The organism is Mucilaginibacter sp. A5337 (assembly GCF_059690695.1).
Genome location: NZ_JCAWEC010000001.1, coordinates 1 through 115,343 on the forward strand (window position 1 = coordinate 1; position 115,343 = coordinate 115,343).

Below are 115,343 nucleotides of genomic sequence, written 5' to 3' on the forward strand. Positions count from 1 at the left end.
ATCTCAGGACATTATCAAACCTGTAAATACATAACAGGATTATCTTAAAACCTGTAAACTTTTTTTAGGACGAGACACTCAATTAATAACTGATTATCTTGCAAAACCTTGCCGGCCCCAGCGGGGCCACGTGTTTATAGCATTAAAAAAGGGCATTTTTTGGCTCCGTAGGTGCCTCCTATTGAACTTTCAGGTTGGTGAATTTTGTGGGGTAACTTAAATCTGCAAGAGACCTTGAGGGAACAGAATGAGATAACTGTTGAGTAACGTTTTAATGTGCAGATTTCAGATGTGCGGATGTACAAACTATTATGCGAGCTATGAGCCGTCATTTTAAAAATGAATAAAACCATTTCATTTCTAAATAGTTAGCTTTATACAAAAAACTTTACCACACATGGAAAATTACAAACCTACTACTGACGACGGTAAGACCGCCGGCATCATCAGTTATCTTACACTCATTGGCTGGCTCATTGCCTACTTTGCTCTATATGCCAACAATAAAACGCCTCTGGCGGCTTACCAGTTAAGGCAAACTTTATTGTTTCACCTTGCCTCAATACTGGTTTCATGGGTTGCCGGTTTTATTATCGGCATGGCATTTATTACATCAGGTGTATTTATTGGCGCATCCATTATCTGGATAATACGTTTAGGCTTTTTTATTATATGGATTATTGGCTTCATAGGCGCTATTAACGGCGAAAAAAAACCAATGCCCTTTATTGGCGAGCCTGCACAAAATATGTTTTCAGGCATTTAAGACTTTTAAATTATAAAACAGACTTACGAAGTTTTGAAAACTTCGTAAGTCTTTACGCTTAGATCATTGCTTTTCCAAAAGCTGCTTAGCCTCTTGCAGTTTTTCCATTTCTTCCTTAGGCAAAACAGGAAACTCAAGGCTCAGGCCTCTTAACGTATCCCGGATGATTGTTGAGATAGCAATGCGCGTAAACCATTTTTTATCAGCAGGAATAATGTACCAGGGGTTATCATCTGTAGAAGTTTCGTTGATCGCCCTTTCATAGGCATTCATATACTCATCCCAATGCGCCCGCTCTGTGATGTCGCTGGCCTGAAATTTCCAGTTCTTCGCCGGGTTGTCTATTCGCTTTAAAAAGCGCTTCTTTTGTTCCTGTTTGGATACGTTCAGGAAAAACTTAATCACAACGGTACCATTGTTATGAATATGCTTCTCAAAATTGCGGATGCTCTCATATCGTTGTTCCCAAAATTTCTTGTCAATATCACTCACATCCTTTACATAAGGATTATTCTCCTTCAAAGCGAGTTCGGGATGTACCTTTACTACCAGCACATTTTCATAATGCGACCGGTTATGGATACCGATATGCCCCCTTTCGGGCAAAGCTTTGTAATGCCGCCATAAAAAATCATGATCATAGTCTTCAGAACTCGGTTGTTTAAAACTGTATACCTGGCAACCCTGAGGGTTTAAACCCGACATCGTATGCGCAATAGCGCTGTCCTTCCCGGCAGCATCCATTGCCTGAAAAATGATCAGCAATGAATAATTATTTGAGGCATATAACTGTGCTTGTAACTTAAAAGTTTCTCCAATTAGTTCGGTTAGCGCGACCCCGGCGTCATCTTTTTCATAACCGTCGCTAAAACCGGGATCATAATCGCTTAGCGAAATTTTGGAATCACTCTTTACCTTAAATTGTTCGGTCAAACTTTTCATATTAATAGATATTGATACAAAGTACAAAAAACAAGATAAAGTTTAACAGCTTAATTGAAACGGGCCCTGTAGCCTGCAACAGCTGATTTTTTATTTCCAAAACTGCTTTTGATTTATTTATTGTGTACTTTGCACATCATAAATATGTATCATACCAGTGTTAACCTAAAATTTACCTGTCTATTTTACGTTGTTTATATTTGTCAAACAGCATTATGATGTAGTGCTATAATTTTTCATCTTTACCCAATGTTCAGACGTATACGCAATCGCTTTTTAAGATACTTCGTCATATTCATATACTTCGTTATCATCTTTTTTTGTTCGATAGAACTTAACTTCCTCTGGCTTTTCGGATACTCACCCGACATGCAGGACATTAAAAGCCCCGTACTTTCAGTAGGATCAGAAGTTTATACTGCCGATGGTAAACTCATAGGGCAATATTATAAGGAAAACCGCTCACCTATCGAATTTAAAGAGATCTCTCCCAACCTTGTAAATGCCCTTGTAGCTACCGAGGATGCGCGTTTTTACAGTCACGGAGGTGTGGATTTTTACTCCTTTTTCACCAGCGTGCTTTCAACCGCCAAAGGTGATAAGCGAGGTGCCAGTACCATAACCCAACAATTGGCCAAAAACCTGTTCGAAACGCGTAAAAAGAAATCGCAGGGGGTAATTAAACACATCCCGTTGTTGCGGACAGTGGTTTATAAGTGTAAAGAATGGCTTACGGCCTTTAAAATTGAGCATGTTTATAGCAAGCAGCAAATACTGACATTGTATTTCAATACCGTGCCGTTCGGTAATAATACTTATGGTATAAAAACGGCATCCTTAAAATATTTTAACAAGCAGCCGGGTACTTTAAACCCAGCCGAATCGGCATTGCTTATAGGCATGCTGAAGGCTACATCAAGCTACAACCCTATTAAAAACCCGCAGCGTGCTACCGAAAGGCGTAATACCGTTTTGGGGCAGATGGAAAAATATAAATACCTCACTGCTGATCAATACAAAAGTAACGTAGCGTTGCCACTCTCGCTTGATCTGAGCTATGTTGAAGATGACTCGCATGGTGATTCATACCTGCGCCGCGCAGTTGAAAAATGGCTGGATAAATGGTGTAAGGATAATGATTATAACCTTTATGAGGATGGTTTAAAGATCTACACCACCATCGACTCCAAGATGCAGCAATATGCCGAAGAGGCCGTTGCCGAAAAAATGAAGATGCTGCAAAAACGCTTCTATAACCTATGGGGAAACAAAAACCCGTGGCGCGATTCAAAAGGCGTTGAGATCAAAGATTTTATTCTTAAAAACGAGCAAAGGCTGCCTATTTATAAGCTACTTGAGAAAAAATATAGTGGTGACACCGTAAAGATCCAGGATTACTTTAAAAGCAAGAAGAGAATGAAGGTATTTACCTGGCATGGTGAACAGGATACCACTTTTTCTACCATAGATTCCATTAAATATTACGCCAAAATCCTTAATACAGGTATGATGACCCTGGAGCCGTCAACCGGTAAAATAAAGGTTTGGATAGGCGGTATCGATCACCGTTTCTTTAACTACGATCACGTAAACCAAAGCCGCAGGCAGGCAGGTTCAACCTTCAAACCGTTCGCTTACCTTACTGCGCTCGACAATGGTTTTACCCCTTGCGATAAATTCACCGACAAACCCGTATCTATCAAATACAAAGACAACGGCGAAGACAAAGTTTGGGAACCTAACAACGCCGATTTCCATTTCTCCTATCGTGAAATGTCCTTGCGCTGGGCTATGGGCAAATCTGTAAATTCTATTACCGCACAGCTTACCGAAAAAGTAGGCTGGGATAAAATAGTAGAATATGCTCACCGTTGCGGTATCGAAAGCCCGCTAAAGTCGGTTCCTTCGGTATCCTTAGGGTCAAACGATGTTTCGGTTTATGAAATGGTTAGGGCGTACAGCACGTTCCTTAACAAAGGCGAAAAAATTGACCCGCTGCTGGTTACAAAGATCACCGATCAGCAGGGTAACGTGATACAGGAGTTTAAACTTAAAACCGAAAAGGTATTAAGCGAAGAAACTGCCTGGCTCATGCTTTACATGTTCCGCGGCGGCATGGAAGAACCAGGTGGAACTTCGCAGGCGCTGTGGGAATATAACGGACTTTGGAAAAAAGACAACCAGATAGGCGGTAAAACCGGCACCTCGTCTGATTATGTCGACGGATGGTACATGGGTATCACCAAAGACCTTGTAACCGGTGTTTGGGTTGGTGCCGATGACCGTTCGGTACACTTCACCTCTTCCGAAACCGGCGAAGGATCACATACGGCCCTGCCTATCTTCGGCAGGTTTATGGAAAAGGTTTATGCTGATCAGTCATTAGGATACACTTATGGTCCGTTCCCAAAACCATGGACCAAGATCACCAAAACCTATAACTGTCCGTCGCCACATATTGAAGAAGATACAACATCAACGGATAGCTTAAGCAACCCTATTGATACAACAGGCGTAACACCTGTACAGGAAAGCAATCCGGAAAACCCGGAAAGTACGCCGCCTAACCAGCGATAAACAGGTATAGGCGCTATTTTCATAAGTGAAGAGAAAATGAATAAGGTTGTTTTTTGAATTAAGAACAACCTTATTTTATTAAATTAGCCATATCTATTTAGCATAAATAATATATGAATAAAGTTTACTCACTTTTCAATAGAGTTAAAAAGCACACCATTATATTTATTTGTTTTGTTGGCTCGCTGCTGATCAGCACCAATGTAAAGGCGCAATATTTTGGCCAAAACAAAGTAAGGTACAAAAACCTCAAGTTTAACGTTTATAAAACCCCGCACTTTGAGATTTACTATTACCTGAAAAATGATAGCATGGTGAAACGCTTTGCCCAGGAAAGTGAGCTTTGGTATACCCTGCATCAACAGGTTTTCAGGGATACCTTTAAACACGCCAACCCCATAATTTTATACGCCAATCACCCCGATTTTCAGCAAACTACAGCTATCGACGGCGAAATTAGCGTGGGCACCGGCGGTGTTACCGAAGGCCTCAAAAACCGCGTGGTAATGCCGGTAATGGAAACCAACCAAACTACCAGGCACGTTATAGGCCACGAGTTGGTACATGCTTTCCAATACCGCTTGTTGATGGGCCATGATTCATCCGAATATGAAAATATAAACAACATTCCGCTTTGGATGATTGAAGGCATGGCCGAATACCTGTCGTTAGGTAAAAAGGACACTTACACAGCTATGTGGATGCGCGATGCCTATCTGAACCATGATATCCCTACCGTTCGTGACCTTACCGAAAGCAGCAAATATTTTCCATATCGTTATGGCGAGGCGTTCTGGTCCTTCATAGGCTCAACTTATGGTGATACGGTGATAGTCCCGTTCTTTAAAAACGCAGCCAAATTTGGTTTGGAATATGGCATCAGAAGAACTTTTGGCTACGACGACCGTACGCTTTCCCGCCTTTGGAAAAACTCTATCGAAGCTACCTATAAACCGTTTTTAAAAGATACCACCCAAACACCAAAAGGTATCAAACTCATCGACAGTAAAAACGGCGGCGATCTGGTTGTTGCTCCATCTATTAGCCCCGATGGTAAATATGTAGCTTTCCTGTCGGCCAAAAGTTTGTTCAGTATTGATCTTTACCTGGCCGACGCCAAAACCGGGCGTATATTACGAAAGCTCACGAGTAAAGTATCAAACACGCATATTGATGAGTTTAACTTTATTGAATCGGCAGGTGCATGGTCACCGGATGGGACTAAATTCGCGTTCAGTGTATTTAGCAAAGGGCGTAACAGGCTTGATGTAGTCGACCTGAAAAGTGGCGATGTGATTGATGATATTTCGATGGAGCAGGTTGCCCAGTTCAGTAACCTGTCATGGTCTCCCAATGGTAGGGACATCGTTTTCCAGGGATTGGTCGAAGGTCAAAGCGATCTGTACTCTTATAACTTCGATACTAAAAAGATTACGCAACTTACCAACGATAAGTTTTCTGACTACCAGCCAAGCTATTCGCCGGATGGTAAAAAGATCATCTTTTCGAGCGACAGGACTACGTACGACCAGAGCCTGGAGCAGGATATTCCTTTCAACCTTGCCGAGCTTGACCTCGAAACAGGAAAAGTAACCGATATCAAAATCTTTAATGGATCCAACAACCTGAACCCACAATATTCGGCTGATGGCTGCCAGATCTATTTCCTATCCAACCGTGATGGTTTTCGCAACCTGTACCGGTATACGATTGAGGGAGGCAAGATAGAGCAAATGACCAACCTGTTCACTGGTATTTCGGGCATTACAGAATATTCACCTGCGTTAAGTATTTCCAACCATGATGATGTAGTTTATTCTTATTACCGCGCACAAAAATATTCTATTTACAACGCTAAAGCATCCGACTTTACACCGATTGTAGTGCAGCCGGGCGATGTTAATTTTGCAGCAGGTACCTTGCCGCCCAATCGTTCTGTCGGTGTAGACCTGATCAACTCCAACCTGAACAACTTTTTGGCTTACCGCAAAATCCCAACCGATTCGGTTAAGGCAATTCCGTTCCGCTCCAAATTCAAACTCGATTATCTGGCTGGTAGCGGCATCGGTGTTGGCGTTAGTAACTTTTATGGCACAAGTCTTTCAAGCGGTATCCAAGGCGTATTCAGTGATATCCTGGGTCGTAACCAGATCTTTGCCGCTGCTTCGGTAAACGGACAAATTTATGATTCGGGTGCTGCTGTAACTTATGTAAATCAAACCGGCAGGTGGAACCTTGGTGTGGGCGTTTCACATATACCCTACCAGTTCGGCTTCAATACATCCACTTACCCGGTAAAAAATGTGGGTGGAAAAAATCAAACGGTTTACTCTGATAACATCGACATTATCCGCAACTTTGAAGATGCAGGCAGGGTGTTTACCTCCTATCCCATATCAAGAACTACCCGCTTTGAAGTGAGCGGAGCAGCCTCGCACAACTATTACCGTGTTGACCGTTACAGCGATTATTATCTGCTTGATACCACCATGGTTAATGGTAAACAACAGGTAAGTATTGGTAATTACATCACATCCGACAGGAAAAAAATCCCTAACGATGAGGAATCAGCAACCCTTAATCAAAATTACGGTTCAACCTATTTTTATAATTTAAAATCATATTCCATTTTAACGCTTTCGACAGCTTTAATTGGCGATAATTCATTTTTTGGTGTAACAGCGCCATTAAATGGGTTCAGGTACAGGCTTGAAGCCGGCTATAACTTTGGTACCTACCGTTTCTTTTCGCCTACTATTGATGTAAGGAAATATGTACGTACCGCGCCGGTTACTTTTGCAGCAAGGTTCTTTGCAACCGGCCGTTTTGGTGATGATAAAGGACTTTATCCGCTATTTGTAGGCTATCCTTTTTACATCAGGGGTTATGAGGGTCAAACGTTTTATAATAACGGCAAGGCCACCACTAATGGCTTCACTATTGATCAATTGTCAGGGAGTCGCCTGGCAGTGTTCAACTTTGAGGTGCGTTTGCCGTTTACCGGGCCCGAAAAATTGGCTGCTATAAAATCAAAGTTCCTGTTTACCGATCTTAACTTATTCTTCGATGCAGGATTGGCCTGGAATGCAGGCGACCATATTTACTTCCAGAAAGATCCGCCGGTAATTGGTCAGCAGGATTTTGTTGATAACACAGGGAAAGTAACTACTCAAAACCTTTACGGCCGTGTGCCTGCTTTAAGCGCGGGTATTTCCCTGCGTATTAACGTATTTGGCGCTTTTATTTTGGAGCCTTACCTGGCCGTTCCGTTTAACCGCAGCGACGTTAAAAAGCCGTTGTTTGGTTTAGGCTTTACACCGGGTTGGTAATAATTGCTTATTGTAAAATAAGAAAAGCGGCTGATGGCCGCTTTTTCTATTTTAACTTTCGTCTCAATATCAAACTACGGTAATAAAATATGAGCAGTATTCATCCATTTCTTAATCAGTGCAACCCGGTCTTTCATAAACTTAGGCCCCCAGAACAAGTTCGACCAGTCATCAAAGTTTTCGTACTGAAAGCCAAAATAAAACACCCAAAAGCCAAAGCCTAAATATGGTATGGCGGCAATTTCCTCATTCGATAATGGCCGAATTTTACGATAACTATCAACAAAAATGTGAAATGCATCACGGGCTTCCCTCTCAGAGATTTTGCCGTAAGTAAACTCTAAAAAGTAATGAATAAAAAAAGAGGTAATATCATAAGCCAATAACCCTTTGCCCGCAAAATCAAAATCAAAAAAGGTTATCTCATTATCAACGGTGAAATGAAAGTTTTTCGGGAGAAAATCAAAATGACAATAACCATAGCCGAAGTTCCCATCAAATTGCTTATACCGCTCAATTACTTCCCTGGCGGTTTGTTTTAGATAGGCATACTCCTCTTCTAACCCAACAAATGCAGGTTCAAGTATTTTAAGCGGATTAACTATAGTGGTATCCACCGAATAAACTTCACGATAATGATGAAGCTCAATTGACGAAGTGATATTATGTATGGCCGCCATCTCCCTGCCTACAGTTTCAAGCTGCCGATCATTCATGGCATAAATAACACTGCCTTGTGCCCAGGAAAACAAAACACCATACCGTGTACCTTCCGCAGCATTGAAAACCTGCAGTATTCCTCCATTCATATCAGAAATTGGCCGGGATACTTTAGCTCCTTTTTCAAACAGAATGGTCAATAATTCTACTTCGCCTTTGATCTCTTCCAGCTTACGGTGGGCATCTCTGTAAATTTTGAAAATGTACTTTTCAGTCACATTTTCTATAACATAAGTATCGCTCACATTACGGATCAATAAGCGGCATGTTGTATCGTCTAAACCATAACTTTCCCGAAGTTTTATATTCAGTGCTTTTGAGGATAAGGTTGAATATTGCGTAGGGAAGATTTCCATAGGTCAACAAAGGTAGTTTATAATCTACAACCCGGCTATCCATTTTAAAACCTATTTATATTTTGTATGTTTAACTTATAACCTACACACTATGAAAAAGTTACTGCTATTCATATCAATTGCATTTTGCCCGCCATTATTGCTGGCCCAAACTAACGACAAAAGCAGTAATACAACAATGCTCCCGGCCAATGATATTGTAAAAAATATATCCACAGCGCCCAATACACATACATTTTATATTTTTATTCAAAAAACAAACCTGTCGCTTACTTACACCAGCCGGGGACCAATCACCATATTTGTACCTGTTGATAGCGGATACAGCGATATGCCTACCGGCAAGTTTGACTCTCTTGCTAAACCGGCGCATATTTGGGAACTTACTGATTTAGTTGCCTACCATGCCATTGCCGGGCAGCTAAAAGCAAGGGACATTCAGAAAAAGATCAATAAGGGAAAAGGCACGGCCACGTTTACCACGCTTTCGGGTGGAAAATTGTTCGCTAAAATAGATAGCAATAGTAACATTGTTTTAATTGATGGCAACGGAGGTAAAAGCGTGATCAACCAGTTTGATATAAAACAAAACAATGGTATAGTGCACCTGGTAAGTAAGGTATTGGTGCCTAAAAAGAAGCTGATATAAACAGACTGTCAAATGACAATCCCGGTATAATATAATTACGTATTTGAGTTATAGCATGTAGAAACTTTCTGCAATAAAAGGAAGCATCTATAATTAAAATAACATCAAAACATAATGGGTTATGAAAACACTCATCTTAACAGCGATAACTTTAAGCATCCTGACAGCATTAGGATGTCAAAACACCAGTGGACAGGATGCTAAACGAAAATTGAGCAAGCCTGCCGATGAATGGAAAAAGACGCTAACATCCAATCAATATCACATTATGGTTGAAAGCGGCACCGAGCCACCATATCAGAACGAGTATTGGAACAACCACGAAAAAGGTGTTTATGTAAGTGCCGCAACCGGCGACACACTATTTACCTCGGATGATAAATTTGACAGCGGTACGGGCTGGCCAAGTTTTGTTAAACCCTTCAACCCGAAAAAAGTAGCAATAATTACTGATAACAGCTACGGCATGAGCCGTGATGAAGTTATCGAAAAAAGTACAGGCTTACACCTTGGCCACGTATTTGATGATGGCCCTGCCGACCGCGGCGGCAAAAGGTATTGCATGAACTCAGGGGCTTTAAAGTTTATTAAAAAGCCATAACCCTGCGGTTCGCATTTAATGACGGGCGCAGCTGCGGCCTTACGCGTAAGCCCTGCTCATATTTTAAGCCGATGGTTAAGTCTATCCAGTCGGCATTAACAGATCTGATCATTTTTTCTTTTTGCGGACGCGTAAATGTGCTCACCACTTTGAAACGTTCCATAGCCTGCTCTTCGGTATTGATCTCCTCAAAATAAACCAAACGGTTAAGCTGCTGCGCATTGTCAAAAAACAAGGTCGGCATTTCGCTGTAAAACTGGATGGTTTTCATCAGGTCTGAACATAAGCCTACATGCAGATTTTTACGGTTCCTGTCGGTAATGATATAAACAAAACGTTTCATTTTATGATAAAAAATTTGGTGAACAGATAATTATTACTAACTTTATGAGCATAAAATTACTAATAAATTTAGCAAATCCAAATTTTATGTCAATAATTTCACAAAATATTAAGTTTCTCCGCAAAAAGAAGGGTTTAACGCAGCAGCAATTTGCGGACGAATTAGGTATAAAACGTTCATTAGTAGGCGCATATGAAGAAGACCGGGCTGATCCCAAATACGACTTACTAAAAACTTTAGCAACCTATTTTGATGTTACTATTGATGACTTCATCAACGAAACCATCAACGAAAAATGGCAGCCAAAGCCAAAAGGCAACCCTGCCAACCTGCGGATCCTGAGTATTTCTGTTGATAAGGAAGAAAATGAAAATATAGAAATGGTGCCCGTAAAAGCCAGTGCCGGCTACCTTAATGGTTATGCAGATCCCGAATATGTGGCGCAGCTTCCCAAATTCTATCTGCCTATGTTTAAACAGGGTACTTACCGCGCTTTCGAAATCAAAGGCGACTCCATGCTGCCCCTTGTATCAGGTACTATTATAATAGGTGAATATGTAGAAAACTGGGGCGATGTAAAAAGTGGCGAAACCTATGTAGTGATCTCTAAAAATGATGGCGTGGTTTATAAACGCATCGGCAATAAATTTAAGGAGAACAAAAAGCTAAAGCTTATTTCTGATAATCCAGTTTACGAACCCTATGAAATATCCGGCGAAGACGTACTGGAGCTATGGAAGGCTAAAGGTTATATTTCAACACAATTACCTTCACCTTCACCTGAGCCTACCATGGAAAGTTTAACTGCTATGATGGCCCAGATGCAGCGCTCCATATCTAACTTACAGCAAGGCAACAATTAAGTTACATCAGCTTTTTTAAACTATTACGATATATCTTTATCATACTGATAAAACGTAAATTAAATTAAAAAGCTATGAAAAAATTATTGTTAATGTGCTGCTTCCTTTTAGGAATTTCAGCAGCCAGCTACGCCCAGGGTGGCATGAGGAGAAGCCCGGAAGAAAGAGCAAAAGAATTGCAAACCCAGCTTAAATTAACAGATGATCAAACTACCAAGATCACCGCGGTTTACAAAGAGCAGGCAACTAAAATGGACAGCGTGCGTACTGCTGCCAATGGCGACAGGGATGCAATGCGCTCTGCCATGCGCCCAATGATGGAAGCAACCAATACCAAGATCAAAGCTATTTTAACAGCAGATCAGGCTGCTGCTTACGACAAGGCAATGAAGGAAAGAATGGACCGTATGCGCCAGGGCGGCGGTGGCCAGTAAACATTATCACATAGAAAAAAGCGACCAATGGTCGCTTTTTTTATTTTTGCACCAAACGAAGCATACTTGAAAGCAGCCGACGATTTTTTAAAACGCAAATTACAGGAGCGGCAGGAAGCTGGCACATACCGTGAACTGAAACCCGAAAACGGCAAGGTTGATTTTTGCTCGAATGATTACCTCGGTTTTGCCCATTCTGCTGTTTTAAAGCAAAGCATTGCCCATGAAGTAAACAACCATCCGCTTAGCTTAAATGGCGCGGCCGGATCAAGGCTGCTATCGGGCAATATACAATATGCTGAAGACCTGGAGCAGCAAATAGCCACTTATCACCTAAGCGAAGCCGGGTTGCTTTTTAATTCGGGTTATGATGCCAACCTGGGATTGCTGTCGTCCCTTGCCCAGCGTGGCGATACTATAATTTTAGATGAACTGGTGCATGCCTCTGTTATCGACGGCGCAAGATTAAGCTATGCCAATCGCTATAGCTTCCGGCACAACGACCTGGAAAGCCTGGAGGCCAAGCTAAAAATAGCTAAAGGTAATTGCTACGTGGTTATCGAAAGTGTTTACTCTATGGATGGCGATATGCCTCCCCTTTTGGAGCTCCTTAATCTCACAGAAAAATATAACGCTGCCCTCATTGTTGATGAAGCGCACGCAGTAGGCTTATATCCTAAGGGATTGGTTTGCGAACTAAGCTTACAACAAAGAATTTTTGCCCGTGTGGTAACATTTGGTAAAGCATTGGGCGGTCACGGGGCAATAGTGCTTGGCAGTAATAATATGCGGAATTACCTGATCAACTTTGCTCGCTCTTTTATTTATACAACCTCGGCTCCTTTCCATCAACTGGCGGCTATAAAAATGGCCTATCGACTATTGGAAAACTCGCACGAGGCTATCATCAGCCTAAAAAAGAATATAGAATTATTTAAACAGGAGATAAATACAGGCGAAAATTTCACCTTGTTAAACAGCGACAGCCCTATCCAGTGCATAATACTCGGGAGCAATGAAATGGCCCGGGAAGCGGCTAAGCAACTGCAAATGAACAACCTGGATGTAAGGGCTATCCTAAGCCCAACAGTTGCGCAGGGTACCGAACGCATCAGGATTTGCCTGCATAGTTTTAATACCGAAAATGAGTTAACTTTGCTGGCTGCAACATTTAATAAATTTAGATTATTACATGCCTGATAAACAACCGATATTTATTTCCGGCATCGATACCGGGATTGGTAAAACACTGGTTTCGGCTATTTTAACCGAAAAATTAAACGCGGATTACTGGAAGCCTATACAGTCAGGCGATCTTGATAAAAGCGATACGCTTAAAGTTAAAAGCCTCATTTCAAATAAGATTACCCATTTTTTCCCGGAGGCTTATGCCCTCACACAGCCTTTTTCTCCCCATAAGTCGGCTGCACTTGATAAAGTAACTATCGACCTGGAAAACATCGTTCTGCCAAAAACAGATAACCAATTGATCATTGAAGGAGCCGGTGGTTTGATGGTGCCCCTGAATGATAACTTCCTGATCATTGATCTGATTAAACAGCTTAACGCACGAGTTATACTGGTAAGTAAACATTATTTGGGCAGTATTAACCATACCCTGCTTTCGTTACATGCGCTAAAAAAATATGGTATCCCTATTATGGGTGTGATTTTCAACGGCGATAAGGATATCTATTCAAAAAGCTATATCCTTGATTATTCGGAAGTAGCTGATCTCGGGCAGATCCCGGAGTTTAAAACTATCAACAAAAAAACTGTTAAAGAGGCCGGCAAGTTTATTACCTTGTAACACCGGCAATTTGATAAACCGATATTTCGCCGGTTTCTTAAACATATACTATGAAGAACATTACCGTAATTGGCTCCGGAACGATGGGTAACGGCATTGCACATACCTTTGCCCAGCATGGCTTTGAAGTATCGCTGGTTGATATCAGCGATGATGCACTGAGTAAAGCGTTGCAAACTATCAGCAATAACCTGGACAGGCAGGTAAAAAAGGGTACTATAAATGAAGAAACAAAAACCCAGACCCTGAGCCGCATCCGGGTTTTTACCGACCTGACTGAAGGCGCTCAGCATGCCGACCTTGTAATAGAAGCCGCCACCGAAAACCAGGAAATAAAACTAAAACTGTTTAAGCAGCTTAGCGACATTTGCAAAGATACCGTAATAGTTGCTTCCAATACCTCATCCATATCTATTACTAAAATTGCCTCAGTTACCAAAAATCCGGGCAATGTAATAGGCATGCATTTTATGAACCCGGTACCGGTAATGAAGCTTGTAGAAGTAATACGGGGTTATGCTACTACCGATGCTGTTACCGAAACCATCATGGAGCTTTCGCGCACTTTAGGCAAAGATCCGGTGGAGGTAAACGACTATCCCGGCTTTGTAGCCAACCGCATTTTAATGCCCATGATAAACGAGGCTATTTACACTTTATATGAAGGCGTTGCCGGCGTTCAGGAAATTGATACGGTAATGAAACTGGGTATGGCCCACCCTATGGGTCCACTGCAACTGGCTGATTTTATAGGTCTTGATGTTTGCCTTGCCATTTTAAAAGTTTTACATGATGGCTTTGGCAACCCTAAATACGCCCCTTGTCCGCTATTGGTAAATATGGTAACTGCAGGCCATTTAGGGGCCAAAACGGGCAGCGGGTTTTATAAATACACCCCAGGCAGCAAGGATTTGGTTGTAGCTGATAAATTTAGCGCCTAAACCCGGTTAAACTTTCGATGTTGGAGGTTGTCAATAGTAATTATACTGAACAACTAAAAACATCTGAAAATGAAAAGCATTGCTAAATTAGGAATAGTACTCGCCTTAACAGGCTCATTATTTGCATCATGCTCAAGCCAGGCTTATGTAACCGAACAACCGGTTGAACCGGTTTATGTGCGCCCGATAGCGCCTTACCCTAATGCCGTTTGGGTACCCGGCGAATGGGTTTGGCGCGGTAACCACTACGTTTACCGTCAAGGCTTTTACGCGCGACCACGATATAATCACGTATACGTACAAGGCCACTGGCAACCAACCAATCGTGGTTATGTTTGGGTGAGGGGATATTGGAGATAATCTCGCCCCCCCCCCAGCCCCCTAAAGGGGGAGTTATAAAAAGAAAAGCCTTTAGCGATTGTCTGCTAAAGGCTTTTGTATTAACAATCATTGTTCCCCCTTTAGGGGGTTAGGGGGCTCTACATCCTTTCAGGCACTTCAATACCCAAAAGCTTCATGCCTTTGCTGATCACTTTAGCTGATGATGCAGATAAGGCTAAACGGAATTGTTTTGAATCCTCGTCTTCAGCCTGCAATATCGATTTTTCGTGGTAGAACTTGTTGTACGTTTTGGCAAGCTCATACACGTAATTGGCAATAACAGCCGGGCTGTAACCTTTCGCCGCTTCTTTCACTGTTTCGGGATATTTGTTGAGCAACACGATCAGATCGCGTTCAACACCTGCCAATTCAGTTACAACCGGTTTAATTTCAGCATTATAATCAGCCCTGCTTAGCACTGATTTGATACGGGCATGGGTATATTGAATAAATGGCCCGGTATGTCCCTGAAAATCTACCGATTCGTTTGGATCAAACAGCAAACGTTTTTTGGGATCAACTTTTAACAGGAAATATTTTAGGGCTCCCATACCTATAGTATGATATAACGCAACCTTATCTTCTTCGCTAAAAGCATCAACTTTGCCCATGGCTTCGGTTTGTTCTTTAGCTGTAGTTTCCATTTCGGCCATCAGGTCATCGGCATCAACTACTGTACCTTCACGTGATTTCATTTTGCCCGATGGTAAATCAACCATACCATATGAAAGGTGAAATAACCCATCCGAACCGATTTTACCCAATTTCTGCAGTATCAGGAACAACACTTTAAAGTGATAATCCTGCTCGTTACCTACCACATAGATGGATTTATCCATATGGTAATCATTATACTTCAACTGTGCTGTACCCATATCCTGGGTAATGTAAACCGAAGTACCATCACCACGAAGTACAAGCTTTTCGTCAAGACCATCTGAAGTAAGGTCTATCCAAACCGAGTTATCTGCTTTTTTAAAGAATACATCTTTTGCAAGGCCTTCTTCAATAATATCTTTACCTAAAAGGTAAGTGTTCGATTCGTAGTAGTATTTATCAAAATCAACACCAAGTTGCTTATAGGTTTCAGCAAAGCCTGCATAAACCCAACCGTTCATGGTTCTCCAAAGGTTCATTACCTCTTCATCGCCGGCTTCCCATTTTTGCAGCATCTGCTGAGTTTCAATCATGATAGGTGTAGCATTTTTGGCTATCTCCTTGATCTTATCTTCCTCGCCGGCTATTTTATCATCCAACTCACCGATTAGCTTTTTGTTTGCCTCGTCGGTTTGTGCGCGTTTTTCCTTAACCTTGGCTATGGTAGCTAATGATTCTTCTATTTTTACCTGCTGGTTTTCTTTAAAGGCGGAGAGATTGTGTTTTTCATAAACCTCATGCAATACGGGCTTAAGCTGTTCCCTCAGTTCCTTATCAAACAATACATAATATTTACCAACCAGGTGATCGCCCTTCATGCCTGATGATTCGGGAGTTTCGCCATTGCCGAACTTTTGCCAGGCCAGCATGGATTTACAGATATGGATTCCGCGGTCATTAACCAAGTTGGTTTTGATCACCTCATACCCATCGGCAGCAAGGATCTCAGCAACCGAATAACCTAACAGATTGTTACGGATATGGCCCAGGTGCAGCGGTTTATTGGTATTGGGAGATGAATACTCCACCATTACCTTTTGCCCATTAGGTTTTGCTACCGCGAAATCATCGGCAGTAATATGATTATATAACTGGCTGATCCAGTATTCATCGCTGATAGAAAGATTAAGGAAACCTTTGATCACGTTAAAGGAAGCAACTTCTTTCAACTCGTTTTTTAAGAACTCCCCTATTTCGGCACCTGTTTGTTCAGGCCCCTTGCGCGAAAATTTGGTAAACGGGAAGGTTACTATGGTTACCTGTCCTTCAAACTCCTTACGGGTTTCCTGTATGCTAACGGCAGCCGGTTCAATGTCAGTTTGGTATAGCTGTTTAACTGCTTTTACGGCTGCTTCAATAATAAAATCCATTCGGCAAAATTAAATAAAATGGGCGGATTGAAAATATTAAAATGGTGATGTTTCTGCTTGGGTTTACGCGGCACCTACGGAGCCGAATTTCGGGATGCTATAAACACGATACTCCTACGGAGTTAAAAATGGCAGTTTTCCAAAACTCCGTAGGAGTATCGTGTTTATAGAGCCGAATGCGAACCTGATTTTGGGCTCCGTAGGCGCCTCGTATATCGTTTATCCCAGCAATCGACGACTTATTCCCTGCACATTCTCGTTAACAAAGCCTCATGCTGAGGATATTGCAACACCAATTCGTCACGCTTAGCCATTTCAAATTCGCTAAAATCAAAACCTGGCGCAACGGCACAACTCACCAATGTAAAGCCCTCTCTCCTCTTTAATTCAGCAGCAAACCAAAAGCCTGCCTGTACAACTACTGAAAAACTGCCGGTATTTTCGTCAGATAATTCATGACTTATCAAATTGCCATCTTTTTGGACCACGTGAATGATCAAAGGCTGCCCCTTATGAAAATACCAGATCTCATCTGATGCAATGCGATGAAAACCGGAGAAGTCAGCATTCTCTAATAAATAGTAAATGGAAGTGCAGGCGTTTTTAACATTTGTCTCTCCAATACGGTTAACCTGCTGTTCGGAACGAAAAGTCTCTTTGTAATAACCACCCTCAGGATGGGGGAACAGGTTTAACAATTGGATATAGTACGCTGCATTTTGAGTTTCCATAAAACAAGTATAAAACAAAAAAGCCCCCTTTTCAGGGGACTTCCGACATAATTAACCAACCAAAGAAAACCTGTCTTATTTGAAGCTTGTTGTTCCGTCGCCCTGGTAAGCATAGCGGAAAGTATAGTAACGTGATGCCGGCCTGGTAGTAAGATCAGCAAACGCGGCAGTTGTAGTGTTTGGATTGCCCTTGTAATAGCTGATCATTTCAACCTTAGCGTATTTGCCGTCAGCAGTTTTGATCACGAATATTTTACCAGGTACGGTAAGGATAGCGTGCTGCGGCTCGGTAGTAGCGGTATAAGTGTACCAGCCCGAAATGGCAGGAGCGCCCGTTGCATCGCTTTTATAACCATCTGCTGGTGCTGTGGTTAACGTTTCAAACGTGCTGCTCACTACCTGGGCCTGGGCTGTCCCGGTGCCTGATGTACCACCATTTACAAATATGCTGGTCGATTTAAATTTAAGGTCCCATTTAGTAGCTGAAGCAGTATCAGCCCCTGTAACCTCTGCTCCTGTTGCAAGGCTGAAATAAACGGTTGCCTTTGATGCACCATCAAGATCAGCAATGGTTTTAGTGGTAAGCTTGCTTGCTGCAGGGGTTGGATCGTCGTTGTTTTTACTGCATGATGATACCAGTAATATAGTCGCCGCGCCGAATGCCAATGATAAAGTTTTGAATTTGTTCATGTGTGTTTTATGTATGATAGTTTAATAATTATTGCTTATTAAAATTGTAGGCCACGCCGGCGTAGATAAGCCTGCCGGGCAGGTTCAGGATCACCTGCGGATCTTTATGATTAAACAGGTTTTGCGCAGTTAACTGCAAACGGAGTGCATTATTCATAAACAGCTTTGAAACTGACGCGTTGACCAGCATATAGCCGTTGGTATATTCATCATCCCGGTTTACAATGCCATTGCCATCGCTGTCTTTATAGCCATATCTTCCGCGATAAATAGCCCTTACCGAGGTGTTGATGCCTGTTTTTTTGTCGTAATAGTTGAGCCTGATGTTGTAGGTATATTTTGACCTGCCGAGCAAACCGCCATAGTCACTCCGTTTTAATACTTTGGTGAGATTGGTTTCAGGGTCTTTGGTGAAAACCTTGCCAGCTTTGATCTGATCAAGCACATCCTGGTCATATGCTTCTAGGTATTGGAAGCCGCCGCCTATTTGAAGGGGTTTAAAAAGCTGATAAGTAACATCGGTTTCTACCCCCTGGGTATATACTTTATTGAGATTGAAGTAAGAGAAAACCGATTGCCCGTTTGTTTTCAGGGCGATGGCAGCGGTCTCGATTAGGTTGCTGATGTTATTGCGAAACAGGTTGGCAGTCCAATAAAGTTTAGTAACTGGTTTATATCTGAAACCAAAGTTGAAAGCTGTCGAACTTTCGGCGTTTAATCTTTTAAGTGTCGAGGGATCAATCAATACTGTTTCAATCTGTCCCTCCTGCTGTAAGCGCGCTATCCCGGCTTTTGCCTCTTCGTAACCAAATACACTATAGCCAACTTCGGCATTGGTAAAGTTGAGGTAAAGCTGCCTGAAATCAGGTGCTTTGTATCCTTTACCTGCCGAACCTAATATGGTAAGCTTATCACTAAGCGCGTAACTTGCCGCCAGTTTAGGACTAAACTGCGATTTATAAACACTGTGCGCATCAAACCTGCCGCCTCCTATGATGTCAAGCTTTTTTACCGGGATCCAATCCGCCTGGAAATAACCGTAACCGCATGTAAATGACTGCTGCTTGGTATAGCGTGTAGCCTCTACAGTTTCATACTGGCCGCCAACACCTGCTGTCAACTTTAAATTATCCCGAGCCGCATAATCGTCCTGTACCTCGGCACGGTTAAAGGTTTGGGTAAAGTAAGTTTGATCGTAAACTGCATTGTCATCCTCATACCTGATATCCGAATTGGTTTTATAAACCGAGCGGTAAAGCTGCAACACTGAAACATCCTTTTTGCTGAAGCGATGGGTAAGTACAGGCGCGATATTGAAATCCTTTTCGGTGCCTTTACCTGAAGCAAAGCGGTTATTATCAACCGAAAAACGGCTGTCCTGATCATTGGTAAAATACCTTACAGATAACTTCAGACTGGTATTATCATCAAAGCGATAAGCTGTTTTGCCGTTAAGTGTATAGCCATGAAAAGGCGAAACCGTTGGAATGCCTGATGCCGGTTGCAGGCTGTAGCCTCCGCTGCTATTGCGGTTGGCAAAACCGCTGATGTAAAATTTATCCGTTTTGTATGATGAGTTCAGGGAGATATCGGCATTTTTATTGGTACCATACCGCCCGGCCGCGCCACCCGAAAAGCCTTTGGCTGGCTCGGCTGTAATGATGTTCACTACGCCGGCCATTGCCTCCGAGCCGTAAAGGGAAGATGTAGGGCCTTTAACTATTTCTATCCTGTCGATATTATTGGTGGAGATCCTTGATAGCTCCAGGATACCAGTACTGCGACCAATCAGCGGCAAGCCATCTATCAGGATGAGGGTATAAGCCGGATCAAAACCCTGGATCTGGATGCCCTGTCCGTGCGGATCATCCAAAATGTTAATGCCGGTTTGTTCAGATAAAACCTCGTTGAGGCGCACCAACCCTCGTTTTTTTATTTCTTCGGATGTGATGCGGGTTATCGGGATAGGTACCTGCTGTAAACTTTTTGCGGTTCGGGTACCTGTTACTACCACCTCTTTTAATTGCTTAGTGCTATCCTTCCCTGTTGTGTCGCGTTGTGCAAAAGCAACAGTTGAAACCAACAAGACAAGTATCAAAGGAAGAATAATTTTCATTTATTTAGACTAATTAAAAATAATGATGCAAATTTGTAGCATAGCTAACCTATTTGGTTAACGCCAAACGGATTGAAAACAACGCTAAACGGATTTTATGCACACTGCCCCTACCACTGCTTCACAAACCAACTATATTCAATTACACTACCCGGAAGGTTTTACTGCCGCATGCCTTGAGGAGAGAGGTCACGAAATAAGATTTACCGACGGCGGTGTTAAAATAAATGAATGCTGGTTTGATGGGATTTGTGTTGTATACAGTATTCTTGATTCTACCCGGTCGTTCTCTATTAGTATTGATTGCCCTAAGCCAGGTAGGGTCATGCTTTTCATGTTGGATGGTAAAACGGAAGTTGCCCTCGGGAAAACATCGATAAGAATAAGTAAGGGCAATAGTTATTCCATTTGCAGGGCCAACCTAAATGTCAATGTATTACTCCATGGTAACACCTCGATGTTGACCATATGTATTGATGAATCATTTATAGAAAAGTTATCTGCCCAGGGTGCTTTGCCTGACGATGTAAAAAAACACCCCGATCATTTGATTAAAAAGGATCTGAATACCAAGGCACAATCCATCAGTAACAACATTTTAGACAATGCCCAAAGCCCTTATTTAAAACGCCTGTTGCTTGAAGCCGGCATAGTGGATTTACTAATCAAATTGCATCAACCAGAGGAAACAATTTTGCAACCTATTTTAAGCGAAAGTGATAAAACCCGCTTACTGGAAGCCAGAAATATAGTGGAGCAAAATTTAAAACAGCCATGCTCATTAACCGAGCTTTCGCGCAAAACCGGGCTTAATGATTTTAAACTAAAAAAGGGGTTTAAAGCATTGTTTGGCAACACTGTTTTTGGTTACCTGGCCGAACTCAGGATGAATCTCGCCCATAAATTACTCCAAGACGGTCGCAGCGTCAGCGAAGTGGCCGAAACCGTGGGCTATAAAAACGCACATCATTTTACAGCAGCTTTTAAAAAACACTATGATATGCTGCCAAGTAAGGTTGGCAAACTCATGTTTATTATGATGGGGTGCTGGACCTGGATGTAATATTGAGTTTATAATTCCATGTGATGCGTCTCTACATAATCGTTTACTAATCACTCCTTAAACAACTTCAAAATCCCTGTCTGGTTATTCTGTTCTGCCAGTTTCTTAGCTGAGATCCCCTGCTTGTTCTCTTTATTAAAATCGGCGTCAAACCTCATCAACAATCGGATCTGATCCAGTTTAAATTTCCGTTTCACTGCGTAAAACAGTGCCGTATTACCATCTTTATCAGCAAAGTTTACATCGGCGCCATTACTTAAAAACCATTCGGCCACTTCAAAGCGTTTCCAGTTGTATGCAGCCATGAACGGGGTATCAATGCCAATACCATTATCAGTTTGTGCCCCGTAACTTTTGAACAATCCGGCAGCTATAACATCGTTGTACCAGGCGATGGCATACATACAATGCTCGGGATCAGCACCTTTGGCCAGCAGATATTTATATAACAGCTCATTTCGCCCCCTCGTATAGGCGTACCAAAGCGGTGTGGCCGGGAAAAACCCGCAGTCCTCTTTGATCCGGTGAACGGAATTAAGATCCATGCCCTTTGCCAGCAATAATTTAAGCATGGCCAGGCTATCTTCGGCTTGTGCCGGGCGTTTGGCGATTTCAATACCGCACAGGTAATGAAGCGCGTTTTTACCGGTGTCCTCTGCCCAGGTAAGCCATTTGTGATCCTTTTCGATCATCGCTTTAACAGCTTCAACATTGAGATCTTTTATGTGCTGAATAAATTTGATCATGGCTTTTTCCTTTTTATTTATCCAGCAAAGTCAACCAGGTTTTTATGGCCTTTCGCAAAGCTCCCTCTTTTGCCGCCACTTCGTCCATATTGTAAAAAAACGCCAATCTCCGACCGTCTGCATAATCGCCGGATAGCAAACCTGATGTATCATTAATCTTTGCTCCAGTAGGAAATACCAGCCTGATACAATCTTTTTGGTATACGTTTGAAACTATGATATATCTCTTATACTCTTTAGGATCAAAGGGTTTCATTTCACCAGTATATAAAAAACTCGGTGCATTCCACTTGATATGCTCCCCAATTTCATCGTCAACAGTCAGGATGATTTTTCTCAACGCTTCTAAAACCTCCTTTAATGGATGATCGAGCTTTTGCATATAGGCATCTACACCGGCCGAATCGGCAAGTGTGACTGGTTTGGCGACTTTGGCTTTCATGACAAACAGGCAATAGATTAGTTTTGAGGCTTTATCTAAGTTAAAAAAAAGAGTAGTTAATACCAAAGGAACCTTAAATAGTACCACAAAACAAGCCTGCATCATCTTAACTTTGGTGTATCAAATCAGAATATTACCATCATGGAACAGAAGCTGCCACTCCCCCCTTTTAATTTTGAAACCGCCACTCAAAAAGTGCAATTAGCCGAAGACGCCTGGAACAGCCAGGATCCGGCAAGAGTTTCATTAGCATATACAATTGACACCGAATGGCGCAACCGCTCGGAATTTGTGAACGGCCGCGAACAGGTTGTTGAATTTTTAACCCGCAAATGGCAAAAGGAACTCAACTATAAACTAAAAAAAGAGCTGTGGGCTTTTACAGATAACCGAATTGCAGTACGGTTTGAATATGAATACCATAATGCGGAAGGCGAATGGTTTCGCGCTTATGGTAACGAGAACTGGGAGTTTGACCAAAACGGGCTCATGCAAAAACGCTATGCCAGCATCAATGATTTGCCCATCAAACAAGAAGACCGGCGGTTGTAAAAATAAAATAACCCCTTATACAAGCCGCCGGCCTTTATAAGGGGTTAACATCAATGTTAAAATAATCAAGTAAAAAGGTTTAGGGTTCCTCTTTGGTTAGATTTATAGGCGTTCAAAGTGATTTATACATTCTCGCGCCTTTAACGGTCATTAACACTCCAACATTTTTATTCTTATCAGGGGTACAAATATTAAATCGGGATTATCTTTCTATCTCAAATTTCGTTTAAGTACTAAAAATCAGAAAGGGTGAAATCGCCCTTTTTTTAGTTCAAAACAGATAATAAAATGAAATATAAGTACATTATTTTTCCTACTTTGCATTATAGCTAACCTCAGTTAACAGATATAACCTTTAATTAATGCAAACTGCTATTTCAGCCGCTCCCATAAAAATTGCCATTATCGATAACCACACTTTGTTCAGGCAGGGTATGATTAGCTTGCTCGAAGATTTTAATGAGGTTGAAATCCTTTTCGATGCTGAAAACGGGGAGGATATGATCAGCAAACTTAAAAAGTCGCCTCTACCTGATATTGTGTTGATGGACATTACCATGCCTGTGATGGATGGCTATAAAGCTACTGCCTGGCTGCGGGAAAACCACCCAACGGTGAAAGTACTTGCGTTAAGCATGTCTGACGAAGATAAACCGATCATAAACATGCTTAAGAATGGAGCTGTTGGCTACATGCTTAAGGAATCAAAAATCAGGGACGTAGTTTATGCAATGCAAACCATCCAAAAGCATGGATATTACCTTAATGAACTGGTAAGCGGTAAATTGTTGTATACCATGCAAAATAAAAACACACCGGCCGATAAATCGAAAGAACTTACGTCAAATGAGCTTACCTTTCTGAAACTAAGCTGCTCAGAACTTACCTACAGGCAAATTGCGGATGAAATGAACCTGAGCCCACATACCATCGATAATTACCGGGAATCGCTATTTCTAAAATTCGGGCTTAAATCAAGAACCGGCATGGTACTCTTCGCTATCAAAAATCAGATTATAACTGTTTAAGGCCTTTACTGATACCGATCTGTTTGATAATATTTTAAAAAATCAGCTTAAATACAAAAGGGATCCACAATGATTCCCAGACTAATCAATACATAATTGCGGTAGAGTTTACTTCCCCTGCCCGGATATAAGCTCATCAACTTATTATAGCGGTCATTGTTGAAAATGAGCAGGTAATTTAATATTACAAAGGGGATAAAAAACACAAGTAAACCGGCAATGAAAGCATTTATGGCTTTATCCCGGGTTAGGTCGAGCGTAAAAAGGATAGGGATATCCGTAAAAAATCGAAGAATAAACAACAGGGTTAACAGGTTAACACCCTGAATTAATGATATAGGGATAATTGTAAATGCTTTCCAATTACCGTCTGTCCCCTTCTTTGCCCTCTCCTGGGTAATGGCATCAACCCAAATCTTATAATAAATGCTTAACATTTGTCTTTGATTTAAATGCAACTATTTTAACTAACCCTTAATACCACACATAAGTTTGCATTAGTGTTAAGTAGCTGATATTTACTATATTCCGTTAGTAATGGCAATTCGTTACGACATTTCGTTATCCCTGGGTCATGCACAGCGTTAAAATACTCATTATCAATAAGATGAAAACAAGGCATAAGTATTGAATTAACCATAAGGCTCGTTAATAAATAATAAATCACAACAATATCACTAACCTTAAAACACATCACTATGCCAAATCATTTATCAACGTTCGGAGTTATCCATACTGCAATAAGTCTTGTAGGGGTTGCTATCGGTTTTATTGCCTTGTTTCAGGATGGTAAGATCATTCCTAACACCAAAAACGGAAAACTTTATGGCATCTTCGCTGTACTGGCCTGTTTGTCATCATTCCTCGTTATGAAAACCGGTCAACTGAGCAGCGCTCATAACCTTTCAATTTTAATCCTGATATTATTACCAATCGTCTATTATGCTCCGTCATTGCGCATTTTTGGCGGCAAGGCCGATTATGTACAAACCGTAGGCATGACGGCAACGTTATTCTTTTCATTGATACCGGCTGTGGTTGAAACGCTTACAAGGCTCCCTGTTGAACAACCACTGGCCGATGGGCCCGATTCGCCTGTAGTAAAAATGGGGCTTTTAATTTTACTGGTATTATTTATCATCATTATGATATACCAGGCAATTAAACTGAAGAGCCAACGCAAGGGATTTAGCCCTGCCATGTAATTGTTATCTGCCGATACATTAATATATTAACTGTCTGGGGCCTGCCTGTTTTTTACGGGCAGGCATTTTTGTTTCACTACAATACTTCTACACGGAGCTACACCAATATCAAAAGTTCATGTAATGCTCATAGCTACTTGAAATAATGTTACATTTATTGAAAGCTACCCTGTATTAAAATCTCCGTCCACAATGAAAGATATTAAGAGACGATCATTCATTAAACAAACATTATTGGCAGGCGCAGGCACCGTCCTCGCCCCTCAATTATTAAGTGCTCAACAAATTGATGATCAAAAAATCAAAAGCTCTGATACTACCAAGCCGACCTCCGGAAAAAAAGTAATTGTTGCAGGGGCCGGCATTACAGGCCTTTGCTGCGCATACGAATTAATGAAAGCCGGTCATAATGTAACCGTATTGGAGGCTGATGGCCGGTATGGCGGGCACGTGTTTACGGGCAGAGATGGTTTATCGGACGGTTTATATGCCGACTACGGAGCCGATCACATCACCAAACCCGGCTACGAAAAGTTTTTTGAATATGTAAACGACTTTAAGCTTACAGCCCTGCCCTATCCTCATGCCGAAGGATCGGCCGCCACACCCGACCGCAATGGCCTACGCATGATTGGCGGTAAGTTTTATACAGACGCCGAAATGCAAGATCCGGCTGTATTAACCAAAATGGGCTTTAATGAACGTGAGGTTAAATTCCTTGCCGAAAATCCTTTTTATGGCCTGAGCTCCTTCTACCTTAAAAAATACAGCGGTAAGTTCACCGACCCATATCAGCCTTTTGGAGTTGGTTATGATGATTTTGATAAAATTCCGGTTAGCGAGCTTTATAAAAAAGAGGGAGCATCTGCGGCGGCACTCGCTTATCTGGGTGGGCAAAGGACTTCTGCATTGTATCATCTTTGGAGGGCTTATGTTATGGAATCGCGGGGCATTCCACTATCCGAAGGTGATACCTATCATTTAAAAGGCGGCAACGAACAATTGCCTATCGCCTTTGCCAAACGCCTGGAAAAAAGGGTAAAATTAAACCATCGCATAACCGCTATCAACCATTCAGCTACTCATGTTACGGTTAAATATAAGCCCTATGGGAAAACTGAACAGGAAATGACTGCCGACTTCCTGGTAAACTGCATAACGCTGCCCATATTTAAAACTATCCCATTATCCCCGCCCCTTTCACCCGAAAAGCAGTACGTGGTTAATCGTACCACTTATTCATCGCACCCGTTTTATGTATTTGAGGCGAGCAGCCGTTTTTGGCTTGATGATGGTTTTAAAAGCATTAATATGGAATTTGAACATCCCTTTATATCATCTATATGGGAAGAAACGAATGAAGTTGGCAGTGACAAAGTGATCCTGAAAGCATATGGCCCCGGCGGTATTACGCCGCAACAGGTGCTTGATGCCTTCAGGCAGGTTTACCCGGGCAAACACGATACCATTGAGCAAGCGCTAACTAAAGACTGGACACGCGATGCATTTGCCCCCGCCTGTGAAATGGAACCATTCCCAATAGGACAAATGCACCGCTTTTGGCCCCAGATCATGAAACCCGAAGGCCGGATCTATTTTGCCGGCACTTATGCCGATAATTTAAGCAGGGGGATGGAATCATGTATCCGTTCGGCTCAGCGTGTGGCCGGCGAAATTGATAAAGTATAAACAAAAAAGCACCCCGGTTGGGGCGCCTAAAAACAAAACTAAATCAAATAACTTTATCTGGGAGCACCATCGCAAAAACGCTTTTCGCAGCCGCGCCGGTAGCGTCTTTATAGGTTAAGGTCAATTTATGGTCATCAACAACAAATGCCGAGTTTACGTAAAATTGAGCATCAGAAGGCTCAGTGCTGATGACATTACTACCTTCACTTACCGTTTTTTTGGCTATATCTATATTTAACCCATTCCCTTTGGTGCTAAATTTTCCAGTATACTGAACTGTAGTTGAATTACCGTTTTTATAAGCTACGTCAACAAGCAAAAATGTACTATCTGATGCAAATAGTAAATAACGCACTTGTTCTCCCTCTTTTATTGGGGTGTACCACTGGCCCAAAAGGGATGTGTTCTTCAAAACAACAGGTTGCTGAGCTTTATCTTTTTTACAGGCAACCAGGAAAAATAAAACCGCTATGAACAGACTTGCAGCTAATTTTCTAAATATCAATACAGGTTTTATCATAAAGTGAAGGTTTAACTATTATTACGATACTTACCGTCGTTTCGCTACATCTATAATAAAAAAAGACCGCCCGGAATAGAGCAGTCTTTCAATATTTAAAGTTACCGGTATTTTAGTCGGCCTTGCTTACCCTGCCTGAGCCGGCGTAATGAGTTTCTCCAATTGTCGCCGTACCGGAATATACAACACTTCCAGAGCCTGAAATACGGGCCGAAACAGTTTTACTGGCAATTACATTAACATTTCCTGAGCCGGCAATCGAAGCTTCAACAGTTTCTGTCTTTAACGATTTTCCGTTGATCTCTCCCGAGCCCGAGATACGGCAATCGGCCATGCCTGTGCTTCCTTTAACATCAATGGATCCTGATCCGCTAATCTTCAGATCCAATGTACCTGATTTAACAGCAGTTTTAATATTTCCTGAACCGCTTAAAGCAATTTTGGCATGCTCGCCGGTTATAGTTCCGTCAACGGTTGCGTTTCCGGAGCCGCTGTTAGCAAGATATTCAAGGCTTTTGGCGGTAATGTAAATATTAGCGCGCTGAATATTACGGTGGTTTTTCCAATGGTCTTTAAACTCAACTTTTAATATGCCGCCTTCTACTTCGGTTTTTATATCGTCAACTATATTGGCGTCAACATCAAGCTTTAGGCTTTCGGTCCCGTCAATTTTTATAAATACGTTAAACGGCCCCCCGCAGGCTATACCGTTGAAGCCGGATACATTTCGGGTTACGCTTTGTGCAGAAGCATTAAAGGCCATCGAAACGGTGAGTAACGAAGCCATCATTGAGAATATTAGTTTTTTCATGATTGCGTGTTTAAGTATATGACGCTGTTTTTAAAAAAACGTTGCAGTGCTTTCTTATTTTTATTGCTGATCAACCTATCTCAAAATAGTAACCGGCCCCGATAACGGTGGCTTACCCGTTTTGAGATCAATGATATAAAAATAGGTACCTGCTGGTAGCTGCCGTCCGTTAAAGTTACCATCCCAGGGCACGCCGTAGCCTATTGAGTGGTATAACCGTTCGCCATACCTGTTAAACACATCTACAGTTGAGCTTTCATAAGCTACCAATCCCTTTACCTCCCAATAATCGTTAAACCCATCGCCGTTGGGTGTAAAAGTATTAGGCACGGTAATATCAGGCGATACCTTAATGATAGTTTGGCTTTGATTAACACAACCGCGCACATCCGTAACATAAAGTGTGTAGGCAATATCGGCATCACCGGTAACTACGGGCTCTTTTATTTTGTTATTGCTTAAACCAACATCGGGCAGCCACAAATACTGAACATTATCATCGCTTACGGTTGGCGTTAATGTAATGGTATGATTTTTCAATACATATCTTATCCCTCCGGCATCAACGGTTGGCGGCGGTATAAATTTAATGATCATATCGTCGCTGGCTGTATAACACTGTCCGGGTGCATTTGCGGTAAGTGTGAGTTTTACCGAACGATTTTTGATATCATCTTCAGAAGGAGTATAAACCGCACCCTGGGCATTCTCGGCATACAGCAACGTTCCTGTACCGGAGCTTGTCCACTTGCCGCCACCCGGTATCAGGATATTTCCATCCAACTTTATGGGAGCCCGCTTTGCGCAAACTTCCAGATCGGTACCGGCATTGGTACCCGGTGTTTTGCCAAAGGTTATAGTCATTTCGGATGTGGCGATGTTGCAATCATCTTTACTGGTAGATTTGAGCAGAAGGGTTACGGATCCTGCCGCCCGGTCTTCGGCTGATGGTTCATACTTTGCATTTAATTCAATATCTGAAGGTAAAAACCGACCTGGATTTGCGCCTTTCTTTGACCACACACCGGTTTTGGTACCGCCTCCAATTTCGCCAGCCAGCTGAATATACTGATCGGTGATGCAAGCCAGTATATTACCGCCAGCATCTGAAGTCGGCAATTTGTTTACGAAAACGTCCCTGGAAACTACCGGGCTGCTGCAACCGTTAACAGTAACAAACAACGAATACGGGCCTGCCATATTTTCGGTAGCAGTAATTTCGGGATTTTGCAAGGCCGATTTAAAACCATTAGGGCCGGTCCAGGTATAAGTTGCGTTTGGAATGGTTTGTACATTTAACTTAATAGTATTATTTACACATACCGGCGAGTTCGTCCTCACATCGGGCACTGGTACCTGGGGGTTTACTTTCACCACATAGGCAAACGGTACGCCATCGCATTCAAAAGCCGATGGCGTGATCACATAAAGCACATCTATAGGATACGTTGTTTTATTGATCAGCACTTCATCTATTTTATTACCTGTTTTGTTAGTCACTGCAGCATTACTGATACCGGCAACAGTTGCCCGGCTCCAGGTAAATTTTGCCGACGAAACATTGGAAGTGATAGTATAATCAACCGGCTCGCCGCTACAGGCTGTGCCCGACGGCTTACTGGTAACATTAGCCGAAGGATTAACAGTTGCTACCCATTTAAATGGCACCCCGGCACAATTGCTTGTTTGATAATTATAAACATAAGTAACATCAACAGGTGCATTGGTGGTATTAAATAATACTTCACGTATAGTACCTGCCATTTGCCCGGATACAGCCTGGTTGCTAATCCCCGGAACCGCATCCCTCGACCAACTGGAAATTACACCAGGAATACTAAAGGTTATGGTATAGTTGCCGGCAGTCATGTTGCACAAGGTGCCGGTTGGAGCACTGGTAACCTGTGGCGATGGATAAACAGTAACCACATAACTAAATGGAGTACCTGAGCATCCATTAGATACAGGCGTTATTAAATAAGTAACATCAATAGGATCAGCCTTGGTATTCACCAATGTTTCGGTTATTTGTGCCGATGTTTGGTTAGATACCTCAGCATTGCTGATTCCTGCTACAGTTGCCCTCGACCATAAAAAAGTAGTGCCTGGTTGATCGGCAGTGATGGCATAACTTTGCGGCACACCACTGCAAACATTATCTGCAGAGCCACTGGTGATAACCGGTAAGGGGCTAACCGTTACATCAACTTTAGTACGCTCACTAACACACCCGTCAACAACAGCTTGCACATAATAACTTGTATTAGCAATTAAGGCCGGCGTTGCGTAAGTGTTTTTGATAGATAGCAAAGTGCCCCCAACAGGCGCATCATACCATTGATAAGTCCCTTTTGAACCGGTAGCGGTTAATGTTGTATGACTGCCTTCGCAGGCCGGCACATTGTTTACCACCGGAGCAGGTGGTGGTTCGCTAACGGTAACTGTAACCGCGGTCATATCACTGGTAACATCGTTAATTGTTGTATTTACATAGTAGGTTGTTGTTTGTGTAAGCGCGGGGGTAATAAAATTAGGCCCAGTTGATAACAGCGTACCATTTTCGGCTGCGCTATACCAACGGTACGTCCCTCCCGGACCTGTAGCTGATACTGTAGCTATACTCCCCATACATGTAGTTGTACCGGGGGCTGTTGGCGCCCGTAGTGTTGAGCTGATATTAATAACAACCCTGTCAATCGCCGCCCCGCAAATACCCGATGGGTCATTGGAGGTTAGGGTAAGTATCACCTGCTTTTCGCCCGCGGCGGGGATATAAGTAGTAGTCAAATCTGTGGCATCAACAAATCTACCCAATCCACCCGACCATCTGCCGCCGTTAACACCGTCTATACTGCCTGCCATTTTCGCGGTCTCCCCTGGTTGTATCGCCTGATCGGGTCCTGCATCTGCTTTTGCGCCCGGGTCTATCGTTACCTTTGCGCTGGCCGTACTCCCTACTGTTCCGTCCGGGTTGTAAATTGTATTGGTAACCTCGTATGTACCCGGTATTGTTTTGCTCAAATTAATTTCGCCGGTTGCCGTGCTGATAAAAGCCAAGCCCGATGGCGAAGCTGAAAATGTACCTGCGCTTGAATTTGGTGGAAACATCGGCTTCGGATTAGTCCCGTACTGGCAAAACGGCCCTCCATAGGTAAACTTTGCATCAAATATGGAAACAATTTCTATCCCGGCGCTGTAGGTTGAAGTACAGGGTCCATTCCCGGTAATAGTAATGATATATTTACCCGGTTTGCTTGCCTTTACATCAATTTCGCCGGTATGAATATCTACAAATACCAAACCTGCCGGCGACGAACTGAAAGTACCACCTGAAGGATTGTTTATTATTGGCTTGGGATTAGGGCTAAGCGGACTAAATGTGCCCGATGTATAAAGAAACTGTGTTTCATCGGCTGAATTAATTGACACTGTTACCGGTACACGGCTGCTTACACAATCGCCAACCCTGCTTTGTATATAATAAGTTGTTTTCTCCGAGATGATAGGCGTATTAAATGTGCTGCCGGTAAATAAAGGGCTTGTTGAGGTTGGCGAAGCAAACCACAATATGTCCCCCTCACCTGCAGCTGTTAACTTTGCCGATGTACCGGAACAAACGGAGGTATTAGAGGCAGCCGGGGGCGACGGCTGCGGATTTACCTTTACAGTAACTGCCGTGCGCGCACTTATACAACTATTTGATGCACTTTCAACATAATAAGTTGCATTTGCAGTTAAATTAGGTGTGACGTATGTTGCCCCTGATGACAGGATTGTGCCTCCTGCAGCGCTATCATACCAGGTAAAACCTGCGCCATTTCCTGTCGCTGTAAGCACAGCCGACCCGTTATAACAAACAGTTGTTGCCGGCACCACAGGAGCGGTTACCGGTGGGATAACAGTTACCGGCACTGCCGTCCGGGCACTTGTACAGCCGTCAACCATGATTTGTACATAATAAGTAGTGCTTACCGTTAAAGCAGGGATTGTGAAACCAGCTTCTGACGATAAAAGCGAGCCTCCTGTTGGTGCATCGTACCATTGATAAGTACCATTAATTGCCGACTTCGCCGTCAATGAAGTCACAGTTCCCGAGCAAATCACAGCTCCAGTTGCAACCGGCGCCGCTATAAATGGACTAACAATCACTTTTACAGGTGCCCGGTCACTTACGCAGCCCGCAGCCGAACTATTTTCAAGATAATAAGTAGTGGTTTTGGTTAATGCTGGCGTTGTAAACTTTAAACCCGATTTCAATAAACGTCCACCAGTTGGTGCATCATACCAGGCATATGTACCGGTAGGATTTGTTGCAGCAGTTAATGTTGTCACCGAACCATAGCATATGGTGCTTGTTTGAGGCGCAGGTGCCGCAGGTATTGGGTTAACCGTTACAGTTACCGGTACGCGCGGGCTTATACAATCATTAAGCACTGTTTGTACATAATAGATTTTGGTAGCGGTTAATACCGGCGTTGTATAATCCGGGCTGGAAATAAGCGGGGTGCCGCCGGTTGGCACGTCAAACCATTGAAAAAAACCGGCAGATGCATCTGCATGTAAGCCGGCTACAGAACCCGAACAAATGTTAGCATTTGAAGCCACAGGGGTAGCCGGTGGTGGGTTAACCCAGGCAGTAACGGGTGTAGGCACGCTGGTACAATCGTTAATTACAGCAACAACATAGTAAATTGTCGTCTTAGATAACGGCGGGGTGGTAAACGATGGCCCCATCCCTAAAACTGTGCCGCCCGCAGCCGATGCATACCAGGTATAACTTTGCCCTCCGCTTGCTGATAAAGTAACACTTCCGCCAGAGCATGTTGCCGCGCTTGTAACATTCGGTTTGCCGGTTATGTATACCGAAACTGATGTTCGCGGACTTGTACAGCCGGCAACCGTGGTTTGCACGTAATATGTAGTTGATGATAATATAGGAGGCGTAGTAAAAATGGCTGAGCTTGCCAAAAAGTTGCCTCCAGTCGGAGCATCGAACCATTGGTAATCGCCGCCCGGCCCGGTTGCGGTAAGTGTAGCCGGGCTATTTTGACAAACCCCTACACTTTTAGCCGTTGGCGCAGCAGGAGTATTTGCATCAGCAATAGATATACTTTTTGTAACACCTTTGCAGCCGGTTGTTTTATCGGTAACAGTTACCGTGTAGGTTCCTGATTTGTTTACGCTGATGATGGCACCTGTTTCACCCGTGCTCCAAACATAGGTATATGGCGCAGTACCATTAACAGCACCCGCTGTCAATACCACCGAACTGCCCGAACAGATAGTGGTTGATGATGCCGTGAGATTGGCATTCAAAGTGCAGTTTTGCGCTTTTACCTCGAACGACAATAACAGGAATAATAATACTAATAAACGGTTGTTCATGAACCTTTCACAAAGCCTTAAAAATCAAAACCAAAAATTGACAGGTTGTTAAGGCTTCTATTTGCGAAACGATTTTTATTCAGGGTAAAAAATAGTTTAGCCACCGCCATAACAAATCAGGTAGGGTGTTATACGGCTTGCTTGTTCAAATTGTTCAGATAAAATGCATTTATTATTAACTTTACAGAAATTTTATTTCAACTTAAAATAAATACATTAAAAAACACACCAATGTTAACTTATTAGAAATTAATTTACCAATAAGAAAACAACATCGATCTTATACCTTCTATTATTAAAAAGGGCGCCGAAAATCAAACATCAACTGCTTGATTCCCGGAGCCCCGTCTCACGCTATTGGAGTAAATAACTATTCTAAAAACTTAGCTTTAAGCTCTTTGATATCCTTATTGGTTAACCCCACCTGCGTTTTAAGGTAGTTATCGACAGAGCCATATTGTTTTTTGATTGCAGAAAAGGTGGCGTCCAGATACTCTTTTTTAACGGCAACCACATCTTTGGCAACAGCTTCGTTAACCTTCATAAATTGCACCATTTGTTTAGCCATTTTTTCGTTTTCGGCAGCGCGGTAATAGTTTGATGCCTCATAATCCTTCATAATAGTTTCATAAGGAACGCCTAAACTATATAACAACAATGCAGCACCAATACCTGTACGGTCTTTACCTGCGGTGCAATGAAATACAAGGCTTTTATCTTCGGGCATAGCCAGCAGTTTACCGAAAAATGGTTTGTACCTGTCGGCCAGATAAGTGGTATTGCTGTAATAGTCTACCATGATCGAATCGCCATGGGTTTTACCTTTAAAACTTTGCATCATGTTGCCTACATTATCGCTTCCGGCAGGGCATAAAATATAATCGGTATTAGGGTTCATGCGGTCGGGCGCTTGTTTTGATTCCTGCGTGCCACGTAAGTCCACATCATAGGCAATCTTACGTTCGGCCAATGTAGTCAGGTCCTGATCTGTAAGTTTGCTCATATCGGCACTGCGGTATATTTTGCCCCATTTTACATGATGCCCGTCTTTGGTGGTATAACCACCCAGATCCCTGAAGTTTACCGCGCCCTGCAGTTCCACCTTACGTTTGGCGCTATCAGTAACCTGCGCGCTAACACTGCTACAAAGCAAAGTAATGGCCAATGCTGATAACATTATTTTTTTCATATCCTTTTAAATTATAAAACAGGGACACTTGTAAGTGCCCCTGTTAAAGTTTTAGTTTAGTTATTTTCTATTACTTGGTTAACCAGGTATCCTTAGTAAGGTCGTCGGTACCACCAAACTGCGATGCAAGTGCAGCCTTATTGTTTGCTGCGTTATATGCACCTTCAGAAACAGGATACTGCCAGCGACGCGGGATCAGATTGTTCGGTGTACCAATACCGCTACCACCCTGGGTAAAGGTAGGTATGCCGGTTCTACGGAAGTTATAGAATGCTTCCCATCCTGAGTTATTGAACATAGAAATATATTTCTGTGTCAGGATTTGAGTTAAACCTGCTGCGTTATCGCCTGCATAAGCTACTTTGCTCATGAATGTAGGAATATCTACAGTAGCAGTACCCCAGGTGTCGCCTTGTTTTAAACCTTTAGGGTTGATTGAAACCTCTGATGATGAGATTGGGAAAGTAACGGTTAACGACTGACCATTGGTTAAACCAAACAATGCCAGTGAAGCATTGATACCATTGTTATACCAGGTTGCAGTGCTACCTGTAGCCCATCCCCTGTTTATACCTTCGGCAATGTTAAAGCACATTTCAGAATAACCGATAAATACAAACGGCTCGGCATTTGCGCCGGTTGCAGAAACATAGTAGCGGGTGTAATTGCTGAAAGAGTAGACGCCGTTATTTGAGTTAGTTAGCAAGGCCGGTTGTGCCTGGTTCATATCCGAACCAACATAGGCCGAAAAATCACCTATAGCTTTACCACCACTGATCTGTAAAGGAGCAGGTGTAGACGTTGCAAACAAACGTGGATCTGACGTTGCAGTTTCAATACTGATATAAGTACTGCCCGGGTTTGCGAAGTTATTGTATGGGTTTAAACCTAATGAAAAGGTTGAGTAACGGTTAACAGCATTGAAACGATAGATCAGGTTATCACCGTTTCCAGTCATGATTGGATATTTGGTTGGATTACCCAATATAGCTGCAAACTGTTGAGGAATTTGCAGATCAGTATTATCGGCAGCACGTTTGCTCAGGCTGATCAGGACACGTAAACGATAAGCATTGATCACCTTTTGCCATTGTTGGTAAGTAAGGTTAAAAATATCACCCTGATTTGCATCGATAGCGGTATTGGCAAGGCTTGGGTTAGCAGTCACCAACGCACCAATTAATGTATTAGCGGTTTCCAGTTGAGCAAGTGCAGCTTTATAAACATCATGCTGTGTATCATACTTAGGGGTAAGATTTGACGGGTCACCAGCTTGTGAAAATGGAATATCACCAACCCTTTGGCTTAACCAAATGCCTGAGTAAGCCTTGAAAAACTCGCCTAAAGCATAATATTTATTAGTTTGATTACCCAACTGAGCTGTAGCCTGTTGCTCAAGTTTAAGCGCATACTTTAATATATCATAACTATCAGAAGTATTACCAAAGTTATATGTATTGGTACCACGGTAGTATGAATAGTTGGCAGCTATATACTGATTGGCAACCGCTGTATAACCAAAAGGTTGCTCATCGCTGCGGATCAGGGTGGCAGTAAGATGGTTTAGCAATAATGACAAAGGCACTATTGAGCTTGAACCAGCCACGTTGGGGTTATTAATCAAATCCCCTTTCTGACAGCCGGTTATCGATACCATGCCCATTGTTAACAACAGGGCTAATGGGATTAATGATTTTATTTTCATAAATTTTCTTTAAATCAATGTGATAATTAGAATGTTAAATGGATATTGAAACCGTAACGACGGGCTGTTGGGCTTTCAAGGTCGCTTCCGCCATTTCCACCAACTAAACTACGATCTGACGCATTATAGCCTGATGCAAACTGATCAAGGTCAATATCTTTGCGTGCTGCAAAATAAAGCAGGTTCCTGCCCACAACCGAGAAGGTTACTTTCTTAATGAACGAACCTCTTAACATACTTGCAGGTAATGAATAACCCAGGCTTGCCTCACGCAATTTTGCATATGAGCGGCTGATCATATAGTACTCGTCAAAATTGCCGCCTATACCACTTGATACATAGCTCTGAACAGTAACAGGGATAGTATTTGGAGCAAAAGTCAGGTCTTTTAAGTTAGCTATCTGGCCACCAACAAATATTGGGGTACCGCTTACGATGTGAACACCAGGGCCAATGTATGAAGGTGTTGCACCTACAGTACCTTCATTAGTACTGTTCCACTCAGCTAAACGTGCTGCACCGAAAGCGCCGGTAGCAGTTTCCAGAGCGGTACCACCATTCATTGACTGGTACCAGGTTCTGTCGTAGATTTTGCCACCTATACGGCCATCAAACTGGAAGCTTAAAATAAAGCCTTTGTAGGTAAACGTGTTGGTAATACCAAATGAAAAATCAGGGTTAGCATAACCTAACAATCCCTGGTTGCTGATACCACCCGGAGAGGTAAGCGGCACACCGCCTGATACTTTACCGCTTGCGTCAACCGAATAAGTATTAACGATATTACCGTTACCATCTCTTACAAATTTGGTACCGTAGATAGCGTCTGGTCTGTCGCCAACAACATAGTTGTGGTTGTTTTGCTGTAAGGTAGTTACGCCCGGATAAATTGATTTAATAGTTTCTTTGTAAGTTGAGTAGTTTACGTTAACATCCCAGTTAAGACCATTAGGGTTTTTCAATACAGAACCCATCAACTCAATTTCGAAACCTCTTTTACGTGTAGTTACACCATTTACCAATTGGTTTGTGTTGCCTGTAGAGGTAGCTACACCCAATGGGAAAATGTTAGGACCATTCTCGGTAGTAAAGTATGTACCGTTTAAACCTAAACGGTTTCCTAAGAATTTAGCGTCAAAACCAGCTTCGTATGATTTAACATCGAAAGGTTTGATTTTGTCGTTTGAGATTGTGTTTGATAAGGTAACCGAAGGTGTACCGTTATAAAAAGTTGCGGTAGCAATAGGCGACGCATTCAGGTAAGTTGGGCCATTGTACGGCGTGTACAACTCAGTACCGTAACCCAATAAACCTGTAACCGGTTTTGAGTTCCAGCCGGTACCCAATGCCGTTGAATTTAAGGCATTGTATGAAGTACCGATAGTTGGCGAAGTTAAACCACCCTTAACGTCGGCAAATGAACCGCGTACTTTTAAGAATGAGATAAACTCAGGTAACTTAACATAATCGGTAACAACACTGCTGATAGCTACTGACGGATAGAAGAAAGTATTATTACCTGAAGGTAAAGTTGACAGGTGGTCTACACGGTTGGTTGTATTTATGCTGAAGTAATTTTTGTAACCAAAATCAAACGAGTAGTAAGCACTGTATACCTGCATTTTTGAATCAAAATTGTAGATATAAGGTTTACCAGCCGAGTTATTAAGATTGTACACCCCTGGCAAAGCTAAAACCTGAGTTGTACCCCAGTCAGATTTGTACGAGAATGACCTTGCGTTGCCACCCAATAAACCAGAGATATTCCAGGCACCGAATTTATGGTTGTAAGTAAATGTCAAATCGGTATTATTATCTAACAGGTTACGGTCGTCCTGCCTGTAATCGCCGTACCAGCCAAAAGTATACCATGAAAGATATTGGTTAAGGTTGGCACCTGCAGGTACCTGCTCGGTATTTTGCTCGTCATAAGTATTTAAAGCTTCGCGTAAGCTAACATTTAAATCCTGGGTAATTTTGTAGCTCAATTTTAATGACCCGTAAATAGTTTGTTTGGTTCTGCCTTTGAGCCATTTATCAGCAATAAACCATGGGTTATTTAAACGGCCGTATTCCTGGGCGTACTGTTGTAAACCCGGAACACCCTGCGGGCCCTGGTAAATATTTTTCAGTGCATTTACATCATAATCTGCAGAGCCATATACCTTAAACATGTATACATAACTTTGCGGGCTGTAATCAACGTCAGGAATGTTTGGCGAATACAATTGATTAAGGTTCAAATCGCCTTCAACACGCAATTTTGGTGTGATATCGTAACCGGCAGCAATCTTGAAGTTGTCGATATTTAATTTAGTGTTAGGGAAATCACCTTTTTGGTAAGTGTGGCCATAAGAAATATGCATATCATAGTTTGATCCGCTGGCCGCTATAGATAGTGAGTTGGTGTTAGTGATACCGGTTTGCACAAAGTTCTCAAAGTTTTTTGCGCCGCGTGCTAACCAGGGCGTTTTTTGCCTGATACCTGTTGCAGCATCATAAGGGCTGTCATATTGTTGTGTTTGGAAAACACCGTCAAAACGCGGGCCCCATTCAGGTAAACGCTGGGTATTATCATACAATACGTTACCGTAAGTATAGGCAAAGTTACTACCGCGGCCATACTCGGTTTGGCTTTTTGGCAATACAAGAAAACCTTTTTCAAGTTCGGTAGTGCTGTTGAAATCTACCTGCCAGCCTTTTTTATCTTTTGAACCCCTTTTAGTAGTGATGATGATAGCACCATTAATACCGCGGAAACCGTAAAGGGCCGCAGCATTAGGGCCTTTCAATACAGTATAAGTTTCAATATCATCGGCGTTATAATCATAAGTATCGGAGTTTACCGGCTCGCCGTCAACAACGTACAATACATCTTTACTACCGCGTAATACCACTGTTGGTGCACCGGCAAACTCTGCGTTTGCGCCAATGCTTAAACCTGCAATTTTACCGGCCAATGAGTTTAAAGGGTTAGCGTCGCGGGCAGTTGTCAAAGCATCACCTTTAACCTGCGATTGCGAGTAGCCTAATTTTTGAAACTCTTTTTTAACACCTAATGCTGTTACTACAACTTCGGATAATGCTTTTGTATCAGATTTTAAATTAACAGAAAGGTAAACTTCTGTACCTATTACTACCTCCTGGGTAGTAAAACCAATAGTATGGAAAACAAGCGTTTGGCCTTTGCTTGCTGAAATGGTAAAACGACCACCTTCGTTGGTAAGACCGCCTTGCTTGGTGTCTTTAATTGTCACGCTTACACCCGGAAGCGGCTGATTGTTATCGTCTAAAACGATACCCCTGATTGTTAAGGTTTGAGCTTGCAGGCTACTGAAAGTAAACATGCAAACTACCATAACCAATAGCAACCGTGAAATTTTAAGTAAATTTTGTTTCATTGCAATACAGTTAGTTTGCAACAAAACTACCCCCGGTGTATTAAGAAAGGATTTTCATATTAATAAGATAGGAATAAGGATTTATGAAGAAATGTATTTTTAGTAGACATTTCACCGCTTAATGTTAAATATTCCTTAATTCTTTTAACATTCATACAATTTGGCATACGCCTAACCTAACCAACTCAAAACCAAACAATAACAAAAAAGAGCCGAAATCTTTCTGATCAGATTCCGGCTCTTTTCTTTATAGTTTACACAGACTTTCGCCAGGATTAATTACAACCTGAAATTAAGCGATATATAAGGATACCAGCCCTCCCTTGAATGGCCTGCCAGTATTTGCAATACCGTTAAACTTGCAGGTGCAAAATATAAGCCACCGCCGGTACCTGTGTGCCATTTATCCGAGTGTTCGTCATCAATCCAAACGCGGCCCGCGTCATAAAAGCCTACCAAACCTAACTGGCCCGGTATAATGTAGCTCGCAATATCTGCAAGTTTAATCCGTCCCTGAAAATTGTTAAACACCATGTGCTTACCTGCAAAACGGTTTTGCAGGTAACCAAGCAGGTTACCCTGCCCGCCTAAAAACATTGACTGGTAAAAAGCAGGTTTACCAAAACTTACACCGCCGCCAACACGATCAGATAATACAATATCACCTCCCGGGGTTAGCTTTTGATAATAAGTAAACTCAGGCCTGATCTGTACAAACGATTTTGAATAACCGTTAAGCCCTTCATACCCTTGTACCGTTACTGTAAAATAGTATCCTTTTATAGGCAGGATATTATTATCGCGCTGGTTTGTAGTATAGTTTATCAACGCACCAAGATGCGCTTTATCTTTTCCAACCGTTAAGCTATCGTAAGATTTGATGAGCGATGTTTGATTGATGAACCGCCCTGTATTTTGTGCAAGATCAAGATGATAAAACTGAAACGAAGGACCAACGCTGATATCACTATTTTTGCCTGTATGCCAGCGTAAAGCCGGATCAAACTGATAGATATCATACCGGGTACGATAGTAAGTACGATAGCCCGGAAATTTATTTAAAGGGCTTTCATTGCCTAAACCGAAAAAGTTCACAGTATTATCCGGCGACTGGATGTTTGCCTGCATAATAAAATCGGCTTTGCCGATGGCATCTATCCACTCGCCCCTGTATTTGATCCTGAAAGCATCCGTAGCAAATGAATGGGTTATCATTACCTGCTGTAATGTTGAATAAGGCAACTTCCTGAACCCGTCATGACCGGTATATTGAAAACCCAAGCCAAGTAAAAAGCCATCGTCCTTATTTAATGCAGCAGTGGCAAGCGGCATCCACACATTATATACGTTAGTTGGTAAAAACCGGGTGTTTGAGGTATCGTTTGAAAGATGCTTATTTAATTTGCCAACGTTGCCGGTAAAATTGGTGCTATCCCGCCGTCCGTAAAATTTGATTGTTTGTGCCGACTGCTTAATTTCAACAGTTTTACTGCCTGCACTATCAATCAGCCTTAACTTAATAGGCGAATTGGCATTATCAATAACGATGCGGTCGTCCCCGGCAGAAACATACAATCTTATTTCTTTGGTAATTTCCGGCTTGTATACCATATCCATAAACTGATCTTTGGTTTCGCCATCTTTATTCAGTTTATTAATTGTTATACGCATAGCGTTGTCCGGGGCGTCGGCAACGGTGATCAGCTCGCTTTTATCGGTAGCACGGATATCCACTATCCTATTCGCAAATTTATAATACTCGCTCATTGCTGCCGGTATATTATCCCGGCGTTGTTTTAATATGGCAAGCAACTCGTTATGCCTCAATTTACAGCTTTCTGCAGGCAGGCGTTTTAAACCCTCTTCAAGTACGGCGTCAGTTTCGGCTTTAACAAACTCGTTGGCAATCTGCATCCATCGTTCGTAGCTTATTTGCGCATCCGGATACTGTTTCATGAACCTTGTTTTGAACAGCGAATACTTTACATGCGGAATATCCCCGGTAAAATCTTCAAGTAAAGGATCTATCCATGGTAACGCAGCAATACTCGGAAACACGCCCTGCGTAACATGAAATACCTGGTCACGATCACGCGGTACGGCGGTATAGGTTTTTCCTTTACCATTTTTAGTATCAGCCCAGCGCCACTGATCTTCATGCCTGTCCCAATCGCCCATCAATAAATCGAGCATCCGGGCGCGTAAAAAGCCTTCCCCATCTACCCTGTTGTCATAACTTTTTAGTAATTGCCCCTCCATTTTAAGAGTATTATCTGATGAACCGGAAGGCTCCCTCTCCTCTATCAAACATACGGTACCAACAAATACCTTGCTATATTGTCCAAGCGCCGGATCTTCGGCCACAACACCTATAATGGGGTTAGCATGTGCCACACGCGCAGCTTCGGCAAGGGGCGGCACAATCAAAGCCGAATATGGGTGCTGACCGCTAAACTCGTCGCCAACCCAATCAACGGCAAAGGTACCCTGCAAATTTTCGGGTAATAGCTTATCCGGCGTTTTTTCAACGCTGCGCAATACCCACTCGCGGCCGGTTTTATCTTCCAAACGCAACGACTTTGATTCCAAACCACCACCTTGTTTAATAGGTGATAGTCCGCCATTTATTTGCGATAATTTTATAACCGGAAGCTTCACTTTCATGGCCCAGTCCTTACGATAATTTTCGCCGAACAGCCAACGGTGAATCCCGCTTACATCATCATATGAAGCATGAACACTTACAACGGTGCTGTCCGGAAATTTTTGCCAGGCCGACGGCGCTATAGCCTGGGCATTAACATACACTGCCGAACCTGTAAGAAATAAAAAAGCAAGTATCTTTTTTGTCATGAGGTAATGTGTTTAAGATGTAGGGACTTAAAATACAATAAACTAAGTGGCTTACAAGAGGCATACCAAACACACAAATATCTAAAATACAGACACTTAATAAAAATCAACACAAAAACAAATGGCGATATATCGTTATTTGTTAAAAGATGATTCTGAATATCACAATAACATAGTTGCAATTGTAATTGCCTTTAAAGCTCTTGCACAGGTATAAAAATAATCAATCTGCAATTATTTTACATATCAAGCCGGCGGTTATGTTATTACCTTGCTGATATTGACCGATAAACATTTTGTGGTAAACAGTTGCGATATGGTAAATTTCATTAGTTTTATGATTGTATGACCCGCAACGATAAATCGCCACACATCCTTAATGCAGCATCAAACTTACTGGGCCTATGCTTTGTGGTGCTCACTTCATTAAAATTCATGAAACTTTCCGAACGCACCTATATTGACGAAACAGTAACCATAGCGCTTGTTTTCTTTATGCTGAGCTGTATACTTTCGTTTCTTTCCATCAGGGGTAATATAAAACCTGGTGGCCGGTCAGAAACAGTGGCTGATTATCTTTTCCTGGGTGGGATGATCGTGCTATTTGTTACTGCTATACTGATCTTGTTTAAAATAATGACTTAGCCTATCTGCTTAAATTATAAGCTGATGTCAAAATTTTATTGCGAGATTTGCCATACAACCAAATATAATCAACCATGTCTGGCATTGGCCCTATCCCGCCCGAGCAATTGGAAGAAGCTGGTAAAGCTGCAATTGCAGGCGATGTTTTGAAGCTTGAAATGCTTCTTAAAACTTATGGCCTGCATCCTAAAATACTTGAAAAATATACAGGGGCGGGTTTAAATCCTGAAGACAACAATCTGATAAATGCCCGGCGTATTATAGCCCACACCCATCACTTTAACCTTTGGGAGGAATATGAAAACTTTAACATCAGTTTAAATGAGGAAAATTCTGCAATAGCGTTATTTGAGGCCGCTGCAGACGCCATAGCAGATGGCAATGCCAACTTGCTTAAAAACCTGCTTAGGCAAAATCCTGCTTTGATTGATATGCGTTCTTTACGTAATCATCGTTCAACCCTTTTAATTTATGTTGGCGCTAACGGCATTGAAAATTTTCGGCAAAAAACGCCAGCTAATGCCGTTGAAATTGCGGAAATTTTGTTGAATGCGGGGGCCGAAGTAGACGCAGTGGGATTAATGTACCGGGGTAGTACTACTTTAGGTTTGGTTGCAACCAGCGTTCACCCCGTAATTACAGGCGTGCAGGAGCAACTGATGGAAATACTCATTAACCATGGGGCCGATCCCAATATTGCTGTTGCGCCCGATTATACCGAAGGTTCGCTTATTGTTGCATGCCTTGCCAACGGGCGGGGCGAACCAGGGAAATACCTGGCCAATCATGGTGCAAAAGTCAATCTCGAAGCAGCTTGCGGCATAGGCGATCTGGATAAGGTAAAAACCTATTTTAACGATGACGGCGTACTCGTCGATAGCAGTTTAGATTCTGAAAGAGACGCAGGTATGATTTGGGCTTGCGAATACGGTCATTTAGATGTGGTTAAATATTTGCTGGCACGGGGCACCCCGGTTGGTATTCACTCGGGAGGGATGACACCGTTACATGGCGCAGTGCTCGGCGGATATTTGGATATTGTTGAGTTTTTACTATCTCAGCATGCTCCTCTCGAAGTAAAAAATGATTATGACGGAACTATATTGGGGCAAGCTCTTTGGTGCGGTTATAATAATCCTAAACCCCAAACGCTGGCTATTATTGAAAAACTAATCAAGTCCGGTGCCCATATTGAATACGACTGGCAACGATATATCGATGATCTCCGCGGGCGGCTTGCGTGAAACCTGTTACTTATGGTGTATTAATAGCAGGTACGGCATGCGTCTTCAACCCTAAATGCTCTTGCCAATCTGTTACGAAAAAAAGCGCTTAATATAACAATCCCGAATGGAGAAAACGCTTTGTAAGAAAAATTTTGCAATAGTATAAATTGATTGTAACTTGTATTTCAATTAACCTTGGCTGCATTTTACGTTTTTTTAGTTTTATCTCCTGCACTATAACACTCTGTTTAAGGCAATTAACAGAGCGCGACGTTTGTTAATAAATAATTTACTGAAAATTACGGCTTAACGATTTGATAACTTTGGGTTTTCATTATTTAAAAACTACCCTCCTACATTTATCAAATCATAAGTTTTAGCCGGATATGGCAACTTCTTATTTAAATTCTGAATTAGGATTTTGTAAAGAATTGCCCATGCAATATTTTGATTTTTGATATGATAACTACTCAACCTAACAATATTACTGTGCCATCCGGCCAATTTCTTTTCACGACGATTAACTACAGAATCTTTACAAAATCGGTCTATACCTTAATGCCTTTCACAAACAAAATTTCGGGAATTAAAGCTAATTGAAATAAAAGGATGAAGAAAATATTATTCATTACCGGTTCAATTAACCAAACCACTCAAATGCACCAGATAGCTAATGAGCTGCCTGAGTTTGACTGCTGGTTTAGCCAGTTGTTTACTGATAACACTACCTTAAATACCATTATTAATAAAACTACCCTGCTCAGTGGCACTGTACTCTCTACCAAATTCAGGCTCATTTCTGAAGAGTATCTTCAAAAACATGCTTTGCAAATTGATTTCAGGGCACAGAAAAACAAATATGACCTTGTTGTATTTTGTACCGATTTGATTGTGCCTCCGCGCATGCGTAACATTAAAACCATTTGGGTGCAGGAAGGTATGATTGATCGTTACACTCCCTGGAGCAGTGTTGTTAAAGGCCTAAAGCTTCCCCCTACGCTATGCGGCAATACTTCACTAAACGGATCGTCAAACATCTGTGATGTTTACTGTGCGGCATCGGCAGGTTACAAACAGTACTTTATGGGCAAAGGCACCGCCGAAAGCAAAATTGTTGTAACCGGCATGCCAAATTATGATAACCTGGTTCAACACGTAAATAATGATTTCCCGCATCATAACTATGTAATGGTAGCCACCACAGATATGCGCGAAACATTCCGCATTGAAAACAGGATTGCCTTTATTAAAAAAGCAGTAAAAATTGCCAATGGCCGTCCATTACTCTTTAAGCTTCACCCGAATGAGAATGTAGAGCGTGCTGAAAAAGAAATTTACGCCAATACACCGGCTGGCACATTGGTATACAGCAAAGGGAACACCAATCACATGATAGCTAATTGCTGCGAGCTCATTACTCAATATTCAACCGTAGTTTATACCGGTATTGCGCTGGGCAAAAAGGTTCATTCGCTTTTTGATGTCAATGAGCTTAGAAGGCTTGCACCTATACAAAACAATGGAGCTTCGGCGAGAAATATCGCTGCCATTTGCCGCGGTTTTTTAAACCACAGCGGCGATAAAAAAAGCTTTGACCCGCACTCGGCTATGGATAAATACCAGCTTAAGCCAGACGTCCAATTAACCGAAGAACTAATAGCTAACTGGTAATCATTTACCGTGAAACAGAAAATCTTAATAGTAGTACAGGCCCGCATGGCTTCGAGCCGTTTACCGGGTAAAGTAATGCTGCCTATTTTGGGTAAAAGCCTGCTGGCAAGGATGATTGAACGGCTTAAGATGATCAGCCATGAGGCTGAAGTGATCATTGCCACATCCGAAACGCCTGATGATGATATCATCATCAATGAGGCTATTAACATAGGGGTCCCTTATTATCGCGGCAGTCTGAATAACCTGCTCGACAGGCATTACCAGGCATCAAAGCTTCATCATGCGGATATTGTATTAAAGATCCCATCTGATTGCCCGCTTATCGATCCGCGTATTGTTGATCATGTATTGGATTACTTTTTTGCCAACCAAAACAACTTTGATTTTGTAAGCAACCTGCACCCGGCAACTTATCCCGATGGCAACGACGTGGAGATCATGACCATGGAATGTTTGACCAAAGCATGGGAAGGTGCAACACGCGAACTGGAACTGGAGCATACCACTCCTTATATATGGGAAAATCCGCAATTGTTCAGGATTGGCAATGTAACCTGGCCTGCCGGTTTAGATTATTCCATGTCACATCGTTTTACGATCGACTACGCGGAAGATTATTATTTCATAGAGCGTGTATTCCGCGAGTTATATACAGATAACGATAGTTTCTCGTGCGATGATATCCTTAACCTGCTAACTCAAAAACCCGAGATCTATAACATCAATGCACAATATGCCGGGGTAAACTGGTACAGGCACCATGTAGATGAATTAAAAACCATTACCTCCGCCCAAACCAAACAGGCACCCACAAAAAACTTACAGGAATTATAACAAGCGAATGATAACAGTGGAGAACAACAATTACCAGGAATTAACAGACACCGCTCTGAAGGTACGGGAGCATATCATCCGCATGTCTACCGATGGCGGGTGTTTTACAGGTGCATCGCTATCGGCGGTGGATCTGATTGTTTATTTATATAGTCGCTTTTTGAACATCAATAAGGATAATCTTGATGATCCAAACCGCGATTACCTTTTTCTGTCAAAAGGCCATGATGTACCTGCCTTGTACGGCACCTTTGCAGAACTGGGTTTATTGGAAAAAGAACGTTTAAAAAACCACCTGCTGCTTAACGATCATATTTACTGGCACCCCAATACAAAAATTCCGGGCATCGAGTTTCATTCAGGCTCATTAGGTCATTTGCCATCGGTAGCCATTGGAGTGGCTATGGACTTGAAGATCAGCGGCAGCACCAACAAAGTGATTTGTATTTTGGGTGATGGCGAATTGAACGAAGGTACTTGCTGGGAAGCTATGCTGGTGGCCAATGCTTATAAACTGGATAACCTGCTGTTTGTGGTTGACCGTAACCATTTCCAGGCTAATATGCGTACGGAAGACCTGATTCCGCTGGAGCCGCTTGCCGATAAGTTTGAGGCTTTTGGCGCGGCGGTTAAAAGAATAAACGGCCACAGTTTTGCTGAGCTTGACGAAGCTTTCGGCGCCTTCCCTTTCCAGGCCGGAAAACTGAATGTAATTATTGCCGATACCGTGCGAGGTAAAGGCCTGCCAAGCATACAGGAACGCGCCGACAGGTGGTTCTGCAATTTCAATGCAGATGAGATTGACCAGCTTTTATTAGAGCTGCATGGCCAGCACAATACAACATTAACATCAGAAACTTTAGTGGTGCGATAAGATGAGTTACGAAGAACTTTTAACCCAAACAGCGCTTGCCAACGAGCAGGTGATTGTAATGACTGCCGAAAACCGCGCGCTGGTACGCAACCTGCCCGGCATATTAGGCAAACGCTTTATTGATACAGGCATTACCGAGCAAACCATGATCGGCGCAGCGGCAGGACTTGCCCTGCGTGGCCGTACGCCTGTTGTGCATGCGCTCGCTGCTTTTTTAACCATGCGCGCGTTTGAGTTTGTACGCACCGATGTTGGTATAGCCAATTTGCCGGTTAAGCTTAGCTCGTTCATCCCCGGTTTTTTATCAGACGGTAACGGGCCAACCCATCAGGCTATTGAGGATATCTCGATCATGAGAGGCATCCCCAATGTAACTGTATTTGCCCCGGCCGATGAGGATGACCTGGTAAAAATGCTGCCCCAGATCTGGGAAAGTAAAAACCCTGCCTATACCCGCATCAATACCCGTAAGACCACTTATATCCACGAGCCTTTTACCATAGGCAAAGCCGAAGTAATAACAGAAGGCAGCGATGTAACCATCTTAACCTATGGTTTGCTGTTTGAGCAGGCACTGATTGCCGTTGAAATGCTGAAAAGCGAAGGCCTTTCTGTTGGTTTGATCAACATGCGCAGCCTTAAGCCGGTTGATGAGCAAGCCATACTGAAAGCATCGGCACAAAGCAAGCTGGTAGTTACGCTTGAAGACCATTTTTTAACCGGAGGTCTTTACACCATCGTGGCCGAAGTTTTATTAAAACACCGCACAACCGCCAATGTATTGCCTATGGCTTTGAACGAAAAATGGTTCAGGCCGGCACTGCTTCCTTCGGTATTGGAGCACGAGGGTTTTACCGGTAAACAAATTGCCGAAAAAATACTGGGCTACCAAACTGCCCACAACCAACCACAAATTTTAACACCTGAATTTTCAGAATAAAAATATTGATCATGGCTAATAAAATAGACCTTAACAACGATTATCCAAACATTACCGAGTCAGATAAATTATACGAACGTGCTTTAAAAGTTCAAAAACCGGTTACCCAAACCCTTGCCAAAGGTCCGGGGCAATTTACCAAAGGCATAGCGCCAAAATACCTTGTAAAAGGTAAAGGATCGCATGTGTGGGACGTTGACGGTAACGAATACATCGATTTAAACTCGGCCATAGGCCCAATTTCGTTGGGTTACGCCTACCCGGCCATTGATGAAGCTATCCGTCAGCAATTAAATGATGGTATTACTTTTTCCCTGATGCATCCTTTAGAGGTTGAACTTTCAGAACTGGTACAACAGGTTGTGCCTAATGCAGAAGCGGTAAAGATCTCAAAAACCGGTGCAGATGTTTGTTCGGCAGCTATCCGCGTAGCACGTGCCTTCACCGGCAGGGATAAAGTATTTTGCTGTGGCTACCACGGCTGGCATGATTGGTATATTGGCATCACCAGCCGTAACTCAGGCGTGCCTGAAGCTATCCAGGACCTTACCTATACTTTTGAATATAACGACATTGAATCAGTAAAAGCTGCTCTGGATGAAACTGTTGCTGCCCTGATATTGGAGCCCTTCATTTTTGAAGCGCCAAAACCGGGTTACCTGCAGGAATTGGCCGAGGTATGTAAAGCCAACGGCACCCTGCTCATTTTTGATGAAATGTGGACCGGTTTCCGCATAGCAGTGGGCGGTGCGCAGGAGTATTTCAATGTTAAAGCCGATCTGGCCGTATTTTCAAAAGCATGTGCCAACGGTATGCCTATAGCATTATTAACTGGCCGTGCAGATATAATGGAGCTGTTCAATTCAGAAGTATTCAGCTATACCACATTTGGCGGCGAGGCTTTATCATTAGCAGCCTGCATCGCTACCATCAATGAACTTCGTGATAAAAAGGTACCGCAATATCTTGACGAACATGGCGCTTTATTAAAAAATGGCTACAACAGTCTTGCCATTGAATTAGGCGTTGACAAATACACACGTTGCGTTGGTTTTAACTGCCGCAGCATGGTAACCTTTACTCCCGATGCCGGCAACGGACTGGAAGTAAAAACCTTCATACAACAGGAAATGATAAAACGCGGAGTACTTTGGGCGGGTTTCCACAATATGTGCTACAGCCATACCACCGAGGATATCGACTACATCCTCGCAGCTTACCGCGATGTATTGCCATTGCTAAAAGCAGCCATCGAAAGCGGCAATATCAAAGATCAGCTAAAAGGCGAAGTGTTAGAGGCCGTTTTCCGTAAGGTGAGCAATTATAACATCAAACCTAAAAGTATAGCCTGATCATGGACCTGTTTTCATTAAAAGGGAAAACTGCGGTAGTAACGGGTGCTTTAGGCCTCATCGGCCGTAAACATTGCGAAGCCCTTGCAGCAGCAGGCGCAAACGTAGTATTAGCCGATATAAACGCCGAAGAAACCAGGGCATTTGCCGCCCAATTGGGTGATAACCATTTGGGTTTGGGCGTTGATGTAACCAGCAAAGACTCATTAATTACCGCACTCAATGCAGTGCTTGATAAATATGATTCGGTTGACGTATTGGTGAACAATGCCGCCATTAACGATAAATTCGAGAACCCGGCCATGGCCAAGGAGTTATCGGCATTTGAAAACTATCCGTTGGAAGCTTTTCAGCAATCACTTAACGTAAATATTACCGGGGTGTTCTTATGCTCGCAGGTATTTGGTACGCAGATGGCCTTGCACCGCAGCGGCAGTATCATCAATATAGCATCAACCTATGGAATGGTTGGGCCTGATCAAAGCATTTACCGCGATTCGCGCGGGCAGCAAACTTTTTACAAGTCGGCAGCCTACCCGGTTACTAAGGGTGCTATTATCAATTTCACCCGCTTTTTGGCCGCCTATTGGGGGCATACCGGTGTACGGGTAAACACCCTTTCTCCCGGCGGTGTTGAGGCAGGGCAAAGCGAAGATTTTATTGGCAACTATTCAGCAAAAACTTTATTAGGGCGTATGGCCCAGGCGTCAGACTATCAGGGCGCACTTATATTTCTGGCCAGCGAGGCATCGGCATACATGACCGGCGCTAACCTGGTTGTTGACGGAGGATGGACAGCTATTTAATTTAAACCAACTATTATGAACGAGATTTTGAAACAAAAAGCGGCTGGCATTAAACTATTGCTAACCGACAACGATGGGGTTTTAACAGATGCCGGAGTATACTACAATCAAGACGGCGAGCTTTTAAAAAAATTCAGCATGCGCGATGGTATGGGGGTTGAGCGCCTTCGCAAATTTGCTGGTGTAAATACAGGTATTATCACCGGCGAAAACTCGCCTTCATTAATTAAAAGAGCTGAAAAATTACAGATCACCGAACTTCATTTAGGTATAAAAGATAAGGCAACTATTTTCAAAGAAATCTGCAACCGCTTAAATCTGCAGCCAAACGAAGTTGCTTTTATCGGCGATGACTATAACGACCTGGAAGTAATGAAACTGGCCGGTCTTACTGCATCTCCTGCCGATGCTTTGCCACATGTTAAAGCACAGGTTGATTTTGTAAGTTCATTAAATGGCGGCGATGGCTGCTTCCGTGAATTTGCAGAGATGATCATCGAGGCTAAAAGCGATAAATATCTGTCGGGAACAAGAAATGGAAGCATCACGCTACAAAACGGCCGCGTAATTGGTAAAGGACAGCCAAGCTATATCATTGCCGAAATTGGTATTAACCATAACGGTTCACTTGAAATTTGCAAAAAATTAATTGATGAGGCCGTGGCTGCTAAAGCTGATGCCGTTAAATTCCAAAAACGCACACCGGAAATTTGCGTACCGCGCGATCAGTGGGAAATTATGCGCGATACCCCGTGGGGCCGCATCACTTATATCGACTACAAACGTAAAACTGAATTTGGTATAGCCGAATATGCAACCATCGACCAATACTGTAAAAAAGTAGGTATCGATTGGTTTGTATCTGCCTGGGATGCACCATCTGTTGATTTTATGGAGCAGTTTGATACCATCCTCTATAAATTAGCATCAGCATCATTAACTGATTTCGCTTTGATTCAGCGTATACTGGAAACCGGTAAGCCGTTAATGCTTTCAACCGGCATGTCAACAATGAAAGAGATCGAAACAACCATGGATTATATCAATGCCTTTGACGAAAACTATCCATTGTTTATCGCCCATTCAACTTCGGCTTACCCATGCCCTCCGCACGAGCTTAACCTTAAAATGATCCAGACCCTGGAAAATAAATATCCGGGCATCCCTATCGGTTATTCGGGCCACGAAACAGGTTTGGCAACTACCGTAGGTGCTGTGGCTATGGGCGCAACCTTTGTTGAGCGTCACTTTACGCTTGACCGTGCCATGTGGGGATCTGATCATGCGGCATCTGTTGAGCCGCAAGGCCTGCAACGTTTGGTACGCGATATCAGGGATGTTGAAACCGCAGCAGGTGATGGTGAAAAACGTGTTTACGAATCAGAACTTGCGCCGATGAAGCGTTTGAGGGTAAACATCAGCGACGAATACAAAGAAAAACCAAGCGTTAAATAATAATGTCTCCGGAAAAATTAACTACCATAATTACGTCCATTATCCTTTTTTGCTGGATAGGATTTGTCATAGCCTGGGAAAGGATTTCACCTTACAGAAAAGGTTTGAAGTTTTTCAGGGAAGGCTTTTGGATTGATTTAGTGTGGTATACACTGATACAAAGCTACTTTTTGAAGATCCTCATTTTCGACTATATCATTAAACCCTTAGAGGCGCATTTTGATCTGTCGCATCTGCATTTAATAAGTAACTGGCCTGTAGCATTGCAAGTGTTGTTTTTCCTGTTTACGCATGACCTTTATATTTACTTGTTTCACCGCTTTCAGCATTCCAATAAATTTTTCTGGCGTATTCATGAGGCGCACCATTCTGGTAAGGAGGTTGACTTTCTGGCCGGTTCGCGTTCGCACATCATGGAAATCGTCATCAATCAAACTATTGAGTTTGCACCTATCATTTTGTTAGGTGCAGACCCAATAGTTATACCGATAAAGGCTATGTTAGATGCCATGTTTGGCATGTTTATACACGGCAATATCAAGGTAAACATGGGCAAGCTTAAATACATCATTAACTCGCCACAATTGCATTTATGGCATCACGCCAATTACCAGGAAGTTTTTCACGCCAATTTTGCGACGAAATTCTCATTTTGGGATTACCTGTTCGGTACGGTTTATGATCCGGGTCACACACCTGGCAACAAACCCGAAAACTGGGGCCTTTACTATGATTACCCAAAAGATTACTTTTTACAGCATGCCTTTAGCGTAAAACGCTTTGACGAAAAAAAACTGCTCAAATACCGATGGTTTAACTGGTATTATAACCTACGGCCACGATTTATGGATTGGCTGCAAAAAGTTACTCCGGCTAAAATAAATAAGACACATCAATTGGAGACTGAGGTGCAACCCGTTACTTTAGTAACCGAACAAGAAAACGTACTACAACAAAACTGATAACATATTGGCCTGGTTTTATATTTTAATCGCAGCCGCATTTGAAGCGGCCTGGACATTCTCGCTAAAATTCATGAAATTCAGCGATTTGAAGGCACTCCGTCTTAATTCTGTTTTAAGTCTGCAACATGGCCTGCCGGTATGGTTACCTTTTGTAGGTTATATTATATTTGGTATTGGTAATATCTATTTCTTTTCGCTGGCTATAAAACTGATACCAACAGCAGTAGCATATGCTGTTTGGACGGCTGTAACACTCATTCTGATTAAATTAGTAGAGATTTCGTTTTTAAACCAGCGCCTCTCCTATATGGAAATATTTTTCATGCTACTGATCATGACCGGTGTTTTGGGCTTAAAATTTTATGGTCCGGAAGTGAAATAAGAATGGCTGTTATTTGCCTAAAGCTTCCTTTCTTAGTTTAGCCTTCAAACCATCAAACCGTACCCAGTAAAGGTGGCAATCCTTTTCGCTGGTGCCTTTGGTATAAATGAGGTATTTACCATCGGGAGTAACGTATTCGCCCCAGCGGTGTGCATCACCATCGTTAATCAACAGGCCCAGATTCAGCGGTGTTGTCCAGCTGTGATCGGACTTACGGAAAGTGATCCCGAGCTCACACTCATAATCCGGCTTTTCCTTATAACTGATAATCATATATGACTCATCAGACGCCACATAAAAATCGCCATCGAATGCAGGCGTATTGATAACCGGGCCAAGGCTTTTAATAACAGTATCCGTCTTGGAAATGGTAAGCGTGCAAAAATCGTAAGTACTATAATCTTTTACATTTCCCGCATTAGCATTGCTGCCAACATAAAAAGTTCCGCTGTTGGTCGGCATAAACTCATACAGGCCGTAATTCTTTGCCAGGAAAACCACTGGATTTGTCCAGCCTGTTTTATTGCGATGCGATATAAAGACATAAGAGTGTTTACCATCGCCCCTCCCCGCAAAGTACATGCTTTTCCCATTGATAGAAAAAGTTGGCGTAAAGTAATCGTAATTAAGTACAAAAGGACCACACCACCTATCACCGTCATATTTAAAATAACGGAGCCTGCTTCCTTTTGAGTTAAACCAATGCATGGAGTTTCCATAATAAAACTCCTTGCCATCTGCTGAGAAAGCCGACCTGCCCATAGCTATGCCGCTATCGGGCACTAACATCTGTGGTGCGAAAACACGCGGGGTATCATTGGGCCGCCGCTGCCCAAGATAAGCTTTCTTGCTGTTGAAAAAGTTGCTTTGAGCGCTAACACTGCTATAAAAACAGCACAACGCAAGCATAAAAATCAAACTCCTCATAATAACTTGGTTAAGTTTATTTTATTGAATTTATGATCTGCAAAACAAAGTTATCGGTGGTAACTACAAACACTGGTTCAAACCCGTTCAAGTTTGTTTCAATTAAAATCAAACCGGTTGTATGTACCATATTCCTCCAGATTGCCCTCGTACATTAGTGTAAATCAAAATAAAAGCACTTATGAAAAAGACTTTTTTACTAACCATCGCGGCTGCCCTGTTGGGTACCGGCACCATGGTAAAAGCAGCCGGCAACTTAGAAGTACCAGCCGCTGTAAAGCAAAGCCTTGCCAAAAAGTACCCCAATGCAACCAAAGTAACCTGGGAAAAAGAGAAAGGGAATTTTGAAGCCAACTGGGGAGGCAAATCGGGCGAGGATACTTCAGTGACTTTTACCCCCAAAGGCGAGTTTGTAGAAGAAGTAGACACCATACCGGTTAACCAGCTGCCATCTGCTGTTTTTGAATATGTTAAAACAAATTATAAAGGCGCAAAGATCAAGGAAGCAGGTCGTGTAACCGATGCTACAGGCAAAAAGATGTTTGAGGCGGAAATAAAAGGGAAAGACCTGTTATTTGATGAAAAGGGGAAATTTCTTAAAGTAGATTGAATAGGCACGTCACAATGCTGTTAACCTTAAAATAATACATTCTTCAGAGACAATTCAAATTTAATTTGTACGTTTAGGAAAAAAGAAAGCATATTCCCGGCGTACACCCGGGAATATGCATAAAACTGAACCCTTTTGTTTTTTTAATCTACCACAATTTGCTATCTTCTTTTGAGATTTCTTGCCGTACATCAGGTTCATTAAGACGGCTATTCCCATATATTTTAACTCTACTTTTTATAATCCCGCTCTGTGGCATGGCGCAGCAGCCTGATAGTGTAAAAAAAACATCGGCACAAATAATAACAACTATCCGCGGACAGGTGGTGGATGATGTTTCCGGGCAACCACTTCCGGGTATTAACGTCAAAGTTGTTGGCGGCAGGTATGGAACCATTGCAGACCCCGATGGAAAATTTGAGTTAAACGCTCCGGGGGCTTTTACGCATGTTACCTTCTCTTACATTGGCTATCAAACCCTTACCAAAGTGATCAAACCCGGACAGGTTAATGTTTTGCATATAAGATTACACGGCAGTCAAACCCAGTTAAAAGAAGTCACCGTAGTTGCCGGAAAAAAACAACGTTACCGCAATAAAGGAAATCCCGCAGTTGAGCTCATTCAGCAGGTTATTGACCATAAAAAGCAAAACCGGATGGAAAGCGCTGATTACCTGCAATACGACCAGTATGAACGGATTAATTTGTCATTTATTGATGTTCCGGCTAAACTGATGAACAGCCGTTATTTTAAAATGTACCAGTTCATGCTTGATACGGTAAAAGATAACGGGCAAACCCAGGTGCTACTCCCCACCTATCTCAGCGAAAAACAGTACCAAAATTACTACCGCAAAGATCCTGCTAAGTCCATCCGCATATTAAAAGCTCAAAAGGAGGCTAACATACTTAAGTTTATTGATACAGCAGGCCTGGATATTTATATGAACCGCCTTTACGGTAATGTAATTGATATTTATGATAACAATGTTTTTATCATCACCAACCAGTTCCTGAGCCCTATTGCCGATCACTCTCCCAATTATTACAAATTTTTCATTACCGATACCATACAAACAGGCAAAGAAAAACTGATTGAACTAAGCTTTACACCACGCACCAAAGGCGATTTGCTTTTTGAAGGTAAACTGCTTGTAAGTATGACCGGCAACTATGCTGTGCGAGGCTGTGAGCTTGATGTAAACAAGCAAATCAACATCAATTTCATGCGAACGCTCAAGATCACGCTTGATTTTGAGCAGAACCCTAACGGCCGATACTTTTTAAGTAAAAGCGATGTTAAAGCCGACTTCGGCATATTGAAAAACAAAGGGCTTGGACTAATGGGCGAGCGAACGGTAATATTTTCCAACTACATAACGGACAAACCGCTTCCAGCCACATTTTATGAAGGTAAAGAATTGCAGATAGCTCCTGACGCAGACAAACCCGACACTTCATACTGGGCTCGTAACCGGCCAGATACGCTGTCCGATCATCAGTCAAAGATGTACCCGCGCATCTCCAGGTTAGAAAAAATGCCGCAATTTAAACGGGCAACCTGGTTTGCAGCTACTTTTACAGGCGGTTATGCTAAAGCGGGGCCTGTGTTGATTGGCCCGATCGGAACAATTTACTCACGTGACAGCCAGGAAGGATCACGGTTTCAGATTGGCGGGCGCACCAATCCCGAGTTAAGCAAATCGATTTATTTTGAGGGTTTTGGCGCTTATGGCACGCGCGACAAGGCTTATAAATATAATATCGCAACTTTCTACTCATTTAATAAAACACCTTTTTACCGCTACCCCAACGATTACCTTAAGGCCAGCTATTTAAATGATGTCGACGTACCGGGAAGAGATCTTTCAACCATCAACCAGCAGGCTGCGCTTTCATCGTTTTCGACAGGAAAAACAATCTACTGGCTTTACAGCAAGATCGCTAAAATTGAATATGTAAAGGATTTTGAAAACCATTTTTCGTTCGATCTCGCATTCAGAAACTGGAACCAGCGACCTGCGGCCTCTCTGCTATTTCAATACAATAACGACGCCAATACTTTGATGCACGACCTAACCACCAGTGAGCTCAACCTCGCCTTCAGGTATGCACCGCATGAGCAAATCTTACAGGGAACAGTATACCGCCGCACCGTCTACAGCAAATATCCGATCATGAATTTGCAGATCAATCATGGCTTTAAAGGCTTGTTTAACGGTGCTTATGATTTCACGAGTGTTAAAGCAAGCATCTTCAGGCGCTTCTACCTATCTCAGCTTGGTTATACTGATATTACTGTGCTCGGAAATTATTTAGTAGGTAAAGTGCCTTTCCCGCTCCTGAACATCGCCCCGGCAAATCAATCGCTGGCTTATGACGAGGATGCCTATAACCAACAAACCTATCTTGAGTTTGTAAGTGACCATTATGCCGGTATCAACTTAACTCATAGTTTCAGCGGTTTTTTACTGAATAAAATCCCGTTGATAAAACACCTGAAATGGAGAGAGTTTCTGTCGGCCAAAGTGCTATTCGGCGGCTTGCGTAACGAAAACAATCCACTCTATTCACCTAATTTGTTCCGGTTCCCGGTAGGTGGCAACGGAGCAAATGGCACTTATGCTTTAGGCACTAAACCTTATATAGAAGCCGGAGTAGGTGTAGGTAATATCTTTAAGTTTTTGCGGATAGACGGGATCAAAAGGTTTAACTATCTTGACCACCCGGGAGCCGCGGAATATGGTGTTAAATTTAGTTTCGCCCCGGATTTTTAAAGGAAAAATTAAATATTATAAGTATTCATTGCCGTTGACTTTAGTCAACGGAATAATCGTAAAACAAGGAGGCTTTAGCCAAAATACCACCTGAATAGTTCGGCTAAAGCCAGCTCTTACTATTTACTTTACCGTTGACTAAAACCAACGGCAATGAAACCTTTATTTTCAAACTATACCATTTACTACTACAACCGGGACTTATATAATCGCATTTAAAAATTACAATCTTTTCCAGGATCGATATTTTCCTTGTCGCGCGAAAGAACAGCTTCACCATTCTTGAAATTAACAATCCAGATACTGTCATAATCGTCATCAGGCCATTTCAGGTTATCCTGTTTTACACCTAATGATCGTACAATTGGTGCTATACCGCCATGTTCCCATACCACCAATATTACACCGGTGCGGCTTTTTAAATCGGCAGCCAAGCCTAAAGAGTCCTTTTCTGTACGGGAGCTATTTACCGTTAAATTGAACTTAGCTGCAAACGGCACAATAGTTTGAAACATCCTGGAATGTTTGGTAGCTTCACCCAACCCTAAGCCAGGCACAAATATCTTATCAGGAACACCAAATTTTGCTGTTAGTACAACCGGTAATTTTAGCGATCTGTTTATCCCCTGGCAGTTCAGATTATCACCTTTAACCGGCTTCTCGGCGTGACGGATAAATACAATTTTTAAATCAGCAGATTGAGCCTTAACCGACAGCATAGCTAATGGAGATATGATAGATAAAAATAGGATACAAATGACTTTTTTCATTTTGTAATTGAGTTTATAAAAAAGGATGAGGCTGTATCATAAGTCAATTGCCCCCTCGGTGTTGTGTTACATATGAATTGAAATTTAGCCGATGATATTTATACAAAAGTGGGCAAGCATGCTTTTTGAAGAAAACACAATCAACTAACTGATTATTAGATACATAATTAAATATCTATACAAAAAAAGGGGGTTAACACTTTTTTTGAGAAAATCGAACTCAATAAACTGATTATCAATTACATAATTAAATGTTAACCCTAAATTATGTTAACCCTGTTAACCCCCATTTTGTTAGTAAATTCAACCCGGAATTATATATCGCTTAAGTATCTGAATAAGTCAAAAAATGAGGCTGATCATGATTTATGATACAGCCTCATCCTTGGGCAAATAGTTACTAATATTAATGCTGATTTCCGGAACCGTTTAACTGGTATGCGCCCAAATCGGCACCCGGTAATGTAGCCTCTGATAAACCATAGATCTTATCCAGCGGTACTGTAATAGATGGCTTAATAGTAGTATTGCCCTTACCAATCAACGGCGAGCTGGCCAGCAAATGGAAATTGAAGTTCCCGATAGCGCTGTATTGGTACAATGGGTGGCCAACAGTAGGAAGCGGGAAGTTCAGGAACATCGGGTTATTCTTCTGTACAACATCACTACCATCATAAATAGATCCTAAAGTATAATTTGAAGGCAGGTATTTTGCAGATGTTGTGATTGAAGGGATATCCGTGCTTTGCGGCTGCGTGATATAACCGGTTGGGTAAAACTGGTTGGCTACACTTAATGAATCGGCCCATTGATAGTTATTACCGTATGAAAGGTGGGCAACATCGGCAACCGGGCTGCCTACCACACGATAGCCAAACTTACAGTTAATAGCTACGTTGTTATAATACATACCCGCTGCACCTTCTTCAAAGTTAATACAACCACCACGACCGCTTTGCACCTGGCGATAACCACCGCTAACAAAGGTGTTATTATACATAACGATATTAGTTTGCGGAGCACCGGTAGCCTGACCTTTGTTTGATGCCTTTTGTCCGTTGGTTGCAGTACCGATAAACATATTGTAGGCCATGGTACCAACAGTACCGCCCTTGGCATTTAGACAATCACCTCCGCTAACACCGTTTTTTTCAAAAGTATTTCTGAAGATTGCAATTTTACCGGCCGAGATCCGGATCGGGTCATCCACCCCACCGTACAACCAGGAATCTTCCATGATAAAGTTTCCGTTATAGTTGGCAAATAAAATACTGTATTGATTGCCTGTACCTGAGCCTGCAATGGTTGATGTAGCTTTCCCCTCGGTTAAACCGGCGTATTCCACGTGTGTCCACCTCAATACTAACAATTTACAGGTAGGGCCGCCTATAATACCTTTCCACTTACCTGCATATGCCGGGTCGGCGGCGGCAGTAAGGCCACCCGGGGCATCATTTTTTACAATACCCGGAACGGTGATCCAGTTAGGCTGATTTTTTGAACCGTTACTTACCAGGGTACCAAGTGCTATAAGGCTGCTTCCGGCGCCCATGTTCAATGTAACCCCTGGCTGCATTAGCAACGTATCAGTTGGATTAATTACCAAATCGCAACCATCTTCAACAGAATAGGTCTTACCACTAAGCATAGTACCTTTTACCGGGATTACTGTTGAACCGCTTGAGCTGCATGAAAGCGGCGCCTTATCACTTACCGGGTTAGCTGCCGGCGGCGTATAGCTGTAAATGTCCATGTGCTCACCTTTCCATTTCTGGCAACCGGAAAACGCGGCAGCCATCAGGATACAAATAACTGGGATTATATATTTTTTCATCGTTACGTTTATTATAATTTATACCTGAAACCACCAAGGAATAGTGTTTTGTAATAGTCGCTTTGTACAAGCGTTTGAGAGGCAATGTCTTGTTTACCTAAAAATTCCTGTTGTTTTGCATCAAGGCTGCCATGCGGATATTTTAAATAGATTTTGCTGGCCGCATTGGTGATATTATTAACCTTGCCATAGAAAGAAAACCTTTTGGCAATCGTTTTTTCGAAAGAAAAATCCAGCTGATTGTAGGCATGCTGATAAAAGTCGAGATTATAATATGGAGATACCTGCGCCAAACGTTCGCCGGTGTATACAAATGCCAGCTGCATATCCAAACCTAACTTCGCGCTTTTGTACAATACAGATGCGTTCCCCACATGGTCGGCCTGACCTTGCAGCGGACGTGTTTCATTCACATTGGTTTGCTGTAAACCTAAAGTAGGATCATTTGAGTAAAGCAATTTGTTAGTGGTAATCCTTGAGTGAGTATAAGTGTAGTTAACTGAAAAACCTATCACACCAAAGAATTTAGTGGCCAAAGCTTCAAAACCATAGTTGGTAGCATTGCCCGGATCATTTTGAGGTTTAATAACCTGCGAGCTCGGGCCACCATCACGAACAACGAAATACTCAATAGGATTATAGATCTTTTTGTAAAAAGAACCTAACAACAACTGGTCGGCACCGCCAGGGAAAAACTCATAACGTACGTCGTAGTTATCGGCTGTGATGTGTTTTAAGTAAGGGTTACCTACCTGGTCAAAATATTCGCCTGTAACTTTATATGGCACCTGCTCGCCAAAACCCGGGCGGCTGATTGCCGCATAGTACGATGCACGGATATTTTGATTATCTGTTAATTGATACTTTAAATGGATACTTGGTAATACATCTGTGTATTTAATATTACCGCTTCTTTGTGTAACTGTTTCCGGCGATTGGGTAGCATAAGTTAAATCGGTATTTTCAATACGTACACCGCCTAACACCTGTAGTTTCGGGAACAGATCAAACTTAACCTGTAAATATTCCGCGTTATCATTTTCCCTTACATGATAGTTGTTTTGCAGATCAGGGTTATTAGCACCGATACCATCCGCTGCCGAATTGAACGCAAAAGGAATAGAATTGAAATTGTTGTTGAATAAGGTTGATTTACCACCGGTTAATGAATAGGTGATATAATCAGCATCCCTCACTTTGTGGCGATATAAACCACCTGCAGAAAATTCAACATTTTTACCGGCGATTTTGGGGGTATAGATCAGGTTGGCATATCCGGAAAGGTCTTTATCCCTGTTATTTTCCCAATGATGATCTAACTGTGTATTGTTATCAACTTCGGCAGTAACTGCTCCCGAATTATTCAGGGTTTTATTGGCGTCATAGAAAAACTCAGTTCTATCCGGCTGGTGCCTGGTAGCTTCAGAATATACTCCATCCCAGTTTAAACGCCACTCGTTGCCAAGCCAGTGATCGCCATGCAAGGTTGAGTTATAGATACTTTGCTTAGTTAGCATACTTCTGTTTGAGATGGTGATCTGCTTGCTTAATCCGGTTGAGTTTAAACCCAAACCAAGGGTATCAGAAGTAAAACGCGATTCAAATTCGCTTTGATGAATATAAAGGTTGTATAACGAGATCTTATTGTTGTTATTAATCGCGTAATCTATCTTATTATGAATACCTACGCGTTCTGTTTGGGTTGAATAGGTGCGGTCGTACGCATCAGAAAACTGTGGTGAGTTTGGCAGCGGGATAGCTGATGGCTGCGCGTTTGGTGTAAGCTGCTTTGAGTTAGAGCCACGGTATATATTCTGATAGCTTGCAGATACGATAACGCCTAATTTTTTATCCAAGAACCTGTCGCCAATAGTGATACCGGCGGTTGAGCTAAAAGGAGTTGAGATATTTTTATCGCTTGTGAGCGCTTTATTGCTGAAATCGGCATAGGTAGCTGCATAGCTGTTGCCGTTAATTGCCGCCGGAGATTTGCTGTTAGGAGATGCGCTAAAACCAACAAATGGCCTGTTTGATGAAAACAGGGTAGAAAAGCCACCCGATACGTTAGCGCTGAAAGTAAACTGGCTTGGAGCACTTTTCATTACCAGGTTCATCACACCGCCTATGGCATCACCTTCCATATTGGGAGTAAGCGCTTTGATCACTTCAAGTCTTTCCAGCATTTCTGAAGGGAATATATCCATAGGTACAAATCGGTATTGGGCATCAGGGCTTGGTATTTTAATACCATTTACCAATGTTGAGTTGTAACGCTGGTCCATACCCCTAATGATAGCGTAACGGCCTTCGCCGCTTGCCGAACGCTGGATGGTTACACCGCTAACACGCTGCAAAGCGTTAGCCACCGTAACATCGGGTAATAACTTAATAGTATTTGCCGAAAGTACGTTGATAACCATCGGTGCATTTTTTTCAATACCACGTACAGCCCCATCAGACTCTTTGTTTGCCTGGGCTTTAACCTGTATTTCGGTCATCTGCATATCGGCATCCTGCAAGGCTACGTTTACCGTAATGACATCGCTGGCTGATGTAATATTACCCTCTTTAATTTTAGAAGGGCCGTAACCAACATAATTTACCTGTAATTTGTAAGGTCCATTCTTTAAATTTTTGAAACTATAAGAACCATTAAGATTAACCGCAACAAATTTGCTAAGCCCATCCTGGGTTAAATGTACTGTTGCACCGGTAAGGGGTTCGCCGGTTTTGGCATCGGTCACCTTTCCCTTTATGGTTTGCGCCGAGGCTGCAAAGGAAAATAGCAGGCACATCGAAAATAAGAGTAACAGCCTGTTAAGAAAGTAAGAGTGTTTCATGAACAACGGGTTTAATTTTCCGCAAAGAAACCCGCTGAAAACTGGAGAAAAATTGAATAAAGGCACCTAAAACCAACAGATAACCAAAACTTAACAAAGGCTTAACAACCAGGATTATCTATACAAAATTTCTCCAGAATTGAAACGGGCAGCCTCGATAACAAGGCTGCCCGTCAATTTGCATATTAACCTTATTCCGCTTCTATTTTGGGCGGAATCAACTCGTAAACGATAGGCGTTACAATCCTCGACAATAAAGTGGAACTGATCAATCCCCCAATAAGCACTATAGCCAATGGAGATATCAGCGGATTGGTTGAAATAGCAATAGGGATTAAACCACCGATAGCTGTTAGCGAAGTTAGCACAATAGGTAAAAACCGCACCTCACCAGCTTCGCGGATGGCATCCTGCAAACTCCTGCCCTGCTGCCTTAGCTGATTAGTAAAATCAACCAGTAAAATAGTATTCTTAACCTCAATACCGGCCAGCGCTATCAAACCTATAATAGCCACAAACGACAGTGAGTTTCCCGTAACCCAAAGCGCCACGGCCGCCCCCACTACCCCAAGTGGGATAACGGAAAGGATAATCAATGTACTTTTAAAGGTTTTAAATAATAACACCAGCACTGCCACAAATACAAACACAGTTACGAGGATAATACTCATAAAACCACCAAAGGAGTTATTTCTTGATTCAACCTCACCGCCCATCTCATAGCTATATCCCGGCGGCAATTTCAGCTTATCCATTTTTTGCGTTACATCATCAATTACCCGGCTCACTAAAAAGCTTTTTTGTACGTTGGCCTGTACCGATACCACCCGTTTTTTTTCCTGGTGATTAATAACCGCCGGCGATGCTTCCAATTGCAGGTTTGCCACCTGGTTAAGCGGCAGTGCGCTACCCTGGGCATTGTTCACATACAAATTGCGGAAAGCATCCATGCTTGGGCGACCTTCCTTAATCCGCGTAAGCAAAACGGTATAGCCATATTTATTATCGTTATTATAGTATGTACCCATGTCAAGCCCGGTAACGGCCAGTCTTGCAATTTGGTCAACAGCTAAGGAATTAACACCCAGTTGCTGCGCCTTTTCTTTATTTACCGCTATGCGGATGTCGCTTTTCAGCAAACTTACCGGATTATTTACATACATAGTACCCGCCGTTTGATGCAGCAGCTTTTCAACTTTAAGCGAATAGGCACGCAATGTATCCAGGTTATCTCCAAACAAACGCACCTCTATCGGCGCAACTACCGGCGGGCCCTGTTCAAAGTTCTTCACCTCAACCTTAGCACCTGGGTAATGAGCCCAGCGGTTTTGTAATTTCTGGATGAGTGCGAGCTTTTCATCCGGCCGGGTATCATTATCAAGCTGCACAAACAGCTGCGCAAAATCGCTGCGGTTGTTTTCGGAAATTACATTGTAGTAGATCCTTGGGTTACCATGGCCTACGTTTGTTGCGTAGTATTTTATAAGTGGCTCCTGCTTTAACTGTTTTTCTATCTGCCTTGTAACCGTATCAGTATAAGGCAGATTTGACTGGTTGGGTGTAGTTATATTGATCAGGAACTGCGGTTTTTCTGACGATGGGAACAGGCTAAAACCAATAACCCCAAACAAATAAACAGAAGCAGTAAACAGAACCACAGCGACACCGATAGTTAAAAATGGTTTCTGTAAGGCCTTGTCCAATAAACGGGCATAGCTTCCATGGATCAACTTTTTCAATCCACGCATGATGAGATTGCCATCCGGATGACCTGTATGGTTTTTCAGTAACCGGCTTGATAAAAATGGGATAAAAGTTAAGGATACCAGCATTGATGCCAGCACACAGAATATTACTGCCAGCGGCAAACACCTGATAAAATCGCCCGAGCCTTCGGGTAAAAATACCAGTGGCATAAAAGCAATAATGAGGATCACAGTACAGCCAACAACAGCCTTACCAATTTGCCCGGTAGCTTTCAAAGTAGCCTCAAGCCGGCTATGGCCTTCCAGCATCCAGCGTTCAATGTTTTCAACCACTACAATACTATCATCAACCAAAAGCCCCAGCGCCACAACCAGGCCTACAATGCTCAACTGGTTAAGGTTAAACCCGAAAAGCTGCAACAATACAATCCCTATTGCCAATGAAAGCGGGATAGAGATCATTACAATAACCGCCGGGCGAAAACCTAAAGGCATCAGCGTAACGGCCACCAATAAAATAGCGATGATAAAATCGTGGCTCAAACCTGTTAAACGTCTGTTCACGTTATCAGCCTGGTCAAAGTTTTGCACCAGGTCGATATTAGCAGGCATTAGTTTTTTGAAGTTTGTAAGCACCTGGCTATAATCAGCCTGGGTTTTGTTGATGTTTTCGCCATCCTTTTGGGCAGCTACCACAAATACACAGCGATGCCCGTTAAGGCGTGTGATATGTTTTTCTTCGCCATAGCCATAGTATACATGAGCTATATCTTTCAGTAAGATATTGTTTCCGTTGGCGGCATAAACAACTGTTCCGTTCACGGCGTCGAGACTGCGATAGTCATTACTTTTAATATTGAACGTTAAGTGTGCCGCATCAATGCTGCCACCGGGAATGCTGGCCATTTCGCTGTGCAAACTGTTTACAACAGCACTTACCGGCAGGTGCATCTGGGCCATTTTTTCCAGATCAAGCTCAACACGTACCTGCTGGCCGGGCAAACCGTAGATTAACACCTGTTTAAGCGATGATACTTTCTCTAACTCGTCCTGTAGCTTCTCGGCGTAATGTTGCAACTGGCTTCGTGCAGCATTTTCTGATACCAGCGCGACCTGCAACACGTTTACATCAGTTGGCTGTTGCTTCTGGATTTCAATACCGGCCACGTCTGTTGGTAACTCGCTTCGCTTATTATTTACTTCGCGAACTATTTCCTGGTATTTGGAATCGATGTTACTACTGTATTTATATTCAACCCTTAATACAGCCACACCGTTTGAAATGGTAGTACGAATGCGTTTAATATCGTCCAGGCTTCCGATGGTTTTCTCTAATGGCGTTACTACCCTATCCTCAATATCACGCGGACTTGTGCCCGGATAGTTAACAATAACCAGGAACGAAGGAGGGTGCATCTCCGGATCTTCTGAGCGGGGCATGTTAAGCATAGTGGTTATCCCTAAAACAATGATCATGATAAAGATCACGAGGGTAAACTGGCTGTTTTTCACAGCATAATCCGAAATCTTCATCTGGCAGCAGTTTTAGGTGATTGAACTGTGATGGCACTGTTATCTGTAAGATAGGCGGAGCCGGATATGATCAATGATTTTGCATCGGCCAGGCCACTGCTTACGGTTACCGTATTTTTGTCGATACCGGCAACGGTTACCTTTACTTTATGAGCTGTTTTGTTATCATCGGTTACAAATACATAACCGCTGTTGCCATCACCATCTAACAATGCATCATATGGGATTTGCCAGGTACCATTTTCTGTAGTTGCCGGCCGTGCAGGAGTTATAACGGCTTTGCCAAACATTCCGGCGGCAATTGCCTGAGGCCTTTTACCGGTTATAGTGATGTCTGCACTAAAAGTACCTGTTGCAGCATCCACCCCCTCAGATTTGCGGCTAACTGCGCCCTGCAACTCCCGACCCGGCATTGCTGTAGTTTGAATAATTGCCTTGTCATGTAGCTGCAACACAGCCCATTGGCTATCACTGATACCAACCCGCAACATCCACCTACCTGCCTCTGCACCATTGGTTTGCAATACGGCTGTGCCTGCCATAACCTGCTGGCCAACATTGGCCAGTTTACGCAAAATATAGCCATCCTTCGGCGCCCGAATCTCTGAATATTGGCGGTTAAATGTTGCCGTTTTTAGCTGTTGCTGGGCTTGCTGCAAAGTGGTTTTACTGTTTTGCAATTGCTCAAGCGTGGCCACGCTGTCTTTATACAGGTTTTGGATACGCTGGTAATCACGCTGTGCCTTTTCGGTCGCGAGGCTGGCCTGCTGTACCTGAGCATTAATTTCGGTGGGGTTAAGTGTCGCCAGTAACTGACCTCTTTTAACCGCATCACCCTCTTTTACATTCAGGCTGCTGATAATGCCGCCAATTTTAAAGGAGAGCATTACCTCATCGTCTGTAGTGAACTGCCCCGATACGGCCATTGGCGCATTGTTGCTTTGCTGTTTCAACTGCATGATCTGTACAGGTATGGTATCGGCAGCACCGTCGTTACTAACAATGGCTGGATGCGATTTGCAGGCATACATAAATGGTATGCATAGCAATAAACCGGTGTATTTAATTTTTTTCATATCGATCTGTTTTAGTTGGAGTTATTAATTGGATAAGTAGCCTGATCACGTTCGAGCTCGGCAAGGGCAATTTGAAGATTAGCCTGTGCACCGGCCATTTGCAGGCGCGCACCTGTTAGCTGGTCCTGCGCATCTACCAGTTCAAGGTATAGAAGTTGTCCTGCACGATAAGCTTTTAGCTGATCATTATAATATTTAGCTGCAAACTGAAGCTGTGCGGTAACGCTTTTGTATGCTGCTTTAGCCGATTGGTAGTTATGATAAGCCTGATCGAGCTGTAATTGTAAAGATTGTTCGGTTTGATCGAGTTGCGCGGTAGCGGCATTAAAGTTGGCCCTTGATTGTTCGGCTTTATATTTACGCTGTCCACCTGTAAAAATATCCCACTGCAGGTTTACGCCCCATAAATAGTAGCGGGTTTTGTTGTTCACGTTAAAATCAAAGCCCTGCGAACCCAGGTCGATAAATGTATTGAGCTTAGGTATAAAGCCCGAGCGCTGCAATTTATAATCGAGCGTGTAAACCTGCTGCAGGGTACGTAATTGCTTTAACTCTTCGCGCTGTTTTGTACCTGCGGAGGTATCAGGAGTAGCGATAATATCTGCTATGGCTTCGGGTTCAACAATAATTGTGTCCTGTAATGGACGATTGAGTAAAAAGTTAAAATATGATTTGGCGTTTTGTGTACCATGCTGTGCCTGTATAAGAGCGGCGTTTGTTTTTTCTCTTTCAGTTTGAGAGCGCAGTAACGCTGTTCCGTTCCGTACACCGTTGCGCAGCATGCTTTCATTTTCGCGGATGTTTTCCTTGATTAAGAGCATCGCGCTGTTGTAAGTAGCTATGCCTTGTAAGGATTGATAATACCTGTAATAAGCTGTTTTAATATCTTTTACCAAAGCCCTTTTGTAAACGTTTACCGCTGCCTGCTGGCTGGTTATCAGTTGTTGTTTGATGAGTTTATTATACCTGATCTCGGCATTGATGAGCGGCAGGGAGGCGCGTACTTTAGCATCATAAAAATTATCCGGGTTAAGCAGGAAAGATTCGTTTTTTAATTGCGGAAATTTATTGGAGTTGGTTAACTGATTTAATGCCGTATAAACCGGGTTAACCAGGTCGCCCACCGGCACATCAATGGTACGCCCGCCAGATGCTTTAGTGTAACTGCCAAGCAAACTCACCGTGGGCAGGTACATGGCTTGTGCTTCCTTCAAAGCAGCCATGGCCTTATCCAAATCAAATTGCTGTTCTTTTAACCCCTGGTTTTGAGCAAATGCTAGGGCTATATAGTCGTCGAGCTGTTTTTGGCTGGTTTGCCCCCAGGTGCTTATGCCAATCAGCATGCATACGGCTGTGATCGGAACCGATTTCAATATAAACGATGTATACATAATGAACAATGTTTAGTATATGTGAAAAAAAATTATTTAACAGAGCTATATTCGGTGCATCATATATATGACATCAACTGAACTAATATTTTTTATTAACAAATGTTTAACTAATGAACAGTGTTTAGTAATAGATTAAATTTTTTTAAATTGTTACAGCAGCTAAATAATCTTCCATTGATTTGATCAAAATTTCTGGGATGGCTTCTTCTGCCTGATCCATGATCTTTAAGCGGCAACGCAAATTCAACGATACCAAACCGTGCGCTGTTGCCCATACTAATAGCGAGGCTTGCTCTACATCATTGATACGCAGCAACTTTTTATTGATGCAATCAGAAAGGCAATCAACCAAAAAAGCAAAACAGTTGCCGCCGTTTGCCTTATGGATCTCCTCGTCAACGTTCATTGGCGCACGGATAATGAACATCAGATCGTAGAGTTCGGGGTTTTGGAGACCAAAATTGATATAAGCCCTACCCACCTGCCTCAGCTTTTCAAGCGGATCTGTGCTGGTAGCTTCCTTTTTAAAAACTTCCAACAGTTGGCCATAAGCCTCCCCCTGTACTTCGTATAAAAGCTCGTCTTTATCCTTGAAATAGAGGTATATGGTACCAGGGCTATATTCAATGGCTTCAGCGATGCTGCGAATAGATGTTTTGGCATAACCGTCCTCCAGGAACATCTTCATAGCGGTAGCCCTAATGAGCTCCCTCATTTCAGTTTTTTCCCGTTCTTTTCTGTCAGTTACGCCCATGATCAATTAATACACCGCAAATATAATGAACGGTGTTCATTATTTATAACCGGGTATTCATTTTACAATTCTAAAACAAAAACGCTGGTTGGTTTAGAAGTGTAGCCTACACCAAACATCTGTTTATCAGGCAAAAACCGCACGTCCGATCAATTTACCACTTGGGCAAAAACGCAAACGTTTGCGTAAATAATTAACGGAATTAAAGATGCAAAAGGCAAATCGCATCCTATAATTGGCAATTGATACGCGTATTCTTTTAACCATTTTAATTAAATCTTCTTTTAGCCAACTGAATAAAAAACATTAAACCTTGAAAATATGACGGCATTTAAAACTCTCGGACAATTTATTATTGAGCGGCAAAAAGATTTCCCTTATGCCAAAGGCGAGCTTTCCCGGTTGTTACGTGACATTGGGATCGCGGCTAAAATAGTAAACAGGGAAATTAATAAAGCCGGGCTTGTAGATATTTTAGGTGATGCAGGGTCATCCAATATCCAGGGCGAGTCGCAAAAAAAACTGGATATTTATGCTAATGAGCAGTTTATTGCGGCTTTAAGAAGCGGCGGGGAATGCTGTATAGTTGTTTCGGAAGAAAATGATGAATACCTGGTTATTGACTCGGATGTTTCAAAAGAAGCAAACTATGTTGTTGCACTCGATCCTTTAGACGGGTCATCCAACATCGATGTAAATGTAGGCGTAGGTACCATATTTTCCATTTACAGACGAAAATCGGAGAAGGGCAAATCATCCACCAACGAAGATGTATTACAACTTGGTACCGAGCAGGTAGCTGCCGGGTATGTTATTTACGGCTCATCGACCATGTTGGTATACACTACAGGAAAGGGTGTAAATGGTTTTACCCTTGATCCTTCCATTGGGGAGTTTTGCCTTTCACATCCTAACATGACCGTGCCTGCTACGGGAACAATTTATTCAATAAATGAGGGCAATTACATTCATTTTCCGGATGGGGTAAAAAAATACATTAAATATTGCCAGGTAGAAGATCCTGATACTCAAAGGCCGTATACTTCCAGGTATACCGGATCGATGGTGGCAGATATTCACCGTACCTTGATAAAAGGCGGCATCTTTATCTATCCCCCTACTACCGGGGCAAAAAAAGGGAAATTAAGGCTTATTTATGAATGTAACCCGATGGCCTATATTATTGAACAGGCGGGCGGCAAAGCGTCAGACGGGTATAAAAGAATTATGGAGATTGAAGTTAAGGAATTGCACCAACGCGCATCCATATTCATTGGCTCAATGGATATGGTACTCAAGGCTGAAGAATTTATGTCATCATTCTCCCCTAAATTATTTGTAAAATCGTTTGAAGGGGAAGTAAAGATTCAATAATGACCTTAAAAAATGTAATAGAGATCATGTTAAGCACCAGCTTTGTGTAAAGTTTCCTTCACAATTCCAGGCATTAATTGTTGGTTAAAAATGCTGGACAAAACTTAGATCCGGACCATCGTAAGACAATAAATGACGAAAATTGTTTTTTCGTTTGAACTAAAATTGTCATCCAAATGTCATGAAGTGTGAAATTCTTTACAACTATACGTGTTATAAATACACACAATTTTATACGTTCAAACAACAGAATCGGCACTTTTGAACTATCTAAGCTTTTAGTCTATATCTTTAGGAAAAAATTAACGGTAATTTTTAATATAAGACCACGTTTCGAGGGCTTAATTAAAAATTATAACATGCAAAAAACAAAATCCTTAAAAAAAATGACTTTTGGCAGTTTGGCATTGAGTACGCTCATCCTGATTGGAAGTTGCTCCAAAAATGCAGAGACGCCAGTAACCGTTCCAATTAATGATTTAAATGCCAGCGCAAGCCTGGCAACAACAGCCACATCTCCTACCGTTTACACGATCGCTCCGGCTTCAATCCGGTTAGATGAAGGCTATGCTTACAAAATCAGCCCCATTTCTGTAAGCGGAGATTCAAACACTGCTCCAACCGCTTCAACGCTCCAGGTTTATGAAAACGGTGTTGCATTAGGTCCGGCCCACTCGCTCCACGCTGACATCAGGGACATCGGTAAAGGTCGTTTCAGCCACTGGGATACCGGTTTGTACTTCTCAACTTCCGACAACAGCAGCCCGATCACGAACGGAAGAAAGTACACTTACACCCTTAGCGGTACGGCAAGCAGCGGTACTACAACCACTGCTCCTGCTACAGGTAACTCAACAACAACAGCAACCGGCTCGGTATTAAGTACAGTATTAACTGGTTACGCTGCTGTTAACGGAACTACAACCGGTGGTAAAGGTGGTACCACAGTAACTGTAAACACACTTGCTGCGTTCAAATCTGCCGTGGCAGGCAATTCGCCAAAGATTGTGTATGTTTCCGGAACAATTAGCGGATCAGGCTTAACTCCTGTGTATGTTGGTTCAAATACCACCATCATCGGTAAAACCGGCGCCGTTTTATCAAGCCTGAACCTTTACCTGTTCACTGTAAGCAATATCATTATCCAAAACGTTACATTTAGAAACTACGTAACCGAATGCGGTGTTTACGTTAAATTCCAGTCGAACCACGTTTGGATTGACCATTGCGATTTTGCTACAGACCGCAGCCATGGCTGGGATTACTGGGGTAAAGACATCGGCGTTGCCGAAGGTTCTGACTACGTAACCATTTCATGGAACAAATTCCATGACACCTACCTGTCATTGCTTATTGGTTCGGTAACAAGCGATGCTGTTGCAGCCAACACCGGCAAACTACACGTTACAGTTCACCACAACTACTGGTACAATGTATCTGAAAGGGAACCAACTTTGGTATTCGGTAGCATCCACATGTACAACAACTACCACTTAAACAATGATGGTTATTCTATCGGCGCAAGGTATGGTGGTACAGTAAGGACAGATAATGAGTATTTCTCAGGCTGTAAAAAACCACTTACTACTAACTTAGACGGCGACCCTGTAGGTTACTTCAGCGGTACATCAACCAACATTTATTCTAATTGCGGTGCCAACGACATTACCTCATCTCTATCAAGCTGGACTCCATCTTACGCTTATAGCACATTGCTTGATGCTGCTGCAAACGTTCCGGCAGTTGTAACAGCAGGTGCTGGTGTTAAAACAGTTAATTAATTAAAATTATTCACCCCAAGCTTGGTTAAGCAAAAGGCCGCTTTATGTGTTATCATAAGGCGGCCTTTTTCGTAGCTTCGGAGTGCACTGCGCAATATTAATTGAGGGTACGGGTTTAGTTATTGCTAAGGTATTGAACGTTAACTGCCGGCTTCAATCTTTTCTTCATGAAAGCCACAATTGTATCGGTATACAAATTGGCTCCCCTACTGTTTAAGTGCGCCCTGTCCGAGTAATATTCCGGGTTTTTAAAATATGCATCGTTGGTAAAATCATGAAAAATAACATGGTTGCTATTGCAGATACTTTTCATTTTCAGGTAAGAATTTTGTTGGGTATCATCATTATATCTTGGTGATACAAAAACAAACAATTGAATTTTTTGCTGCTTACACTCATTTATAAACAAATTCAACGCATCTACATTATCGGCCGATATACTGTCGGAATATGGCTTAAGCGATGTACGGGTTGAAACCTTACTTGCATCCATTTTATTAGTCAGAGGATCAAACCCCATAACAGCGTTTCCTGATGATAAAAAGTAATGTTGAAATATCGAAACCACCTGGCCATTATAGCGGTAAGTTTGAAGATGGCTTTTTAACAACTCCAATTTGCCTTTCTTTTCAATCATATTGCCAACAATGTTCGATTGTTTTAAATAAGGCAATAGTATAGAAAGCCTGCTTTTTTCATCTTCCTTTTCACTTAACACATCGCTGGTTACATCTAAAACAATCACCTTGGGGATACGGCGCTGCAATGCCAGCTCGAATATCGCGGTACTGTATAAAAGCCCCTCGCCATCCCTGCCCCCATTAAAACAACTTAATTTCAAACTATCTTTTATCAATGAAGAGTTATAGTGATGCGAAGCCCTTGAGCTCCCTAACACCAGTACATCCTCATTTAAATTATAAACTACATGATTAGCCACAGCATATTCGCCCGAAGCCTGGTGAGTAAAAAAATAATAAAGCATCGCTCCGGTTATCTGATCAATGGCTACAAAAGCTATCACCATGATGAGCAACCTGGTAAAAAATTTATTGCTATTTGCTTTCAACTGCTTCATAATTTAAAACTGAAAATAAATAAACTGCCCGCCATCAAAAACGCCAAACAGCAGGATTACAAAAATCAACCCTAAATAGGAAGCCATGCGGACCCCCCAATTTTCATTATGCAAAAAACGTAGTGAATGAAGATTGTACTCTTGTTTTAATTCATAAAGAAACAAGGCAGCTATCGCCATAAAATCATATAAAAAGTAAGTAGGTTCGCCTATAAAAAAGCCTGATTTATAAACAAAAACTCCTTTTAACAAACCCCAGGCCTGTTGTAATGAAACAGCTCTGAAAAAGATCCAGCTTACGGTAACCAGCAAAATTGTAAAGGAGATGTTTAAAAAATTAGCCCAAAAACCAGTTCCTAAACCCATTTTATCCGCCAGGGTAGCCCTCCATTTTTGAGTCGCCATTCCGCAGATGAGGTAAAACCCGTGTAAAGCGCCCCACACAATAAATGTCCAGTTGGCGCCATGCCACAACCCGCTGATCATGAACACCGCAAACAGATTAAAATACAAGCGACCTTTACTAACCCGATTACCACCTAAAGGGATATACACATAATCTTTAAACCAGGTTGAAAGCGAAATATGCCACCTGCTCCAAAACTCGCTTATACTTTTTGCAAAATATGGCCTCCTGAAGTTTTCCATCAATTTAAAGCCCATTACCCGGGCGCTTCCTATGGCTATGTCCGAATACCCTGAAAAATCACAATAGATCTGCACCGCAAAAAACAAAGAGGCCAGCACAATTGTGGCCGATCCGTGCTCTGGATAATTGCTAAAAACCGTTTTTACATATATAGATAACCTGTCGGCAACAACAACTTTTTTAAAAAAACCGATCAGCATCCTTTTTAACCCTTCAGAAACATCGAGCGTATTAAAATGATGGTCCTCTTTAAACTGATGCAACATATTTTGTGGTCGCTCGATTGGCCCTGCAACCAGTTGCGGATAAAACATTACATATAAAGCATAAATACCGAAATGATGCTCGGCCTTTTGGTGCCCCCGGTACACTTCAATGGTGTAACTCATGGCCTGAAAAGTGTGAAATGACAAGCCTATTGGGAGCAGGATCTGTAAAAACGGGATTGGGTTAGTGTACCCCATCCAGTATAATATCCCCGATAAATTGGCATTAAAAAAGTTGAAATATTTAAATACGGCCAGTACCCCAATATTTGCCGTAAGGCTAAGTATTAACAGCAGTTTCTTCTTTTTAGGGTCGTTAACTTTTTCAAGGTAGATACCTGCGGTATAGTCAATAATTATAGTAAAAAACAGGATAAGGATATATATAGCCTTAAAGAACATATAAAAATAACAGCTTGCCGAAAGCAGCAACAGCCATCTGAATTTATGCGGTAACAGGAAATATAAAACTGTTACTACAGGAAAAAACAGCAGAAATGTAAATGAGTTGAATATCATTGTCAGGTCCTATTGGTTAATTAAACCTAACTGAAAATTAAATGATATAAAACAGTGTAGCTGCAATCGTATATCATTCTGTAAAATCAGGCAACAAACTTCACAACCAAAATATGGCGCGGAATTTTCAAATTCAGGAATACAGTATGGTAACCTTATGTAAATCTGTCCCCCACTCATTTAACAAGAAATACCCCCAACTATTTTACCATTACTCCATACCCAACTAAAATGTAAAGTAATTTATATCCTTTTACATCTTTAAACGCTTAAAATGCAGCCAGATTTACAATTTACGGGCAATTGAACGGAGCTTATATTTTATTGACAGCTGATTAAATAATTTTACTTACCAAGTAATTATAAACTGAATTTATCATTTAAAGCCTTAAAACTATGTGCGGAATTGTTGGTTACATCGGGTCAAGAGATGCGTGGCCGGTTGTGTTAAACGGTCTCAAACGATTAGAATATCGTGGTTATGATAGCGCTGGTATTGCTATCATAAATAATACAGGTTTCAACGTGTATAAAAAAACCGGCAAGGTGGCCTGTCTTGAAGCCCACACCGCCGACAAGGACAAAAGTGGTCATATTGCTATAGGACACACCAGGTGGGCTACACATGGCGCACCATCTGATGCCAATTCTCATCCACATAGTTCAAATGATAACCGCCTGCACATCATCCACAACGGCATTATCGAAAACTACCTGATCCTTAAAGAAGAGCTGCTTGCCCGCGGGCATACTTTTAAAAGTGAAACTGATACCGAAGTTCTGATCCATTTAATTGAGGAAATTCAAAATATTGAACAAACAGATCTGCTGGAGGCTGTACGCCTGGCTTTAAATACAGTAATAGGCGCATATGCCATAGTAATTATGGACAGGGAAAACCCCGATCAGCTGATTGCTGCGCGAAAAGGCAGTCCCCTCGTTATTGGTGTTGGGCAGGGTGAGTATTTTATTGCATCAGATGCCACTCCTATTATCGAATACACTAAAAATGTAGTGTATTTAAAAGATAACGAAATAGTTTTGGTAAAGCCCGACGGACTGTTGATAAAGAAACTGGATAACGTTGTACAAACCCCGTTGATCCAGGAGCTGGAACTCAAACTTGAATCATTAGAGAAAGGGGGCTTTGAACATTTCATGATGAAGGAGATCTTTGAGCAGCCGCGTTCGATAAGGGATTGTATGCGCGGCCGGATCTTCCCGCTTGAAGGAAAAGTAGAGTTAGGCGGCATTAAACAATATACCGACAAGCTTAAAAATGCGGAACGGATAATTATTATTGCCTGCGGTACCTCATGGCATGCCGGCTTAACCGGCGAATACCTTATTGAAGAATATGGGCGCATTAAAGTAGAGGTTGAGTATGCCTCCGAATTCAGGTACCGCAACCCCATAATCACGGATAAGGATATTGTGATGGCGGTATCACAATCGGGCGAAACTGCTGATACATTGGCCGCCATTGAGATAGCGAAAGAACGGGGCGCGACAATTTTAGGGATCTGTAATGTTGTTGGCGCCTCAATTCCGCGCGTAACAGATGCAGGCGTTTACACACATGCCGGCCCGGAGATAGGTGTAGCATCAACAAAGGCCTTTACAGCGCAGGTTACCGTTTTAACTTTAATAGCATTGTATATAGCGCAGCATAAAGGTACCTTAACACCGGCCAAACTCACCAATCTGCTAACAGAGTTGGATACCATCCCCGATAAAATACAAACGCTGCTGCAGGATAACGATTTGATTGAAGACATCGCATCCAAAATAAAAAATGCACCCAACTGCCTGTTTTTAGGCAGGGGCTTCGGTTTCCCGGTGGCGTTGGAAGGGGCACTGAAATTAAAAGAGATCTCGTATATCCACGCCGAAGGTTACCCCGCTGCCGAAATGAAGCACGGTCCCATCGCGTTAATTGACGAACAGATGCCAGTGATCTTCATCGCCACCAAAAACTCATCGTACGAAAAGGTGATCAGCAATATACAGGAGGTTAAGGCCCGAAAGGGAATTGTGATAGCTATTGTTACCCAGGGCGATGTCAAGGTTAAAAACATGGCCGATCACTGTATTGAGATCCCCGATGCCGACGAAGCTTTTTTACCGCTGCTGGCTACCATCCCACTACAACTTCTTGCCTATCATATAGCCGTAAAACGGGGCTGTAATGTTGATCAGCCCCGTAACCTGGCCAAGTCAGTTACGGTGGAATAATTTGTAACAATTAATCCAAACAAACACAAAAAAGCAGGCCTGAAAACCTGCTTTTTTTGTGCGCTACTCTCCTGAGTTGTATCCCTTATTATAGGAAAATACAGCTTAAATACCGTAAATACGACACTTTTTTCTCAACCCTTTACACATGTCCGCTTTGCCGCTTTACATGTTCTGTAAAGACTAAGATACATGTTTACAAAAAAGCGGCAATCGACTAAAACCGTATACTATCGTTACCCAAATAGATAAATTTGATTAACCAAATAAACCAGTTCAAATAGTTCCCTAAACTCTTTAAACTATTGATGATGAAAAAAATTAATACATACTGTTTCATTACAGCACTACTGTTGATGACCGGCTGCGCCGGGAGCCGTAACCTCGTTTATTTCAGCAACATGGCAAACACAGGTGCTGTAAATAGCAATATGGGAGGAGCAGTGATCATTCATCAGAAAGATATCCTGAGTGTTACCGTTAACAGCTTAAATCCCGAATCAAACCTGTTATTCAATGGCAACAAAAATGTGGGATCAGGTGTTCCGCTAACTCAAACCGGATATAAAGTAAATGAAAATGGTTTTGTGAATTTACCGCTTATAGGCGACTACAAAATCGAAGGACAAACCATAGAGGAAGCCCAGGCCGAGATAGCTAAAAAATTAGCCGCATTTGTTAAAAGCCCGGTGGTTGATATCCAGCTTCTGAATTTTAAAATAAGTGTGATAGGCGAGGTTAACAAACCATCAACATTTATAATAACTGATGAAAATGTAAACTTACTTGAAGCATTGGGCATGGCCGGTGATATGACAGTTTATGGAAAAAGGGAAAATGTGCTGGTGATCCGCACTGAAAACGGGCGCAGAACAATGAACCGCCTTAATCTCAACAAGATTGAATCAATGGATTCGCCTTACTTCAACCTTAAACAAAATGATATTGTATATGTAGAGCCTGATAAATCAAAGGCAGTTGAATATAGCCAGAACACACGGCTGGCACCAATAGTAGTTGCTTCAATTTCGGCATTAGCTGTATTGGCTGCAGTGCTTTTAAAAAGATAATAAAGTTTAGTGATACCTAACAACGGTTGATATGGATAATAATTTTATTTTAAAAGAGCCTTTGCCAGGCAACAAGTTCAGGTCAAACATCAGGCCTTATTTAAATGGCTGGTATATATTCCTGATAAGCATGGTTATTTGTTTAGCCGCTGCATGGACATACCTGAACTACGTTACCCCGCTTTATAAAATAACAAGCACCCTCCAGATACCCGACGATAAAAAAGGCGACGGTATTTTAAAAGCAACCGCATTTAGTGATCTGAACATGTTCCAGGAAACCAAAACTGTGGATAACGAAATGGAGGTACTGCGTTCAAAAGATTTGATTTATAAGGTTTTCGCAAAACTGAATATGGAAACCTCATATTTTGATGAAAGCGGCTTTACAACAAAAGAGCTATATGGCGACGAACGGCCCTTTAATGTCACAATCAAACGGCTCGGCAAAGCTGCTTATCTGAAACAACTGTATCTGCAGCCATATTCACAAGGTAAATTTTTGCTTAAGGAAGAAAATAAAACCTGGATCTATAATTATAACCAAATAATTAATCATAAAGATTACTCATTTAAGGTAGAAAAGGGCCCGGGCTACGCAAATAATGGAACACCCATACTTATCCAATTTAACAACCTGACCAGGCTTGCCGCCTCCTATAGCGCTGGGTTATTACAGGTTAACCCTGTTATTAAAGAATCAAACACTTTAACCTTAAGCCTGGTTGACGCCGTACCCGAAAGAGGTGTTGATATTTTAAACAACATCATATCTACATACAATGCCGAAAATGTTGTTAAGAAAAACGTTACAGCTGTAAATACCATATTATTTATCGATAAAAGGCTACACGATTTGGAGAACGACCTTTCATATACCGAAGGCGATATTGAAGCCTTTAAACAAAAAAACAGCGCTGCTGAAATAAATACAAGCACACAGGTAAACCTGACAAAATCTGCCGAGTATAACCAGTTACTTGAAGAATCAAACACTCAATTGGGTATTGTGAACTCAATTGAAGCGTATTTAAAAAACTCGGCTAACCAATATAATGCTGTGCCCAGCACCATGGGATTAAAAGATCAGGCGTTAAACACATTGGTTAGCCGTTTCAACGATCTTCAGTTAGAAAGAAACCGCATGCTTACCAGTGCAAACCCTGACAACCCGCTTGTTCAGAACCTGAGTAACCAGATAGGCTCCCTGCGTGTCAATATCCTCGAAAACCTTACCAACATCAAAAAAGGGTTCTCTATCGGGCATCAATTACTCAAGGAAAATTCCGCACAATATGACTCGCGCATCCGCTCGGTTCCGTCAATTGAAAGGGGGCTTTTACAGCGAAGCCGTGAGCAGGGGGTGAAAACCAATTTATATCAATATTTGCTGCAAAAAAGGGAAGAAACGGCTTTGTCCTTGTCTGCCACAATCCCTTCATCACAACTGATTGATAAACCTGCTGCCAACCCGGTAGCTGAATTCCCCAAACAGCAACTCACTTATTTATTCGCAATCATAGCCGGATTGCTCATGCCTGGTGTTTTCATTTTCCTGAAGGATAAATTCAGCGTAAAAATTAAAGATCAGTCAAGCTTGCTCAACATTAAAGGAATTAAAATCCTTGGCGAGCTATGCCATAACTATGAAGACAACAGTTCTGTAGTTATCTCAAACGGAAGTAATACCAATATTTCAGAGTTATTCAGGTATATCAGGAGCAATATCGGCTTCCTGAACCAGGGAACACAACATAAAACCATGCTGGTTACATCGTCTATGAAAGGCGAAGGAAAAACTTTTTTCAGTATTAACCTGGGATTAACCCTTGCAATGCTCAATAAAAAGGTGTTGATCATGGAGTTTGACCTTCGCAAACCCGATTTGCTGAAGAATATTAACATGGAGCAAACCAAAGGCATTACTGATTTTATTACCGGTAATACCAATTCGCCGGCCGAATGTATCCAGGCTTATAACGAGGCCGACAACCTTTTTGTAATGGGGGCCGGAAGCAAGGCGATTAATCCGGCCGAATTATTATCAGATAAAAGGCTTGACCTGCTTTTTGGCTGGTGCAAAACCCAGTTTGATTATATCGTGCTTGATACATCGCCTGTTGGCGCCGTAGCCGACGCTTTTAGCCTGGCCAAATACGCCGAACTGAGCATTTATATTGTACGCTATAATTATACCAACACCGAACAATTAAGTATCCTGAGGGATATTTACGATAATGATAAATTAAATAACCTTATGGTAGTGTTTAACGATGCGAAGAAAGAAAATCGGCAGGCCTATGCCTACGGCGGTTACGGATACGCATCGGCTTATGGCAGCTGATAGCTTTCATTTTTACATGCCATAAAGCCGGGACTAATATTATAAACTATTAGTTCGATTGTTTTATTTGAATACCGCTGTTCCATGTGACTGGATTGGCGAAGCCGCAAGCAACCTAAGTTGCCACTGTTATGAACCAAATAACCGGGTAAAACCGGAGATATATAAACCGTTAGTTCCATTATTTTTTACTTGCAGATAACCAGTGTGACTGGATTGGCGAAGCCGCAGGCAGGGTAAAAACAACTATTTAAGTTTTAAATTAACGGGTAAAACCGCTAAATATTATTGTAAACCTTTAGTTCAAATTATTTTCATCTTCCGCCTAACCATGTGACTGGATTGGCGGAGCCACAGGCAACGTAAGTTGCAACTATAAACCAAATAACCGGTAAACCCGACGAGTATTATAAACCATTAGTTCAATTATTTTTTATCACCGCCTAACCAATGTGACTGGATTGGCGGAGCCACAGCCGGCGCAGGTTACAGCAGTTATAAACCAGGCAGCCAGGTCAATAATTTCAATTGATACGCTTCTGCATAACACAATCATCACTCTGTAGGATGTGAGTGAGTTGGCGAAGCTGTAGCAGGCCGTCAACACCCCGATCCAACTTTTATCATTTTATGGAAACCCAATTAAGAGCACCGCAATTTCGCATGACAAATTATCATGAAAAAAAATGGCTTGTTATTTACACCAAGCCCCGATGGGAAAAAAAGGTGGACAAGCTTTTAAAGCAAAATGGCATTGAATGTTATTGCCCGGTCAGAGATATAGTAAATCAATGGTCGGACAGGAAAAAGGAGGTCAGTGTCCCGCTGTTTAGTTCCTATGTATTTGTTCATGTTGATGCATATGAGCAATCAAGAGCACTTTACGTTATGGGGGCATTAGGTTTTGTTTACTACATGGGCAAACCTGCAATAGTAAGGGATAATGTGATAGACGAGATCAGGACAAACCTCATACGCTACAAAGATATGGAAATTATAAGCCTTCAAAATCTCAGTGTTGGCGATACGGTTAAAATAAAAGATGGCGCTCTTGTAAATCAAATGGGTAAGGTGCTGCAGATACAGGGCAAAAATGTATTAATGGTTTTTGAAACCATCAATTGCGCTTTAGTAACACGCATTTCAATCCAAAACTTATCAGTTCATAACATTAGCGGAAATCATGAAAATTGAGAATTATCAACCTAAATTAGGCATTATCGGTCTTGGTTACGTAGGCCTGCCCCTGGCAGTTGAATTTGCAAAAAAATACAAGGTCATTGGCTATGATATTAATGTGGACCGCATTAATGAACTCAAATCGGGTATTGACCACACCCTGGAGATCGACTCCGAACAATTGAACGCGGTAATTACACCTGTTTGCACAACGGCAACCGGTTTATATGTTACCGACGAGCTTGAGAAACTGAGGCAGTGCAGCATTTACATTGTAACAGTACCTACCCCGGTTGATAAAAACAACCGCCCAGACCTTTCTCCGCTAATAAATGCCAGCCGCGCAGTAGGCAAGGTTTTAAAAAGGGACGATATTGTGGTATACGAATCAACCGTATATCCAGGGGTAACGGAAGATGAATGCATGCCCATTTTGGAAAAAGTATCAGGTCTTACTTATAATGTTGATTTTTTTGCCGGTTACTCGCCTGAAAGGATCAATCCGGGCGACAAATTGCATACGGTATCAAAGATCCGCAAAATAACCTCCGGCTCAACTCCTGAAGCTGCCGAAACTATAGATAAGCTTTATCAGTCAGTTATAACCGCCGGCACATTTAAGGCCCATTCAATAAAAGTTGCCGAAGCAGCCAAAGTAATTGAAAATGCCCAGCGCGATATAAATATTGCTTTTGTGAACGAGCTGGCAATGATCTTTAACAAGCTGGGCATCGATACCCACAAGGTATTGGAAGCTGCAGGTACAAAATGGAACTTTTTAAATTTCAGGCCGGGTCTTGTTGGCGGGCACTGCATCGGCGTTGACCCTTATTATCTTGCACAAAAAGCGCAGGAAGCAGGCTATCACCCCGAAATTATACTTGCCGGCCGCCGCATTAACGACTCAATGGGCAGCTATGTTGCCGACCAGTTTATTAAACAGATGATTTGCCGCGGCACTTCAATAACGGATAGTGAGGTGTTAATCCTTGGTTTCACGTTTAAAGAAAACTGCCCCGATGTAAGGAATACCCGGGTGATAGACATTGTAAAACGACTGAAAGAATATAAAGTCAAAGTGCATATTCACGATCCCTGGGCCAACGCAGAACATGCACAGAAAGAATACGGCATCATCTGCGAAAACGGCGAATCAAAAACGCGCACCTATGATGGGGTTTTACTTGCCGTTGCCCACGAGGAGTTTAAAGAAATGAATGTAAAAGCGCTTTGCAAACCTAATGCTGTATTGTACGATTTGAAGGCATTTTTACCAGAAGAGGTTGTTAACGCGCGGCTTTAAAAATCATGAGTTATAAACAAAGAGCGGTATCTGGCATAGTGTGGGCGCTATGGCAGCAATTAAGTTCAAAAGTGGTAAGCTTTGGCATCTCCATATTCCTGGCCAGGATCCTGGAGCCATCGCAATTTGGTTTGATAGCTATGCTGTATCTATTTATATCGGTGGGTAACAGCCTTTTGGATGGCGGCCTTACAGCTTCCCTGATCCGTACCACCAATGCCGATCAGCGCGATTATTCAACTGTTTTCTATTTTAATATCATTGGCAGCAGTATCCTTTACCTGATACTTTTTATAACAGCGCCCCTGATAGCTGCTTTTTATCATCAGCCGCTGTTAACCTCTGTTGTACGCGTTTACACCTTAATTTTGATCATAAACGCATTTTTTGGGGTACAAAGCACCTTGCTGGTTAAGGATTTGAAGTTTAAAAAACAAACTAACATTCAAATCCCATCGGCCATTGGCGGCGGAATATTAGGCATCGTACTTGCAAAATTAGGATACGGCGTTTGGAGCCTGGTATGGATGGGCTTATGCACCTCTTTTTTATCAACAGCCATACACTGGATCACTTCAAGCTGGCGACCTGCACTGATATTTGATAAGGCCTGTTTTAAAAAACACATCCACTTTGGCTACAAAATGACGCTGTCGGGTTTAATTGATACAGTTTATCAAAACATTTACCTGATCATTATAGGTAAGTTTTTTTCGGCAGCCCAGCTTGGTTATTACAGCCGGGCGGATTCAATAAGCCAGCTGCCTATTAGCAATATTTCGGCAGCTATAAATAAGGTTACCTACCCTATGTTCGCAGAAATATCAAACGATCCGGTACAGTTAAAAAACGTTTATAAACGGCTCATGCAACAGGTAGTATTCTGGAATGCTCCGGCACTCATCATGCTGTGTATCATTGCCAAGCCACTGTTCCATATTTTACTAACAGACAAGTGGTTACCGGCCGTCCCTATCTTCCAGCTATTATGCATAGGCGGTATCATGTACCCCCTGCACTCATACAACTTAAATGTGCTGAAAGTAATGGGGCAAAGCGCTTTGTTTTTAAGATTAGAAGTTATTAAAAAGGTTTTGAGCGTTGTCGGGATCCTGTGTTTTATTCCCTTCGGGATCTATGGCTTGTTATACTTTCAGTTGTTTTTTAATGTGATAGCCTACTACATCAATTCCATTTACAGCGGACGCTTAATTAACTACCCGGTTACCGAACAGGTAAAAGATATTTTACCTACAGTGGCATTAGCCGGGGGTATTGGTCTGTGCTGTTATTTTCTTGACAGGCTCCTGATCAACGATTTTTTCATCCCTACTATGCAAATTGGCATATTACTCATAGTATTTGCCGTAGTTTATTACGGAGCCAGTTTATTAATTAAGCTTTCTGCTATTAAAGATTTTAACCAATTAATCCTAAAACGATGATTCCCGTAACCAAACCATTTCTCCCTGCCGAAAAGGAATTCAGAGCTTATGTAAAAAGTATCTGGGAAAGACAATGGCTCACCAACAATGGCCCGCTTGTAAATACCCTTGAGTTAAAATTAAAGCAATACCTGGGTGTTAGCCATATGCTGTTTGTTACAAATGGTACAATAGCATTGCAACTGGCTATTAAAGCGCTTAAATTAAGCGGGGAAATTATCACAACACCATTTTCATTTGTTGCTACCACAAGCGCTGTTGTATGGCAGGGCTGTGAACCGGTATTCGTAGATATCGATCCCGGAACCCTCAACATCGATCCTACAAAAATCGAGGCTGCAATCACCCCACGAACATCAGCTATACTGGCAACACACGTATTTGGTAACCCCTGCGATATAACTGCCATACAGGCCATTGCCGATAAACATAACCTTAAGGTGATATACGATGCGGCACACTGCTTTGGTACCTTTTACAAAAACCGCTCGGTATTTGAATATGGCGATATCAGCGTAACCAGCTTCCACTCCACCAAATTGTACCACACTATTGAAGGCGGAGCAGTATTTACCCAGGACCCCGAATTATTGAAAACCATGGCCCTGATGCGCAACTTTGGATACTCGGGGGTTGACACTTTTTCAGAAGAGGGTATCAACGCAAAAAACAGCGAGTTTCATGCAGCAATGGGTTTGTGTAACCTGCGCCATGTTGACGAAATACTTAAAAAAAGAAGGTATTTGTATGAGCAATATCTGCAGCGCCTGGAAAACCTGGATGTTCAGTTCCAGAAACTTGAAAACGAACAGGATTACAATTATGCATATTTCCCTATAGTTTTTCAAACAGAGGCGTTGATGCATCAGAGTAAAGCAAAATTAGAGCTGGCGCAGATCTATTGCAGACGGTATTTTTACCCTTCGCTATCATCACTGCCATATGTAAAAACACAGCCGATGCCTGTTTGCGATTCCATAGCCTCGCGGGTAGTTTGCCTGCCGCTGTATCACACGCTATCGCTCTCAGATCTCGATCTTATTTGCAGGCTGTTGTTACGTGCCCAAAACTTTGACAATAATTTCAAACCCAAACATTTTGGCACGCTGGTTACCGATAAAATCGAATCTGAAATAAACGTGACAGCTGTGAATGTAAATGGATCAGTATGATTGATGAAGAGATAATGGTAAGTATACTCTGCATTACTTACAACCACGAAAAATTTATCGCCGAAGCCATTCAGAGCTTTTTGATGCAGAAAACCAGCTTCAAATATGAGATCATTATCGGCGATGATTGCTCGACAGATAAAACTCAATCAATAATTAAGCTCTATGCAGAAACCCGCCCCGGCAGGATAAAGCTTGTAGCCTCCCCCACCAACCTGGGCACGCATAAAAACTTAATTAATTGCCTTGCGCAATGCAGGGGTAAATATATAGCACTTTGCGAGGGAGACGATTACTGGACCAATGAATATAAACTGCAAAAGCAGGTTAATTTTTTAGAAAACAATGCCGAATTCATTATATGCTGCCATTATCATAAAGTAATAAACACCAGCAATAAAACACTTTATGTTCATCCTAACCCAACGCCGCTAATACATACCTATGCTGATTTACTGGCGGGAAAACAGGAAGAAACCAAAACGGCAACTGTAGTTTATCGCAACATACCTGAAACAACGCAGGTGTTTTCCACACCCTGGTTTTTTGAATGTTTTGCAGGCGATAAAATGTTTAAACTTTGGGCCACCCATAATACCGGGGGCAAAATTTACGTAATGCCCGAAGTAATGAGTTGTTACCGCAGGCATGAAGGGGGTGTATGGAGCATGATCAACGCCAAAGCACGCATGGAAATGGTTATCAGCGATTTTAACCTTATCATCAAAAATTTCACATACTCTGCAATCGCTAAAAAAAAGCTACTGCTGCTTTATATAAAACGCTATCTGCTATTTGAATTACAAAACAAACGGTTTCGCAAAGCATACGATACACTAAAATACCTGCTTTAACTAACAGAGCATTTAACACTCAAAATGAAAATACAAGCCGCCCCCGTTTCAAAACCCGTTCTGTTTTTCATTATTCCTTCGCTTAAAGGCGGAGGAGCAGAAAGAGTTATCATCTCGCTTGCCAATTACTTTAATAAAAACAACTTCCAGTCGGTACTTATATCTTTAAACAATGATGTTCCGGCATATGAAATTGACAATGATGTTAAAGTGTTTTACCTGACCGACCGTCAGAGAAGCCGGTTAGTTTACAGGATTTATCACATCGCCGAAACTTTTTTTAAACTCATAAAGTTGTTGCGAACTCTAAAACCGGTGTGTGTGTTATCATTCATCACATCGGCCAATATTTGGGCCGGCATCACCTGTTGGTTAAACCGGGTGCCTTACATTGTTTCAGAGCGTACCTCTCCCGATAGAAGCGTTATCAGCTTTAACTATTTGCATAAGCAACTGGCTTTAAACTTATATAAAAAGGCAGCAGCAGTTGTTGTAAGCGCTAAAGGCGTTGAGGATTGCCTGCTTAAAGACAAAGACTTTAAAGCACTCCATAATATCGAACGTATAACAAATGCCGTTACTATTTTCCAACCGCCATCAGATCAGAAGGTTCATCATCAGAGGTTTATTTTAGGGGTCGGCCGTTTGGCTTATGTGAAAGGCTTCGACATCCTTATTGAAGCCTATGCAAAATCAGGCCTCACTGATGTTGACCTTATTATCATTGGCGATGGCGAAGAACGTGCTAACCTGGTTTGCCAAATTTTTAACCTTGGCTTAAGAGAACGGGTACTGTTACCCGGCAGCAGGAACAACCTTCAGGATTATTACAGCCAGGCCGAAATGTTTGTTTTACCGTCCCGAAATGAGGGATATCCCAACGCTTTAGTTGAGGCCATGAGTTTTGGATGCCCATCTATAGCGGTAGACTGTAATTTTGGCCCTTCAGAGATTATCATCAACGGCGAAAACGGGATCCTGGTAAACAGGGCTTCCATCAGCGCTTTAGCCGGCGCCATGCAGCGTTTGGCCGGCGATGAAGTGTTAAAAACCAACCTTGGAAATCGGGCCCGTATCATATCTCAGACCAACCATCCCGATAAAATATTGGGAGAATGGGAAACTTTAATGAAAAAACATGCTGCCGTAACTGAAGCAGCAGCAGCATTAACAAGCGGCCAACCGGCTTTATAACCATCAATCTGTTCATATGCTACAGTACTTAATTCGTTTGGATGATTTGTGTCCCACAAATAACCTCCAAAAATGGGAACGTTTTTTTACGTTGTTTGACAGGTATGGTATCAAACCAATCATAGCGGTTATACCGGCTAATAAAGACCCTAAACTAAAGGCTTGCGGTAACTTCAACCCATACTACTGGCAACTGGTACGCGAGCTTCAGGATAAAAATTATGTGATAGGCATGCACGGTTTTGATCATTATTACATCAACCACAACTCGGGTTTGCTGAAAATGAATAACAGATCGGAATTTGCAGGCTTACCCTTAGAAACCCAAAAAGAAAAAATAAGAAAGGCTGCGCAAATTTTCAGGCGCGAAAATATTAACCCAACTGTCTTTATCGCACCGGCGCATACCTTCGATCGTAATACATTACTGGCTTTGCATGAATATACCAACATTAAAATAATAAGTGATGGCCTGCTCAAATCACCATACGTAAGATTTGGCTTTAACTGGGTACCGGTTCAATTATCAGAAGTTGAACAGAAAACAAAATACACCTGGACATTCAACTATCATCCTGAAACCTGTCCTCCCAGGGCTTTTGCTGAACTTGAAACTTTTATAGAAAAGAACCATCACCTTTTTGTGTCACTGGATAACCTGGATTTTTCAAATTATACATGGGCTGATGCCGTTGCCGAAAAATACTGCATTTATAAACGATTAGCACGTGATTACGCTCAAAAAGCAATTGCTTTTATGGAACGGATCCCTGCCGGAAACTAACATTATTTAAACCTGATATGAAAATTTCTTTTGCGCCACCTTATATTGACCAGACTGTTATAAATGAGGTAATGGATACACTAAACTCAGGCTGGATAACCACCGGCCCTAAAGTAGCCGCGCTTGAACAGCAAATGAAACAGCTTACAGCTTCGGATGCGGCTGTTTGTGTAAACTCATGGACATCGGGTGCTATCCTGATGCTGAAATGGTTTGGGATAAAGGAAGGCGATGAGGTTATTATCCCGGCATACACCTATTGCGCTACCGCTTTAAGCGTATTGCATTGCGGAGCTACCCCGGTTATTGTTGATGTAGATAATGACTGCTGCATTTCAACCGAAGCCGTGATCAAGGCAATAACCCCAAAAACAAAAGCAATTATTGCTGTTGATATAGCCGGCTGGCCATGCGATTACGAAGAACTAAAGGCGATCATCAATAACCCGGAAATTAAAAAACTATTTGTTGCCGATAGCCCAAAACAAAAGGTTTTAGGCAGGATCCTTTTAATTGCCGATGCAGCACACTCTATTGGTGCAACCATAAATGAATTACCTGCGGCAAAGTATAGTGATGTTTCCATATATTCCTTTCACGCAGTAAAAAACGTCACTACGGCCGAAGGAGGTTGCATTTGTATCAATTTGCCTGCCTGCTTTGATCCGGCCGAGGAACACCGGTATTTAAAACTATATACCCTTAACGGACAAACCAAAGATGCCTTTACCAAAAGTAACGGCGGCGGCTGGAAATACGATATCCTGTTTATGGGCCTCAAAATCAACATGCCCGACATTTGTGCGGCAATAGGGCTTGGCCAGCTCAGGAATTATGAAGCAAAGCTGCTCCCCATGCGTAAACGCGTTGCATCAATATACAGTGATAGCTTTAAAACAATGGACTGGTTTATTGAACCGCCATTAAAAAATGAGCAAAGAGAATCATCATACCACCTGTTTGCTCTGCGGATCAAAGGCATATCAGAAGCACAACGCGATCAGATAATTGAAAGCATTATGAGTGAAGGAATTATGGCCAATGTGCACTTTACCCCGCTGCCAATGCTTACGCTTTTTAAAGATCTGGGCTATGAGATTTCCAGGTATCCCTCAGCTTACGCGCTTTATGCAAATGAAATCTCGCTGCCCATCTATCCTCAGCTTACTGACGCGCAGATAGATTTCATAGTTACAACTGTGATAAACTCCGTTAACGCTGTATTGGAAGATTATAAAGAACCTGCAAAAGTTGAATTATAAAATACAGTTATGGTCAAAAGGCTTTTTGATATTAGTTTATCATTTATAGCGCTGATAATATTGCTGCCGCTGTTTATTTTAATTGCCATAGCTATCAAAGTTAATTCGAGGGGGAGCGCATTTTATAAACAGGCGCGGGTTGGAAAAGATGGAAATGAGTTTGAACTCTTCAAATTCCGGACCATGTATGTAAACTCCGACAGGGCCGGATTATTAACCATAGGCAGTAAAGATTACAGGATCACCGGCGTTGGTTACTGGCTCAGGAAATATAAACTCGACGAACTGCCGCAATTACTGAATGTGTTGATAGGCGACATGAGCTTTGTTGGACCCCGCCCCGAAGTTCGGAAGTATGTGAACCTTTATACACCCACTCAGCTAAGGGTGCTAAGTGTTAAACCAGGAGTAACAGACTGGGCATCTATCAAATACTTCGATGAAAATGATATCCTGGCCGGCAGCGACGATCCTGAAGATATGTATATCAGGGTGATAGTTCCGTCAAAGATCAGCAAAAACCTCGAGTACATTGACAACCAGGATATTTTAATGGACCTGAAAATTATACTATCTACAATAAAACGGATTTTCCAATAGCACAAATTTATTATGTTGCTTAAAAAGTGCCTCTTTTATAGTTTAATGCTCTTTTATCTGTACACACTTGCTTTTAACATTTTCATGACAGATACTTTGAGGATTCCTGCACCTGTAATTTTTTGCATGCTGCTGTTTTTTGTGCAAAAGCCATTGCTGGATTTTGGCTATTACAACGAGATGATGGTTTTTATAACCGGGGTTTTTCTATATCAGGTAGTAGGGATGAGTAATTACATTACATTTTTTGCTATAATCCTTACTATCATACCTTGTTCGTTATACTTCAACTACTTTGTAGGCGCAAGCAGATCACGCTATTATGCTTCAATATTGATGTTCTTTTTCCTGCTCATGTGTTCCATGATCATCATGATACTGGATCACAGCATGGCAGCTACCATTGACCCGATCAGGGGCATGCTATTGGGCGAGCCGGTTAAACAAAGCCCTGCAGGCCTGGCAGTAACGCAATTCAACTTCGGATACCAGGTTGTGGCCATTACTACCTTTGCCTTTATCGCCTCATGTACCACCGGGCAGTACCTTATAATAAGGGTTTTAGTTTTAGCAGCCTGCGTTGCCTGTATTTACCTTGGCATGAACAGGTCGGCATTTATAAGCTTTGGCGCAGGTGTAACACTATTCCTGTTTATTTACTATCGCTACAAAGCTGTTTTTCTGGTTGCTGCAACAGTAATCATATGCTTTGGTTTGTACACATATGTGTTAAAAGACAACACCGATAATAAAAACAATATCCTGTCAAAAAACCAGGCAAAAGAGGCTAACGATTTTAACAGGGCCGATATGGCTGCCGAAAACCTTAAAATATTTGCCGACTATCCTTTCGGGCTTATATTTTATGGCAAAACCTGGGATGAGGTAACTTACCGAAACCCCTTGTTCACGTTCGGCTTATCATCACACAATGCCTACCTGATGTTTGTGACCGTACTTGGCCCGTTTTTGGGGATAGGGCTGCTATGGGCCATATATTACAAAACCGTTCGCCTGTTTTGGCAAACTATAAAAAACGTAAAGCAAAAAAGCAACGCAATTTACGTAGCTATATTTTTCACTTTTATAGCAATTTCATTAAACGCGCTGTCACATAACGGATGGCTGATGAGCGTAGATGGCCCTACTATATTTATTTATTTCGCAGTATTACACTACAACAGGCTAAAAGACCCGGTAAAACACACCGAACCAGTGCAGGAAGAATTAGTTGCCGCTTAAACTTGATCCTAATCTTTTATTTATAATGAGAAAGAAGATTTTCCTTGTTCTTAGTTCGCTTGGCGCAGGTGGTTCTGAGCGTGTTTATTGGCTGTTATCTCAATATTTCAACAAACCCGATTATGAGGTAGTTGTAGTTCTTTTAAACGGAAACGAATGCAGTTTCTCTACAGAAATAGCAGGCATCAGGTTTGTAAATCTGAAAACAATAAAAGCTTCGCGCTCATTTTTTAAACTTCGCAAACTGCTGAAAGATGAAAAACCATACGCGGTTTTTTCAACTACCGATCATATTAATATCCTGGTAGCTCTTGTTTCCATGTTTGTTAAGGTGCCTAATTTAATAGCCAGGGCATCTAACAATCCGCAGCAAATGATGCAGTTTTATGGATTTAAGGCCCGTTTTTACAATTACTTTTCAAGGTTTTTGTTTGTACGCTTCAACTCAATAGTTTGCCAGTCGGAAGAAATGAAGCAAGCCTTAGCCAGGCTTTATAACATCAACCTCAACAGGCTTATTGTTATTCATAACCCGGTTATTATAACAAGCATAATAAAACCTCAAAATCAGATTTCCGGATTAAAGAGGCTTATCGCTGTTAATCGCCTTATTAAAGAGAAAGGATTATTTCGCCTGTTGGAAGTTATGAAAGCGCTGCCTCAGGACTATGTTTTAACTATAGCCGGCGATGGCCCGCTGATGAATACCTTAAAAGCAGAAGTGCAAAATATCGGTCTCAGCGAACGCGTGAAATTTATAGGCGAGATCAAAAACGTTACTGATGTTATTTCAAAGCACGACTTACTGGTTTTAAGCTCTTTTACCGAAGGCTTCCCTAACGTAGTGCTCGAATCATTATCGGTAGGTGTTCCGGTAGTTACGTTCAGAGTTGGCGGGGTTAACGAACTGATAAGAGAAGGCTTTAACGGCTTTATAGCCGAGCAAAATGATTTGTGTACACTGCGGCGGCAAATTATCAGGGCATGCAATCAAACCTGGCAGCACCCCCATATCAAAGCCGATATTATTGAACGCTTTGGGCTCGATAAAATAGGCATGGAGTATGAAACCCTGCTCGCTAATTAAACAAAACCACTAACCTATTACCTTTTTTGTATGTGCGGCATATACGGATCAACAGTGAGATATGAGGATGATATCGTATCTCAAAAACTGGCGAGGGCCGATTTCAGGGGCCCGGATTATTCAGGCTTTGAGCGCATCGGTCCGGTTACATTAGGTCATAACCGGCTGGCTATTGTTGATCTGGACCATCGGTCAGATCAGCCATTAACTTACAGCCACCTTAAAATTGTATTTAATGGCGAAATCTATAATTATAAAACCCTACGGGTAAAACTAACAGCTTTAGGTTATTGGTTTTTTACCGATTCGGATACGGAAGTAATTACAGCGGCCTTTCTTGAATATGGCGAAAACTGTGTCAACCATTTCAACGGCATGTTTGCCTTTGTAATTTTTGACACACGCACCCTCCAACTTTTTGGCGCCCGCGACAGGCTTGGCAAAAAACCATTTTATTACGCACACAATGGTTTTGATTTTGAATTTGCCAGTCAACCTTCACAAATATGTTTAGGCAGGGATGTAACTATCAATGAACAGGCAATTAATGAATACTTTATATGGGGATATGTTCCTGAACCCAAATCGGCCTGGAACGAAATCAAAAAACTTGAGGCCGGGCATTCATTTTGTTTTGATTGCAACACCGGCAATTTCAGGACAAAAAAATACTGGGAGCTGGATTTAAACCATGCCGAACGCTATGAAGGATCATACCAGGAAGCACAGGCCGATTTAACCCGGCTGATTACCAATGCAGTTGACATCCGTATGCATGCCGACGTGCCCCTGGGGGTATATCTTTCAGGAGGCATCGATTCATCGCTGGTTGCTGCAATGGCATCAAAAAGCTATAAAAACGTAAAAACCTTCTGTATAAAATTCAGGGAGAAGGGTTTTGATGAAAGCGTTTTTGCACAAAAAATTGCAGATCATTTAAAAACAGATCATCACACAATTGAATGTAATAAAGAAGAGGGACTTGAACTGATTGAGAACTTCGGACGCTACTACGACGAACCATTTGCCGATTCAAGCGCCATTCCGTCCCTGCTGTTAAGCAAATACACTAAAAAACACGTTACTGTAGTTTTAAGCGGAGATGGCGGAGATGAAAGCTTTTTAGGGTACAGCCGATACAAATGGTTTACCATGGTTGATCAGCTGTTTAAATGTCCCCTGGCAGTACGCAAAAAAATAGCCGATATAATAAGTATCTCTCCTAACTATCGCCACAAGCTGATTGCGTTAGGGATCTGCAACCCGGAGATCAAATCACTTTACGGACTTATGCTGGGTGGCCTTGAGTACTCCTGGCTCGAAAATCCCAACATCGGCCTGCAGGTTCCGTTCATGGATATCTGGTCGTCAAAGTCAACCAGCATGCTTCAAAAGCTGTCGGCTTTTGATACCAAAACATATTTAAATGGTGATATAAACACCAAGGTTGACCGCGGTACAATGGCCTTTTCTTTAGAAGCAAGGGCACCGCTTATGGATCACCGCGTAGTTGCATTTGCTCAAAACCTACCCGACAGCTACAAATTTAAATACGGTATTCAAAAAAGGATTTTGAAAGATATATTATATCAATATGCTCCGGCACAGCTGTTTGACAGGCCAAAATCGGGCTTTACAATGCCGCTCAACCATTGGTTTAAAAACGAGCTGAAAGATCATGTAATGGATCATCTTTCAATAAGCGAGCTAAAGAACATTCCTGGTATCAACGTACAAAAATCATTTGCCATGATTAACGAACATATGAGCGGCAAATGGAACCGGGCAACGCAGATCTGGAAACTGCTGGTGTTTACACAATGGCTAAAAGATCAGCATTCAAAACCAATTTCAACATACCAGGTAGCTTAAAATATTCTAAACCTTATGATCCAGATTAACAACAGGGCTATGCGTATAGTTCCGTATACAGTTGTGTGGTTTGCTGCTAAACCCAATTTATGGGGTTGCCTGTTAAAATACTATAAGCAAAGTAAAAGCAGTGAAGCTGTTCCGGGATACCGCAAAGAGGATTTTTTTACCAAAGTAATTGACATCAGTGCGCCGGTACCTTCCATTGAAGCTAATTTTGATAAAAACACATCTTACGAAATACGCAGGGCTATTAAAGATGGCGTATCAACCGTAATGGGCACCGGTATCAAACCGTTCATTGACTTTTATAATGCGTTTGCAATTACCAAGGGCCTGAAAAAAATTAATAAAGAGTTTTATAAATACAAGCCGCACCTGTTTATCACCAAGGCGGTTTATCAGAATCAGGATGTTGTTATGCATGCTTACATTCGCGATAATTCATCGCAGAGAGTGAGGCTCTTACATTCAGCTTCCCTGTTCAGAAATGAAAACGACAGCCAGTTAAGGGCTGTTACAGGCAGGGCAAACCGGTTGCTGCATTTTGAAGATATCTGCTTTTTTAAACGGCTTGGCTTCAAAATATATGACCTGGGCGGTTATGCTTACAATACTTCAGATACAGAACTTTTAAAGATCAACAAATTCAAAGATAGTTTTGGTGGAAGCCTGCTGCAAGAAACCGACTATGTACCTATATCACTCACATTCCTGTCACTTCTAAAAAAAGTATTCCGACTATGAAAGATTTTCTCTCTGCACTTAATTCAATGATTCATAAACTATTCTGTTATGATAAATGGAACATAGGTTACATATCACAATCTCCGGAAAACCTTATTCTCACTAAGCAACTAAATGGAAAAATCAACTGGTTGACAGAAGATACAGCAGATTATGCCGCAGACCCTTTTACAGCAAATATCAACGGCCGTGTACATCTCTATTATGAAGAGCTTAATTTTTGGAAGGGCAGAGGAGAAATCATGATGACTGATGACATGCATTTTAAAAACAAGAAAAAAGTAAATGGCATCATGGAAAATGATATCCACCTCTCCTATCCTTATATGTTCACCGATAACGACCAGTTGTATTGCATCCCTGAAACAGGATCGGCCAAGCAAGTTGCACTTTATCAAATAGATATGAACAACCCATATAAATTTGAAAAAATCAGGGTGTTGCTGGAAGGTCAGTCGTTTGTTGACAGCTCTATTATACGGTACAACAACAAATACTGGCTTTTTACAAGTGTATCAGGTCAGCACGGGGTATTGTATTTATTTTATGCCGACAATCTCGACTCGCCATTCAAGGCACATAAACAAAACCCTATAAGGGTGGCTTCAAACGTAAGCCGGTCGGCCGGCAGGTTGTTCATAGTTGGGCAAAAACTTTACATGCCAAGCCAAAACCCCAAAAGATGTTACGGCGGCTCGGTAATGATCAATGAAATAACCACCATAACCGAAACAGATTTTGAATATCATACTGCTTTTGAATTACTACCGCAGGCACCTTATGATGAAGGCTTGCATACCATAAATTTTGAAAGTGGTTTACTGGTTGTTGACGGGAAACGTAAAGTATTTAGCGCGATGGGACCTTTTAAAAAAGTATTCAGGAAGCTAAAGAACCTAAATAAACCTAACTAAATGCAGAATATCAAACCGAAATTACTGTTTGTTTCGATTACCGATAAGGCAAACGGAGCAGAAAATATATTGCTGCAAGCGGCCCATGCCAGTAATGCCGGCCTGCTATTTTTAAAAAAGGTGAACAGCGGTGGCTTAAACATACCGGATGACCTGCACGTTGAATATGTGAGCAACGGAAGCATATCAAGCGGCTTTTTCGGGTTGATAAAGAGCTTAAGCCCATACCGTACAGATCATATTATTTTTAGTACACACCCTTACTTAAATGCTTACCTGGGTTTTTTAAAACGAATTGGATATTTAAAATCAAAACTTATAGTAAGGGAATGCTCATCTGTTTTAACCAGGTACAGTGGTTTAAAAAAAATGAGTTACAAGATCGCATACTGGCTTGGCTACCCTGGTGTAAATTTAGTAGTATGTCAAACCTGCAGCATGCGCGATGCCTTTGTTCAGCACCTCCCTTACATTGACGGACAAAAGGTTATCATTCAGAAAAACCCTATTGATATTGAACAAAACTTAATAAAAGCAGAAGCAGCATTGCCCGTAGCTGATAACAGAGCCGAGTTTATTTGTGCAGCCGGACGGCTGATACCAGAAAAGGGGTTTGACCTGCTAATCATGGCTTTTGATGAAATCAAATCATCCCGCCCCAATCTGAAGCTGTTCATATTTGGCGAAGGCCCGGAGCAAATGGCCCTTGAAAATTTAATCGGTGAGTTAAAATTAAATGACAGGGTAATATTAAAAGGGTGGATAGCTAACCCAATGCCTTATTTTAAACATGCAAAAGCCTGTGTGGTATCATCAATAAAAGAAGGTTTTCCTAACGTGCTGCTGCAAATGATGATCCTGAACCCCGTTGTAATCAGCACCAACTGCGCAGGGGGGATCGACGAGATCCCCGGTATCTATCTTGCCGAAGCTGACAATGTTAACTCATTAACAACAGCCATTAATAACGCACTTAACACCAAAAAACATAACAAAAACCTAATAATGCGATATGTAGAAGATCGTACCCCCGAAATTTTCATCAAATCAATACTGAATGCACTGGTATAAACCGGCCCCCACCTATACAAGTAGCGCAACAACTTTAACTAACTAAAAATAAATTTTATGAAAACAATTATTAAAACCATCCGAAATGTTGTGTTGCCTATTATAACAACCGCAGCTATGGTAGCTGCCTTTAGCAGCTGTAAAAAAGCTGAGCAGCCAACGCCAACTACGCCTACCACTCCCACTGTTACACCACAACCACAAGATGAAACCATCAAAACAATAAGTTTGATAGGGTTGAGAGTTGACAGTGGTTTTTGCTACAAAATTGGCTACGATCTACCCGAAATTGGTGATTCAAACACCTCCCCCACAGTTTCAAAGCTCAGGTTGTTTGAAAATGGTGTTGAACTGGGGCCGGCCCACTCTGTCCACCACGATATCCGTGCATTTGGCCTTGGGCAATTTAGCCACTGGGGAAACACACTGTACTTCTCAACGTCAGACAATAGTGACCCGCTTACAAATGGGAGAAAGTACACTTATACCATGAAGTAAAATTTATCTGGTCACACGCTCAAACTCTCGCAATTTGGTACAGTCTCTACTCAGATAAATTTCATTACATCTACCTACCATTCCAGCTTCTATTCTGATTCTTTTTTGTGCAGGCATCTACCTAACCCTGCCTAAGCGTTCGCGCTACTATTTAACCAGTTAATCAACCGCCTTTTCATAAGGCTTCATTTAAACCTAATTTCACTTATTTATGAAAATTTTAATCACCGGCACTGCGGGATTTATCGGCTATCATTTAACCCAAAAACTATTAACACGGGGCGACACCGTTGTAGGCATTGATAATATAAATGATTATTACGATGTAAAGCTAAAGCACGCACGGCTACAGGACGCAGGCATCAAAGTGTCAGAAATTGCGTATAACAAACCGGTTGTGAGCACCAGGTATCCTAACTATACATTCATAAAACTGGATATAACAGACAAAGAGAATCTTGAACAACACTTTCGTGCTCATAAATTCGATGCTGTTTGCAACCTGGCTGCTCAGGCAGGCGTACGTTATAGCCTTACCCACCCCGAAGTTTATATCGACTCTAATATCAAAGGCTTTTTAAATATCCTTGAGTGCTGCCGGCATTTTAGCATCGATCATCTTGTTTACGCCAGCTCGTCAAGCGTTTATGGTTTAAATAAAAAAATGCCTTTCAGCGAACATGAAATCGCCGACCATCCGGTTTCGTTATACGCAGCATCAAAAAAAGCTAACGAAATGATGGCCCACACGTACAGTCATCTATTTAATCTGCGTACTACAGGTTTGCGTTTTTTTACCGTTTATGGACCATGGGGCCGGCCGGATATGGCTTTATTTATTTTCACCAAAGCAATTTTGGAAGGCAAACCTATCCAGGTGTTCAACAACGGCAATATGCTGCGCGATTTTACATATGTTGATGACATTGTTGAAGGCATTATACACACCATTGATAAACCGGCAGAGCGTAACTATCTGTGGAATGCCAAAAACCCCGACCCCGCTACTTCGTCTGCGCCATTCAGGCTGTTTAATATAGGCAGAGGCGCACCTGTAAACCTTCTTGATTTTGTTACCGAAATTGAGAAACAGGTAAACAAAACTGCAATTAAAACATTGATGCCGATGCAAGATGGTGACGTGGCGGAAACCTGCGCTGATGTTTCAAATTTAGATGAAATGCTTAGCTACAAACCACAGGTTTCTGTTCCTGAAGGAGTTGAGCGGTTTATTACGTGGTATAAAATGTACTATAATATTATGCCCGAACCGGTTCTTGTTCATTAAAATGCCTTTTTTATTTGATATAGTACCATTTGAACAGGGTTAACCTTACCAATTCGATCCTCGCTTACAAACATTGCTTATTGTATTGTTATGACAAGCAAAAAAGTGCTGATTGCCTGCGATTCAGCCAAATCTCTTATCGACTTTAGAGGCAAATTAGTTGAGCTGATGCGGAAAGATCATACAGTGTATGTTTTTACCCCAACAATACCGCCAGATCAGCGTGCAAAGCTTGCATTGTTAAATATAGTTGTATTTGAAAATAACCTCAATGGCAGTAATGTATCTGTTTTATCGGATCTTAAATATGCCTTAAGGCTTTACCGGCTTATTAAGCAGCTAAAGCCCGACGTTTTTTTCCCCTATACACTTAAACCTGTAGTATACGGAACAATTGCAGCCAAATTGGGCGGTGTAAAAACAATAACCCCTATGCTATCGGGCCTTGGTTACACTTTTGTGGCCGGCAATACTTCCTTAACAAGCAAAATTACCCGCATGCTGCTTAAGTTCAGTCTCAGAAACAGGCCGGGTTTATCTGTTATATTTCAAAACAAGGATGATGTTCAAACGCTGCTTGATTTTAAGATCATATCGGCAAAGCATCAAACAGCTGTTGTGAATGGTTCGGGTGTCGACTTAAGCCATTATACTCCTACTCAACCAGATACGAATAATATAAGCTTTATTATGGTATCCAGGCTTATCAATGCCAAGGGCATCCGCGAATATTTCGAAGCAGCGCAAATCCTGTTCCTGAAGCATCCGCAGGTAACCTTCAAGCTTATCGGGGCTTATGATGATAATGTTGATGCCATTCACCCCGACTTGTTTGCGGAGATAAAACACAGGAGTGTGATCAATTACCTGGGAGCTGTTGATGATGTAAGGCCATATATAAGCGGCTCATCTGTTGTTGTGCTGCCTTCATATTACCGGGAAGGGGTTCCACGATGTTTGCTCGAAGCCATGGCGATGGGGCGCGCCATCATCACCTGCGATTCTGTTGGTTGCCGGGAAACTGTTGAAACATCGCCTAACAGCAATGGATTTTTAATACCGGTAAAAAACACGGCCGAACTCGTGAACAAAATGGAGTACTTCATAACCAATAACCAGGCTATCAGCAGCTTCGGACAGAACGGCTTGGCCCTGGCAAAGGAAAAATTTGACGTACACAAAGTAAACGCCAGGATGATGCAGATAATGGACCTGAATTAATTAGCCGAAACCAATAATACGATACATGAGAAATATACTTAATTACGGAAACGGGCATTTTGAAGATTTTCGCGTTGCCATGCGTGATTATGGATGGGTTATTTTTGAAAATGCCTTAGACAGCGATTTTGTTGCAACTATTAACGAGGACTTAAAGGAAGCGTACGTTAAACGACGAGCCATACAGGAAAAAAACGGGATAAGTGCTAACATGGCCGGCACGCTTCACCATCTTGTTGAAAAAGACAATTTCAGCCTGCCGTTTATCGAGAAAATGTATTGCGCCGATGAGATAGCTTATTTTTTGAGCGGAAATTATATACTGAATGGCTTTAATGCTGTAATACACACGCAGCAGCAACATCCATACGTAAGTAACATGCACCGCGATGTACGAACCTTTATGGGCGACACCAAATTACTGGTACAAATGATAGTTACCCTTGATGATTTTACTGCAGAAAACGGTGCTACTTATTTCCTGTCCGGATCTCATAAAACAGACATCAAACCCAACGAAACTTATTTTTACGAACAGGCAGACAGAGCGGTAACACCCAAAGGCAGTATTATTCTTTTCGACTCAAACATCTGGCATGCTGCCGGCGAAAATAAAACTATCAAGCAACGCCGCGCATTAACGCTGGGTTTTACACGCCCATTTATTAAACCACAAATGGATTATCCAAGGGTATTAGGATACGACTTTATTGATAGGCTTAGTGCTGATCAGCGGCAGGTATTGGGTTACAATTCGCGTATTCCAGAAAACCTGGATGAATATTATCAGCCCATTCATTTAAGAATGTATAAAAGCGACCAGGGATAACAACTTTATTTTTCACCTTCAATTTACGGTCATGCAAAAAAATAAAGCCGCTTTAAAACCCATAGGCGGGTATTTAGAGCTGGAACTGCCCAAAGGGAACGAATATTACCCCGATTTGGTTCATTTAAACACAGGGCGCAATGCGTTAGAGTACATACTGATACAAAAAAAATACCACAAAATCTATATACCTTATTTCACTTGCGATGTGCTGCTTGAGCCAATTACACGAACAGGCGTACAATACCAGTTTTATCACGTTGACCGGCAGTTAGATCCTGTTATTGATTTTGATATCGAGCATGATGCCTGCTTTTTATACACCAATTATTTTGGTATAAAACAAGCAAAAGTATCAGAGCTCAGCGGCAAAATCAAAAACCTCATCATTGACAACTCGCAGGCCTTTTTTTCAGAGCCCCTTGCCGGTGTTGATACATTTTACTCATGCCGCAAGTTTTTTGGGGTTCCGGACGGCGCTTATTTAAGCATTAAAAGAAAGTTAGCTAAAAAACTCCCCGTAGACACTTCGGTTCACCGGTTTTCGCACCTGATAAAAAGTATAGACTCGGGTATAGAAGCCGGATATTCCGACTACATGAACAACAATAAAGACCTTGAAAACAACGAGATCAGGTCAATGTCTCTGCTAACCCGTAAAATACTCTCAAGCATCAACTACAACGAATGTGTATTTGTGCGGCAACGAAATTTCAATTTTTTACATAAGCACCTCGCCGAATTTAACCTGCTTAAGTTTGATGCCACAGATGAACATACTGTGCCGATGGTTTACCCTTTTTTAACTAACGACCGACATCTGAAGGTCCATTTGATACAGAAAAAAATATACGTTGCAACCTACTGGCCAAATGTATTTAAATGGACCAAAAAAAACACCAACGAAAACTACCTGGCCCAATGCCTGGTGCCATTACCAATAGATCAGCGGTATGATCTTCAGGATATGTTTAATATGTTAAATACGTTAAGACTTTTTTTATGACCATTTCAGTTTACATACGCCCCCTTGTAATAGAAGATGCGTCCACATCTTACGCATGGCGCAATGACCCGCTAATATGGGTATACACCGGCTACAAACCCACACATTACATCAGTTCAGAAATTGAAACAGCCTGGTTGCGTGAAAAACTCGCCAGGACCGACCAGCTCAGATTTGCCATCTGCGTTAAAGAATTGAATACATACATAGGCAACATCCAGTTACTGGATATTACTGATCGTGATGCCGAGTTACACCTGTTTATTGGCAACAAGCTTTACTGGGGTAAAGGCATCGGTTACCAGGCTACAGTACAAATGATACGGTACGGATTTTTGATCAAAGAACTGGAGGAAATTTACTTAAAAGTTCACCCGGCAAACATTGCAGCTATTACCGTTTATGAAAAGGCAGGGTTTGAAATTACAGGTAAGAAAAACGACCTGATCATGATGAGCATCACTAAAAGTAAATTTGTTTGCCTTCAAAATCAAGAGGCATAATTTTCTATCTCCTAAACTTTAATTCAATGATTAAGATTTTTACCCTTCTCAATAAAGAGGAATGGATTTCCTACGTGGGTAATTCTGCCGAATATGATTTTTATCATACGTGGCATTACCATTCACTTGAAACAGCCGGTGATCCTGTTCTTTTTGTATACGAGGAAGCTGGCACTTACATAGGTTTCCCATTGCTGCAGCGAAAAATTCCTGGATCTGATTATAGCGACCTCACCTGTGTATATGGATTTTCAGGCCCTTTTTCAAACCAAAAAATTGATGAGATAGATGAAGCGCTGATGGAAAATTTTAAAACTGCTTTCAGTAATTTCCTGGTAAATGAAAAGTATGTATCTGTTTTTGTAAGGTTGCATCCTTTTTATAAGCAGCAAAAATTATTAGAGAAATTTGGAGGAGTTCACGAAAACGGTAAAACTGTTGTATTTGATTTGTCACTTACTCTTGAAGAGCAGCGTAAAAAGTACAGGCAATCAACCATGGACGCTATTAAGCACGCCTGGAAAAGAGGGTTTAGAGTAGAGGATGAAACCAATGCCGCCGGCTTAAACACCTTTGTTGAAATTTACACCGAAAACATGAAACGTGTAGGCGCCAGCAGTTACTACCTGTTTAATGAAAAATACTTTTCAGAAATATTAAACACTTCTGAATATGAAGCCCGCCTATTAACTGTTTACTATAATGATATCGCAATTGCAAGCACTATAATAGCCTTTACAAACGGCATTATTCAAGCCCATTTAGTAGGTGCCCGTGCAGAATATTTACATCATAGCCCAACCAAATTCCTGGCCGATTCCATAACGCAGATTGGCAGAGAAAAAGGCATGAAATATTACAACCTGGGCGGCGGCCTTGGTTTTAAGAACGACAAGCTCTTTGACTGGAAATGTGCCTTCTCCGACCTTCATCTTGATTTTAAAACGTGGAGATATATTGCCAATCCCGAAATATATCAAAAGCTTTTACAGGATAAGGGCATCGAAGAAAATGCCGAAGTGGATTTTTTCCCGCTGTACAGATACGCTTAAGACGAATACCTAAATAAACCAGTTATGATATACCTCAAAAATTTGTTATTCCAGGATAAATTCCATTCAAGATGGTTAATCCTGGTAATTGACCTGATGGTAGTTTTGTTATCATTATGGACATCACTATATTTTAAAAACCGGCTTCAGTTTGATCCCATCAGTCTTTATTACATGATGTTTTACTGCGTTAATGCAGTGTTGATTTTTATGATCATGAAAATCCATACCTGCATTATACGCTATTCCAACACGCGGGATATGATGCGGATTTTAATAACTGTACTGGCAAGTAACGTTACGTTCCTGCTATTTTATCATATGTTCTTTGCTTTCTATCTAAAAATAGATGTTAAAGGATTGGTGGATGTACTATTGATCAACTTTTTCATCACCTCTTCTATGCTGATGTGCATGCGTATTATTATCAAGGATGTTTTTAAATACATCGAGGCAACAAGCTATAAAGTTGAAAAAGAGAATGTGCTGATCTATGGCTCTAACGAACCTTCCATCCTCATTAAAAATGCGCTTGAAGCACAAAAAGGATTTATGCTCAATGTTCAGGGCTTTATTGACACCGGGATTGACAGGATAGCAAAGTGCATTGAACAAACGCGGGTTTATCCTATTAAATCAATTGACCTGTTAAAAAGCCGCTTTGATATTAAATCGATGCTGATAACATCTGAGGATATAAAAATCGACGGAAAAAGAAAGGCAGTTGAAAAATGCATTGAGCTTGGTATAAAAGTAATTGTTGTGCCGTCATCTGATCAGTGGATAAATGGTAAACCGAACCCCAATCAGTTTAAAGACTTAAAAATAGAAGACCTGCTTGAGCGCAAACCCATACAGATCTGTAATGAACATATTTTAGATGAAATTAAGGGCAAAAGGATTTTAATTACAGGCGCCGCAGGTTCAATAGGTTCAGAGCTGGTTAGGCAGGTGCTGATGTACAACCCGGAATTTGTTGTGTTATGTGACAGGGCCGAAACCCCGCTGCACGATATACAAATGGAAATTGAAGACGGGTTGTACGGCAACCGTACACGGGTGTTTATTGCTGACATTCAAAACTCCGGACGTATAAAAACGCTATTTAACTTATACAAGCCTCAAATTGTATTTCACGCAGCTGCCTACAAGCATGTGCCCATGATGGAAAACAATCCAACTGAGGCGATTTTAACCAATGTATGGGGTACAAAAAACCTGGCCGATATCTCGATTGAATTTAATGTTGAAAAATTTGTGATGATATCAACAGACAAAGCAGTGCGCCCAACAAATATTATGGGCGCGTCAAAGCGCATTGCCGAAATGTATATCCAATCGCTAAATAACCTGTTGTTTGAAGAACATTTTTTTAACTCCGATCCGTTAAAAGGTAGTCAAACCCGGTTTATCACAACCCGCTTTGGTAATGTTCTGGGCTCAAACGGTTCTGTAATACCCCGTTTTAAAGCTCAAATTGAAAAAGGAGGCCCTGTTACCGTTACCCATCCCGATATCACCAGGTATTTTATGACAATCCCCGAAGCGGTACAACTGGTGCTCGAGGCAGAGGTGATGGGCAAGGGTGGCGAAATATTTTTGTTCGACATGGGCGAACCTGTAAAAATTGCCGACCTGGCGGCCAATATGATTAAAATGGCCGGCCTTGTTCCGGGAAAAGATATACAGATTGTTTATACAGGATTGCGTCCCGGCGAAAAATTGTACGAAGAGCTGCTAAACGCCGAAGAGGAGGTAATACCAACTTACAATAAAGACATTAAGATCTCAAAAAACATCCCTGTTAGCTACACTAAAATCAACAATTTAATAACAGATCTGTTGGAACTTAACCTTCATAATGAGGTTGATTTAGTGGTATCTAAAATGAAAAGCATACTGCCAGATTATATCAGCAATAATTCGCAATATGAAAAGCTTGATATAAAATTGATTGATAAACAGATGGCCAACTGATTTTTTGTAATATTTATATGACCTATCTCATATCTTGTCAATAATAATTTGCAGATTTAAGAAAATTATAACCTAAAAACTCATCCGCCTTAAGATGGGTAAAGCTGATGAGTAATATTTTTTAAGAGGGAATCTTATGTCCTTTGATTTGAATTCTAATTTTTTTGAAATAGCATTCAATGTGTCGGAGCACACAGAGGCTATGCTTGCTTATTGGGATAAAAACCTGATTTGCAGATATGCCAATAAAGCTACGGCCGATTGGTTTGGTATAACACCAGATCAAATGATCAATAAATCTCATCTTTCAGATATTTTAGGTACCTTATTTGATGTTCAACTCCCACATATTAATGGTGCCCTGGCAGGTAAAATACAGGTTTTTGACCAGGTGATCCATTTATATTCGGGCAAAGCGAAAAATGTACGGGTTACCTACCACCCCGACTATATTAATGGCGATGTAAAGGGATTTTACGCACATATGGCTGATATCAGCCCGCTAAACTCCAAATCAGCTGATGATGAAACACGTATTGAAGAACTGCCGGAGTTTGTAACACAGAACGACCAGTTACTTGAAAATGTTGCTAAAACATTAAATGAAAACTTGTTCACCGGGTTTCCAAGCATTTCGGCACTTTCAAAAAAACATTTTGTATCCGAATCGAAATTAAAAAGAGATTTTAAGCAAAGTTTTGGAAGAACTATTTTTTCCTATTACCGGTATCTGCAGATGGAAATAGCCGACAGATATATCAGGGAAAAGCGCTGCAATAAAAATCAAATGGCGGTGATGCTAAATTTTTCCAATCCGTCAAACTTTTCAGCATGTTACCATAAATATCTAGAAGAAAAATCAGCAATTCAGGAGACTGAACAGTCTCAAAAAGAAAACATCAGTCACTATAAAACACTGATTGAAGAGGCTCCTATTACTATAGCCATGTTTAACAGCCAGATGCAGTTTATTACTGCTTCAAAAAGCTGGATAACCGAATATAATCTCCAAAACACAAATTTTATTGATAAAAGCGTATACGAAATATTGCCATCCACAAAAAAGAAATGCGAAAAGTTGCACCTTCATTGCTTAAAAGGCAATATATATCAATGTGATGGCCTATTATTGAAAAAGAACAATGGTATCCGCTGCTGGCTGAAATGGAATATCTATCCATGGTTTACCCCATCAGGAGAAGTTGGCGGCTTATGCGTACATACCGAAGATATATCCAAAATCAAAGCAATTGAAAAGGAGAATGAACGAGCGGCAAAGCTTCTGAAAAAAGCCGATACCATTTCAAAAATTGGCACCTGGACCCGGGATATGCTTACTCATACAACACAATGGGACAAGGTTATACAAAACATCTTTGAACTGCCGGATCATTTTATACCAAATATGAAGGCTGTTTGGAAATTTGTGAAGGAAGGCAAAAATCGGATTATAGTTAAAAAGGCGCTGAGAAACTCATTGAAATACGGCAACCCATTTGATATTGAAGTAGAAGTGATAACTGCCGGCGGCAATTTAAAACGAATAAGAATAATTGGTTACCCCGAACTTCAAAACAATAAATGCAAAAAGCTATCAGGCATACTTTTTGACATCACCCCAGTTTAATAAAAAAACGTTTTATTTATTAAAATTCACCGGGCGGAATATTTTTAATTTTCAAAATTTCCTGCTCTGCAAAAAAAACTTATCAACATTCTAACATCTTACGAGGAGATTCGTCTTGATAGCGAATAGTTGTAAAATTATCTTATTTTGAAAGTAAATTTACCCAAATGAAATCCCGTTAAAATGATACTATATTGAATGGGCAAAGGTTTAATAACTTAACTATCGCTCACAAAAAAATGAACAAAATGGACAAATAAAAATCTGAAGAGATCGAATTTTTCTTAGAAAACTATTAATTACCACCCTTTACAGGTATAATTTGACCTTTTATAGGTTGAATTAAAAAAGAAGTATACATATTTTTATTAAGTAAACAATAGAACAAAGATTTCAAAAAATTTACTTTTTGTTTATCTGAATAGAAAAAGGTAAGGAATATTAATACCAATGAACAACCTAAATCTGAAATTCATGATTAAAAGCCAAACCGATTATTTGAACCTTAGGCACCGTGAGTACCTGCAATTTACTATACAACCTAAATTTAATATATGCTAACCAATTAAAAGTTGACAACCTAATTTCAATCTAATCTTATGCACAGCAAAGTTTATTACCCTATTAGCTCATATATCAATAATGATCAAAGATCAATTGGTATTAATGACACTCAAGATTTACATTTTGGTAAAATCGTAGAGCGAATTGTTAGACGCGACCATATGGGGATAAGTGAAATCGCCCGGAAGCTCAATGTAAGCAGACGAACCTTGTACAATTGGTTCAATACCAAAAGGCTTAGCTTTGACATCATTTGTCAGATAGGAATTGTCATAGAACATGATTTTTCGAAAGAGTTTCCAAATGAATTTGCATTGAGATTTAACTCTCCCAACGCTGAAAAAGATATTGAAGCCCATGAGGCAAAAGATGCTCCTCTTGATGCTATTTATTATTGGATGGACAAGTATATCAAACTGCTTGAAAAATTCAATGAAGCGCTGCGTAATGAAAATACATTAAAACCCGAGTAACGTAATCCGGGTATAAAAAATTATTTATTATCGATTAAAATCCTGTACTCAATTTTTTAATGCCATTATAAGTTGATTGCTCCCAACGGCGATTGACTTTCTTATTGTCTTTTTTTTACATCTACCTATTCCCTGCCTCCACACCTAAAAAACAACCTCAATCAACCTGTTTTAGCTGTTCCTATAATTTTACATGCCATGCTTTTCAATTCGTTTGGGTTCGGAATATTCCTGATCGTAGTTTTTGCGCTTTATTGGTTTGTATTTAACCGGAAACTGCAGCAGCAAAACTTATTGCTAATGGCGGCAAGCTATTTCTTTTATGCTTGTTGGGACTGGCGTTTTTTGTTTTTGCTGATATTTTCAACCCTGCTGGATTATTTTACCGGGCTGAAAATGTACCAGGCAAAAAATCAGAAGCTCAAAACCTTTTGGCTTTGGTTAAGTATATCTGTAAATCTGGGATTCTTAGGCGTTTTTAAATATTACAACTTCTTCGCATCATCACTCGCTGCCGTATGCGCAGATATCGGCATTCATTTAAGCCCGTTTACACTAAATGTCATCCTGCCTGTTGGTATTTCTTTTTACACCTTCCATGGATTGTCATACGTAATTGATGTTTATAAAGGCCGTATTAAAGCCGAGCGAAATTTTATCGACTATTCGCTATTCGTAAGCTTTTTTCCACTGTTGGTAGCAGGGCCAATTGAACGGGCCACACACCTGTTACCCCAGGTAAAAGCAGCAAGGAAATTTAATTACCAGGAAGCCATTAACGGCCTGAGGCAAATGCTTTGGGGCCTGTTTAAAAAAGCTGTCATAGCCGATCAATGTGCCGACTACGCCAACCTGATATTTGCCAACAGCGCTCATTATTCGGGAAGTACGCTGGTTTTAGGCGCCATATTTTTCGCATTTCAGATCTATTGCGATTTTTCAGGCTACTCCGACATGGCACTGGGCATTGCCAGGCTTTTTGGATTTGACTTGCTTAGAAACTTTGCGTTCCCCTATTTTTCGCGGGATATAGCCGAGTTTTGGCGCCGGTGGCATATCTCACTCTCATCATGGTTTAGGGATTATCTGTATATCCCGCTTGGAGGCAGCAAAACCGGGACCTGGCTCAAGATACGCAACACCCTGATCATTTTCCTCGTTAGCGGCTTCTGGCATGGGGCAAACTGGACTTTCATCATTTGGGGACTGCTAAACGCCCTGTTCATCCTCCCCGCAATCCTGTTAAAAACCAACCGTAATCACCTCGAAATTGTAGCTAAAGGCAATGCTTTACCAACACCCCGTGAGTTTATGCAAATGGTACTCACCTTTACACAGGTGATTTTTGCATGGATCTTTTTCAGGGCCGACAGCGTTACACAGGCGTTTAAATACATTGGTGGCATCTTTTCAAAATCACTTTTCTCGGTACCTCAATTGGATGTCAGCAAAGAGCAATTGTTTGAGGTTATCCTCCTTATTATCACTTTTATCATAGTGGAGTGGCAGGGCCGGGAAAACCAATATGCCATTGAAAAATTAACCTGGCTAAGGAAGCGGGGGTACAGGTTGGCATTTTATTACACGCTAATCGTGGTGATATTTTTATTTACAGGTAAAGAGCAGCAGTTTATTTATTTTCAATTTTAAGCCATGCACCGCTTTTTAATCAAGACCCTAACATTTGCCCTGGTGGGCTGCTTGCTCGTATTGGTAATAGCCTTAATTCCGGGCTACATGGTAAGTAAGTTTTCAAAGTTCAGCATAAAAAAAGGCAACACCATTGTCATCTTCGGTCATTCGCATTCTGAGTGTGCTTATGACGATACGCTTATACCTAAGCTTACCAATCTTTCCCATTCGGCCGAATCTTATTTTTATACCTTTCAAAAAGTAAAAAAATACCTATCGCAAAACCCGCAGGTAACAACCGTTTTAATTGAATTTTCAAACAATCAGATTGATCCCAAGATGGACGACTGGACATGGGGATATACTTATATGTCGAACATGTTTCCGCAATACGCACCGTTTATGGGAGTATCCGATTTTAAATTGCTGGCCCGGCACAATTCAAAATACTTTATGAATTGTATAGGCATAGCTGCCCGCAGCAACCTCATCAAGGCCCTTTCATTTAACTATAATTATACCGGAAAAACCGGAGGCTATTTTAAAATAGAAGGCACCAAACCCTTACCCTCAACTAATCCTGCAGGCCAAAACAAGAAAGCCTCCCCCAATGAAAACACTATCTCAACAACTAATATTCAATACCTCAGGAAGATAATAGATTATTGTACCAGCATGCACAAAAACGTCTTCCTGATCAGGAGCCCCCAGCATCCTTTATATGAATACCGAAGTAACGAGGCTGAGTTTTCATTGATCCGCCAACGCTATTTTAGTGATATAAAGTTTCTCGACTTCAATAACTTTCCGTTAAAAAACGACGAATTTGCAGATTTCGGCCATTTAAATTATAAAGGAGCTATAAAGTATTCGACCTATATAAAGCAGCAGATCATGAACGGAATGCTTGCAGCTCCCCCAACACATTCCGTAAAATCATTTGAAAACAAACAGCTGATAACCATTAATCACTAATAACCAATAACAAACAACTAAACTATATTGACGAGCCCGGTACAATTTGCATCGGGCTTTTTTATACGCCCATCTGCTGTTACATGTAACATTATTGCTCAAGTACAGCTTTTGTCGCCTTTACAGAAAGTAAATCAGTAAGTTAATTCGCAATATCCGGTTGCAAATTTTAATTTTAAACGTATCCTAAATAATCACTTCCATAAATCAACCCAAAATGAGGCTAATTAAAATATACAATCGCCCCTGGGTGTTGGGTATATTATTTTGCACAATTTGGTGTGCAAACCCAGTCATAGCCCAGATTCCGGTTCGAGACCCGCATACCCCCGGGTATGTTACCGCTACGGAACTGCCGGATGGAACCAATCCTTCGCCAAATGTAAATGGCAATTTTATAATCGGCCCTACACATAGTCCGTTGCCGCAATCAATGGTACAAACCAACGCTCCGCAGGGTACGATATACCGGATTACCATGAATTCGAAGGAAAGTAAAATCTATCCTGGCATTGCCAGAGAGCCCAACACCTTCGGAACACCAGATCCGGCTAATCCGGTTAAACTGATCGTTACAACCAGTCACCCTGCCCCCTATACCCGCCAGGTAACCGTATACGTTCCTAAGCAGTACATCGCAGGCACCGAAGCACCGTTTATCATCGGTGCCGACGGCCCGGACGATTTGCTCTTTACGGTCTTAAACAATCTCATCGCTGAAGGAAAAGTGCCACCGATGATCGCTATATCAATAGGCAACGGTGGTGGCGACGCGCAGGGAAGCCAGCGGGGGCTTGAATATGATACGATGAACGGCAGGTATGCCGAATTTGTTGAAAGCGAAGTGTTGCCGCTTGTTGAAAGCAAATGCCTGGTAAAATTAACAAAAGACCCGGATGGCCGCGCTGCCATGGGTGGCAGCTCCGGCGGATCGTGCGCGTTAATCATGGCCTGGTTCCATCAGGAATGGTATCACCGGGTGCTCACCTATTCAGGTACCTATATCAACCAGCAATGGCCCTATAACCCGGAAACGCCGCATGGCGCCTGGGAATTTCATCAACACCTGATTGCAAGAAGCCGACCAAAACCATTAAGGATTTGGCTGGAGGTTGGCGACCAGGACCTTTTTAATCCAAACGTTATGCGCGATGGCATGCATGATTGGGTGCTTGCAAACGAAAATATGGCTAAAGAGCTCGCTGCTAAAAATTATCAATACCAGTTTGTTTTTGCCCGAAACGCCCGCCATGTGGATAATAACGTTAAAAAACAAACGCTTCCGGAAGCATTGGAATGGCTTTGGAGAGATTATCATTCAGTAAACGCGGCAAAATAAAGATTTCATAAAACAAAAAAAAACCTGACTTTCGTCAAGGCTTTTTATTACCGGTAGTCGGGATGGCAGGATTCGAACCTGCGGCCTCCACATCCCAAATGTGGCGCGATACCGGGCTACGCTACATCCCGTTTGGCTTTCGCCGGGTATTATGATTCTGCCAATCAGAAAATAAAACCCTCTAAACTTTCAATTTAGAGGGTTTTTGATACGTGGTATCGCTTTTGTCGGGATGGCAGGATTCGAACCTGCGGCCTCCACATCCCAAATGTGGCGCGATACCGGGCTACGCTACATCCCGTCTTTCTGATTGGGTGTGCAAAAGTAGGATTTTAAATCAAGTTGCAAAATTTTTTTTGAAAGATTTTTCACCTCAGCATATAATTTACTCATTAACAAAATATTGCCTTAAAATAAACTCTTCGTGATTTTTCCAGGCGCTGAACAATCCGTTATTACATCTGATCCCATGCCCAAAACTTAAAGATAGATTTCATGTTGTTCTGTTACATCTGTCGAAATTCATGAATTTATATGAACAACAGCCTTATTGGTTAATGAAAAACGGCATAGTTGCCTCCTACCCTTCTCTTCAAAAAAACCTGAAGCTGGATGTAGCTATTATGGGCGGTGGTATCAGCGCGGCATTAACAGCCTGGCATCTCCGTAATTCGGGTTTAAGTGTGGCCGTTTTTGATCAGCGGCATGTTGGCATGGGCAGTACCGCCGCCAGCACCGCTTTTTTACAATATGAAATTGATACGCCTCTTACCACTTTAAAAAACCTGATTGGCGAAGCTAATGCCGTAAAAAGCTATCAACTTTGCCGCAAAGCCATTTATGACATTGCCGACTTGTGCAAATCATTAAAACCGACTTTTGACTTTAGCCTGAAACCAAGCCTGCAGCATGCCAGTTTTAAAACACATACAACTGCCTTAAACCAGGAATACAACCTGCGCAAAAAGCATGGTTTCGATGTACAATGGCTTGAGGAGGATGAGATTAGGCAAAAGTTCGGATTTACGTCTTCGGGTGCTATTTTTTCGGGCGATGGCGGAGAAGTTGATGCCTATTTGCTTACTCACGCCCTGCTTAAAAGCTTTAGCGAAGCAGGCTACAAGGCTTATAATAACACGGGGATCAAAACCATCGAACACAACAGACGGGGCATTACCCTTAATACCGATAATGGCTTTACTATCAAAGCAAAAAAACTGGTTATTGCCTGCGGTTATGAAAGCCTGAAATACGTATCAAAAAAAGTAGCCGAAATTAACTCAACCTATGCACTGGTTTCAGAGCCATTGCCCGACGTTCATTTTTGGTATAAAGACAGCCTGATTTGGGAAACTGCCGTGCCTTATATGTATTTTAGGGCGGTAAGCGAAAACCGGATCCTGGTTGGTGGCCGTGATGATCCATTTCATCGTCCGCATATGCAGCCTTCCGTTATTAAGCGTAAGGCTGCGATGTTACAGGAAGCATTTATTAAGAAAATGCCTCATATCCCCTTAAAAGCAGATTATAGCTGGGCCGGGGCCTTTGCAAGTACTAAAGATGGCTTACCCTATATCGGTGGCATCCCCGAAAGGCCCAACACTTATTTTGCGCTTGGCTTTGGGGGCAATGGCATCACTTTTAGCGTAATTGCTGCCGAAATTATCCGCGACTTTGTTACAGGAAAGAAGAATGAGCATACTCAATTGTTCAATTTTAACAGGTAACGTATTTCTGAAATAAAAGCCGATATTTATTCCTGAGATGGCCGGTCAATTACCCAAAATATATCTTTACCGCAGGCTTGTACAGGCTAAGTTGTTCATTGATAAAAATTATCATGAAGCCATTGACCTGAACGATATTGCCGACGAAGCATGCTTCTCAAGATATCATTTCATAAGGCAGTTTAAAAACATCTATGGAAAAACACCGCATCAATATCTTATCAAGGTTCGGGTTGAAAATGCCCGGTTATTATTGAAAAAAGGTATTGCCGTTGCCGATGTTTGTTATGCCGTAGGCTTTGACAGCGTTAGCTCATTTTCGGCTCTATTTAAGAAGGTTACGTCCTGCTC

91 protein-coding genes and 2 tRNA genes (1 of these 93 running past the window's edge) are annotated in these 115,343 nt (G+C 41.8%); 64 read left to right on the forward strand and 29 right to left on the reverse strand.

The features are described from left to right. The first annotated feature begins 397 nt into the window (after positions 1-397). A complete protein-coding gene (locus AC59JO_RS00005; protein WP_497302695.1) occupies positions 398-766 on the forward strand; it encodes a magnetosome magnetite crystal formation protein family in 369 nt (122 codons plus the stop codon). 63 nt (positions 767-829) lie between these two features. On the opposite strand, the gene AC59JO_RS00010 is transcribed toward AC59JO_RS00005, so the two are convergent. Continuing rightward, entirely contained in the window at positions 830-1,708 is an 879-nt protein-coding gene (locus tag AC59JO_RS00010; protein WP_497302696.1) for a polyphosphate kinase 2 family protein, read from the reverse strand. A 249-nt stretch (positions 1,709-1,957) separates the two neighbouring features. On the opposite strand from AC59JO_RS00010, the gene AC59JO_RS00015 reads away from it, so the two are divergent. Together AC59JO_RS00015 and AC59JO_RS00020 are read left to right on the forward strand one after the other, a co-directional pair. Then, the gene (locus AC59JO_RS00015) at positions 1,958-4,285 is read left to right on the forward strand and encodes a penicillin-binding protein 1A (RefSeq protein WP_497302697.1); all 2,328 of its coding nucleotides are present in this window, start codon (positions 1,958-1,960) and stop codon (positions 4,283-4,285) included. Positions 4,286-4,398: 113 nt separating this feature from the next. Further along, the gene (locus tag AC59JO_RS00020; RefSeq protein ID WP_497302698.1) at positions 4,399-7,614 is read left to right on the forward strand and encodes a DPP IV N-terminal domain-containing protein; all 3,216 of its coding nucleotides are present in this window, start codon (positions 4,399-4,401) and stop codon (positions 7,612-7,614) included. Positions 7,615-7,688: 74 nt separating this feature from the next. On the opposite strand, the gene AC59JO_RS00025 is transcribed toward AC59JO_RS00020, so the two are convergent. Next, positions 7,689-8,690: a phosphotransferase enzyme family protein gene (locus AC59JO_RS00025; RefSeq protein WP_497302699.1), complete on the reverse strand. Its 1,002-nt coding sequence runs from the start codon at positions 8,688-8,690 to the stop codon at positions 7,689-7,691. A gap of 91 nt (positions 8,691-8,781) precedes the next feature. Here AC59JO_RS00025 and AC59JO_RS00030 point away from each other — a divergent pair, with 91 nt between their 5' ends. Together AC59JO_RS00030 and msrB are read left to right on the forward strand one after the other, a co-directional pair. Then, positions 8,782-9,339, forward strand: a complete 558-nt coding sequence (locus AC59JO_RS00030) for a fasciclin domain-containing protein (RefSeq protein WP_413668587.1) — start codon at positions 8,782-8,784, stop codon at positions 9,337-9,339. Between the two features lie 121 nt (positions 9,340-9,460). Beyond that, on the forward strand, positions 9,461-9,940 hold the full coding sequence (msrB, locus tag AC59JO_RS00035; protein ID WP_497302700.1) for a peptide-methionine (R)-S-oxide reductase MsrB: 480 nt from the start codon (positions 9,461-9,463) through the stop codon (positions 9,938-9,940). On the opposite strand, the gene AC59JO_RS00040 is transcribed toward msrB, so the two are convergent. Beyond that, positions 9,927-10,283, reverse strand: coding sequence for a GIY-YIG nuclease family protein (locus AC59JO_RS00040; RefSeq protein ID WP_091210517.1), 357 nt, complete (start codon positions 10,281-10,283; stop codon positions 9,927-9,929). The two genes, msrB and AC59JO_RS00040, sit on opposite strands and share 14 nt — an antisense overlap. Positions 10,284-10,369: 86 nt before the next feature. On the opposite strand from AC59JO_RS00040, the gene AC59JO_RS00045 reads away from it, so the two are divergent. From AC59JO_RS00045 to AC59JO_RS00070, 6 genes are all read left to right on the forward strand, one after another. Beyond that, positions 10,370-11,146, forward strand: a complete 777-nt coding sequence (locus AC59JO_RS00045; RefSeq protein WP_090527624.1) for an XRE family transcriptional regulator — start codon at positions 10,370-10,372, stop codon at positions 11,144-11,146. A 74-nt stretch (positions 11,147-11,220) separates the two neighbouring features. Next, complete coding sequence (locus AC59JO_RS00050) at positions 11,221-11,580, forward strand: DUF4890 domain-containing protein (protein WP_497302701.1); 360 nt, start codon at positions 11,221-11,223, stop codon at positions 11,578-11,580. 27 nt (positions 11,581-11,607) lie between these two features. Then, positions 11,608-12,780 carry an aminotransferase class I/II-fold pyridoxal phosphate-dependent enzyme gene (locus AC59JO_RS00055; RefSeq protein WP_497302702.1) on the forward strand — a complete coding sequence of 391 codons (1,173 nt, stop codon included), beginning with the start codon at positions 11,608-11,610 and terminating at the stop codon, positions 12,778-12,780. Next, positions 12,773-13,390, forward strand: a complete 618-nt coding sequence (gene bioD / locus AC59JO_RS00060; protein ID WP_413668592.1) for a dethiobiotin synthase — start codon at positions 12,773-12,775, stop codon at positions 13,388-13,390. Before AC59JO_RS00055 ends, bioD begins: the two co-directional genes overlap by 8 nt. A 50-nt stretch (positions 13,391-13,440) precedes the next feature. Beyond that, entirely contained in the window at positions 13,441-14,331 is an 891-nt protein-coding gene (locus tag AC59JO_RS00065; RefSeq protein WP_497302703.1) for a 3-hydroxybutyryl-CoA dehydrogenase, read from the forward strand. 69 nt (positions 14,332-14,400) lie between these two features. Next, the gene (locus tag AC59JO_RS00070) at positions 14,401-14,691 is read left to right on the forward strand and encodes a hypothetical protein (protein WP_413668594.1); all 291 of its coding nucleotides are present in this window, start codon (positions 14,401-14,403) and stop codon (positions 14,689-14,691) included. A 119-nt stretch (positions 14,692-14,810) separates the two neighbouring features. On the opposite strand, the gene argS is transcribed toward AC59JO_RS00070, so the two are convergent. From argS to AC59JO_RS00090, 4 genes are all read right to left on the reverse strand, one after another. Then, positions 14,811-16,739: an arginine--tRNA ligase gene (argS, locus tag AC59JO_RS00075; RefSeq protein ID WP_497302704.1), complete on the reverse strand. Its 1,929-nt coding sequence runs from the start codon at positions 16,737-16,739 to the stop codon at positions 14,811-14,813. A 239-nt stretch (positions 16,740-16,978) separates the two neighbouring features. Continuing rightward, positions 16,979-17,470: a cupin domain-containing protein gene (locus AC59JO_RS00080; RefSeq protein WP_497302705.1), complete on the reverse strand. Its 492-nt coding sequence runs from the start codon at positions 17,468-17,470 to the stop codon at positions 16,979-16,981. Positions 17,471-17,545: 75 nt separating this feature from the next. Further along, on the reverse strand, positions 17,546-18,160 hold the full coding sequence (locus AC59JO_RS00085) for an HmuY family protein (RefSeq protein WP_497302706.1): 615 nt from the start codon (positions 18,158-18,160) through the stop codon (positions 17,546-17,548). A gap of 28 nt (positions 18,161-18,188) precedes the next feature. Then, positions 18,189-20,276: a TonB-dependent receptor plug domain-containing protein gene (locus tag AC59JO_RS00090; RefSeq protein ID WP_497302707.1), complete on the reverse strand. Its 2,088-nt coding sequence runs from the start codon at positions 20,274-20,276 to the stop codon at positions 18,189-18,191. Between the two features lie 97 nt (positions 20,277-20,373). Between AC59JO_RS00090 and AC59JO_RS00095 the strand changes: the two genes are divergently transcribed. After that, entirely contained in the window at positions 20,374-21,339 is a 966-nt protein-coding gene (locus AC59JO_RS00095) for a helix-turn-helix transcriptional regulator (RefSeq protein ID WP_497302708.1), read from the forward strand. A gap of 50 nt (positions 21,340-21,389) precedes the next feature. Here the strand turns inward: AC59JO_RS00095 and AC59JO_RS00100 are convergent, their stop codons facing one another. Together AC59JO_RS00100 and AC59JO_RS00105 are read right to left on the reverse strand one after the other, a co-directional pair. Continuing rightward, on the reverse strand, positions 21,390-22,085 hold the full coding sequence (locus AC59JO_RS00100) for an ankyrin repeat domain-containing protein (RefSeq protein ID WP_497302709.1): 696 nt from the start codon (positions 22,083-22,085) through the stop codon (positions 21,390-21,392). A gap of 13 nt (positions 22,086-22,098) precedes the next feature. Beyond that, on the reverse strand, positions 22,099-22,527 hold the full coding sequence (locus AC59JO_RS00105; protein WP_497302710.1) for a DUF1801 domain-containing protein: 429 nt from the start codon (positions 22,525-22,527) through the stop codon (positions 22,099-22,101). 141 nt (positions 22,528-22,668) lie between these two features. On the opposite strand from AC59JO_RS00105, the gene AC59JO_RS00110 reads away from it, so the two are divergent. Together AC59JO_RS00110 and AC59JO_RS00115 are read left to right on the forward strand one after the other, a co-directional pair. Then, positions 22,669-23,079, forward strand: coding sequence for a nuclear transport factor 2 family protein (locus AC59JO_RS00110; RefSeq protein ID WP_413668602.1), 411 nt, complete (start codon positions 22,669-22,671; stop codon positions 23,077-23,079). Positions 23,080-23,441: 362 nt separating this feature from the next. Next, positions 23,442-24,107 carry a response regulator gene (locus AC59JO_RS00115; RefSeq protein ID WP_497302711.1) on the forward strand — a complete coding sequence of 222 codons (666 nt, stop codon included), beginning with the start codon at positions 23,442-23,444 and terminating at the stop codon, positions 24,105-24,107. Between the two features lie 47 nt (positions 24,108-24,154). Here AC59JO_RS00115 and AC59JO_RS00120 read toward each other — a convergent pair whose 3' ends face one another. Then, positions 24,155-24,544, reverse strand: a complete 390-nt coding sequence (locus tag AC59JO_RS00120; protein ID WP_497302712.1) for a hypothetical protein — start codon at positions 24,542-24,544, stop codon at positions 24,155-24,157. A 261-nt stretch (positions 24,545-24,805) separates the two neighbouring features. On the opposite strand from AC59JO_RS00120, the gene AC59JO_RS00125 reads away from it, so the two are divergent. Together AC59JO_RS00125 and AC59JO_RS00130 are read left to right on the forward strand one after the other, a co-directional pair. Continuing rightward, positions 24,806-25,312, forward strand: coding sequence for a hypothetical protein (locus AC59JO_RS00125; RefSeq protein WP_497302713.1), 507 nt, complete (start codon positions 24,806-24,808; stop codon positions 25,310-25,312). 192 nt (positions 25,313-25,504) lie between these two features. After that, positions 25,505-27,001: a flavin monoamine oxidase family protein gene (locus tag AC59JO_RS00130; protein ID WP_413668606.1), complete on the forward strand. Its 1,497-nt coding sequence runs from the start codon at positions 25,505-25,507 to the stop codon at positions 26,999-27,001. A gap of 43 nt (positions 27,002-27,044) precedes the next feature. Here the strand turns inward: AC59JO_RS00130 and AC59JO_RS00135 are convergent, their stop codons facing one another. From AC59JO_RS00135 to AC59JO_RS00165, 7 genes are all read right to left on the reverse strand, one after another. Further along, positions 27,045-27,521 carry a hypothetical protein gene (locus AC59JO_RS00135; protein ID WP_413668607.1) on the reverse strand — a complete coding sequence of 159 codons (477 nt, stop codon included), beginning with the start codon at positions 27,519-27,521 and terminating at the stop codon, positions 27,045-27,047. Positions 27,522-27,633: 112 nt separating this feature from the next. Further along, positions 27,634-28,332 (reverse strand): head GIN domain-containing protein, encoded by a 699-nt coding sequence (locus tag AC59JO_RS00140; RefSeq protein ID WP_497302714.1) that lies wholly within the window; start codon positions 28,330-28,332, stop codon positions 27,634-27,636. 75 nt (positions 28,333-28,407) lie between these two features. Next, complete coding sequence (locus AC59JO_RS00145; RefSeq protein WP_497302715.1) at positions 28,408-33,717, reverse strand: Ig-like domain-containing protein; 5,310 nt, start codon at positions 33,715-33,717, stop codon at positions 28,408-28,410. Between the two features lie 370 nt (positions 33,718-34,087). Continuing rightward, positions 34,088-34,906, reverse strand: coding sequence for a tyrosine-protein phosphatase (locus tag AC59JO_RS00150; protein ID WP_497302716.1), 819 nt, complete (start codon positions 34,904-34,906; stop codon positions 34,088-34,090). Between the two features lie 70 nt (positions 34,907-34,976). After that, a complete protein-coding gene (locus tag AC59JO_RS00155; RefSeq protein ID WP_497302717.1) occupies positions 34,977-36,611 on the reverse strand; it encodes a SusD/RagB family nutrient-binding outer membrane lipoprotein in 1,635 nt (544 codons plus the stop codon). 26 nt (positions 36,612-36,637) lie between these two features. Next, positions 36,638-40,012, reverse strand: a complete 3,375-nt coding sequence (locus AC59JO_RS00160; protein ID WP_497302718.1) for a SusC/RagA family TonB-linked outer membrane protein — start codon at positions 40,010-40,012, stop codon at positions 36,638-36,640. Between the two features lie 279 nt (positions 40,013-40,291). Beyond that, a complete protein-coding gene (locus tag AC59JO_RS00165) occupies positions 40,292-42,865 on the reverse strand; it encodes a BamA/TamA family outer membrane protein (protein ID WP_497302719.1) in 2,574 nt (857 codons plus the stop codon). A gap of 345 nt (positions 42,866-43,210) precedes the next feature. Between AC59JO_RS00165 and AC59JO_RS00170 the strand changes: the two genes are divergently transcribed. The 11 genes from AC59JO_RS00170 (at position 43,211) to AC59JO_RS00220 (ending at position 54,018) form a co-directional block, all read left to right on the forward strand. Further along, on the forward strand, positions 43,211-43,510 hold the full coding sequence (locus tag AC59JO_RS00170) for a hypothetical protein (protein WP_497302720.1): 300 nt from the start codon (positions 43,211-43,213) through the stop codon (positions 43,508-43,510). A gap of 74 nt (positions 43,511-43,584) precedes the next feature. Next, positions 43,585-44,754, forward strand: coding sequence for an ankyrin repeat domain-containing protein (locus tag AC59JO_RS00175; protein ID WP_497302721.1), 1,170 nt, complete (start codon positions 43,585-43,587; stop codon positions 44,752-44,754). A 591-nt stretch (positions 44,755-45,345) separates the two neighbouring features. Continuing rightward, a complete protein-coding gene (locus AC59JO_RS00180) occupies positions 45,346-46,407 on the forward strand; it encodes a hypothetical protein (RefSeq protein WP_497302722.1) in 1,062 nt (353 codons plus the stop codon). Positions 46,408-46,416: 9 nt separating this feature from the next. Beyond that, complete coding sequence (locus AC59JO_RS00185; RefSeq protein WP_497302723.1) at positions 46,417-47,244, forward strand: cytidylyltransferase domain-containing protein; 828 nt, start codon at positions 46,417-46,419, stop codon at positions 47,242-47,244. Positions 47,245-47,251: 7 nt separating this feature from the next. Continuing rightward, a complete protein-coding gene (locus AC59JO_RS00190; RefSeq protein WP_497302724.1) occupies positions 47,252-48,118 on the forward strand; it encodes a transketolase in 867 nt (288 codons plus the stop codon). Position 48,119: 1 nt separating this feature from the next. Continuing rightward, positions 48,120-49,058, forward strand: coding sequence for a transketolase family protein (locus AC59JO_RS00195; RefSeq protein ID WP_413668619.1), 939 nt, complete (start codon positions 48,120-48,122; stop codon positions 49,056-49,058). Positions 49,059-49,069: 11 nt separating this feature from the next. Continuing rightward, a complete protein-coding gene (locus AC59JO_RS00200; RefSeq protein WP_413668620.1) occupies positions 49,070-50,410 on the forward strand; it encodes an aminotransferase class III-fold pyridoxal phosphate-dependent enzyme in 1,341 nt (446 codons plus the stop codon). A gap of 2 nt (positions 50,411-50,412) precedes the next feature. Beyond that, a complete protein-coding gene (locus AC59JO_RS00205; protein WP_497302725.1) occupies positions 50,413-51,216 on the forward strand; it encodes an SDR family oxidoreductase in 804 nt (267 codons plus the stop codon). 15 nt (positions 51,217-51,231) lie between these two features. Continuing rightward, a complete protein-coding gene (locus AC59JO_RS00210) occupies positions 51,232-52,671 on the forward strand; it encodes an N-acetylneuraminate synthase family protein (protein ID WP_497302726.1) in 1,440 nt (479 codons plus the stop codon). A gap of 2 nt (positions 52,672-52,673) precedes the next feature. Beyond that, complete coding sequence (locus tag AC59JO_RS00215) at positions 52,674-53,633, forward strand: sterol desaturase family protein (protein WP_497302727.1); 960 nt, start codon at positions 52,674-52,676, stop codon at positions 53,631-53,633. 7 nt (positions 53,634-53,640) lie between these two features. Next, positions 53,641-54,018: a DMT family transporter gene (locus tag AC59JO_RS00220; protein WP_497302728.1), complete on the forward strand. Its 378-nt coding sequence runs from the start codon at positions 53,641-53,643 to the stop codon at positions 54,016-54,018. A gap of 9 nt (positions 54,019-54,027) precedes the next feature. On the opposite strand, the gene AC59JO_RS00225 is transcribed toward AC59JO_RS00220, so the two are convergent. Then, a complete protein-coding gene (locus tag AC59JO_RS00225) occupies positions 54,028-54,945 on the reverse strand; it encodes a hypothetical protein (RefSeq protein ID WP_497302729.1) in 918 nt (305 codons plus the stop codon). Positions 54,946-55,126: 181 nt separating this feature from the next. Here AC59JO_RS00225 and AC59JO_RS00230 point away from each other — a divergent pair, with 181 nt between their 5' ends. Together AC59JO_RS00230 and AC59JO_RS00235 are read left to right on the forward strand one after the other, a co-directional pair. Further along, on the forward strand, positions 55,127-55,555 hold the full coding sequence (locus AC59JO_RS00230; protein WP_497302730.1) for a PepSY-like domain-containing protein: 429 nt from the start codon (positions 55,127-55,129) through the stop codon (positions 55,553-55,555). A gap of 257 nt (positions 55,556-55,812) precedes the next feature. Then, positions 55,813-58,332, forward strand: a complete 2,520-nt coding sequence (locus tag AC59JO_RS00235) for a DUF5686 and carboxypeptidase-like regulatory domain-containing protein (protein ID WP_413668627.1) — start codon at positions 55,813-55,815, stop codon at positions 58,330-58,332. Positions 58,333-58,547: 215 nt separating this feature from the next. Here AC59JO_RS00235 and AC59JO_RS00240 read toward each other — a convergent pair whose 3' ends face one another. From AC59JO_RS00240 to AC59JO_RS00270, 7 genes are all read right to left on the reverse strand, one after another. Continuing rightward, positions 58,548-59,102 (reverse strand): histidine phosphatase family protein, encoded by a 555-nt coding sequence (locus AC59JO_RS00240; protein ID WP_497302731.1) that lies wholly within the window; start codon positions 59,100-59,102, stop codon positions 58,548-58,550. 406 nt (positions 59,103-59,508) lie between these two features. Further along, the gene (locus AC59JO_RS00245) at positions 59,509-60,936 is read right to left on the reverse strand and encodes a hypothetical protein (RefSeq protein ID WP_413668629.1); all 1,428 of its coding nucleotides are present in this window, start codon (positions 60,934-60,936) and stop codon (positions 59,509-59,511) included. Between the two features lie 11 nt (positions 60,937-60,947). Next, complete coding sequence (locus AC59JO_RS00250) at positions 60,948-63,776, reverse strand: TonB-dependent receptor (RefSeq protein ID WP_497302732.1); 2,829 nt, start codon at positions 63,774-63,776, stop codon at positions 60,948-60,950. Between the two features lie 191 nt (positions 63,777-63,967). Then, positions 63,968-67,015 carry an efflux RND transporter permease subunit gene (locus AC59JO_RS00255; protein ID WP_497302733.1) on the reverse strand — a complete coding sequence of 1,016 codons (3,048 nt, stop codon included), beginning with the start codon at positions 67,013-67,015 and terminating at the stop codon, positions 63,968-63,970. Further along, positions 67,012-68,091: an efflux RND transporter periplasmic adaptor subunit gene (locus AC59JO_RS00260; protein WP_497302734.1), complete on the reverse strand. Its 1,080-nt coding sequence runs from the start codon at positions 68,089-68,091 to the stop codon at positions 67,012-67,014. Before AC59JO_RS00260 ends, AC59JO_RS00255 begins: the two co-directional genes overlap by 4 nt. Before the next feature lie 11 nt (positions 68,092-68,102). Next, positions 68,103-69,482, reverse strand: coding sequence for a TolC family protein (locus AC59JO_RS00265; RefSeq protein WP_497302735.1), 1,380 nt, complete (start codon positions 69,480-69,482; stop codon positions 68,103-68,105). Between the two features lie 145 nt (positions 69,483-69,627). Then, positions 69,628-70,200: a TetR/AcrR family transcriptional regulator gene (locus tag AC59JO_RS00270; protein ID WP_497302736.1), complete on the reverse strand. Its 573-nt coding sequence runs from the start codon at positions 70,198-70,200 to the stop codon at positions 69,628-69,630. 360 nt (positions 70,201-70,560) lie between these two features. Here AC59JO_RS00270 and fbp point away from each other — a divergent pair, with 360 nt between their 5' ends. Both fbp and AC59JO_RS00280 read left to right on the forward strand, forming a co-directional pair. Then, complete coding sequence (gene fbp / locus AC59JO_RS00275; protein WP_497302737.1) at positions 70,561-71,613, forward strand: class 1 fructose-bisphosphatase; 1,053 nt, start codon at positions 70,561-70,563, stop codon at positions 71,611-71,613. 359 nt (positions 71,614-71,972) lie between these two features. Continuing rightward, the gene (locus tag AC59JO_RS00280) at positions 71,973-73,394 is read left to right on the forward strand and encodes a pectate lyase family protein (protein WP_413668638.1); all 1,422 of its coding nucleotides are present in this window, start codon (positions 71,973-71,975) and stop codon (positions 73,392-73,394) included. A gap of 115 nt (positions 73,395-73,509) precedes the next feature. Here the strand turns inward: AC59JO_RS00280 and AC59JO_RS00285 are convergent, their stop codons facing one another. Together AC59JO_RS00285 and AC59JO_RS00290 are read right to left on the reverse strand one after the other, a co-directional pair. Further along, positions 73,510-74,472 (reverse strand): hypothetical protein, encoded by a 963-nt coding sequence (locus AC59JO_RS00285; protein ID WP_413668639.1) that lies wholly within the window; start codon positions 74,470-74,472, stop codon positions 73,510-73,512. A 3-nt stretch (positions 74,473-74,475) separates the two neighbouring features. Further along, entirely contained in the window at positions 74,476-75,906 is a 1,431-nt protein-coding gene (locus tag AC59JO_RS00290) for an MBOAT family O-acyltransferase (RefSeq protein ID WP_497302738.1), read from the reverse strand. A 396-nt stretch (positions 75,907-76,302) separates the two neighbouring features. On the opposite strand from AC59JO_RS00290, the gene glmS reads away from it, so the two are divergent. The 31 genes from glmS to AC59JO_RS00445 all read left to right on the forward strand — a co-directional run bounded on the left by glmS (position 76,303) and on the right by AC59JO_RS00445 (position 113,265). Next, on the forward strand, positions 76,303-78,141 hold the full coding sequence (gene glmS / locus AC59JO_RS00295) for a glutamine--fructose-6-phosphate transaminase (isomerizing) (protein ID WP_497302739.1): 1,839 nt from the start codon (positions 76,303-76,305) through the stop codon (positions 78,139-78,141). 311 nt (positions 78,142-78,452) lie between these two features. Next, a complete protein-coding gene (locus AC59JO_RS00300; RefSeq protein ID WP_413668642.1) occupies positions 78,453-79,211 on the forward strand; it encodes a polysaccharide biosynthesis/export family protein in 759 nt (252 codons plus the stop codon). Positions 79,212-79,242: 31 nt separating this feature from the next. Then, positions 79,243-81,555, forward strand: a complete 2,313-nt coding sequence (locus tag AC59JO_RS00305; RefSeq protein ID WP_413668643.1) for a GumC family protein — start codon at positions 79,243-79,245, stop codon at positions 81,553-81,555. A gap of 630 nt (positions 81,556-82,185) precedes the next feature. Beyond that, positions 82,186-82,749, forward strand: coding sequence for a UpxY family transcription antiterminator (locus AC59JO_RS00310; protein WP_413668644.1), 564 nt, complete (start codon positions 82,186-82,188; stop codon positions 82,747-82,749). Then, positions 82,739-84,037 (forward strand): Vi polysaccharide biosynthesis UDP-N-acetylglucosamine C-6 dehydrogenase TviB, encoded by a 1,299-nt coding sequence (tviB, locus tag AC59JO_RS00315; RefSeq protein ID WP_497302740.1) that lies wholly within the window; start codon positions 82,739-82,741, stop codon positions 84,035-84,037. The genes AC59JO_RS00310 and tviB overlap by 11 nt, the downstream gene beginning before the upstream one ends. 5 nt (positions 84,038-84,042) lie before the next feature. After that, complete coding sequence (locus AC59JO_RS00320; protein ID WP_497302741.1) at positions 84,043-85,482, forward strand: lipopolysaccharide biosynthesis protein; 1,440 nt, start codon at positions 84,043-84,045, stop codon at positions 85,480-85,482. After that, complete coding sequence (locus tag AC59JO_RS00325; RefSeq protein WP_497302742.1) at positions 85,479-86,654, forward strand: DegT/DnrJ/EryC1/StrS family aminotransferase; 1,176 nt, start codon at positions 85,479-85,481, stop codon at positions 86,652-86,654. Before AC59JO_RS00320 ends, AC59JO_RS00325 begins: the two co-directional genes overlap by 4 nt. Beyond that, positions 86,651-87,508 carry a glycosyltransferase family 2 protein gene (locus AC59JO_RS00330; protein WP_497302743.1) on the forward strand — a complete coding sequence of 286 codons (858 nt, stop codon included), beginning with the start codon at positions 86,651-86,653 and terminating at the stop codon, positions 87,506-87,508. The genes AC59JO_RS00325 and AC59JO_RS00330 overlap by 4 nt, the downstream gene beginning before the upstream one ends. A 24-nt stretch (positions 87,509-87,532) precedes the next feature. Beyond that, positions 87,533-88,702: a glycosyltransferase gene (locus tag AC59JO_RS00335; RefSeq protein ID WP_497302744.1), complete on the forward strand. Its 1,170-nt coding sequence runs from the start codon at positions 87,533-87,535 to the stop codon at positions 88,700-88,702. Positions 88,703-88,718: 16 nt separating this feature from the next. After that, the gene (locus AC59JO_RS00340; protein WP_413668650.1) at positions 88,719-89,486 is read left to right on the forward strand and encodes a DUF2334 domain-containing protein; all 768 of its coding nucleotides are present in this window, start codon (positions 88,719-88,721) and stop codon (positions 89,484-89,486) included. A 17-nt stretch (positions 89,487-89,503) separates the two neighbouring features. Then, entirely contained in the window at positions 89,504-90,748 is a 1,245-nt protein-coding gene (locus tag AC59JO_RS00345) for a DegT/DnrJ/EryC1/StrS family aminotransferase (protein ID WP_497302745.1), read from the forward strand. Positions 90,749-90,757: 9 nt separating this feature from the next. Continuing rightward, positions 90,758-91,348, forward strand: a complete 591-nt coding sequence (locus AC59JO_RS00350; protein ID WP_413668652.1) for a sugar transferase — start codon at positions 90,758-90,760, stop codon at positions 91,346-91,348. 84 nt (positions 91,349-91,432) lie between these two features. Continuing rightward, a complete protein-coding gene (locus AC59JO_RS00355) occupies positions 91,433-92,590 on the forward strand; it encodes an O-antigen ligase family protein (RefSeq protein WP_413668653.1) in 1,158 nt (385 codons plus the stop codon). Between the two features lie 25 nt (positions 92,591-92,615). Next, positions 92,616-93,677, forward strand: coding sequence for a glycosyltransferase (locus AC59JO_RS00360; protein WP_497302746.1), 1,062 nt, complete (start codon positions 92,616-92,618; stop codon positions 93,675-93,677). A gap of 30 nt (positions 93,678-93,707) precedes the next feature. After that, positions 93,708-95,549, forward strand: coding sequence for an asparagine synthase (glutamine-hydrolyzing) (asnB, locus tag AC59JO_RS00365; RefSeq protein ID WP_497302747.1), 1,842 nt, complete (start codon positions 93,708-93,710; stop codon positions 95,547-95,549). A 15-nt stretch (positions 95,550-95,564) separates the two neighbouring features. After that, positions 95,565-96,296 (forward strand): GNAT family N-acetyltransferase, encoded by a 732-nt coding sequence (locus AC59JO_RS00370; RefSeq protein ID WP_413668656.1) that lies wholly within the window; start codon positions 95,565-95,567, stop codon positions 96,294-96,296. Beyond that, positions 96,293-97,210 (forward strand): glucosamine inositolphosphorylceramide transferase family protein, encoded by a 918-nt coding sequence (locus AC59JO_RS00375; RefSeq protein ID WP_413668657.1) that lies wholly within the window; start codon positions 96,293-96,295, stop codon positions 97,208-97,210. The genes AC59JO_RS00370 and AC59JO_RS00375 overlap by 4 nt, the downstream gene beginning before the upstream one ends. Continuing rightward, complete coding sequence (locus AC59JO_RS00380) at positions 97,211-98,281, forward strand: glycosyltransferase (protein ID WP_497302748.1); 1,071 nt, start codon at positions 97,211-97,213, stop codon at positions 98,279-98,281. It begins immediately after the preceding gene. A gap of 57 nt (positions 98,282-98,338) precedes the next feature. Continuing rightward, positions 98,339-98,779 carry a hypothetical protein gene (locus tag AC59JO_RS00385; RefSeq protein WP_413668659.1) on the forward strand — a complete coding sequence of 147 codons (441 nt, stop codon included), beginning with the start codon at positions 98,339-98,341 and terminating at the stop codon, positions 98,777-98,779. Positions 98,780-98,990: 211 nt separating this feature from the next. Then, on the forward strand, positions 98,991-100,067 hold the full coding sequence (locus AC59JO_RS00390) for an NAD-dependent epimerase (protein ID WP_497302749.1): 1,077 nt from the start codon (positions 98,991-98,993) through the stop codon (positions 100,065-100,067). 90 nt (positions 100,068-100,157) lie between these two features. Then, positions 100,158-101,288 carry a glycosyltransferase family 4 protein gene (locus AC59JO_RS00395; RefSeq protein ID WP_413668661.1) on the forward strand — a complete coding sequence of 377 codons (1,131 nt, stop codon included), beginning with the start codon at positions 100,158-100,160 and terminating at the stop codon, positions 101,286-101,288. A gap of 25 nt (positions 101,289-101,313) precedes the next feature. Further along, entirely contained in the window at positions 101,314-102,117 is an 804-nt protein-coding gene (locus AC59JO_RS00400; protein WP_413668662.1) for a phytanoyl-CoA dioxygenase family protein, read from the forward strand. 31 nt (positions 102,118-102,148) lie between these two features. Further along, positions 102,149-103,123, forward strand: coding sequence for a hypothetical protein (locus tag AC59JO_RS00405; RefSeq protein WP_413668663.1), 975 nt, complete (start codon positions 102,149-102,151; stop codon positions 103,121-103,123). Beyond that, complete coding sequence (locus tag AC59JO_RS00410) at positions 103,120-103,626, forward strand: GNAT family N-acetyltransferase (RefSeq protein ID WP_413668664.1); 507 nt, start codon at positions 103,120-103,122, stop codon at positions 103,624-103,626. Before AC59JO_RS00405 ends, AC59JO_RS00410 begins: the two co-directional genes overlap by 4 nt. Before the next feature lie 26 nt (positions 103,627-103,652). Continuing rightward, entirely contained in the window at positions 103,653-104,678 is a 1,026-nt protein-coding gene (locus AC59JO_RS00415) for a GNAT family N-acetyltransferase (RefSeq protein ID WP_413668665.1), read from the forward strand. Between the two features lie 24 nt (positions 104,679-104,702). Beyond that, positions 104,703-106,655 (forward strand): polysaccharide biosynthesis protein, encoded by a 1,953-nt coding sequence (locus AC59JO_RS00420; RefSeq protein ID WP_413668666.1) that lies wholly within the window; start codon positions 104,703-104,705, stop codon positions 106,653-106,655. 181 nt (positions 106,656-106,836) lie between these two features. Further along, on the forward strand, positions 106,837-108,282 hold the full coding sequence (locus tag AC59JO_RS00425; protein WP_497302750.1) for a PAS domain-containing protein: 1,446 nt from the start codon (positions 106,837-106,839) through the stop codon (positions 108,280-108,282). A 599-nt stretch (positions 108,283-108,881) separates the two neighbouring features. Then, positions 108,882-109,319 (forward strand): helix-turn-helix domain-containing protein, encoded by a 438-nt coding sequence (locus AC59JO_RS00430; protein WP_413668668.1) that lies wholly within the window; start codon positions 108,882-108,884, stop codon positions 109,317-109,319. Positions 109,320-109,517: 198 nt separating this feature from the next. Next, complete coding sequence (locus AC59JO_RS00435) at positions 109,518-110,969, forward strand: MBOAT family O-acyltransferase (RefSeq protein ID WP_497302751.1); 1,452 nt, start codon at positions 109,518-109,520, stop codon at positions 110,967-110,969. A gap of 3 nt (positions 110,970-110,972) precedes the next feature. Further along, on the forward strand, positions 110,973-111,926 hold the full coding sequence (locus tag AC59JO_RS00440; RefSeq protein WP_497302752.1) for an LB_356 family protein: 954 nt from the start codon (positions 110,973-110,975) through the stop codon (positions 111,924-111,926). Between the two features lie 217 nt (positions 111,927-112,143). After that, on the forward strand, positions 112,144-113,265 hold the full coding sequence (locus AC59JO_RS00445; protein WP_497302753.1) for an alpha/beta hydrolase: 1,122 nt from the start codon (positions 112,144-112,146) through the stop codon (positions 113,263-113,265). A 57-nt stretch (positions 113,266-113,322) separates the two neighbouring features. Here AC59JO_RS00445 and AC59JO_RS00450 read toward each other — a convergent pair. Together AC59JO_RS00450 and AC59JO_RS00455 are read right to left on the reverse strand one after the other, a co-directional pair. Further along, positions 113,323-113,396: transfer RNA gene (locus AC59JO_RS00450), tRNA-Pro, on the reverse strand. A gap of 96 nt (positions 113,397-113,492) precedes the next feature. Further along, positions 113,493-113,566: transfer RNA gene (locus AC59JO_RS00455), tRNA-Pro, on the reverse strand. A gap of 256 nt (positions 113,567-113,822) precedes the next feature. On the opposite strand from AC59JO_RS00455, the gene AC59JO_RS00460 reads away from it, so the two are divergent. Both AC59JO_RS00460 and AC59JO_RS00465 read left to right on the forward strand, forming a co-directional pair. Then, complete coding sequence (locus AC59JO_RS00460) at positions 113,823-114,992, forward strand: NAD(P)/FAD-dependent oxidoreductase (protein ID WP_497302754.1); 1,170 nt, start codon at positions 113,823-113,825, stop codon at positions 114,990-114,992. 37 nt (positions 114,993-115,029) lie between these two features. Continuing rightward, positions 115,030-115,343: the 5' portion of an AraC family transcriptional regulator gene (locus tag AC59JO_RS00465; protein WP_497302755.1), read on the forward strand. It continues 124 nt past the right edge of the window; the window shows 314 of its 438 coding nt (coding positions 1-314); the start codon lies at positions 115,030-115,032; its stop codon lies beyond the right edge, outside the window.

Coding starts and splice junctions, on each gene's coding strand:
- AC59JO_RS00120 (WP_497302712.1), bottom strand. CDS start 24,544: ATGTTAAGCATTTATTATAAGATTTGGGTTGATGCCATTACCCAGGAG.
- AC59JO_RS00380 (WP_497302748.1), top strand. CDS start 97,211: ATGCAGAATATCAAACCGAAATTACTGTTTGTTTCGATTACCGATAAG.
- AC59JO_RS00355 (WP_413668653.1), top strand. CDS start 91,433: ATGACAGATACTTTGAGGATTCCTGCACCTGTAATTTTTTGCATGCTG.
- AC59JO_RS00090 (WP_497302707.1), bottom strand. CDS start 20,276: ATGAAAATTATTCTTCCTTTGATACTTGTCTTGTTGGTTTCAACTGTT.
- AC59JO_RS00430 (WP_413668668.1), top strand. CDS start 108,882: ATGCACAGCAAAGTTTATTACCCTATTAGCTCATATATCAATAATGAT.
- AC59JO_RS00140 (WP_497302714.1), bottom strand. CDS start 28,332: ATGAAAAAACTAATATTCTCAATGATGGCTTCGTTACTCACCGTTTCG.
- glmS (WP_497302739.1), top strand. CDS start 76,303: ATGTGCGGAATTGTTGGTTACATCGGGTCAAGAGATGCGTGGCCGGTT.
- AC59JO_RS00285 (WP_413668639.1), bottom strand. CDS start 74,472: ATGAAGCAGTTGAAAGCAAATAGCAATAAATTTTTTACCAGGTTGCTC.
- AC59JO_RS00420 (WP_413668666.1), top strand. CDS start 104,703: ATGATATACCTCAAAAATTTGTTATTCCAGGATAAATTCCATTCAAGA.
- AC59JO_RS00085 (WP_497302706.1), bottom strand. CDS start 18,160: ATGAACAAATTCAAAACTTTATCATTGGCATTCGGCGCGGCGACTATA.
- AC59JO_RS00345 (WP_497302745.1), top strand. CDS start 89,504: ATGAAAATTTCTTTTGCGCCACCTTATATTGACCAGACTGTTATAAAT.
- AC59JO_RS00375 (WP_413668657.1), top strand. CDS start 96,293: ATGAAAGATTTTCTCTCTGCACTTAATTCAATGATTCATAAACTATTC.
- fbp (WP_497302737.1), top strand. CDS start 70,561: ATGACGGCATTTAAAACTCTCGGACAATTTATTATTGAGCGGCAAAAA.
- AC59JO_RS00215 (WP_497302727.1), top strand. CDS start 52,674: ATGTCTCCGGAAAAATTAACTACCATAATTACGTCCATTATCCTTTTT.
- AC59JO_RS00300 (WP_413668642.1), top strand. CDS start 78,453: ATGAAAAAAATTAATACATACTGTTTCATTACAGCACTACTGTTGATG.
- AC59JO_RS00135 (WP_413668607.1), bottom strand. CDS start 27,521: ATGATAAAACCTGTATTGATATTTAGAAAATTAGCTGCAAGTCTGTTC.
- AC59JO_RS00320 (WP_497302741.1), top strand. CDS start 84,043: ATGAGTTATAAACAAAGAGCGGTATCTGGCATAGTGTGGGCGCTATGG.
- AC59JO_RS00170 (WP_497302720.1), top strand. CDS start 43,211: ATGACCCGCAACGATAAATCGCCACACATCCTTAATGCAGCATCAAAC.
- AC59JO_RS00200 (WP_413668620.1), top strand. CDS start 49,070: ATGGCTAATAAAATAGACCTTAACAACGATTATCCAAACATTACCGAG.
- AC59JO_RS00310 (WP_413668644.1), top strand. CDS start 82,186: ATGGAAACCCAATTAAGAGCACCGCAATTTCGCATGACAAATTATCAT.
- AC59JO_RS00180 (WP_497302722.1), top strand. CDS start 45,346: ATGAAGAAAATATTATTCATTACCGGTTCAATTAACCAAACCACTCAA.
- AC59JO_RS00440 (WP_497302752.1), top strand. CDS start 110,973: ATGCACCGCTTTTTAATCAAGACCCTAACATTTGCCCTGGTGGGCTGC.
- msrB (WP_497302700.1), top strand. CDS start 9,461: ATGAAAACACTCATCTTAACAGCGATAACTTTAAGCATCCTGACAGCA.
- AC59JO_RS00195 (WP_413668619.1), top strand. CDS start 48,120: ATGAGTTACGAAGAACTTTTAACCCAAACAGCGCTTGCCAACGAGCAG.
- AC59JO_RS00390 (WP_497302749.1), top strand. CDS start 98,991: ATGAAAATTTTAATCACCGGCACTGCGGGATTTATCGGCTATCATTTA.
- AC59JO_RS00100 (WP_497302709.1), bottom strand. CDS start 22,085: ATGATCAAATTTATTCAGCACATAAAAGATCTCAATGTTGAAGCTGTT.
- AC59JO_RS00395 (WP_413668661.1), top strand. CDS start 100,158: ATGACAAGCAAAAAAGTGCTGATTGCCTGCGATTCAGCCAAATCTCTT.
- AC59JO_RS00130 (WP_413668606.1), top strand. CDS start 25,505: ATGAAAGATATTAAGAGACGATCATTCATTAAACAAACATTATTGGCA.
- AC59JO_RS00045 (WP_090527624.1), top strand. CDS start 10,370: ATGTCAATAATTTCACAAAATATTAAGTTTCTCCGCAAAAAGAAGGGT.
- AC59JO_RS00400 (WP_413668662.1), top strand. CDS start 101,314: ATGAGAAATATACTTAATTACGGAAACGGGCATTTTGAAGATTTTCGC.
- AC59JO_RS00050 (WP_497302701.1), top strand. CDS start 11,221: ATGAAAAAATTATTGTTAATGTGCTGCTTCCTTTTAGGAATTTCAGCA.
- AC59JO_RS00070 (WP_413668594.1), top strand. CDS start 14,401: ATGAAAAGCATTGCTAAATTAGGAATAGTACTCGCCTTAACAGGCTCA.
- argS (WP_497302704.1), bottom strand. CDS start 16,739: ATGGATTTTATTATTGAAGCAGCCGTAAAAGCAGTTAAACAGCTATAC.
- AC59JO_RS00095 (WP_497302708.1), top strand. CDS start 20,374: ATGCACACTGCCCCTACCACTGCTTCACAAACCAACTATATTCAATTA.
- AC59JO_RS00280 (WP_413668638.1), top strand. CDS start 71,973: ATGCAAAAAACAAAATCCTTAAAAAAAATGACTTTTGGCAGTTTGGCA.
- AC59JO_RS00350 (WP_413668652.1), top strand. CDS start 90,758: ATGGTCAAAAGGCTTTTTGATATTAGTTTATCATTTATAGCGCTGATA.
- AC59JO_RS00330 (WP_497302743.1), top strand. CDS start 86,651: ATGATTGATGAAGAGATAATGGTAAGTATACTCTGCATTACTTACAAC.
- AC59JO_RS00460 (WP_497302754.1), top strand. CDS start 113,823: ATGAAAAACGGCATAGTTGCCTCCTACCCTTCTCTTCAAAAAAACCTG.
- AC59JO_RS00025 (WP_497302699.1), bottom strand. CDS start 8,690: ATGGAAATCTTCCCTACGCAATATTCAACCTTATCCTCAAAAGCACTG.
- AC59JO_RS00335 (WP_497302744.1), top strand. CDS start 87,533: ATGAAAATACAAGCCGCCCCCGTTTCAAAACCCGTTCTGTTTTTCATT.
- AC59JO_RS00225 (WP_497302729.1), bottom strand. CDS start 54,945: ATGAGGAGTTTGATTTTTATGCTTGCGTTGTGCTGTTTTTATAGCAGT.
- AC59JO_RS00010 (WP_497302696.1), bottom strand. CDS start 1,708: ATGAAAAGTTTGACCGAACAATTTAAGGTAAAGAGTGATTCCAAAATT.
- AC59JO_RS00245 (WP_413668629.1), bottom strand. CDS start 60,936: ATGAAAAAATATATAATCCCAGTTATTTGTATCCTGATGGCTGCCGCG.
- AC59JO_RS00205 (WP_497302725.1), top strand. CDS start 50,413: ATGGACCTGTTTTCATTAAAAGGGAAAACTGCGGTAGTAACGGGTGCT.
- AC59JO_RS00065 (WP_497302703.1), top strand. CDS start 13,441: ATGAAGAACATTACCGTAATTGGCTCCGGAACGATGGGTAACGGCATT.
- AC59JO_RS00435 (WP_497302751.1), top strand. CDS start 109,518: ATGCTTTTCAATTCGTTTGGGTTCGGAATATTCCTGATCGTAGTTTTT.
- AC59JO_RS00165 (WP_497302719.1), bottom strand. CDS start 42,865: ATGACAAAAAAGATACTTGCTTTTTTATTTCTTACAGGTTCGGCAGTG.
- AC59JO_RS00150 (WP_497302716.1), bottom strand. CDS start 34,906: ATGAAAAAAATAATGTTATCAGCATTGGCCATTACTTTGCTTTGTAGC.
- bioD (WP_413668592.1), top strand. CDS start 12,773: ATGCCTGATAAACAACCGATATTTATTTCCGGCATCGATACCGGGATT.
- AC59JO_RS00290 (WP_497302738.1), bottom strand. CDS start 75,906: ATGATATTCAACTCATTTACATTTCTGCTGTTTTTTCCTGTAGTAACA.
- AC59JO_RS00250 (WP_497302732.1), bottom strand. CDS start 63,776: ATGAAACACTCTTACTTTCTTAACAGGCTGTTACTCTTATTTTCGATG.
- AC59JO_RS00340 (WP_413668650.1), top strand. CDS start 88,719: ATGCTACAGTACTTAATTCGTTTGGATGATTTGTGTCCCACAAATAAC.
- AC59JO_RS00415 (WP_413668665.1), top strand. CDS start 103,653: ATGATTAAGATTTTTACCCTTCTCAATAAAGAGGAATGGATTTCCTAC.
- AC59JO_RS00405 (WP_413668663.1), top strand. CDS start 102,149: ATGCAAAAAAATAAAGCCGCTTTAAAACCCATAGGCGGGTATTTAGAG.
- AC59JO_RS00080 (WP_497302705.1), bottom strand. CDS start 17,470: ATGGAAACTCAAAATGCAGCGTACTATATCCAATTGTTAAACCTGTTC.
- AC59JO_RS00190 (WP_497302724.1), top strand. CDS start 47,252: ATGATAACAGTGGAGAACAACAATTACCAGGAATTAACAGACACCGCT.
- AC59JO_RS00175 (WP_497302721.1), top strand. CDS start 43,585: ATGTCTGGCATTGGCCCTATCCCGCCCGAGCAATTGGAAGAAGCTGGT.
- AC59JO_RS00240 (WP_497302731.1), bottom strand. CDS start 59,102: ATGAAAAAAGTCATTTGTATCCTATTTTTATCTATCATATCTCCATTA.
- AC59JO_RS00325 (WP_497302742.1), top strand. CDS start 85,479: ATGATTCCCGTAACCAAACCATTTCTCCCTGCCGAAAAGGAATTCAGA.
- AC59JO_RS00265 (WP_497302735.1), bottom strand. CDS start 69,482: ATGTATACATCGTTTATATTGAAATCGGTTCCGATCACAGCCGTATGC.
- AC59JO_RS00105 (WP_497302710.1), bottom strand. CDS start 22,527: ATGAAAGCCAAAGTCGCCAAACCAGTCACACTTGCCGATTCGGCCGGT.
- AC59JO_RS00145 (WP_497302715.1), bottom strand. CDS start 33,717: ATGAACAACCGTTTATTAGTATTATTATTCCTGTTATTGTCGTTCGAG.
- AC59JO_RS00410 (WP_413668664.1), top strand. CDS start 103,120: ATGACCATTTCAGTTTACATACGCCCCCTTGTAATAGAAGATGCGTCC.
- AC59JO_RS00230 (WP_497302730.1), top strand. CDS start 55,127: ATGAAAAAGACTTTTTTACTAACCATCGCGGCTGCCCTGTTGGGTACC.
- AC59JO_RS00040 (WP_091210517.1), bottom strand. CDS start 10,283: ATGAAACGTTTTGTTTATATCATTACCGACAGGAACCGTAAAAATCTG.
- AC59JO_RS00385 (WP_413668659.1), top strand. CDS start 98,339: ATGAAAACAATTATTAAAACCATCCGAAATGTTGTGTTGCCTATTATA.
- AC59JO_RS00360 (WP_497302746.1), top strand. CDS start 92,616: ATGAGAAAGAAGATTTTCCTTGTTCTTAGTTCGCTTGGCGCAGGTGGT.
- AC59JO_RS00155 (WP_497302717.1), bottom strand. CDS start 36,611: ATGAAAATAAAATCATTAATCCCATTAGCCCTGTTGTTAACAATGGGC.
- AC59JO_RS00125 (WP_497302713.1), top strand. CDS start 24,806: ATGCCAAATCATTTATCAACGTTCGGAGTTATCCATACTGCAATAAGT.
- AC59JO_RS00015 (WP_497302697.1), top strand. CDS start 1,958: ATGTTCAGACGTATACGCAATCGCTTTTTAAGATACTTCGTCATATTC.
- AC59JO_RS00445 (WP_497302753.1), top strand. CDS start 112,144: ATGAGGCTAATTAAAATATACAATCGCCCCTGGGTGTTGGGTATATTA.
- AC59JO_RS00255 (WP_497302733.1), bottom strand. CDS start 67,015: ATGAAGATTTCGGATTATGCTGTGAAAAACAGCCAGTTTACCCTCGTG.
- AC59JO_RS00235 (WP_413668627.1), top strand. CDS start 55,813: ATGGCGCAGCAGCCTGATAGTGTAAAAAAAACATCGGCACAAATAATA.
- AC59JO_RS00370 (WP_413668656.1), top strand. CDS start 95,565: ATGATCCAGATTAACAACAGGGCTATGCGTATAGTTCCGTATACAGTT.
- AC59JO_RS00305 (WP_413668643.1), top strand. CDS start 79,243: ATGGATAATAATTTTATTTTAAAAGAGCCTTTGCCAGGCAACAAGTTC.
- asnB (WP_497302747.1), top strand. CDS start 93,708: ATGTGCGGCATATACGGATCAACAGTGAGATATGAGGATGATATCGTA.
- tviB (WP_497302740.1), top strand. CDS start 82,739: ATGAAAATTGAGAATTATCAACCTAAATTAGGCATTATCGGTCTTGGT.
- AC59JO_RS00055 (WP_497302702.1), top strand. CDS start 11,608: ATGGTCGCTTTTTTTATTTTTGCACCAAACGAAGCATACTTGAAAGCA.
- AC59JO_RS00160 (WP_497302718.1), bottom strand. CDS start 40,012: ATGAAACAAAATTTACTTAAAATTTCACGGTTGCTATTGGTTATGGTA.
- AC59JO_RS00260 (WP_497302734.1), bottom strand. CDS start 68,091: ATGAAAAAAATTAAATACACCGGTTTATTGCTATGCATACCATTTATG.
- AC59JO_RS00030 (WP_413668587.1), top strand. CDS start 8,782: ATGAAAAAGTTACTGCTATTCATATCAATTGCATTTTGCCCGCCATTA.
- AC59JO_RS00020 (WP_497302698.1), top strand. CDS start 4,399: ATGAATAAAGTTTACTCACTTTTCAATAGAGTTAAAAAGCACACCATT.
- AC59JO_RS00210 (WP_497302726.1), top strand. CDS start 51,232: ATGAACGAGATTTTGAAACAAAAAGCGGCTGGCATTAAACTATTGCTA.
- AC59JO_RS00115 (WP_497302711.1), top strand. CDS start 23,442: ATGCAAACTGCTATTTCAGCCGCTCCCATAAAAATTGCCATTATCGAT.
- AC59JO_RS00005 (WP_497302695.1), top strand. CDS start 398: ATGGAAAATTACAAACCTACTACTGACGACGGTAAGACCGCCGGCATC.
- AC59JO_RS00110 (WP_413668602.1), top strand. CDS start 22,669: ATGGAACAGAAGCTGCCACTCCCCCCTTTTAATTTTGAAACCGCCACT.
- AC59JO_RS00270 (WP_497302736.1), bottom strand. CDS start 70,200: ATGAGGGAGCTCATTAGGGCTACCGCTATGAAGATGTTCCTGGAGGAC.